This is a genomic window from Dendrosporobacter sp. 1207_IL3150, assembly GCF_036763085.1.
Lineage (GTDB): Bacteria > Bacillota > Negativicutes > DSM-1736 > Dendrosporobacteraceae > JBAIYU01.
In genome coordinates this window covers 57,672-140,949 of the sequence record NZ_JBAIYU010000021.1, presented here as the reverse complement: position 1 = coordinate 140,949, position 83,278 = coordinate 57,672, and the positions used below count along the sequence as shown (strand labels likewise).

The 83,278-nt window shown below is 38.6% G+C and carries 84 protein-coding genes, 8 tRNA genes, 1 rRNA gene and 1 other annotated feature (1 of these 94 running past the window's edge); of the genes, 71 read left to right on the top strand and 22 right to left on the bottom strand.

All coding sequences use genetic code 11. From position 1 onward, the window contains the following. The first annotated feature begins 9 nt into the window (after positions 1-9). The 10 genes from rrf (at position 10) to V6C17_RS11795 (ending at position 1,292) form a co-directional block, all read left to right on the top strand. A 5S ribosomal RNA gene (gene rrf, locus V6C17_RS11840) occupies positions 10-126 on the top strand. A gap of 4 nt (positions 127-130) precedes the next feature. Continuing rightward, a tRNA-Asn gene (locus V6C17_RS11835) sits at positions 131-206 on the top strand. 7 nt (positions 207-213) lie between these two features. Then, positions 214-289, top strand: a tRNA-Gln gene (locus tag V6C17_RS11830). Positions 290-293: 4 nt separating this feature from the next. After that, positions 294-369 (top strand) — tRNA-Lys (locus tag V6C17_RS11825). A gap of 7 nt (positions 370-376) precedes the next feature. Next, a tRNA-Glu gene (locus tag V6C17_RS11820) sits at positions 377-451 on the top strand. 9 nt (positions 452-460) lie between these two features. After that, positions 461-536, top strand: a tRNA-Val gene (locus V6C17_RS11815). A gap of 5 nt (positions 537-541) precedes the next feature. Next, positions 542-618: transfer RNA gene (locus V6C17_RS11810), tRNA-Asp, on the top strand. Between the two features lie 41 nt (positions 619-659). After that, positions 660-735, top strand: a tRNA-Phe gene (locus V6C17_RS11805). Positions 736-738: 3 nt separating this feature from the next. Next, positions 739-814: transfer RNA gene (locus V6C17_RS11800), tRNA-Thr, on the top strand. Positions 815-1,052: 238 nt separating this feature from the next. Next, complete coding sequence (locus V6C17_RS11795) at positions 1,053-1,292, top strand: hypothetical protein (RefSeq protein ID WP_333522781.1); 240 nt, start codon at positions 1,053-1,055, stop codon at positions 1,290-1,292. A 31-nt stretch (positions 1,293-1,323) separates the two neighbouring features. Here the strand turns inward: V6C17_RS11795 and V6C17_RS11790 are convergent, their stop codons facing one another. Together V6C17_RS11790 and lepB are read right to left on the bottom strand one after the other, a co-directional pair. Continuing rightward, complete coding sequence (locus V6C17_RS11790) at positions 1,324-1,629, bottom strand: hypothetical protein (RefSeq protein WP_333522780.1); 306 nt, start codon at positions 1,627-1,629, stop codon at positions 1,324-1,326. 47 nt (positions 1,630-1,676) lie between these two features. After that, complete coding sequence (gene lepB, locus V6C17_RS11785; RefSeq protein WP_333522779.1) at positions 1,677-2,243, bottom strand: signal peptidase I; 567 nt, start codon at positions 2,241-2,243, stop codon at positions 1,677-1,679. A 193-nt stretch (positions 2,244-2,436) separates the two neighbouring features. On the opposite strand from lepB, the gene V6C17_RS11780 reads away from it, so the two are divergent. Beyond that, positions 2,437-3,621, top strand: coding sequence for a metallophosphoesterase (locus V6C17_RS11780; protein WP_333522778.1), 1,185 nt, complete (start codon positions 2,437-2,439; stop codon positions 3,619-3,621). 178 nt (positions 3,622-3,799) lie between these two features. Here V6C17_RS11780 and V6C17_RS11775 read toward each other — a convergent pair whose 3' ends face one another. After that, positions 3,800-4,039 carry a hypothetical protein gene (locus V6C17_RS11775; RefSeq protein WP_333522777.1) on the bottom strand — a complete coding sequence of 80 codons (240 nt, stop codon included), beginning with the start codon at positions 4,037-4,039 and terminating at the stop codon, positions 3,800-3,802. Between the two features lie 114 nt (positions 4,040-4,153). Between V6C17_RS11775 and V6C17_RS11770 the strand changes: the two genes are divergently transcribed. The 3 genes from V6C17_RS11770 to V6C17_RS11760 all read left to right on the top strand — a co-directional run bounded on the left by V6C17_RS11770 (position 4,154) and on the right by V6C17_RS11760 (position 6,894). Next, a complete protein-coding gene (locus tag V6C17_RS11770) occupies positions 4,154-5,050 on the top strand; it encodes a radical SAM protein (RefSeq protein ID WP_333522776.1) in 897 nt (298 codons plus the stop codon). A gap of 56 nt (positions 5,051-5,106) precedes the next feature. Continuing rightward, complete coding sequence (locus V6C17_RS11765) at positions 5,107-5,865, top strand: tRNA threonylcarbamoyladenosine dehydratase (RefSeq protein WP_333522775.1); 759 nt, start codon at positions 5,107-5,109, stop codon at positions 5,863-5,865. Positions 5,866-5,997: 132 nt separating this feature from the next. After that, positions 5,998-6,894 (top strand): alpha/beta fold hydrolase, encoded by an 897-nt coding sequence (locus V6C17_RS11760; protein ID WP_333522774.1) that lies wholly within the window; start codon positions 5,998-6,000, stop codon positions 6,892-6,894. Positions 6,895-6,948: 54 nt separating this feature from the next. On the opposite strand, the gene V6C17_RS11755 is transcribed toward V6C17_RS11760, so the two are convergent. After that, positions 6,949-8,346 carry an FMN-binding glutamate synthase family protein gene (locus V6C17_RS11755; protein WP_333522773.1) on the bottom strand — a complete coding sequence of 466 codons (1,398 nt, stop codon included), beginning with the start codon at positions 8,344-8,346 and terminating at the stop codon, positions 6,949-6,951. 187 nt (positions 8,347-8,533) lie between these two features. Here V6C17_RS11755 and V6C17_RS11750 point away from each other — a divergent pair, with 187 nt between their 5' ends. Together V6C17_RS11750 and V6C17_RS11745 are read left to right on the top strand one after the other, a co-directional pair. After that, positions 8,534-9,580 (top strand): type III polyketide synthase, encoded by a 1,047-nt coding sequence (locus V6C17_RS11750; RefSeq protein ID WP_333522772.1) that lies wholly within the window; start codon positions 8,534-8,536, stop codon positions 9,578-9,580. Next, positions 9,574-10,086, top strand: a complete 513-nt coding sequence (locus V6C17_RS11745; protein ID WP_333522771.1) for an isoprenylcysteine carboxyl methyltransferase family protein — start codon at positions 9,574-9,576, stop codon at positions 10,084-10,086. Before V6C17_RS11750 ends, V6C17_RS11745 begins: the two co-directional genes overlap by 7 nt. Before the next feature lie 121 nt (positions 10,087-10,207). Here the strand turns inward: V6C17_RS11745 and V6C17_RS11740 are convergent, their stop codons facing one another. Next, on the bottom strand, positions 10,208-11,014 hold the full coding sequence (locus V6C17_RS11740; RefSeq protein ID WP_442891493.1) for a sulfite exporter TauE/SafE family protein: 807 nt from the start codon (positions 11,012-11,014) through the stop codon (positions 10,208-10,210). Between the two features lie 193 nt (positions 11,015-11,207). On the opposite strand from V6C17_RS11740, the gene V6C17_RS11735 reads away from it, so the two are divergent. Further along, positions 11,208-11,834, top strand: a complete 627-nt coding sequence (locus tag V6C17_RS11735) for an HD domain-containing protein (RefSeq protein WP_333522769.1) — start codon at positions 11,208-11,210, stop codon at positions 11,832-11,834. Between the two features lie 99 nt (positions 11,835-11,933). Then, positions 11,934-12,188 carry a GlsB/YeaQ/YmgE family stress response membrane protein gene (locus V6C17_RS11730; RefSeq protein ID WP_333522768.1) on the top strand — a complete coding sequence of 85 codons (255 nt, stop codon included), beginning with the start codon at positions 11,934-11,936 and terminating at the stop codon, positions 12,186-12,188. A gap of 82 nt (positions 12,189-12,270) precedes the next feature. On the opposite strand, the gene V6C17_RS11725 is transcribed toward V6C17_RS11730, so the two are convergent. Continuing rightward, positions 12,271-12,396 (bottom strand): hypothetical protein, encoded by a 126-nt coding sequence (locus tag V6C17_RS11725; RefSeq protein WP_333522767.1) that lies wholly within the window; start codon positions 12,394-12,396, stop codon positions 12,271-12,273. 205 nt (positions 12,397-12,601) lie between these two features. Here V6C17_RS11725 and V6C17_RS11720 point away from each other — a divergent pair, with 205 nt between their 5' ends. From V6C17_RS11720 to V6C17_RS11710, 3 genes are all read left to right on the top strand, one after another. Beyond that, the gene (locus V6C17_RS11720; RefSeq protein ID WP_333522766.1) at positions 12,602-13,354 is read left to right on the top strand and encodes an HD domain-containing protein; all 753 of its coding nucleotides are present in this window, start codon (positions 12,602-12,604) and stop codon (positions 13,352-13,354) included. A gap of 186 nt (positions 13,355-13,540) precedes the next feature. Then, positions 13,541-15,217, top strand: coding sequence for a glutamine--tRNA ligase/YqeY domain fusion protein (locus tag V6C17_RS11715; protein WP_333522765.1), 1,677 nt, complete (start codon positions 13,541-13,543; stop codon positions 15,215-15,217). Positions 15,218-15,309: 92 nt separating this feature from the next. Beyond that, a complete protein-coding gene (locus V6C17_RS11710; protein WP_333522764.1) occupies positions 15,310-15,615 on the top strand; it encodes a hypothetical protein in 306 nt (101 codons plus the stop codon). A gap of 149 nt (positions 15,616-15,764) precedes the next feature. Here the strand turns inward: V6C17_RS11710 and V6C17_RS11705 are convergent, their stop codons facing one another. After that, complete coding sequence (locus tag V6C17_RS11705; RefSeq protein ID WP_333522763.1) at positions 15,765-16,157, bottom strand: thioesterase family protein; 393 nt, start codon at positions 16,155-16,157, stop codon at positions 15,765-15,767. 160 nt (positions 16,158-16,317) lie between these two features. Between V6C17_RS11705 and V6C17_RS11700 the strand changes: the two genes are divergently transcribed. From V6C17_RS11700 to V6C17_RS11690, 3 genes are all read left to right on the top strand, one after another. After that, positions 16,318-16,854 carry a spore coat protein gene (locus V6C17_RS11700; protein ID WP_333522762.1) on the top strand — a complete coding sequence of 179 codons (537 nt, stop codon included), beginning with the start codon at positions 16,318-16,320 and terminating at the stop codon, positions 16,852-16,854. 153 nt (positions 16,855-17,007) lie between these two features. Next, a complete protein-coding gene (locus V6C17_RS11695; RefSeq protein WP_333522761.1) occupies positions 17,008-18,297 on the top strand; it encodes an ArsB/NhaD family transporter in 1,290 nt (429 codons plus the stop codon). Positions 18,298-18,575: 278 nt separating this feature from the next. Further along, the gene (locus V6C17_RS11690; RefSeq protein ID WP_333522760.1) at positions 18,576-19,958 is read left to right on the top strand and encodes an NAD(P)/FAD-dependent oxidoreductase; all 1,383 of its coding nucleotides are present in this window, start codon (positions 18,576-18,578) and stop codon (positions 19,956-19,958) included. 100 nt (positions 19,959-20,058) lie between these two features. Here the strand turns inward: V6C17_RS11690 and V6C17_RS11685 are convergent, their stop codons facing one another. Both V6C17_RS11685 and V6C17_RS11680 read right to left on the bottom strand, forming a co-directional pair. Then, entirely contained in the window at positions 20,059-20,541 is a 483-nt protein-coding gene (locus tag V6C17_RS11685) for a DUF5683 domain-containing protein (RefSeq protein ID WP_333522759.1), read from the bottom strand. 123 nt (positions 20,542-20,664) lie between these two features. Continuing rightward, complete coding sequence (locus tag V6C17_RS11680; protein WP_333522758.1) at positions 20,665-21,171, bottom strand: mismatch-specific DNA-glycosylase; 507 nt, start codon at positions 21,169-21,171, stop codon at positions 20,665-20,667. Positions 21,172-21,532: 361 nt separating this feature from the next. On the opposite strand from V6C17_RS11680, the gene V6C17_RS11675 reads away from it, so the two are divergent. Both V6C17_RS11675 and V6C17_RS11670 read left to right on the top strand, forming a co-directional pair. After that, positions 21,533-22,675 (top strand): iron-containing alcohol dehydrogenase, encoded by a 1,143-nt coding sequence (locus V6C17_RS11675; protein WP_333522757.1) that lies wholly within the window; start codon positions 21,533-21,535, stop codon positions 22,673-22,675. After that, positions 22,668-23,420, top strand: a complete 753-nt coding sequence (locus V6C17_RS11670) for an SDR family NAD(P)-dependent oxidoreductase (protein WP_333522756.1) — start codon at positions 22,668-22,670, stop codon at positions 23,418-23,420. Before V6C17_RS11675 ends, V6C17_RS11670 begins: the two co-directional genes overlap by 8 nt. On the opposite strand, the gene V6C17_RS11665 is transcribed toward V6C17_RS11670, so the two are convergent. Beyond that, the gene (locus V6C17_RS11665) at positions 23,421-23,810 is read right to left on the bottom strand and encodes a rhodanese-like domain-containing protein (protein WP_333522755.1); all 390 of its coding nucleotides are present in this window, start codon (positions 23,808-23,810) and stop codon (positions 23,421-23,423) included. Between the two features lie 76 nt (positions 23,811-23,886). Between V6C17_RS11665 and V6C17_RS11660 the strand changes: the two genes are divergently transcribed. Continuing rightward, positions 23,887-24,486 carry a trimeric intracellular cation channel family protein gene (locus V6C17_RS11660; RefSeq protein ID WP_333522754.1) on the top strand — a complete coding sequence of 200 codons (600 nt, stop codon included), beginning with the start codon at positions 23,887-23,889 and terminating at the stop codon, positions 24,484-24,486. A gap of 175 nt (positions 24,487-24,661) precedes the next feature. Here the strand turns inward: V6C17_RS11660 and V6C17_RS11655 are convergent, their stop codons facing one another. After that, positions 24,662-25,240, bottom strand: coding sequence for a superoxide dismutase family protein (locus V6C17_RS11655; RefSeq protein ID WP_333522753.1), 579 nt, complete (start codon positions 25,238-25,240; stop codon positions 24,662-24,664). A 339-nt stretch (positions 25,241-25,579) separates the two neighbouring features. On the opposite strand from V6C17_RS11655, the gene V6C17_RS11650 reads away from it, so the two are divergent. From V6C17_RS11650 to V6C17_RS11620, 7 genes are all read left to right on the top strand, one after another. Further along, complete coding sequence (locus tag V6C17_RS11650) at positions 25,580-25,780, top strand: hypothetical protein (RefSeq protein ID WP_333522752.1); 201 nt, start codon at positions 25,580-25,582, stop codon at positions 25,778-25,780. 17 nt (positions 25,781-25,797) lie between these two features. Further along, entirely contained in the window at positions 25,798-26,112 is a 315-nt protein-coding gene (ppnP, locus tag V6C17_RS11645) for a pyrimidine/purine nucleoside phosphorylase (protein ID WP_333522751.1), read from the top strand. A 72-nt stretch (positions 26,113-26,184) separates the two neighbouring features. Continuing rightward, positions 26,185-27,123: a DMT family transporter gene (locus tag V6C17_RS11640; RefSeq protein WP_333522750.1), complete on the top strand. Its 939-nt coding sequence runs from the start codon at positions 26,185-26,187 to the stop codon at positions 27,121-27,123. A 309-nt stretch (positions 27,124-27,432) separates the two neighbouring features. Beyond that, on the top strand, positions 27,433-28,869 hold the full coding sequence (locus V6C17_RS11635) for an ammonium transporter (RefSeq protein ID WP_333522749.1): 1,437 nt from the start codon (positions 27,433-27,435) through the stop codon (positions 28,867-28,869). A gap of 73 nt (positions 28,870-28,942) precedes the next feature. Beyond that, the gene (locus V6C17_RS11630; RefSeq protein WP_333522748.1) at positions 28,943-29,305 is read left to right on the top strand and encodes a P-II family nitrogen regulator; all 363 of its coding nucleotides are present in this window, start codon (positions 28,943-28,945) and stop codon (positions 29,303-29,305) included. A 266-nt stretch (positions 29,306-29,571) separates the two neighbouring features. Continuing rightward, entirely contained in the window at positions 29,572-30,423 is an 852-nt protein-coding gene (locus V6C17_RS11625) for a response regulator (protein ID WP_333522747.1), read from the top strand. A 2-nt stretch (positions 30,424-30,425) separates the two neighbouring features. Then, on the top strand, positions 30,426-30,887 hold the full coding sequence (locus V6C17_RS11620; protein ID WP_333522746.1) for a chemotaxis protein CheX: 462 nt from the start codon (positions 30,426-30,428) through the stop codon (positions 30,885-30,887). A gap of 63 nt (positions 30,888-30,950) precedes the next feature. Here V6C17_RS11620 and V6C17_RS11615 read toward each other — a convergent pair whose 3' ends face one another. Continuing rightward, positions 30,951-32,117: an aminotransferase class I/II-fold pyridoxal phosphate-dependent enzyme gene (locus tag V6C17_RS11615; RefSeq protein WP_333522745.1), complete on the bottom strand. Its 1,167-nt coding sequence runs from the start codon at positions 32,115-32,117 to the stop codon at positions 30,951-30,953. After that, positions 32,114-32,593, bottom strand: coding sequence for an Lrp/AsnC family transcriptional regulator (locus V6C17_RS11610; protein WP_333522744.1), 480 nt, complete (start codon positions 32,591-32,593; stop codon positions 32,114-32,116). The genes V6C17_RS11615 and V6C17_RS11610 overlap by 4 nt, the downstream gene beginning before the upstream one ends. A 71-nt stretch (positions 32,594-32,664) precedes the next feature. After that, positions 32,665-32,866 (bottom strand) — a binding site (T-box leader). Between the two features lie 293 nt (positions 32,867-33,159). Between V6C17_RS11610 and V6C17_RS11605 the strand changes: the two genes are divergently transcribed. The 5 genes from V6C17_RS11605 (at position 33,160) to speD (ending at position 37,539) form a co-directional block, all read left to right on the top strand. Then, positions 33,160-33,636, top strand: a complete 477-nt coding sequence (locus V6C17_RS11605) for a YhcH/YjgK/YiaL family protein (protein WP_333522743.1) — start codon at positions 33,160-33,162, stop codon at positions 33,634-33,636. Between the two features lie 194 nt (positions 33,637-33,830). Further along, a complete protein-coding gene (locus V6C17_RS11600; protein ID WP_333522742.1) occupies positions 33,831-35,147 on the top strand; it encodes an ammonium transporter in 1,317 nt (438 codons plus the stop codon). Positions 35,148-35,279: 132 nt separating this feature from the next. Continuing rightward, complete coding sequence (locus tag V6C17_RS11595; protein ID WP_333522741.1) at positions 35,280-35,648, top strand: response regulator; 369 nt, start codon at positions 35,280-35,282, stop codon at positions 35,646-35,648. 12 nt (positions 35,649-35,660) lie between these two features. Further along, positions 35,661-36,554: a hypothetical protein gene (locus V6C17_RS11590; protein WP_333522740.1), complete on the top strand. Its 894-nt coding sequence runs from the start codon at positions 35,661-35,663 to the stop codon at positions 36,552-36,554. 196 nt (positions 36,555-36,750) lie between these two features. Next, positions 36,751-37,539: an adenosylmethionine decarboxylase gene (gene speD / locus V6C17_RS11585; RefSeq protein WP_333522739.1), complete on the top strand. Its 789-nt coding sequence runs from the start codon at positions 36,751-36,753 to the stop codon at positions 37,537-37,539. A 72-nt stretch (positions 37,540-37,611) separates the two neighbouring features. Here the strand turns inward: speD and V6C17_RS11580 are convergent, their stop codons facing one another. Next, positions 37,612-38,496, bottom strand: a complete 885-nt coding sequence (locus V6C17_RS11580) for a LysR family transcriptional regulator (RefSeq protein WP_333522738.1) — start codon at positions 38,494-38,496, stop codon at positions 37,612-37,614. 97 nt (positions 38,497-38,593) lie between these two features. Here V6C17_RS11580 and V6C17_RS11575 point away from each other — a divergent pair, with 97 nt between their 5' ends. Beyond that, positions 38,594-42,367, top strand: coding sequence for a phosphoribosylformylglycinamidine synthase (locus tag V6C17_RS11575; RefSeq protein ID WP_333522737.1), 3,774 nt, complete (start codon positions 38,594-38,596; stop codon positions 42,365-42,367). A 311-nt stretch (positions 42,368-42,678) separates the two neighbouring features. Beyond that, positions 42,679-44,037: a sodium-dependent transporter gene (locus V6C17_RS11570; protein ID WP_442891490.1), complete on the top strand. Its 1,359-nt coding sequence runs from the start codon at positions 42,679-42,681 to the stop codon at positions 44,035-44,037. Between the two features lie 72 nt (positions 44,038-44,109). Here the strand turns inward: V6C17_RS11570 and V6C17_RS11565 are convergent, their stop codons facing one another. After that, entirely contained in the window at positions 44,110-45,720 is a 1,611-nt protein-coding gene (locus V6C17_RS11565) for a DUF3369 domain-containing protein (RefSeq protein WP_333522735.1), read from the bottom strand. Next, positions 45,717-47,351 carry a sensor histidine kinase gene (locus V6C17_RS11560; protein WP_333522734.1) on the bottom strand — a complete coding sequence of 545 codons (1,635 nt, stop codon included), beginning with the start codon at positions 47,349-47,351 and terminating at the stop codon, positions 45,717-45,719. Before V6C17_RS11560 ends, V6C17_RS11565 begins: the two co-directional genes overlap by 4 nt. 94 nt (positions 47,352-47,445) lie before the next feature. Between V6C17_RS11560 and V6C17_RS11555 the strand changes: the two genes are divergently transcribed. The 3 genes from V6C17_RS11555 (at position 47,446) to V6C17_RS11545 (ending at position 50,128) form a co-directional block, all read left to right on the top strand. Then, positions 47,446-48,342: a DUF2156 domain-containing protein gene (locus V6C17_RS11555; protein WP_333522785.1), complete on the top strand. Its 897-nt coding sequence runs from the start codon at positions 47,446-47,448 to the stop codon at positions 48,340-48,342. Between the two features lie 216 nt (positions 48,343-48,558). Beyond that, positions 48,559-49,833, top strand: a complete 1,275-nt coding sequence (larA, locus tag V6C17_RS11550; protein ID WP_333522733.1) for a nickel-dependent lactate racemase — start codon at positions 48,559-48,561, stop codon at positions 49,831-49,833. Between the two features lie 103 nt (positions 49,834-49,936). Then, a complete protein-coding gene (locus tag V6C17_RS11545; protein ID WP_333522732.1) occupies positions 49,937-50,128 on the top strand; it encodes a hypothetical protein in 192 nt (63 codons plus the stop codon). Here the strand turns inward: V6C17_RS11545 and V6C17_RS11540 are convergent. Then, the gene (locus V6C17_RS11540; RefSeq protein WP_333522731.1) at positions 50,091-51,572 is read right to left on the bottom strand and encodes a Mur ligase family protein; all 1,482 of its coding nucleotides are present in this window, start codon (positions 51,570-51,572) and stop codon (positions 50,091-50,093) included. The two genes, V6C17_RS11545 and V6C17_RS11540, sit on opposite strands and share 38 nt — an antisense overlap. Positions 51,573-51,676: 104 nt before the next feature. On the opposite strand from V6C17_RS11540, the gene V6C17_RS11535 reads away from it, so the two are divergent. From V6C17_RS11535 to V6C17_RS11455, 18 genes are all read left to right on the top strand, one after another. Further along, positions 51,677-52,504, top strand: a complete 828-nt coding sequence (locus tag V6C17_RS11535) for a VanW family protein (RefSeq protein ID WP_333522730.1) — start codon at positions 51,677-51,679, stop codon at positions 52,502-52,504. Positions 52,505-52,556: 52 nt separating this feature from the next. Then, entirely contained in the window at positions 52,557-53,594 is a 1,038-nt protein-coding gene (locus tag V6C17_RS11530) for a SpoIID/LytB domain-containing protein (RefSeq protein WP_333522729.1), read from the top strand. Between the two features lie 72 nt (positions 53,595-53,666). Then, positions 53,667-54,170 carry a hypothetical protein gene (locus tag V6C17_RS11525; RefSeq protein ID WP_333522728.1) on the top strand — a complete coding sequence of 168 codons (504 nt, stop codon included), beginning with the start codon at positions 53,667-53,669 and terminating at the stop codon, positions 54,168-54,170. Positions 54,171-54,390: 220 nt separating this feature from the next. Next, positions 54,391-55,257, top strand: a complete 867-nt coding sequence (locus V6C17_RS11520) for a methyl-accepting chemotaxis protein (protein ID WP_333522727.1) — start codon at positions 54,391-54,393, stop codon at positions 55,255-55,257. A 315-nt stretch (positions 55,258-55,572) separates the two neighbouring features. Next, complete coding sequence (locus V6C17_RS11515) at positions 55,573-56,016, top strand: DUF1934 domain-containing protein (protein ID WP_333522726.1); 444 nt, start codon at positions 55,573-55,575, stop codon at positions 56,014-56,016. 27 nt (positions 56,017-56,043) lie between these two features. Continuing rightward, positions 56,044-57,705, top strand: coding sequence for an arginine--tRNA ligase (argS, locus tag V6C17_RS11510; RefSeq protein WP_333522725.1), 1,662 nt, complete (start codon positions 56,044-56,046; stop codon positions 57,703-57,705). Between the two features lie 67 nt (positions 57,706-57,772). Then, complete coding sequence (gene rpoE, locus V6C17_RS11505; protein WP_333522724.1) at positions 57,773-58,135, top strand: DNA-directed RNA polymerase subunit delta; 363 nt, start codon at positions 57,773-57,775, stop codon at positions 58,133-58,135. A 222-nt stretch (positions 58,136-58,357) separates the two neighbouring features. Next, the gene (locus tag V6C17_RS11500; RefSeq protein ID WP_333522723.1) at positions 58,358-59,965 is read left to right on the top strand and encodes a CTP synthase; all 1,608 of its coding nucleotides are present in this window, start codon (positions 58,358-58,360) and stop codon (positions 59,963-59,965) included. A gap of 111 nt (positions 59,966-60,076) precedes the next feature. Then, entirely contained in the window at positions 60,077-61,006 is a 930-nt protein-coding gene (gene sppA, locus V6C17_RS11495) for a signal peptide peptidase SppA (protein ID WP_333522722.1), read from the top strand. An 8-nt stretch (positions 61,007-61,014) separates the two neighbouring features. Continuing rightward, complete coding sequence (locus V6C17_RS11490) at positions 61,015-61,593, top strand: Yip1 family protein (RefSeq protein ID WP_333522721.1); 579 nt, start codon at positions 61,015-61,017, stop codon at positions 61,591-61,593. An 18-nt stretch (positions 61,594-61,611) separates the two neighbouring features. Continuing rightward, on the top strand, positions 61,612-63,954 hold the full coding sequence (locus V6C17_RS11485; RefSeq protein ID WP_333522720.1) for a hypothetical protein: 2,343 nt from the start codon (positions 61,612-61,614) through the stop codon (positions 63,952-63,954). 122 nt (positions 63,955-64,076) lie between these two features. Then, positions 64,077-64,481 (top strand): response regulator, encoded by a 405-nt coding sequence (locus tag V6C17_RS11480; protein WP_333522719.1) that lies wholly within the window; start codon positions 64,077-64,079, stop codon positions 64,479-64,481. 240 nt (positions 64,482-64,721) lie between these two features. Then, positions 64,722-65,360 (top strand): hypothetical protein, encoded by a 639-nt coding sequence (locus V6C17_RS11475; protein WP_333522718.1) that lies wholly within the window; start codon positions 64,722-64,724, stop codon positions 65,358-65,360. Between the two features lie 65 nt (positions 65,361-65,425). After that, positions 65,426-66,070 (top strand): fructose-6-phosphate aldolase, encoded by a 645-nt coding sequence (gene fsa, locus V6C17_RS11470; protein WP_333522717.1) that lies wholly within the window; start codon positions 65,426-65,428, stop codon positions 66,068-66,070. Positions 66,071-66,091: 21 nt separating this feature from the next. Continuing rightward, on the top strand, positions 66,092-67,057 hold the full coding sequence (gene glpX / locus V6C17_RS11465; protein WP_333522716.1) for a class II fructose-bisphosphatase: 966 nt from the start codon (positions 66,092-66,094) through the stop codon (positions 67,055-67,057). Between the two features lie 921 nt (positions 67,058-67,978). Then, complete coding sequence (locus tag V6C17_RS15985) at positions 67,979-68,074, top strand: hypothetical protein (RefSeq protein WP_442891488.1); 96 nt, start codon at positions 67,979-67,981, stop codon at positions 68,072-68,074. A gap of 72 nt (positions 68,075-68,146) precedes the next feature. Next, positions 68,147-68,662 (top strand): CBO0543 family protein, encoded by a 516-nt coding sequence (locus tag V6C17_RS11460; protein ID WP_333522715.1) that lies wholly within the window; start codon positions 68,147-68,149, stop codon positions 68,660-68,662. Positions 68,663-68,736: 74 nt separating this feature from the next. Then, positions 68,737-69,291, top strand: a complete 555-nt coding sequence (locus tag V6C17_RS11455) for a CBO0543 family protein (protein ID WP_333522714.1) — start codon at positions 68,737-68,739, stop codon at positions 69,289-69,291. 208 nt (positions 69,292-69,499) lie between these two features. On the opposite strand, the gene V6C17_RS11450 is transcribed toward V6C17_RS11455, so the two are convergent. Both V6C17_RS11450 and V6C17_RS11445 read right to left on the bottom strand, forming a co-directional pair. Further along, positions 69,500-69,952 carry a CBO0543 family protein gene (locus tag V6C17_RS11450; protein WP_333522713.1) on the bottom strand — a complete coding sequence of 151 codons (453 nt, stop codon included), beginning with the start codon at positions 69,950-69,952 and terminating at the stop codon, positions 69,500-69,502. A gap of 3 nt (positions 69,953-69,955) precedes the next feature. After that, positions 69,956-70,414 carry a CBO0543 family protein gene (locus V6C17_RS11445; protein ID WP_333522712.1) on the bottom strand — a complete coding sequence of 153 codons (459 nt, stop codon included), beginning with the start codon at positions 70,412-70,414 and terminating at the stop codon, positions 69,956-69,958. A 729-nt stretch (positions 70,415-71,143) separates the two neighbouring features. On the opposite strand from V6C17_RS11445, the gene V6C17_RS11440 reads away from it, so the two are divergent. Continuing rightward, on the top strand, positions 71,144-71,536 hold the full coding sequence (locus V6C17_RS11440) for a bacteriohemerythrin (protein WP_333522711.1): 393 nt from the start codon (positions 71,144-71,146) through the stop codon (positions 71,534-71,536). Positions 71,537-71,662: 126 nt separating this feature from the next. Here V6C17_RS11440 and V6C17_RS11435 read toward each other — a convergent pair whose 3' ends face one another. Then, positions 71,663-71,851 (bottom strand): hypothetical protein, encoded by a 189-nt coding sequence (locus tag V6C17_RS11435; protein WP_333522710.1) that lies wholly within the window; start codon positions 71,849-71,851, stop codon positions 71,663-71,665. Between the two features lie 488 nt (positions 71,852-72,339). On the opposite strand from V6C17_RS11435, the gene V6C17_RS11430 reads away from it, so the two are divergent. Next, entirely contained in the window at positions 72,340-72,645 is a 306-nt protein-coding gene (locus V6C17_RS11430; RefSeq protein ID WP_333522709.1) for a hypothetical protein, read from the top strand. A 213-nt stretch (positions 72,646-72,858) separates the two neighbouring features. Here the strand turns inward: V6C17_RS11430 and V6C17_RS11425 are convergent, their stop codons facing one another. Beyond that, positions 72,859-73,050: a hypothetical protein gene (locus V6C17_RS11425; protein WP_333522708.1), complete on the bottom strand. Its 192-nt coding sequence runs from the start codon at positions 73,048-73,050 to the stop codon at positions 72,859-72,861. 144 nt (positions 73,051-73,194) lie between these two features. After that, positions 73,195-73,572 carry a hypothetical protein gene (locus tag V6C17_RS11420; protein WP_333522707.1) on the bottom strand — a complete coding sequence of 126 codons (378 nt, stop codon included), beginning with the start codon at positions 73,570-73,572 and terminating at the stop codon, positions 73,195-73,197. A gap of 509 nt (positions 73,573-74,081) precedes the next feature. Between V6C17_RS11420 and V6C17_RS11415 the strand changes: the two genes are divergently transcribed. The 7 genes from V6C17_RS11415 to mazG form a co-directional block, all read left to right on the top strand. Beyond that, a complete protein-coding gene (locus V6C17_RS11415; protein WP_333522706.1) occupies positions 74,082-74,966 on the top strand; it encodes a M23 family metallopeptidase in 885 nt (294 codons plus the stop codon). Positions 74,967-75,154: 188 nt separating this feature from the next. Then, on the top strand, positions 75,155-75,535 hold the full coding sequence (locus tag V6C17_RS11410; protein ID WP_333522705.1) for a hypothetical protein: 381 nt from the start codon (positions 75,155-75,157) through the stop codon (positions 75,533-75,535). Positions 75,536-75,692: 157 nt separating this feature from the next. Next, the gene (locus tag V6C17_RS11405; protein ID WP_333522704.1) at positions 75,693-75,935 is read left to right on the top strand and encodes an anti-sigma-F factor Fin; all 243 of its coding nucleotides are present in this window, start codon (positions 75,693-75,695) and stop codon (positions 75,933-75,935) included. A 240-nt stretch (positions 75,936-76,175) separates the two neighbouring features. Then, on the top strand, positions 76,176-79,493 hold the full coding sequence (gene mfd / locus V6C17_RS11400) for a transcription-repair coupling factor (protein ID WP_333522703.1): 3,318 nt from the start codon (positions 76,176-76,178) through the stop codon (positions 79,491-79,493). Between the two features lie 73 nt (positions 79,494-79,566). Next, positions 79,567-80,139, top strand: coding sequence for a stage V sporulation protein T (gene spoVT / locus V6C17_RS11395; RefSeq protein ID WP_333522702.1), 573 nt, complete (start codon positions 79,567-79,569; stop codon positions 80,137-80,139). Positions 80,140-80,404: 265 nt separating this feature from the next. Then, entirely contained in the window at positions 80,405-82,006 is a 1,602-nt protein-coding gene (locus tag V6C17_RS11390) for a putative polysaccharide biosynthesis protein (RefSeq protein WP_333522701.1), read from the top strand. 13 nt (positions 82,007-82,019) lie between these two features. After that, positions 82,020-83,278, top strand: the 5' portion of a protein-coding gene (gene mazG / locus V6C17_RS11385) for a nucleoside triphosphate pyrophosphohydrolase (RefSeq protein WP_333522700.1). 199 nt of this gene lie beyond the right edge of the window; only the first 1,259 of its 1,458 coding nucleotides appear in the window; its start codon is at positions 82,020-82,022; its stop codon lies beyond the right edge, outside the window.

Below are 83,278 nucleotides of genomic sequence, written 5' to 3'. Positions count from 1 at the left end.
ACCTAAATATCTGGTGTCGATAGCTAAGGGGTTCCACCTGTTCCCATACCGAACACAGTAGTTAAGCCCTTATACGCTGAAAGTACTTGGCTGGAAACGGCCTGGGAGGATAAGTAGATGCCGGTTTTATTCCTCGATAGCTCAGCTGGTAGAGCAATCGGCTGTTAACCGATCGGTCGTAGGTTCGAGTCCTACTCGAGGAGCCATTTTTACTGGGGCGTCGCCAAGTTGGTAAGGCACGGGACTTTGACTCCCGCATGCGTTGGTTCGAGTCCAGCCGCCCCAGCCATAATGATCCACTAGCTCAGTCGGTAGAGCACCTGACTTTTAATCAGGGTGTCGATGGTTCGAGTCCATCGTGGATCACCATTTATGTGGCCCGTTGGTCAAGCGGTTAAGACACCGCCCTTTCACGGCGGTATCAAGGGTTCGATTCCCTTACGGGTCACCAACTTAATATGGGTGATTAGCTCAGCTGGGAGAGCGCCTGCCTTACAAGCAGGATGTCGGCAGTTCGATCCTGTCATCGCCCACCAAATACGGCCCGGTAGTTTAGTTGGTTAGAATGCCGCCCTGTCACGGCGGAGGTCGTGGGTTCGAGTCCCATCCGGGTCGCCATTTTATTATCAAAATAGATGCATAAACTAAGAAATATCTATGCCTCGGTAGCTCAGTCGGTAGAGCAGAGGACTGAAAATCCTCGTGTCGGCAGTTCGATTCTGCCCTGAGGCACCATTTGCTGGCGTAGCTCAACTGGTAGAGCAGCTGACTTGTAATCAGCAGGTTGGGGGTTCAAGTCCTCTCGCCAGCTCCACGCTTTATAATTCAAGACCAATTTACTCAAAAGGTAAATTGGTCTTTTTGCTTTATGCATGTTATTGATAGCCTAATACTATAAATTGCTGATTTACGAATACTTTACAATAAAATAACATTATTAGGCTACATTTTTAAAAAATGTAATATACAGATTCAATAAAATGATTTAAAATATAGGTGTATAGTACCAACTGCAATTTGTAATCTCATTTTTTATTGATGGGAGGCACAATATGGCAATTAAGACAGTAGAAATGGATCGAAAAGATAGTGTAAGCTATCGTCAACTCATGAAAGAAAGGGGCTTCATTTCATCTAGTTATTTTTCCGTTTGTGGGTTTGATGTGAGCAAATTGAAAAAGCTCGCTCAGCAGGGAAAGATGGATGCAATTCGTTGTGCAATCGGTAATTCAGTAAGGTGGTACTATAGTGAAAAACAAGCAGAATTAGCACATCTTCGAGGTGAGGTTTAAAAATAAAAGTAAGTTCGATGACCGAATTAGGTCAATTGAACTTACTTTTTTTTGTTATTAGCTCTCTTTCAAGTTCGTCAATTTTGGTCTTAAGTACATTGATTTGCTGTTGTAAGTCCACATTATCTGTATTTACATCAACATTTTTGTCTTTATCGGGAACTGTAGTATTATCCTGATTTGAGCCGATAACAGTGAGAGCTGTACCTAGTGTGGAAAGAAAATTGCCGATGATGTTAATCTCATTGGTAGTTCGCCCTTTGGCAATAGCAATGGCTAAAAGTGCAGCAAGTAATACAAGACTGTTTAAATCTACTTCATTTTTGGAAGAGTCCACAATACTCACCTCACCATATTATAATGCAAATGGCGATTAGTACATGATTAGATTTTAAGTACCATAGTTCCTAAAATATGATCCATTTTAACCGGTCCGATAAAACGACTATCGCTGCTATTGTTTCGGTTGTCGCCTAGAACGAATACATGATCTGTTGGAACAACTATTTTAGCGTTAGAGGCATATGTCATTACTTCCTTGATATATGGCTCGTCTAAAGGTATAGAATTACGATAAACTTTGTTGTTTTTAAATTCTAGAATATCACCAGGTTTTCCAATGACGCGTTTAACCCATACTTCATGTCCTGGAGATTTTGTTACTCCAAGAGCATTTAAGTAAGTTGATACGGGGCCAGCTAAATCGTCTTTCCAAGTGCGATCGCGATTTACACGACTATCTATAATAACAATATCACCATAATTTGGTTCAGTTTTGAAGGTGTGTGTAAGTTTAGAAATAATAATATAATTGCTGTCTTGTAAAGTTGGCTGCATCGAATTACCTACTACCTGTGTTGGCTGAAAAACAAATATATTTATAATTAGGGCTAGACTGAAAGCAGTTGTTAAACTAATCGCCCAATCGTATATCTCATCTAAAAGCTTCATGTAAAAACCTCCTAAGGTTAATGTCAGTGCTAACTAAACTATTGTATCAAATTTATAGCCTGAGGAGAATAGTAATTAGCCTTGAAATTTTTGGTCTTTGTCTGGTAAAATCAAAGGAATGAAGAGAGTAAATACAGGAGAAAGTTGCATAATAAGATTATTAAATGTTATGAGGTAAATTCAGGAGGTTCTTGTGCGCGGTCCATCGATGATATCATTATTAATAGCATTTTTACTTCTAGTTGCAATTAGCTGGTTAGTATACCGACTTCTTAAAAAGGCTTTTCCAATGTTTGCAGAACCTTTTTATACACGCTTATATTGGGCATTTAGTATGCTAACGATTGCCTGCATAGGTTCAATTAGAATGTTACAGCCAGGTGCAATATCACCAGTGCTAATAAAACTGGCGTTTGTATGGTTAATGGGACAGATCATAATTCTTTTTTTCTCACCAGTTTTTTATATTATTTCACGCTGGTTAGCTGCAAGGCGAGACACGATGAGTTCAGTGCCGCAAGCAAGTCGCCGTGCTTTTTTAAAAACTGTAGCGGGCACATTGCCGATGACAGCATTAGGACTGAGTTCATACGGCGTCTTTTCAGGCGGATCGAGCTTTGTTTTACAGCGGCATGAGTTGTTTTTAGCAACTTTGCCAGCTCACTTAGATAATTTAAAAATTATACAGCTAAGCGATACTCATATTGGCGCGTTTTTCTCAGTTGACAATTTAGAGGAAGTACTAAGTGTCGTAAAAAGGGAAAACCCTGATTTGTTAGTAATAACCGGTGATTTAATTGATGATCTTACCTTATTACAACCGACCATGGATAAGCTCAATGAAATAACATCAGAACTAAAGTTTGGCGTTTATTTCAGCTGGGGTAATCACGAGTATTTTCGCGACATAAGCAAGGTAAGGAAGGCTCTTACAAATACCTCGATCAACGTTCTTACTAATAGCAGTAAGTTATTAGACGATAAAGGTCAGTCATTTTACCTTCTTGGTGTCGATTATCCTTGGGCAGATAGCGGATACGAGCAAGTGGCAAAACGCGAGGATATGTTTAATAAAGCAATGCAGGGTGTTCCTGAAAATGCATTTAAAATACTATTAAGCCATCACCCTGACTTTATTCATAACGCATTTGATGCGGGAATTCCCTTGACGTTGACAGGTCACACTCACGGCGGGCAGGTAGCCTTAATGGGGAAATCTCTGCTACCAGTAAAATATAAATATATGCGAGGGTTATATCAAAAAGACAATTCCTATGGATATGTAAGTACTGGCACTGGAAGCTGGTTTCCATTTAGAGTAGGCTGTCCAGCCGAAGTTACTATCTTTACATTAAGGAGAAAAAGTATTGAGGTATAATTCCTAAGAAGGGCCACCAGAAAACTTGGTTTTTGGTGGCTCTAATAGCCAATGTGATATTAATCAGGTATAATTTAATATATTACTTTATAGATTTTAGATAAAAAAATAGACTCCAAGGGAGTCCAATGTGTGTGTGCAATTTAAGTAAAAATGGGGGAAATGTGCTTAAAGCTGGTTAACGTGGATAACAGGGCCTTGGTATACAGATAAAATAAGGCGAACAATATACAGGTCGATAATATGGATAATATCCATACGAGTAACCATACCGGGGATAACAACTTCGTGGTCGACAAGCTGCGAATGCGGCAACAGCAGTAAGCGCAGCTATAGCAGGCAGGCAGCGGTCGTTATAGTTATTGCGATAACTTCTTTCATCCCAGTCCTCGATTTCGGGGAATTCATAACGGTACAAATATTTCACCTCCTAGCATCTTCCTATGTATACTATGAGAAATAACAAGTATTTGTTACATAATACTAAAATAATTATATTATTGAGTCATATTTAAAATTTTGGAGGACAATAATGTATTTTGATACTGCTGAAGGACCAGTGTTTCGTCCACCGAGTGAAGCTCAGAGTTTTATTTTACGCGTCACAATTGGGTGTTCACATAATCGGTGTACTTACTGCAATATGTATCGCAGTGTAAATTTTCGGATAAGAACTATGGATGAAATCCTGGACCAGATTAACCAGGCTAGAAGATATCAAAACCATATTAGAAGGGTATTTTTAGCTGATGGCAATGCCCTAGTTTTAGCAAATGAGAAACTTCTTGAAATATTAAAGATACTTAAAGATAGTTTTCCTCGTTTGCAGCGAGTTTCATGTTATGCAGGTCCACAGGATATTTTACGGAAGAGTACTGCAGAATTGCAGCAGCTAAATGAGGCCGGATTAAAATTAGTATATTATGGGATGGAATCTGGCGATGACGAGGTTCTCGAACATGTCTGCAAAGGAGTTAACGCGGCGCAATCAATTGAAGCAGGACAGAAAATAATCGGTGCAGGTATAAAGCTGTCGATGATGGTAATTCTAGGACTTGCAGGTAAAAGCGGGTCAAATCGCCATGCAAAAAAAACTGCTGAAGCAATAAGTGCCATAGGACCCAATATGCTCAGCGCTCTCACTTTAATGATGTATAGGGGAAGTGAATTGCGTGATGAGTATGAGCGTGGTGAATTTGAGCTGCTGTCACCTCCCGAAATTATGAGCGAGTTGTATAATATTATAAGTAACATTGAGCTGCCGTCAGACAGTCATTGTATTTTTCGCAGCAATCATATATCTAACTATACTATGCTTGCTGGCACATTACCTCAAGACAGAGAAAAACTGCTTAGCAATATTAAAAGTGCAGAAGCAGAACTTATTAACTTAAAAGAGTGGGACCCATATAATAACGTGGAGAGGTAAAATCGCTCGATGGTATTATTAGAGTTTAAGACTATAAAAATAATAAAGGTGAAATTATGTTACATCGATTTTCCAGAACAGAATTATTAATCGGAACAGAAGGTTTACAAAAGCTAGAAAATAGCAAGGTAGCTATTTTTGGTATCGGCGGTGTTGGCACATTCGTAGTTGAAGGATTAGTACGATCAGGTATAGGCAAATTCGTCTTAGTTGATGATGACTGTATATGCTTGACTAATATAAATAGGCAACTGCATGCTACTTCTAAAACTATTGGCAAGCCTAAGGTTGAAGTTATGAAAGAACGAATATTGGATATAAATCCAAAAGCAGAAGTTACTACTCTGCAAAAGTTTTATATGCCAGATACAGCAGAAGAATTGCTTTCAGATGATTATAACTATATAGTTGACGCAATTGATACCGTAACAGGTAAGTTAGATTTAGTTACCAAAGCTAAGGCTATGAATATTCCAATTATAAGCAGTATGGGTGCTGGTAATAAGCTTGACCCGACAAGGTTTGAAGTTACAGATATTTATAAAACGTCAGTTTGCCCTTTAGCAAAGGTAATGCGAAAAGAACTACGTAAACGGGGAATTGATTCTTTAAAGGTAGTTTATTCTCGGGAGGAACCCATCAAGCCATTAGAAAGTGAAGGAACAAGTTGTGCTACAGATTGTGTCTGTCCCTCAGGCAGCACCAGAAAGTGTACTGTAAAAAACCAGATTCCTGGCAGCATTGCCTTTGTTCCTTCAGTAGTTGGTTTGATTATTGCCGGTGAGGTAGTGAAAGACTTAATAGCTAAAAAATAATAAAAAGACTCTCAGCTTTTCCTAAGATTAGCTCGAGAGTTTTTTTTGCTTCTAAGATAAATTTTGATAGTGAATCTCACAGTTACTTCTTACAACATAAGATATATAAAACAGGTGAGAGGAGAAAGCAGTATGAATATATATAAGCCAATTTGCGCGCCCCCTCTGCCGAATGTTTTAGGAGGGCAGCAAGGTATATTTCGCAGCAGCTACGGCGATATAGTTTACAATCTTTCCGGTAATGGTGAGCCCCTGCTGCTTATTCATGGGATTAATACTGGTGCTTCATTCTTTGAGTGGCGTAATAACATTTCTGCTTTAGATAGATGCTACAGTGTCTATGCAGTCGATTTGCCGGGATTTGGCATGTCTGAAAAGAGAGAAATAGTATATACAGCAGAAGTATACAAAACTGTTATCAGAGAATTCCTTATGGCTGTTGTAAGAAAGCCTGTGCATATATTATCCAGTAGCTTATCATCAGCTTATTGCATTGGTATTGCTTCAGAATTTCCTGAGCTTGTAAAATCGCTAATATTAGTTACGCCATCAGGTATTGGAATAAATAATGAGGAGCCAAACAATAGTAATTATGCAATGTTTAAGTTGTTTGCAAATCCTGTACAGGGAGATGCTCTATACAATGCTTTTGCCTCTCGTACTTCTATTAAATATTTTTTGACAGAATATATATATGCCAACCCTGCAAATGTCACAGAAGGTACTGTAGAGTACCTGTATAACGCTGCAAATCAATGTCCTAATGCTAAATATGCTCCAGCTTCATTTATTACTGGGATGAGCAATTATAACATCGAGCAGCAGTTCAGTGAAATATATCAGCCAATCTTGTTAATATGGGGAAGAAAGGCGAAAATAGGCAGCATTCAGTATATAGATAAATTTATAGAAATTAATCCACGAGCCAAGTATTACGTTTTCGAGAATAGCGCCGTAAACCCACAGGCGGAAGAGTATGCAAAATTTAATAGATTAATAATGACATTCCTAGATGATGTTAGTAAATGATAAAAAGATAACGCTGCCTGTAGTTAGGCGGCGTTATCTTTTTTATCCTAGACCTTATTGCATCGGAGCGTTTTGAAACTGATCTTGGTAGTTAGTTTGGGCTGTTTCATTAGCCCATTGAGTTTTTCGAGCTTGTCCTGCGTAACGGATTCCAATAAAATCAGCCAAATCTTTATCAACTGTTACTAAATCTTCTAAAGTAAGCTCTTTTAAAGATTGTTTTGCTAAAGCTTGAGCGGCTAATTTCATTTCGGCTGTACACGAATTTAGAAAGTTAGCTAGACTATTCGCCGCTTTATCAATATCAAGCTTATCAGTCATTCTACCGTTGTAAAGTGCTAGTTGTGAAGGGGGAGCCTGCGGCAATACTTTAAGTGCTTGAGCTTGCATTGCTGCCATCAATGCAATTGTTCCTATATATATTGCGTCAGCTCCTAGAGCAAGTGCTTTCAGGAAATGACCCGGTGTTGACATGCCTCCTGTGACAATGATGCTGAATCTGTCACGAAGATTATTTTCTTTTAGCCAGTTAATAGCTCTCACTAGTGTATAAAGGGTTGGCAGGCCAAGATCATCTTGGAGGGTCGGTGGTGAGGAGGAAGTTCCACCTTCGGCTCCATCTAGAACAATATAATCAGCCTGAGTTTGGGCGATAATTGCTAACTCATATTCTAGAAAGTCAGTTCCGGCTATTTTAACTCCTACTGGAACATCGTACTGTTCCTTCATTGAGTTTACCATTTTTATATAGTCTTGCGGTGACTTTTTACCAGGCATTCTAGAATAAATTGTTGCCCCTTGGTCACCTTCAAGTTTCCAGGTATCTCGAAGATGATTATCCTTACGATATGTAACAGGTTCTTCAACTGCGCCCCCCCAGGCGCCTTGGCCTAATTGTATCTCTATAGCGTCAAGCTGACTTAACTGTTCTTTGCCGCTGAGCCAGCCACCGCGATGATATTGACCTACTAAGAATTTAGCGGCAGATCTTTCCTCGTGCGTGACAGCCGATTCGCCTGTATTGGTAGAAGTACCAGCTAGGGCAGAACCTTTAGCTAAGGCAATTTTCATTGCGAGACTAAGTGATCCGCCATAAGACATCCCCGTTATCATAATTGGAATATCGAGGACAAGCGGCTTTTTTGCATTAGGACCAATTATAGTTTTAGTACTTATTTGCTGAATGCTCTCTGTTGGCAATTCGAATAATTGACGCGGGTTAAGAAGCAGCTTTTTCCAGGGCGACAACACATTAGGACTGCCAAGCGGACGTGAAAGCTCCATGCCTGTCTCAGCTCTAATTGAAGCTTCAATAGCTGCTCTAGGAGTAAGTTTCTCAGCTGCAGTTACTAGCAAAAAAGGATTGTCAGAATAATCCTCAGTCATCATTTTAGCCATAGCTTCATCCATCATGGGATCCATCATTTTCATAGCCATCCAACTTAGTAACATATTTTTTTCCTCCGAAAATCCTATTTTTGTGGTTAGTGTTTCCCTTGGCTTATAGAATATTACAGAAAAACGACCTTTTGCTGTAAATGATGCCATATTTTTGACAAGAGACAAACTATAGTCAGCATATGATTAATTGCTATACAAGGATTGTAGGTGAATATTCAAAGAAGGTCGTGGTGCTAAAATGACTTATGCAAAACTGCTTTCAGTAGGATTGGCGGTACCAGAAAACAGATTAGAGCAGACTCAAATCAAAGAATATATTAGTGCATTATTTTGCGACGAAGTTAAAAATTTAGATAGACTTATGCCAATTTTTGATAATTCAGCTATTAAAACCAGAAATCTAGTAAAGCCGCTTGAATGGTATTCAGAAGCGCACTCATTTGCCGAGACAAGTAGTTTATATGAATCGGCAGCGTTAAAGCTAGCTGAAGAGGCAGCGCGACAAGCCTTAGATCGAGCTAATGTTATGCCAAGTGAGGTCGGGGCGATTATTTTCGTTTCCTCAACAGGTATTAGCACACCGACAATAGACGCTAAGTTGATTTCCAGTTTGAAACTTTCTAGTCATACTGTTCGAATTCCTATTTGGGGATTAGGATGTGCTGGAGGTGCAGCGGGATTAGCTAGAGCGGCAGAGTTAGCTAAAACTTATTCGGGAAAAGCCGTTTTACTAGTTACTGTTGAACTGTGCAGCCTTACTTTCCAAAGAAGTGATCTCTCTAAGTCGAATCTTGTCGGCACAGGCCTATTTGCAGATGGTGCAGCAGCAGCAATACTGTCTACAGAAGGGGAAGGTCCTGCTATACTAGGCAGTTTAAGTACACTGATTAGTAATTCGGAAGATGTTATGGGGTGGGATATTGTTGACACTGGCTTAAAGGTTAGATTTTCTAGGGATATACCGGCGATAGTACGACAATATTTGCCCGAGTTAATGGAATATGCCAAACTAGAATGGGGTATTGAGTTGAATGATGTTGAGCATTATATTGTCCATCCAGGGGGGCCAAAGGTTATTGAAGCGTATATTGAAAGCTTAAAAATTGATAAGAAGCAAGTAGCGGAAGCTTACAGTGTGCTATCGCAATACGGAAATATGTCTAGTTCTTCAGTATTATTCGTATTAGAACAATATTTACGTTCACGTACACCCGTTAATAAATATGGCGTAATGCTGGCTTTGGGGCCAGGCTTCAGCGCAGAGCAGGTGTTATTTAGATGGTAGACGGGTGGGTATATTTTTTATCAGCAGTAATTGCTGTACAGCGAGTAAGTGAGCTTATTTTAGCAAATAGAAATAAGAGGCTAATTAAGTCAATTGGTGGCAGGGAGTACAGCCCCGAACATTACCCTCTATTTTTTCTTCTACATATCTCATGGTTTCTTGGATGGATTTATGAGGGTAATGTCAAAAATGAGCTAAGCAGCATCTGGTATATTTGGCTTTGTCTACTTTTCTTCGCACAAATACTACGCTATTGGTGCATGGCAAGTTTAGGACGTTATTGGAATACGAGGATTTTAATTGTGCCAGGATCACAACGAGTAAAAATGGGGCCTTATCGATTTATACCGCACCCTAACTACTTAGCAGTTGCGATTGAACTGGTCAGTGTACCCTTAATATTTAATGCATATTATACTGCTTCAGTGATATCGCTGTTAAACGCAATTTTGCTAATCGGTATTCGCATACCGGCCGAAGAAAAAGCCCTAGAGCAGCTTAAGTAAGCTAGATAATTTAAATTTATAATTTATCGTGAAAAAAGCATCAATTGTGATACAAGAAGTATCACAATTGATGCTTTTCACATACTAACGTTGAAGATAAATTTGAAGCGATAGGTTTTTCTTAATTAGTACCTGCGGTTAATGCAAGCCTTAGACCTAGAGCAAATAGTGCCAACGACAAGAGTACAATAATTGACTTAGATTTGGTCTTAAGAGACAACGCCGCACCGAACTGGGCTCCTGCAATTGCACCAAGACCAATTGTTATAGCTGGCATCAATAAAACATTACCAATGATTAAATGTGAGGCAACACCGGATAAAGAGGAAACCGCAAGGACGAATTGTGAAGTAGCGGTAGCAATATGAGTAGGGAAGCCTAATGCATATATCATGATAGGAACATGAATTATTCCACCACCGATTCCAAGTATGCTGGATAAAAAACCTACACCTGCACTTACGGTGATTCCTAAAGTACGATTGTATGTAAAGGTTTCTTTATCAAATTCAGGACTTGTTCCCTTTGGAGAAGAGCGAAAAAACATAAGCGCGGAAATACACATTAAGAAAATGCCAAAAGTAAGTCTAAAACTTGAACCAGTAAAATATTCTGCCAGATAACTGCCTAAAAATGCTCCCGGAATTGTAGCAATAGCGAATTTAATGCCAGCATCATAAAAAATTTTCTTCTGTTTTATGTAAGCATAAGTTCCTGATATAGCATTCATCAGTACAATTGTGAGTGATGTACCAACCGCATGCTGAGGAGTATAATTCATAATAAGTACAAATATAGGGATTAATATAATGCCTCCGCCAATCCCAACAAGCGTACCAAATGTACCTACTCCGAAGCCAAGAATGAATAATGCTAAAATTGTCGTAATTATAATGATACCCCCTTTTTGTAGGTGCTGTGACACCATTTCAATGATACTGCTAAATAAGCAAAAAGAAAAGGGGATTTTTCTTTTAAGGTTTGTTCTTTTAACAGAAGATATAACTTTCTTAAAGAGAAGAAGAAGAAGAAGAAGAACATCGGCTTCCGCAGTCGCCGTGTTTTCTTTATGCACCTAAGTACCATATTTTAAGGATAATTTTAATAAGGGGTATTTAAATATGGATATACGAGAGCGTTGGGACAAGTTACTGCTGCGGTTGAACTCTAATCCAATAATGTGGGAAAAGGTGTATAGATTAATTTTACTACAATATACAGATGCAAAAAGAACTTATCATAATATAGAGCATTTAAATTGTTGTTTTAGGCACTTTGATAAAGTAAAAACACTGCTTACAAATCCTGATGCTGTTGAGTTTGCACTTTGGTTTCATGATTTCGTTTACGTACCTTCTTCTGTTAGTAATGAAGTACTAAGTGCAAATATTGCCCGGAAATATTGCCGAGATTTTTTGGGACAAGAAAACTTTGGCGAGGAGGTTTTTCAGCTAATTATAGCTACAAAACATTTAGAAACTACAAATCTGCAGGATGATTGTGAATTTATTGCTGATATAGATTTAGCTATCCTTGGTGCTGATCTAGAGAATTTCGTTAAGTATGAAAACAATATAAGGAAGGAGTATAGTTTTTTAGGTGAAAAGCAATACCGCTCAGAAAGGTTGAAGGTTTTATCATCTTTTATAATGCACGACTATATTTATCTAACACCTTATTTTAGAAAAAGTTTAGAAGATAAGGCTAGAAGAAATATCAGTTGTTTAATAAAATGCCTCAATAAGTGAAAGTAGCTATACTGGGGATAAATACCGTTATATACATAAGTGATGCGGGTAGACTAATTATAAGTGTTTTCAAAAACCCTTTCTAAAGGAGGAACTAATATGCTCTGGACTTTAATTATCGGGTTAATTGCCGGTTGGCTGGCGGGTATGATTTCTCGTGGCAGCAGCTTTGGTTTGTTTGGAAATATTATAGTGGGAATTGTTGGTGCTTATGTTGGCGGATTCTTATTTAATCTTATTGGGCTAAATGCTTATGGAACAATCGGTGGAATAATTGTAAGTACAATTGGAGCAGTCGCTTTTCTCTGGGTGGTAAATATGTTTACAGGCTCTAAACGAAGAAGGCTAAACTAAAGATAATAAAATAATCGGAGGAAGCCATTTCAGGCTTCCTCCGATTATTTCAGTTAATAGGCAACAAAACTGAATAAGAAAGCTACTTATGTTTTCTCTTGTATATAGCTGCAGTTGTAGGTTTCCAGTTGGCCTGAAACAATGCACTTGCTTTGGCAAGATCATCAGCTAATTTAAAGATATGACTAAAAAGAGGGTAATTGTCCAAAATTATTCCTCCTATCGTTAGTTAACTTATGATTACAGTATATAGTTATTAATTTATTATTATGTTAGAGAAAAATTAAGATAGTGTTAAATAATCAATATAGAGTTTAAATGATTTGGTTTCTGGCGAAAATTAACAGAGGGTTTTAATAATAATAGTCATAATTGTAAATACATTAATTAATTTATTACATGGATGTGGCAAAATGAATGTACTCATGGGAAATTTATATAAATGGTTTCATGGATATGTAAGTTCTTATTACTCAGAGGATAGGGATATTCAGGAGAACATAGTATTAAAAGAAACTCATACCATTAAAGTAGCACAAAATAGTATAAGGCTAGCAAGCGAATTGGGGCTTTCTCAAGGTGATCAACAATTGGCTGAAATAATAGGATTGTTGCACGACATAGGACGATTTAAACAATATTATATCTACCGTACCTTTAGGGATAGCAAATCTGAGAATCATGCGCTGCTGGGGCTAAGCGAAATTAAAAATTTAGATTTAATTCAGCTTTTAGTACCGGAGGATAGGGAATGTTTAACTTTTTCGATCGGCAATCATAATGCTATTTCCATTCCTGCTAATGCTTCACCGAGACAACAGCTTTTTGCAAGGATTGTTCGTGATGCCGACAAACTTGATATTTTTCGAGTGTTGGCACCAACACTAATTTATTCAGATGGCCAGGGTTATAGTGAAATATTTGCCAAAAGCTTGCTAACAGGTGAGCAATGTGATTACTCTTGTATGAAAACAGCAGATGATCGGAAATTGATTCGCTTATCCTGGATTTATGATATAAATTATTCGTGGACTATGAAGCAAATCATAAAAGAAGGCTACGTAGATGAAATTTTGAAAACTTTACCTGATAATGAGAAGCTTAGGTATGCTGCTTCAAGGTTAAAAGAATTTATGAAAGTAAAAGCATTTAAAAAGAGCTATTAATGTCAGGGCGAATTTTACTTTTAATATAAGAAATTTTTGTGTTAAGATGAGCTATAATTTGCCATAATAGGCATAAGTTGTTTAATTTAGCAGGAAAGATAAGCATCAATGACGAATAATGCCATTTTATCCGATAATGACAATTTTGTTAGAGCGTTTTAAATATATAAGAAGGAGCCTGGAACTATGTCGACAAATCCTACTATAGCTTCGAATTTTATTCAAAATATTATTGAGGAAGATTTTCGTAATCAAAAATACGGAAATAAAGTACATACGAGGTTTCCGCCAGAGCCAAATGGGTATCTGCATATTGGCCATGCTAAATCGATATGTCTGAATTTCGGCTTAGCACGACAATACAGCGGCATTTGTAATCTTCGTTTCGATGATACAAATCCAGTAAAAGAAGACGTAGAGTATGTAGAGTCAATACAGGAAGATGTTAAATGGCTGGGTTTTGATTGGGAAGACAGGATGTATTATGCTTCCGACTATTTTGGTAAGCTTTATGAGCTAGCCTTAGAACTTATAAAAAATGGACATGCCTATGTATGTGACTTAACTGCTCAAGAGATGAGAGAATATCGCGGAACTCTTACAGAGCCAGGTAAGGAAAGCCCCTACCGCTCTAGATCAGTCGAAGAAAATTTAGATTTATTTAAACGGATGAGAGCAGGCGAGTTCCCCGATGGTGCGCGAGTATTGAGAGCGAAGATTGATATGTCTTCACCGAATCTTAATATGCGTGACCCAGTATTGTATAGAATATCTCATGCAGAGCATCATCGAACAGGTGATGAATGGTGTATTTATCCAATGTATGATTATGCTCATCCAATTTCTGATGCTCTTGAGAATATTACCCATTCTATATGCACTCTGGAGTTTGAAGATCATCGACCGCTATACGATTGGGTACTGGAAGCGTGCAAGTTTGAAGTTCCGCGTCCACAGCAAATCGAATTTGCAAGACTTAATTTGAATAATACGGTAATGAGTAAACGTAAGCTGCGTCTATTAGTTGAGGGCGGACATGTAAGAGGCTGGGATGATCCGAGAATGCCTACTATTTCTGGATTGCGTCGTCGCGGATACACTCCTGAGGCAATAAGGGATTTTTGTGATCGAATCGGTATAGCAAAAAGCAATAGCACTGTGGACATTGCAATGCTGGAGCACTGTATAAGAGAAGATCTAAATGCCAGAGCGAATAGGGCTATGGTAGTAATAAAACCATTAAAAATTGTTATTGAAAACTACCCGGAAAATCAGACAGAAGATCTAATTGCCGAAAATAATCCAGAAAAACCTGAAATGGGAAATAGAACGATACCTTTTTCGCGTGAAATATATATTGAGCAAGATGATTTTATGGAGAATCCTCCAAAAAAATTCTTCCGACTAGCACCTGGACAGGAAGTTCGCCTAAAACATGCTTATATTATAAAATGTGAAGATATAATAAAGGATGAGAGTGGCAACTTTATTGAGCTGCGCTGCAGTTATGATCCTGAGACCAAAAGCGGTGGTGCTAACAGTGGAAGGAAGGTTAAAGGGACACTTCATTGGGTTTCTGCTAAGCATGCAATATCTGCCGAAGTAAGACTTTATGACTATCTGCTGCTAGAGGATAACGAGCAGGAGAGTGATGACTTCATCGATGCCTTAAATAAAAATTCACTGGAGACTATAGATAATGCCATGGCTGAACCGAGCCTTGTAGACGCTAAACTTGGAAATCGTTATCAATTTTTGAGACAAGGATACTTTTGTGTTGATAACGATACTGAACCAGGCAAACCGGTATTTAACCGTGTAGTAGGTCTGCGTGATTCTTGGGCTAAAACTCAAAAAGGCTAATGGTCATTCATGTTATGAGGACAACTGCAACTGTTTGTAAGTGTCCTCATAATGTTATTCATTTTATTTTAATGACGAGCAGGTGATATTTTATGGCAAAAATACCGAAAAACTTAAGTGATAGTGCGATGATGGTAGGATTTAAGGAAAAAACAACCTTTGAAAACGATATATTCAATGAAAGTGAAAAAGAAATTAAGCCAAACAAAAAAGAGCAAAAAGAAAACCTTGCTACAGCTTTTTTGACTCCTGAGCTTCAGGAAAAAGTAGGCAAGGCGCTTCTAGATATTAAGCTTGACCTCTATAAACAGGGTATAGTTGATTACAATATAAAAGTGTCTCGGCAAGGAAGTCAAGTAACTTTAACAGCAGTACCTGCTAAGTCAAAAGATAAATAAAGTAGCCGTCGATAAAGGCTCATTTGCGTCGCTCAACCTCAAACCCATTGCTTGCGTACGACCGCAGTACGCAAGCAATGGGTTTTGCGGTGCGCCTAGCAAATGAACCTTTCTCAACAGCCTAAGTAATAGGTCTTAGAGACGAAATGTTATTTTTTGCTTTGAGTTCGTGCTAAAAACTTTTCCAGTTCGATGATATAACGTTGGTGAGTTCCCTCACCAATTTTTTCTTTTTCATCGTATGCCTCGATACGAAAGGTTAATTTTTTGCCGTCTATTTCTGTTAGTTCGGCTAGAGCTCGAACTTCTATTCCGATAGGTGTTGCAGCAATATGGTTTACGCTTATACTTGTTCCGACAGTAGCCATACCCTCTGGTAGATGAGGATCTACAGCTGCTAGGCTAGTTCCTTCCATCAGTCCAATCATAGCTGGTGTTGCATATACAGCAACGCCTCCGCTTCCGTAGCTAATTGCAGTATTCCTTTCGGTCACTTTTTCGTTTTTTTCAGCTTTCATACCAAGTACTAAATTATAGTCCACCTTATCACCCCATCAATATTTTAGATCGTATATAACTGGTTAAGTATCTACTTTATTTTACCCAATGATATTAAACATATCTATAGCTAACAAATAATAGGTAATTTGGTGAATAGCCTACCAAAAACCAGGAAAAACTAGCTACCGGAGGTGGATTTACATGTCAGTAAACTTATCACAGAAGGAAAGAATGCTACTTAATGATCAAAAAAACCATGAGCAGGTTTGTATTCAGAAATACCAATCATATGCAAGCCAAGCTCAAAGTTCAGAATTGAAGCAGCTATTTAACTCTTTTGCTCAGTCGGAACAAAGTCATCTTAACACCATAAATCAAATTTTGAGCGGACAAGTTCCTAATATCCAACAAGGTCAGCAGGGTCAGCAACAAGGGCAGCAAGGACAACAAGGACAGCAAAGTCAAAAGGGACAGCAACAAGGAAATATGCAGTCTTCAGCTGCAAATGCTTCCAATAACACTACTTCCCAAACTGCCTTTAGCCAAAGTGATGCTGCACTGTGCAGTGATATGCTGATGACTGAAAAGTACGTCTCTGGGGCCTACGATACAGCGATATTTGAATTCGCTGATCCTCAAATCAGACAAGTACTTAATCATATCCAAAAAGAAGAACAGCAGCATGGTGAAGGACTTTTTCAATACATGCAAAACCAAGGCATGTATAACGTACAATAATAAATTTACAAAAAAGCACTCTGAGGAGTGCTTTTTTGTGTGATTAACCATATATAACTAAGAGTGATACTAAATTTTGGATATACCTTTCTGTTAAAATAAGGTATTATTAATATTGTTGTATTGATTTTATCTGGAAGAAGGGATGGGTATATGGAAAACAATGCACTTTTAGCGATAAGTATTTTCGTGCTAGCTTACACAGTTATTGTGTCAGAAAAAATTCATCGTACAATAATTGCTCTTGCCGGCGGCATTACTATGATTTTAATGGGTATTATATCCCAAGAAACCGCAATAGCTCATATTGATTTTAATACCATAGGCTTACTTATTGGTATGATGATCATTGTAAATATTACAAGTGAAACAGGACTCTTTAGATATTTGGCGATATGGGCAGCTAAGAAGGTTAATGGTGACCCAATAAAGCTATTAGTTGTACTTAGCTCAATAACAGCAGTATGTTCGGCGCTCCTCGACAACGTGACTACCGTCCTTTTGACAGTCCCAGTAACTTTTAGTATAACTGCGCAGCTTAAAGTACGTCCAATACCTTACTTAGTAGCTCAGATAATAGCATCAAATATTGGCGGTACTGCTACTCTAATAGGGGATCCGCCCAATATCATGATTGGAAGTGCTGTTAAGGAACTTGATTTTATGGCTTTTGTGAATAATTTAGCCCTGGTTTGTGTAGTAATTTTCATTGTGACTATGGCTCTCCTTGTATTAATTTACCGTAAACAGCTAGTAACAACAGATGAACTCCGAATGCAGGTAATGGATCTTGATGAAAATAAGCAAATAAAAAATCCGAAACTGCTGAAGAAATGTTTAGCTGTCATTATACTGACTATTGGTTTATTTATGACTCATAATATGCTGCATCTCGAGTCAGCGACCGCTGCGCTAACAGGTGCCAGTCTGCTTTTGTTAATTACGCATGCTAGAAATGAACATGAACTTGAACATGTCTTACGTAAGATTGAATGGTTGGCAATATTCTTCTTCGCCGGATTGTTTATTTTAGTTGCTGGACTAGTCGAAACAGGTGTTATTGCCATGATGGCCCAGAAGGCTATAGAACTAACAGCTGGTAATCTAACAGCAACTGCAATGTTAATATTATGGATGAGTGCAATTGCCTCGGCCTTTATTGATAATATCCCATTTGTTGCAACAATGATTCCTATGATAAAAGAAATGAGTCGGATGGGCATAACAAATCTTGAACCTCTGTGGTGGAGCTTGTCACTAGGAGCTTGTTTGGGCGGTAACGGAACGCTGGTTGGTGCTAGTGCTAACGTTGTTGTAGCTGGCATGGCAGCTCAAGAAGGACATCCCATTTCCTTTGTTAAATATTTAAAAATAGCGTTTCCATTGATGATATTATCGATAATTATCTCAAGCATTTATATTTACTTGTTCTATCTTATCTGAGATTAAGCCGTCTGTGCTGGCAGACGGCTTTTTTATGCGATAAGAAATTATATTCTTTCTTATATGCATAAGTGGTGAGTATAGACTTGCGCTATCACTAAGGTTAGGCGAAAGCCATGGTTCTTTACTAGATATCGGTTTTGGGAGAGAAATTGCGAATACGAATCACTTATTGATGGATAATAATAGAGAATTAGCTAGGAAAACTTTGTCTAATGATATATAATAACTTTGGCAATTTTGACGAAGCGCTGTTAATTGCAAAGGGGAGAATCGGAATGGAAAAAAAATATGATGTAGCGATAATTGGCGGTGGACCGGCCGGTATATTTGCAGCCTATGAATTAGTTAAGTTAAACCCTGAAATATCGGTGATCATGATTGAAGAAGGCCGTGATATTTATAGCCGTAAATGCCCAATTGCTGAGAAGAAAGTGGAGCATTGTATTAACTGTAAATCATGCGGCATCATGCGAGGATTTGGCGGTGCTGGGGCTTTTTCAGATGGCAAATACAACTTTACAACTCAATTTGGCGGTTGGCTTAATGAATATCTTCCTGACGATAAAGTTCTAGATCTTATTGACTATGTTGATGAAGTTAATATGGTATATGGGGCACCGCCTGAGTATTTCAGTACTCAAAACAGTCCACTTGGAAAGCAAGCCTTAGGCTTCGGTCTACACTTGCTGGAAGCAAGAGTGAGGCATCTGGGTACAGAAAATAACCTTAAAATACTTGAACTGATATATGAGCATCTAAAAGATAAAATTACACTAGTTTTCAATCGCCATGTTTCCAAAATTAATCAAACACAAGATGGATTTACTATAGATATTCGTGATGACAAATCTATAAGTTGTCGTTATGTAATTGCAGCCCCTGGACGTGCAGGTTCAGAGTGGTTTTCAGGGCAATGTAAGGAAATGGGATTAACCCTTCTTAATAATCAGGTTGACGTTGGGGTAAGGGTGGAAATTCCAGCGACGGTGTTTCAGCATATAACTGACGATGTATATGAAGCTAAACTAATTTATCGCACAAAACAATATGGGGATTTAGTCCGCACGTTTTGTATGAATCCTAAAGGCTATGTCGTAACAGAAAACACTGACGGAATTGTAACAGTTAACGGACATAGCTACCGGGATGAAAAGCTGCACAGTAAAAATACTAACTTTGCCTTACTTGTAAGCAATCGTTTTAATGAACCGTTCAATGAGCCGCATCAATATGGTAAGCGGATTGCATCATTTTCGAATATGCTTGGTGGTGGTGTGCTTGTACAGCGCTTTGGGGATTTAATAAAGGGGCGCAGGACAAATGAACATCGTCTCGCCCAAAGTTTTACTAAGCCTACTTTGAAGGCTACTCCTGGGGATTTAAGTTTAGTGCTCCCGAAACGGCATCTGGATAATATAATCGAGATGATTTATGCATTAAACAATGTTGCACCAGGTATGGCGAACGATGACACACTACTTTACGGTGTGGAAGTCAAATTTTATAGTTCTCGCTTGAAACTAACTAAGCAGCTAGAAACCGAGATTACAAATCTTTTTGCGATCGGCGATGGTGCGGGGGTAACTCGTGGGCTGTCTCAAGCTAGTGCAAGCGGTGTATATGTTGCCAGAATAATTAATGAGCGTCTTTCAAAATAGATCAGCAACGGTTTAAGCCGTTGCGTAAAGAAATAAATTAGGCTGATGTCATATGACAGCAGCCTAATTTTTGTTGTTATATATGTTGAAGATTGTTGGTTCATATTTTTTGAATATAAATGTTATCGTGTGATTTATCAATGTAATAGCCCAAAATGCCAAAGGCACTACCTAGTGCTAGCCCACCTAAGATAGGCGCTCCCAAAAATGACACCATTGAGCCAATATGCATACCAACTGTCAGACCAATAAATAAACTGGTATAATATACTTGCTTGGCTTTAGGAGAATTGCTTAATAATTGGTGATTTATGATAATTGCTCTATTGAATGACTGCCACATTGAATAAGTCCATAAACTTGGGTAAAATTGCAGCCATTGGTAGTTTATTACTGCACTAGACTCAATAAAATTAAGATTTAATGTATGATGAATAGCTAAATTAAGATTAGAATTAATATTTACACAAAATTCCAGTAGTAGCAGCAATAAACCTAGAAGATAGTCTTTGTTGTAAAATTGCCCAAGCCCTGGCAGCATTGCTGACCAGAGCAGTGCTGTCCGAGGTGATCGGTAAGTCAAAACCTGGAGTTCATTTATTATAAAATATCACTCCTTGTATAAACGTTATACAAAGAGTATTGGTACGTTTATACAAGATTTATTCTATCTAAAATATAGAATTTTTAAATATATAGAACTAATTTAACAAAATACCAACCCATATAATTGTTGATAATATGACAACTGATCGTCTAATTTAATCCTGTTTAATCCGCTAGGAGATGGTACAATAAAATCAGTAATTTTGGGGATAATATTGCGATCTTGGATACCGCATTTTACTACCGACCTTTGGGCGAATTCTTTATACACACCAATTCCTACATAACAGGCAATTTTAGGCTGATATCGCTGTAGTTTATCAAGTAAGATTGTGCGGCCTTCTTTATACTCATCTTTGGTGATTTCTGCAGCTGTCTTGCTTGGACGGGCAACGATATTGGAAATTCCATATCCGTATGATAGCAATAAGCGGTCTTGTTCAGGGCGCAACTGACAGGGTGTCAGCCCAGATAAGGCTAACAGTTTCCAAAATCTATTGGAGTGTCCGGCGAAATGGTACCCAGTCAATGCTGAACGCTCGCCAGGATTAAAGCCTATGAACAGTATTTTAAGGTCAGTTGTTATAATATCAGGCACAGGATTCATGATTAGCTCCTTTATGTAAAAAATGACACCACAATAGCAGGAGTATATGTACAATTTAAAATTTAAAATTAAATTATAGCTAGTGACTAATTAGAAGAAAAGGATTAAATGATGATGGAAACAAATATAATTGAGTGGTTAGGGTATTTAGCATCAGTATTGATAGCTATTTCGTTACTGATGACATCTCTGATAAAGCTGAGGTTCATTAATACCCTAGGTGCTGTATGCTTTACTGTATATGGTTTTGCCATTAATGCTATGCCAGTTGCATTAATTAATCTATTTATTGTTTTCGTTAATAGCTATTATATTTTTGTGCACGTTAGAGACAAAAAAAATAAAGGATAGTGATACGGAGATGAAAAAGCTAGTACTTGGTGGAGAGTCACTGATTACTGGAGCTGGTTCGCTGGAATATTTGAAAAGTATTACTGCGTCTAGAGCTTTTATTGTTACCGGTAGTAGATCGACCATTGAAAATGGGACTATTGATAAAATCAAGGGTTATCTAGGACAGAGTAGTATAACCACCGTGTTTTCAGGAATAAACAAAAACCCAGATACAACCGCTATTTTAGCTGGGCTTGAAGTCATGAGGGAATTTAAGCCTGATCTACTTATTGCAGTAGGCGGAGGTTCCCCGTTAGATGCTGCTAAAGTTATGGCACTTTTCTATGAGTATCCTCAAATAAACTTTAATAACTTTTTTTCAGTTGAAATTCCTGAACGCCGCCGGAATTTAAAATTTATTGCTATACCAACTACCTCAGGTACTGGCAGTGAAGTTACTAAGGCAGCGGTGGTCACCTTTAAAGAGCAAAATCTAAAAATCGGCCTTAAGACAATGGCATTCATTCCCGATGTAGCTATTTTGGATGCGGCATTAACTCTAACTATGCCTGATAATGTAGTAGCAGAGACAGGTCTTGATGCTGTAACACACGCAGTTGAAGCGTATGTTAATAATAATTTAGATGACTTTACTGAAGTTATGGCTAAAGGAGCAATCGAAGGATTATTGCACTTTTTACCAATCTCATATCACTATAAAAGCCTGGAAAGCCGGGAAAAAGTTCATCATTATCAGTGCCTAGCAGGATATGCGTTTGACAATGTTGGTCTTGGATTGGCTCATGGCATAGCACATGCTATCGGTGGAAAATTTGATTTAGGTCATGGATTAATAAATGCCATTGCCTTACCTTATGTATTAGAATATAACTCAACTAGTCCAGTAGTAAAGCAGAAGCTAGAAAATCTAGCAAGGTCGATTGGTGCAAATAGTTTCACTGGTGCTATCAAAAAGTTAAATGCTGCTCTCAATATACCGAGTTCATTATCACAAGCAGGTCTATCAAGAGAAGAATATTATAGCGATTTTTCAGGTTTAGTCGAAAATTCTTTAAAGGGTTCGACCAGATTAAACCCGGTAATTGTAAGCATAGAGGATATGGCAGAAGTCCTTACAAGCATGTATGAGGGAAGAAAAATAAATGGCTAGAACATGTTTGATAACAGGTGGAGCACAAGGAATAGGTGCTTCGATAGCAAGAGAATTTAGCCTTCGTGGATACAATATAGTTATTTTAGATATTGATGAAGAGGCTTGCCAGGAAAATAAAGATTATATATTACAGGCTGGCGGAAACTGTGTGTACTATGCAATAGATATTAAAGATGAGCAGGCCATTATTGGCGTAATGCAAGAACTGGCAGAGAGTGATGTCATAATTGATGTATTAATAAATAATGCCGGCATTTCTTTGCAAACACCGCTTGATTCACCGATATCTACCTGGGATATCGTTATCAACACGAATTTGAGGGGAGCGTATTTGCTTGTAAAGCATGGTTTAGCCAGATTAAAACCAGGCAGCAGTATTATTAATATAGCCTCTACAAGGGCGACAATGTCTGAACCAGACTGGCATGCTTATGCTGCCGCTAAAGGTGGACTTGTGTCTTTGACTCATTCTTTAGCAATATCCTTGGGTGTAAAAGGGATCAGGGTGAATGCCATTAGTCCGGGATGGGTTGATGTATCAGAATGGCAAAAAAGCAGTAATCGACAGTCAGTGAAGCTGAGGGAATGTGATTTGATGCAGCATGCTGTTGGACGTGTCGGGAAGCCTGAGGACGTAGCTGCCGCCTGTATTTTCTTATCTTCTGATGATGCTGGGTTTATTACCGGGGCTAATTTAGTTATTGATGGTGGAATGACTGTTAAAATGATATATGAGAAGTAACTATTCTGTTGGTCCTTTCCAGGCTAGCATTCCACCACTTACATTATAAATGTTAGTATAGCCGTTACTTAATAATACCTTTGCAGCCGTAGTGCTGCGATTGCCGCTGCGGCAGATAAGCATTATTTTAGTGTCCTTAGGTATTTCGGTTATTCTGCCTGCCAGCTCGTCAAGTGGTATTAACTTTGCTCCGGGGATATGCCCCTGAGTATATTCATCATTTGTACGGACGTCAATGAAATCGGCTTGCTTTGATCGCCAAACTTCAAGTGCCTCTTGAGTTGATACATCTTTCATTACGGCAGTCGTAGACACATTATCACACCCTGTTGTAAAAGTTAGTATAAATAAGAAAAGTAAAACTGAAATATTTCTTAAAAGTTTGTGCATTATAGCACTCCTTTATTATTATTTCATTGTAGGTATTTAGATTTAAGCAACAATTGTTACTAGAAGTGGGGATTATATGATTGTATTAGACGTACTAGGCGTAATAGGAACTATTGCGTTTGCGCTCGCGGGGGCACTTACAGGAATTCAAAAAAAACTAGATGTTTTTGGAATTTTGATGTTGTCAATAACTACGGCGGTAGGAGGCGGAATTTTACGCGATATGCTAATAGGCAATACACCGCCTATGGCCTTTCGCGATCCGACGTTTGTTGTTATTAGTATAATCTCTGCTATTTGTGCTTGTCTAGTTTATCAGCATATTAATAGATTCAATAATCTCATTCAATTTTGCGATGCAGTTGGGTTAGGCGCATTTACAGCTGCAGGTGCTAATATGGCTATTCTTTACGACATTAATACTCCATTCATAATGATTGTTCTCGGAGTTACGACTGGGGTAGGCGGAGGAATAATAAGAGATTTATTTGTCCAAGAGATTCCGTTTGTTTTTCGCAAGGAAATCTATGCGGTGGCAGCAATTGTCGGAGCCGCCAGTTTTTACTATACTCAGGCAATTCTGCCTGATGCAGTGCCAATGTACTTGTGTTTTGTTGTCACATCTGTGATCAGAATATTGAGCATTATTTATGATTTACATCTTCCAATTATCTAGGGCAGGAAATGTCTCCTCAAATATTCTAAGGAAGAATGTTGCTTTTTAACGAAACTGACTGAAGTCTCAGAGATTGAAATGCCTAAGTGTGATCCTACGAGTCCGAGAATAGAATAATTCAAAAGGTAAGCATAAGAGTTAGACAGTAATATCACTCCCTTGCTTACCTTTCTTTTTAATCAGATAAGTTTCGAGCCCAGCGAATAACACCACAAGCAAGCCTTCTGCCAGCATCGCCAGCGGGCTGAGTACGATAGTCATCAGGGTTTTCATGTATAATTACTGTCTTTCCAATTACATCAGCTACCTGAAACTTATCGGTAAAAAATGTCATTTTAGCACAGCCATGATTTGAAAACAAGACTGGAAAATCACCGGCATGATTACCGTGAGGTTGTTTATTAGGATTCCAGTGACTTCCTGCTGCTGTAAAGGGGTTTTCAGCATCACCTATTTCACAACTGCCATTTTCATGGAGGTGAAACCCATGTGGACCGATTGGCGCCCGATTACCTTGGGCAGGTCGATATGGTGGCAGTCCGCTGACATCCACAGCCACTTCTGTACCTCCTGGGACGTCGCGAAAAACGACCATACCTCTAATGTTCGGGGCAAGTGGTCCGCCTTTAATTCTTGCAATCGCAGTTCTTGTTGGCAGACCGGACTTTGGCCAGCAGTGGTCGATAAATTTACAGTTCCAGCATAAACACTTATGGTTTTTTGGAATATCGGGGCGGTTTTTCAAATTGGACATTTACTTCACCTTCCGTTTTAATTTATTCCGTTATACTTTTATTTATCCGATAACCTAGCAGCGCTGCTCACATCTTTTACAATAGGAGTAATAACCTAAGGATACAGGCAGATGGTTAGGCCCGTTGATAGTTCAACTGAAAATTCAGATGAAGTTATATCCTAAGGGCACAGGCAGCGCCAGATGAATTAAGGCTCACTTTATACTATGTAGCAAATTATAAAATGTCTATTATGTATGGATGTTGACATTACCTTAATCTGGATTTATACTTTTTTTGAAACGGTTATTGTTTGATTTTAAAATATAGTAGAAGAAGTTTAATTGGAGGAGAATACGATGGATATTATTGCAGAAACACCAGAATTAAAAAATAAGGAAAATTGGGAAGGATTTATTAAAGGAGATGTTCTGAATTTCCTTATTGGTCATAATTTACAGGCAATAACTGTTGACGATGGGGCGGGTAAGAAGGGTATAATAAAAAGAACAGCAAGCGGGGATTATAAGGTACAAATTACATCAAATGAAACGCTGTAATATTCGGAGGTATCGCTATGAACCAATTCGAAAATGTAACTGTTGTAAAAAAAGCAAATGTCTATTTTAATGGCAGTGTTACAAGCAGAACGGTAATTTTTGCTGATGGTACTAAGAAAACCCTTGGTATTATGATGCCTGGTGATTATGATTTTGGCACAGAACTAGCCGAGATTATGGAAATACTTTCTGGCGAGCTAGAGGTATTGCTTCCTGGTTCTGATGTTTGGCAGAAGATAAGAGGAGGCGAGTCTTTTAACGTGCCTGCAGACTCGCGGTTTCAGCTAAAAGTAACTGAAGTAACTGACTACTGTTGTTCTTATATTAAATAGAAAAAGCCTTAGTTACATCCAGCCTGAATCCTATACAGGATTCAGGTTAACACTTTTTTAGGGGTGGTCTATATGTCTGTTAACAGAGTTTATGCCATGATGGTATTGGCAGCATTTTTTTGGTCTGGGGCTTTTATTACAGGCAAACTTGCTGTGCGTGAGTTTCCTCCTTTTGCACTAACTTTCTTTCGATTTTTCTTTGCGTTGCCCTTGATATTTGTAATTTTATATAAACATCAGCCAGATAAATGGCTACCGCATAAAAACGAGTGGCCACCGCTCATTATGCTCGGACTAATAGGTACTTTTTTATATCACGCACTGTTTTTTACAAGTTTACAGTATACGACTGCAATCAATTCTTCATTGATTGGATCTACTAATCCAATGATTACAGCGGTTTTAGCAGCAATGTTTATAAAAGAGAAAATAAGTTTGGTAAGAATGGCCGGAATAATGTTATCTCTGCTTGGCGTTATCCTAACAGTTACAAATGGACAATGGTCAGTTCTTACCGCTCTGAGCCTAAACTATGGTGACATCCTTATGCTTCTAGCTGTTGGCAGCTGGGCCTGCTATTCTTTACTGAGTCGAAAAGTCATGCAGAAATATAAACTATCCCCGATTTTGCTTACCGCCTATACCTTTTTAACTTGTACAGTTATTTCTATTCCCTTTGTGTTATGGGAGAATCCAGCAACGTATTTGCCAACAGTCACATTTGGCGGCTGGTTATCAATCTTATATATGACTATTTTTGCATCGGTAATCGGCTATTTAGTTCACCTAATTGCAATAGAGAAAATCGGTGCCGCTAAATCGGCAATATTTATAAATTTGGTCCCAGTATTTACAATTATTCAATCAGTTTACATTTTAGGAGAGCCATTTAGTCTGCTTAAGCTATTAAGTGCTGCGATAATAATAAGCGGGGTTTATTTAACCACTAGACCTGATGCTGAAAAGACTGAAAATTTACCGACAGTGCTTGGTAAAAGCGATTCGAAATAAAATAAAAGATTAAATTTTCTGAATATAATTTTGGTATTGACTTCGACTAAAACGGGTGATATATTTATACCAATAACATATTTAAAGGCAATGAGGCCTTCGCAATCATGATTGCGAAGGCCCTTTCTATTTTAGCAGACAAAGGCGTCCTGCAGGTTCTAATACCGCAGGGCGTCTATTTATTTTCAGCCTAATTAAGGAGGTGTGCCGGTATGTAGCAATCAGTTGCTACTTTGTACTTAGAAATGAACTTATTTTTATTATCAAGCTAATATTAAAATTAAAATATTTTAGAAAGAGGGGATTAATATGAAAAAACTTTGGTCTATCTTAGCAATTTGTTTAATGTTAACTTTCTTGCTTGTTCCGGTAGCATTCGCAGCCGAAACAGATGGTGCGGCTGTAGCAGCTGCTGTAGAAGCAGCTGCGGACGCTCCGAAAATTGATACTGGTGATACTGCATGGGTTTTAGTAAGCGCTGCGTTAGTTATGCTTATGACTCCCGCTCTAGCTTTATTTTATGGCGGTATGGTTCGCACTAAGAATGCTTTAAGCACTATCATGCAAAGCTTTTTCATTATCGGGCTTATCACAGTTCAATGGGTATTGTTTGGGTATTCTTTAACATTCGGACCTGATATTGGTGGTTTTATCGGCAATTTGGATTGGGTTGGTTTAAATGGGGTTGGTCAAGAACCGAATGCTGACTATGCAGCAACAATTCCAGCACTTGCATTTATGGCTTTCCAATGTATGTTCGCAGTAATTACTCCGGCATTAATAACTGGTTCGTTTGCTGAACGTATGAGATTCCCCGCGTTTGTTGTGTTCACATTAGTTTGGGCTACTATCGTATATGATCCGTTTGCTCATTGGGTATGGGGTGTAGGCGGTTGGCTCAGAAATTTAGGAGCGCTTGATTTTGCTGGCGGCACAGTAATTCATATACTTTCAGGTGTTTCTGGTCTAGTTGCTTGTTTAGTACTGGGTAAACGTCGCGGATTTGGTACGTCACCGATGCTTCCGCATCACTTGCCAATGACTGTAGTCGGTGCAGCTTTACTTTGGTTCGGATGGTTTGGCTTCAATGCAGGTAGTTCTCTAGGCGCTAATGGATTAGCGGCATCAGCATTTGTTGTAACGCATGTAGCTGCAGCAGCGGCAACCTTATCTTGGGTTTTTGTTGAATGGGCTCATAATGGCAAACCCACTATTCTTGGCGCGGCAAGCGGCTGTGTTGCAGGTTTAGTAGCAATTACTCCTGCAGCTGGATTTGTATCAGCAGTACCTTCAGTTATTATAGGTTTGGCAGCTGGTGCAATTTGCTATCTCGCTGTTGCTGTTATTAAACATAAACTTGGTTATGATGATTCATTAGACGCTTTTGGTGTGCATGGTATCGGTGGTACTTGGGGTGCTATTGCGACTGGATTGTTTGCCTCTAAGGAAGTAAACTCAGCTGGAGCAGACGGTCTCTTTTACGGCGGTGGTGCTGACCAATTAATAACACAGTTAATCACTATAGGTGTGGCTTGGGTATTCGCAGCAGTAATGACCTTTGTTATCTTAAAAGCAATAGGACTGTTCATGACGTTACGAGTCAGCGAGAGCGAAGAAGTTTCAGGTTTGGATGTTAGCGAACATGGTGAAAGAGCTTATGCTCAAGACTTTGTAGCTGGTGCTCCTATCGTTCATGGTCACGAAATTGCGCAACAAAACGTTGCAGGAAAAGCAAATTTAGCTTAAACTTATTATAAATGGAAATAATAGCTTGCTTTAGCTTAATAGACGATAAAGTAGGAGCGGAGGAGGACGGAGTATGAGAAAAATGACTAAGATTGAGATTATTACTCGACCAGGCAAACTTGAGGAATTAAAAGAAGCCTTAAACGCAATAGGTGTTGCAGGAATGACTGTTAGCCAGGTATATGGCTGTGGTTTGCAAAAAGGCCATACAGAAGTATATAGAGGTACTGAATATGCCATTAACCTTCTTCCTAAGGTGAAAGTTGAGACGGTAGTTTGCGAAATTCCAGTCGAGAAGGTATTGGAAACAGCAAAAAGAGTTTTAAAAACTGGTCAGATTGGTGATGGGAAAATATTCGTGTATCCTATCGAAAACGCTGTACGTATTCGTACCGGCGAAGAAGGCGACATTGCAATTATTGACCCGAAAGCCTAATTGAATCTTTATAAGCCCAGGAAATAGTCAACTAAACTATTTCCTGGGCTTATTGCATAGATAGTAGTTGCTGGAGTAACTACTATCTTTATTTCTTTATTATGTTATTTTACTTTTCTTAATTACATAGCACGATATTTTAAATATTATAAATATTTATAGCGACACCAGGCAGGATTTTCACGAAAAAATGTTTAAATAAAAGATAAATAATACTTAACTTATCCAGTTAAAATAACGATAGTATAAGGGCAAGGTGATATCGATTGGGGAAAATCCGGGTTCTAATAGTTGATGATTCGCCATTTAGCCGCAAGGTAATGGCAGGAACATTAGATCAAACAGTTTTCGAGGTTTGTGGATTTGCCGAAAATGGATGGGAAGCAGTCGAAAAATTTAAGCTTCTCTGCCCTGATGTAGTAACTATGGATATGAACTTACCTGATATGGATGGGCTTGTCTGCAGCCGTGAAATTTTAAGTATAGATTCTAACGCCAAAATTGTTATGGCAAGCGCAATGAGAGATGATAGTTTGATCTCGCGCGGTTATTCAATTGGTGTACAGGCTTTTTTGCAGAAACCGATAAAAGCACCTGAGCTGCTTGATACTTTGCGTCAGGTTTGTCTAAACAATCGGTCTAACCAAGAATGGCAGGAAAAGTATCTTCAGTATTTTATCTCTTCGCTGCAGCAGAACTTGCTTCAGATGGCTGGATTGGAAAGCGATGTGAGTACATCGCCAGACAGTCAGCCTAAATTTACTGCCCGTGGAATTGCAATTATTCTCGGCATAACAGGAAAACAGACGGGGAGAATAATTCTAAATGCTACTGAACAAACTGCTCAGAAACTTACGCAAAGAATTTTAGATGGTGCAGCAGTTGATGAGGAGGATGTTCTAAATAGTATTGCTGAAGTAGCTAATATTATTGGCGGCCATAGTGTTTCAGTTATAAATAACATATACCGCGGTGTAGAACTAAGGTTAACTCCCCCGGGGATTATGTGCGGGAATAGCATAGATATTATTAATCCAAAATTAAGCTCATTTAATGTAATCGCTGAGACTGAAATTGGAACGTTGAACTTGAATATTGGCTTTGCAGGAGGTAAATAGCCTTGGATGTCAAACTAATTAATCCCTTTGTCGATGCAGTTGCTACTGTGATGCCCCAACTTGGTTTCCAAAATGTCAGTCGCGGCAAACTTGCTGTAAAAGACCAATATGTTTCCAGTCAAGGTGTTACTGTTTTGATCGGTATGACAAATGATGTGCGAGGTAATATCGCATATAATATGAGTGAAGAAACAGCAAGGTCCATTGCATCTACAATGATGATGGGCATGCCAGTAGATAAGATGGACGACATGGCGCAGAGTGCCATATCCGAATTAGTAAATATGGTTACTGCAAATGCAGCAATTAACTTTGAAAAACAGGGCATAAGTGTTGATATATCTCCGCCTAGCCTTGCAGTTGGCGAAAACTTCAAAGTAAAAGTAAGCAGTACAAAATATCTTGCATTAGAATTACTTATTGATTCAAATGCTCTTGAACTTAATATTGGCCTAGGCCAGTAGTAAATATAAAAATCCTCACATTATGTGAGGATTTTTATATTTACAGGATATTATTTACAAAGTTTATAAACGTTTGCGAACAAATCTTTCGATTCGTTCTAAGGCTTTAGATAGATTTGCCATTGAGGTTGCATATGAACAGCGCACATAGCCTTCGCCGCTTTCGCCAAAAGCATCACCTGGCACAAGAGCAACTTTCTCGGATTTCAATAATTCCTCAGCAAACTCTAATGAAGATAAGCCTGTTTCCTTAATTGAGGGGAAGATATAGAAAGCTCCTTTAGGTTCAAAACATTTAAGCCTCATACTCCTTAGGCCGTCAATCATTAGACGACGCCGGCAATCGTATTCAGCTACCATTTTCCGCATAGTATTTTCTCCATGCCGCAAGGCTTCCACAGCTGCTACTTGAGCAGTGATTGGTGCACAAAGCATAGTATACTGATGAATTTTTGTCATTGCCGAGATGAAATCCGGATTAGACATAGCATATCCAATACGCCAGCCAGTCATTGCATACGCTTTAGAAAAGCCATTCAGCAGTATTGTCCGATCTCTCATACCTGGTAACGACGCAAAACAAGTATGTTCGGAACCATAAGTGAGGTTAGCATAAATTTCGTCTGAAATAACAATAAGATCGTGTTTTTCGGCAAACTTTGCTATCTCTAATAGTTCTTCTCTTGGCATTATGGCGCCTGTCGGATTATTTGGGTAGCCTATCAGCAGTACCTTGGTGCGCGGGGTTACTAGTTTTTCTAATTGATCAACTGTCACCCGGAATTGGTTTTCCATAGTAGTTGTTACAGGAACGGGTGTACCGCCAGCTAAAGTGACACATGCTTTATAAGAAACATAACAAGGTTCTGGGACAAGAGCTTCATCACCTGGTGAAAGAACTGCCCGCAAGGCCAAGTCTAAAGCTTCGCTAACCCCAACGGTAATTAATACTTCGCAGCGCGGGTCATACGTAACATCATAGTCCTTTTGGGTAACCCTAACAATTTCTTCTCTAAGTTCTAGCAGGCCATAGTTTGATGTATAGGAAGTATAGCCGCGTTCAAGTCCGTAAACACAACTTTCCCTGATATGCCAAGGGGTAATAAAGTCAGGCTCGCCTACACCAAGTGAAACGACCCCCTTCATTTCCGCAACGATATCAAAAAACCTTCTTATCCCGGAAGGCGGTATTGAGCGTACTGTTGGCGATATACGATCAGACCAGCTCATGGAGTCACCACCAACCTGCGGTCTTCTTCTTGATCTTCTATAATTACGCCAGCTTCCTTATAAGCCTTTAACATGAAATGGGTGGTTGTACTGAGAACTCCTTCAATTGTAGCGAGTTTAGTTGAAACGAAATCAGCGACTTCTTTTAGAGACTGCCCTTCAAGCATAACTAAAAGATCATAAGCACCAGACATCAGATAAACGTTGCGGACTTCAGGAAAACGATAAATTCTTTCTGCCATAGCATCAAAGCCGACTTCCCTTTGTGGAGTTATTTTGACTTCAATCATTGCAGTGACAGTATCCGCGCCCGCTTTCTCCCAGTTAATTATTGTATGGTACTTGATAATAATCTTATCTTCTTCTAAACTTTTAATATCCTCGATTACCTCTTGCTGTGACTTGCCGAGAAGTATTGCCAACTCAGACACTGGTCGTTTTGAATTAGTCTCTAATAATTCTAGTAATTGCTTCATTACATGCACTCCCCAATCACACGATTTTATAATTTGCTAGTATTGACAAATAAAAAAGTTCTCATCCTTAAATAAAGGACGAGAACTATTCCCGCGGTACCACCTTGTTTAGCCTTAGGCTCACTTGATCTCGTTAACGCCGAGCTACGGTATAGCTTACTTATTTCAGCCTACGGCTCAAGGAGGGCTTTCTATGTACGCTAACACCGGCTTCCAGCAACCCGGCTCTCTGAAGAAAGACAGCACATATACTTTTCCTATCATTGCCTAAAAATCTTAAATTATTAGCTTAGATTGTATAGAAAAGATAATAATATGTCTTACGGTAAACTATATATAGTAAGACACTTTTCTTAAATAATAGCACATGCTAAAACCTTTGTGCAACTATAAATACAATTTCTCCAATAATGATAAAGAAGACTGATTCAGGTGGAGTTGCCTGTACCCTTTGGGTATAGAGCGGGTTAGTCATCGGATGAATTTTTATCAACAGACTAAGCAGTAAGCAGGGCTTGTGTGGTCAATTACCGAAATAAGATCTAAGAAGGAGAGGGGATTATAAGGTGATTATCGGAAATATTAACAACATTGACCGGGAGATAGCGTTACTGTCGCCAATTTTGCAAAGAGGGCTGCGTTATTTGGCAACTACTGATTTCAGTAAGGTAGAATCAGGTAGATATGAACTTGAAGGTGAAGATATGTTCGCCTTAGTATCCAGATATAAGCCTCAAGTTAAGGCAAATTGTAAGGCCGAAACCCACATAAAATATATTGATATACAATTCGTGGCATCTGGCGAAGAAATAATGGGTTTTGCTCCGTGGTGTGCTGATAATGAGATTCTGGAAGACTGCTCGGATAGTCGTGATGCAATTTTTTACAAGTCTGTGAAAAACGAGTCTGATGCTGTACTAGCTCCGGGTACCTATGCGATTTTATTCCCTTGGGATGTACATAGACCAGGTTGTGTAAGTAATAATAACGACGAAGTACAAAAAATTGTTTTGAAAATTTCAATAGAGAAGCTAGATAAATAAACAAAGGTACATTGCATAAATACAAAATTGTAAAATATCTTCGTAATAGGGCTTGGCGTCTTACTAAGTTCATGCTATAATTCATGCTTAGAAGCGCTTTTAACAAATTAATACACAGGCAATGAAGCCAAAGATATCCCTAGTGCACAAAATACTAGAGGTGTCTTTGGTTATTTTTTTATTAGGAGGATACAATGGAATTGACAATTGGCTCGGTTGCGGTTGGTTTAGATACAGTTTGGGTTCTGATGTGCGCAGCATTAGTTTTTCTGATGGAAGCGGGATTTGCTGCCCTCGAAGCAGGCTTTGTTCACAGCAGAAATTCGCTTAATATTATTATGAAGGTCTTAATGGATTGTACTGTCGGTCTTTTAGGGTATTTTTTTATAGGTTTTGCACTTATGTATGGAATTGATAAGGCTGGTATAATCGGAATATCTGGATTTTTAATACAGGGAAACTTTGACCACCTAGGTCTAAAGATTCCGATATATGCATTTTGGATTTTCCAAGCTGCTTTTGCAATAGCGATGGCTACCATTGTGTCTGGAGCTGTTGCCGAGAGAATGAAATTCGGTCCGTATATTGTTTTCTCATTCGTAGCAACGGTATTAATATATCCATTGGCAGGACATTGGGTTTGGACTGCTGATGGGTGGCTTAATAAATTAGGGATGCTTGATTTTGCTGGTTCGGCTGTAGTTCATTCCTTAGGTGGTTGGGCTTCGCTAGCAGCGGTAATAGTGCTTGGTCCGCGAACAGGTAAATTTAATAAAGACGGATCAGTCAATGTAATGCCTGGGCATAATTTGCCGTTAGCGGCTTTAGGTGCTTTTATTTTATGGTTTGGATGGTTCGGTTTTAATCCTGGCAGTACATTAAGTGGTCTTGACTCTAATATCGCTCGGATTGCAGTAAATACAAATCTTGCGGCTGCAGCAGGCGGGACTTCTGCTGCATTATTTACCTTATTTAGGTATGGAAAGGCTGATCCAAGTATGGCCATCAATGGCGCGCTGGGAGGACTTGTAGCAATAACTGCAGGCTGCGCTTTTGTAGAACCGATCAGCTCACTGGTTATTGGCGGCATTGCAGGTATATTAATTGTCCTTGCTGTACCATTCTTTGATAGGATTGGAGCTGATGATCCAGTTGGCGCTATCGCTGTACATGGAGTTTGCGGTACTTTTGGAACTTTAGCAGTAGGTATTTTTGCTGAAAAAGGCGGCCTAATATATGGTGGCGGACTAGGATTATTAGGTATACAAGCTTTAGGTGTTACGGTTATATCACTTTGGGGCTTTGTCAGTACGTATCTGTTATTCAGTGCTCTAAAAGCGGCAGTTGGTATTAGAGTATCAGTTGAAGAGGAAGCGGAAGGACTTGACGTTAGCGAACATGGCATGACAGCTTACAATGAGCTTGAGCATTCAGCATTCAGAGGGTTGCATTCTATGTTGCCTGTCAAGGAACCAGTGCTTGTAAAAAAAGAAGCTCTTGCCCAAGAGTAGATAAAAAACCTGAGCATTGCTCAGGTTTTTTTTATTTGTCTTTGGATATTATTGGCAGGAAATTTCAGGAAGAGCGCGAATTATTTTGAAATATGGAATGTTATGGCTAATGATACCAGAAAGGAGAATTACATGGAGAAAAAACAAGGTAGGGTGCTAATTTGCGACGATTCTTTGCTAGTTCGAAAGAAGTTGAAGGATATTCTAATAAAAGCTGGTTGTGAGGTATATGAGGCAAGGAATGGTAAAGAGGTAGTTGAGATTTACCAATCAAGTCAGCCGGACCTTGTTTTCATGGATATAGTTATGCCTGAGGCTGATGGCTTAGAAGCTTTAAAAAATCTTAAGGCTCTAGATAAAAATGCCCATGTAATTATGCTTTCGTCTTTGGGGACTTCTGAAAAACTGATTCAGGCGCTAAAAAACGGCGCGGAAGATTTCATACAAAAGCCTTATACTACAGAGCAGATAATGCAGATAGTCGCAAAAATAGCGAAATAGGGAGGTTTTCTCATGCTACTGAACCAGTATTTCGGACAGTATTTACTAAATAAACAGATTTTGAGTGCAAAGCAGTTAAGAGAAGCCTTCGCCTTCGAGAATTCCGCAAAACTAAAGCTTGGCGTATTAGCGATAAATGCTGGACTGATGAATGCATCACAAGTTGAAGAAGTTCATGAACTGCAAAAGGCTAAGGACAAAAAATTTGGTGAACTTGCAATTGAAGCAGGATATCTTAGTTTGGCAAAACTTGAAGAGCTTTTAGAAGTCCAACGCAGCAGACAGATGAGTTTAAGTCAAGCAGTAGTAGATTTAGGTTTCTTAGATTTAGCACAGCTAGAGAAGGCTCTGGCGGATTATAAAAATGAGAGCAAATTTACAAATGATCAATGGCAGTCATTAAGAACAGCAGATTTTGAACAGGCAGCACATCTCTTTTTAAATTTTTCTAAAGCAGGCGGAATAGGAGAGATTTACTATGACTATGTGGGGCTTTTCTTACGTAATCTAAATAGATTTATCTGCAATGTTCCGGTTTTGCAGTCAAACATCCAATTAAGTGAATACAATGCTACCAAATGGCTTGTTACTCAAAATGTTGTGGGCGAAGTAAACTTATTTACTGGTATAGCTTTAGATGACAAGGTATTTTTAGAAATAGCCCGGCGATATAGTCAAGAAGATCTGAATGAAATTGATGAATTAGCGGAATGCAGTGTGGCTGAGTTTTTAAATGTTGTTAATGGAATATTTTGCGTAAATGCATCTGATCAAGGTGTCGATTTAGATCTTCGCCCACAGTGCACTACGCAATGTACTTCACTAGCGCTAACTAAAGGATATCGAATTCCAATCGAACTGGACTGTGGAAGACTTGAGCTAATTCTCGCAGAAGGTTTAGAATAAATAAGGTAGACTTCAAAGATAATAATCTTTGAAGTCTATTTTTTCAAAAGGTATTTGGAGCTATATGTAGAATTAGAAAGCGGATATAATATAGGATGGATAAAGAAAACATGTTAGTGACAGCGGCAAGCCGCTTATCCCTTGTGCATGTAAGAAAGTTTCTTATCGTTATAAAAAAGTGAGTAAGGTGGATGATATGGAGATTAAAGAAATTAAGAAACTAAAACTTTATGGTTTTAATAACTTGACGAAATCACTAAGTTTTAATATGTATGACATGTGCTATGCTAAAACGCCAGAGCATCGCAAGTCGTATATTGAATATATAGACGAAGAATATAACGCCGAACGCCTTACAAACATCTTGACAGAAGTTGCAAATATTATTGGTGCGAATATTTTAAATATTGCTAAACAGGATTATGACCCGCAAGGCGCAAGTGTGACAATGCTGATTTCTGAAGAACCGGTGGACAAAGATCTACATCAGGAAGCAGTTGTCTGTCATTTAGATAAGAGTCACATTACAGTACATACTTATCCTGAGAGTCATCCTGATAAAGGGATAAGCACTTTTAGGGCCGATATCGATGTATCAACTTGTGGACATATTTCACCGTTAAAAGCGCTTAATTATCTTATTAATTCATTCTCTTCAGATATAGCTATAATCGATTATCGGGTACGCGGTTTTACTAGAGATGTTAATGGGAAAAAGTTCTATATCGATCATAAGATTAATTCAATCCAAAATTATATCAAGCCAGAAATACGCGAATTGTATCAAATGATTGATGTAAATGTCTACCAGGAGAATATTTTCCATACAAAGATGATTTTGAAAGAATTTGACTTAGATAACTATTTGTTTGGTACAGCTAAAAGAGAATTACTAAGCGGAGAAAAGAAAAAGATAAAACAAAGGCTTAAAAAGGAAATGGCTGAGATTTTCTATGGTCGTAATATTCCAAAGGTAAAAGTTTAATAAGAAAAGACTTAGCTTTTCGTTAGTGCGCAAAGCTAAGTCTTTTTTAGTAAAAAGTATATGTACTTTAAGTTATACTAATAACTCAATAAATTTCTGTGCGGCTGCAGGGGTTGGTAAACTGGCATGGGTTATTAATCCTAGGTATCTTGAGGGTATTTCGGAGTCTACGTTTAAGATAATCAGTTCGCCGGAAGCTAGTTCTTTTTGTATATACTCTTTGGCAATAAAGGAAATCCCTAAGCCTATTTTAACCAGCTCAATCATGATATCTACACTGTCTAATTCAATTTCAGGTGTTACGGTAAGATTATTTGTATGTAAGTACTGTTCGAAGAAGACTCTTGTTGTTGAATTTTTCTCAAGCATAAGCATAGGGTATTTAACTAAATTGGCTAATTCAATCTGCTTTTCGTTTATGTATGCATACTTTGGAGCGGTTACAAAAACATCCTGAATTGATTTGAGTTTGCTTACTTTTGCATCTTTATAAGTTTCAGTGCTGGGTAAATTAATGATACTTACATCAACAAGTCCCTTCATTAGGAGTTCAGCGCACACTGGTGAGGGGCGGTTAGTGATGCTTATTTTTATCTTTGGATATAACTGATGGAATTGTTTAAGATAAGGTATCAGGAAATATTTACAGATGGTATCACTGGCAGCAATTCTAATTTCGCCTTGCTGTAGTGAATGCAATTCACCTATGCTCCGTTCACCTGTTCGAAGGAAGTTAAAAGCTTGCTCAACATGGCGAAATAAAAGTTCGCCAGAATGAGTTAGTTTGACTTGTTTTGTATTGCGGGAGAATAACTTACTGCCAAGCTGTTCTTCAAGCTGTTTGATGGATTGGCTAACGGCAGACTGGGAAATATACATATTATTGGCAGCTTCGGAAAAACTCAAATTTTTGGCTACATAATAAAAAACCTTATACAATTCGAAGTTAATACTCATAATAAGTTCTCCTAATAAAAGAGATTAGAATTATTAATTATTATAATCAATGATAATATATTACAATAATATTGTAAAGGTAAAGGAGGGTATAAATATGAGTGGTGTTAAAAGAATTTATGTGGAAAAACGTCCTGAATTTAATATACCAGCCCATACTCTGTATTTAGACTTAAAAGAAAGCCTAGCTTTGGAAAACTTAGAATCAGTGAGAATAATCAATCGATATGATATAGAAGGTGTGACTGATAATGAGTATGCTGAGGCTCGTGGTACTGTTTTTTCAGAACCTACTGTTGATGATGTTTATGATGAAGATATTCTAATAGATCCTTTGGATAGAGTTTTTGCAATAGAATTTCTCCCTGGTCAGTATGACCAGACTGCTGATTCTGCAGCACAATGCATACAAATATTAACACAGAAGGATCGCCCTAATATAGTTACGGCTAAAGTAATTATCCTAAAGGGAATAATATCAGACCAAGATTTTGATAGAATCAAAAAATACTGTATAAATGCCGTTGAATGCCGTGAAGCCAGATTGGACAAGCCTAGCACCTTGAATCTTAGATCCGAAACACCGGAAGATGTCGCTGTACTAAAGGGGTTTATCAACAAGTCAGCAAACGAACTTGAATTGTTTATGCAACAAAACGGGATGGCAATGAATTTTGAAGATCTTGTATTTTGCCAAAAATATTTTAGAGAAGTAGAACGGCGAGATCCGACAATTACTGAACTCAAGGTTATTGATACTTATTGGTCTGATCATTGCCGCCATACCACATTTTTAACTAAAATTGATAAAGTTGATTTTTCAGATGGTTATTTTATAAAACCCGTTACTCATGCGTTTAATGAATATCTCGAAGCTAGGCATTATGTATATGGTGATAAAGACCGTGATATATCGTTAATGGATATTGCTACAATAAGCATGAAAGAAATGAAGAAACGAGGAATGCTTCAAGATCTTGATGAATCCGAAGAGATTAATGCTTGCAGCATAGTCGTTAATGTTGATATAGACGGAGAGTCTCAAGAGTGGTTAGTAATGTTTAAAAACGAGACACATAACCACCCTACCGAAATAGAGCCATTTGGCGGAGCTGCAACGTGTCTGGGCGGGGCAATACGTGATCCCTTGTCAGGACGTTCCTATGTGTATCAAGCAATGCGCGTAACTGGCAGTGCTGATCCACGCGTTAGTGTCGAAGCAACTTTGCCAGGTAAACTTCCGCAGAAGAAGATCACTACAGGTGCAGCAGCGGGCTATAGCTCTTATGGCAATCAGATTGGTCTTGCAACCGGACAAGTAGCCGAAATATACCATGAGGATTTTGTCGCGAAACGTATGGAAATTGGTGCCGTAATTGCTGCTGCACCAAAAACTAATGTTGTTAGGGTTACCCCGCAAGAAGGCGATGTTGTAATTTTAGTTGGAGGCGCTACTGGCCGTGATGGATGCGGCGGCGCAACTGGTTCCTCAAAAGAACATACTGAAGAGTCGCTATATAACTGCGGAGCTGAAGTGCAAAAAGGAAATGCACCGACAGAACGTAAAATACAACGTTTATTCCGTAATCCCAAAGTCAGCAGAATGATTAAAAGATGCAACGATTTCGGAGCGGGCGGTGTATCTGTAGCAATAGGGGAACTTACCGAAGGTCTTGTGATAAATTTAGATGCAATTCCGAAAAAATATGAAGGCCTTGATGGTACTGAACTGGCTATTTCCGAATCGCAGGAGAGAATGGCGGTTGTTGTTTCTGCTAGAGATATAGAGGAGTTCATCAAATATGCCGACATAGAGAACCTTGATGCTACCGTTGTTGCTAAGGTAACTGAAGAGAAACGTCTAAAAATGATGTGGCGCGGCAAACCAATTGTTGATATCAGTCGTGAGTTTTTAGATACTAATGGGGTAAAACAACAAATAAACGTGCAAGTAGATTCCCCTTCGGCAGAAGATAATTACTTCAAAAATCAATTTGTAGATGAAATACAATCGGCAGATATCAAAGAATTGTGGCTTAAAAACTTGCAAGACCTAAATATATGTAGTCAAAAAGGTCTTGTTGAAAACTTTGATAGTACAATTGGGGCGGGGACTATCCTAATGCCTTTTGGTGGCAGATATCAGTCTACTCCTAGTGAAGGTATGGCTGCAAAGCTGCCGGTATTAGACGGTGAAACAACTACTGCTACTGCTATGACATATGGCTACAATCCAGTATTATCAAAATGGAGTCCTTTCCATGGCGCGGTATACGCAGTAGTAGAGGCTGCGGCAAAAATTACAGCCTTAGGCGGAGATTATTCGACTATTAGATTGACGCTGCAGGAGTACTTTGAAAAGTTAGGCCAAAATGCTGTAAAGTGGGGTAAGCCGTTTAGTGCGCTTTTAGGTGCTTTATTTGCGCAGCAGCAGCTGGGAATTCCCGCTATCGGCGGTAAAGATAGTATGTCGGGTACTTTTAAAGACATAAATGTCCCACCGACACTAGTAGCTTTTGCCGTAAATATAGTTAATGCCAATGTTGTAATATCGCCTGAATTTAAAGCGGTCGGAAGTAAGGTAGTATTAGTGCCTCTTGCCAGGGATGAATATGAATTACCGAATTTTGAAGCTCTAAGAAGTAATTTTGCAGCTGTAACAAATATAATTAAACAAGGTAAAGTATTAGCAGCCCACAGTATCCGAAACGGCGGAATCGCGGCTGCAATCAGCAAAATGACTTTCGGCAACAAAATTGGGATGAATTTTAATGATAACATTTCAGCTAATCAGCTGTTTGCTGCGGATTATGGTTCTTTAATATTAGAAATCAGAGAAGATGTAGATTTAGATGAAGTGTTTGGTGATGTGCCTTATAGACCTTTAGGAACAACTTCAGAACAATTCACTATTGAAATTAACAACTTAGTTATTAATTTAGAACAAGCTCAGAAGGCTTGGGAGCAGCCTTTGGAAAGAATCTTCCCGACTATGACGGAATCTTCCAAGGAAGAACCAAAGTTTATTCCTAATATAATTGGAGAAAAGAAAAAGTCAGCTGTAAGTTTTGCAAGGCCGAGAGTTTTTATCCCAGTTTTTCCGGGAACAAACTGCGAATATGACTCAGCTAGAGCTTTTGAAAAAGCAGGCGGGCTGGCTGACACACTAGTGATAAGAAACCTCACGCCAAATGCAGTAGAACAGTCAATTGGTGAAATTGTTCGCGGCATTGAAAACTCACAAATTGTTATGCTTCCAGGAGGCTTCAGTGCTGGGGATGAACCTGATGGATCAGGTAAATTTATTGCTACAATGTTTAGAAATCCTCGTATTAAGGAAGCTATTATGAAGCTGCTTAACCAACGGGATGGTCTAATGCTGGGAATTTGCAATGGTTTTCAGGCATTGATTAAACTGGGGCTTGTTCCCTATGGTGAAATTGTAGAACTCACGAGCCATAGCCCGACTCTTACTCATAACAAGATTGGACGCCATGTATCCTGTATGGTACAGACAAAAATCGTTTCCAATAAATCACCTTGGCTATATAACGTTAATGTCGGCGATATTCATACTATTGCAGTCTCACATGGTGAAGGAAGATTTGTTGCGAATGAAGATATGATTGCCCAACTTAGTAAAAATGGTCAGATAGTCACACAATACGTAGATTTCAATGGCCATCCTTCAAGCAATTTACCATTCAACCCCAATGGCTCTGTAGCAGCCATTGAAGGTATAACAAGTCCAGATGGACGAGTACTAGGGAAGATGGGACACTCTGAACGTGTCGGCAATCAGATAGGTATAAACGTTCCAGGGGTTAAAGACCAGCAAATTTTTGCAAGCGGTATAAAATATTTTAAATAGGGTAATTTGCAATGAAAATTTAGTTTAAATCATAGTTATCCCTAAATATAAGACAGTACACTTGACATGCCTATTTAGATTTGTTAGTATGTACACGGACTGCAAACAAGCAAATTTCTAAGGCTTCTTTTTGCCGTGAAATTAGCCAGACCGTAAGTGTCTGTGCCGTGAACTGAGCAACCCCGGTACTGCTTGTCCTTCGGTGTCTCCAAAGGACAAGCAGTACTTTGTTTAAGGGAAGGGTGGAGATACTTGTATGCAAGATGGAGTATCTTTGCAGTATACATTAAATACATACGGGAGTGGGAAAATTGAAAAGAGAAACGTTTTCTTCAGGGTTAGCAGTTTTCTTTGCTACTTTAGGCTCAGCCGTAGGGTTAGGTAACATATGGAAGTTCCCATACCTTACTGGGCAATATGGTGGCGGTGCGTTCCTGGCAGTGTATTTTCTTTGCATTTTATTTGTAGGTTTACCGGTAATGTTAGGTGAATTTTACATTGGACGAAAGACGCGGAAAAATGCAGTAGGGGCACTCAACCAATTAAAGCCGGGAACATCCTGGAAGTATATTGGGATTATGGGAGCATTGTCGTCTTATTTAATAATGTTCTTCTATAGCTGCGTTGCGGGCTGGGTGTATTTTTATCTCTTCAAAGCTATCAAAGGCGATTTTGCCGGAATCACTATGGCTGCTGCTAAAACACAATTTGGTGAAGTGATAATGGGACCATTATCACCAATTGTATGGCAGTTTATTGTAATGGCTGTTGTTGCTTCAATTTTAGCCATGGGTGTAAAAGATGGTATAGAAAAAATAACCAAGACGTTAATGCCATTGCTTTTCGTATTAATTATAATTTGTGATATCCGTGCATTAACGCTGCCTGGTGCAATGGAAGGAATTAATTTTCTATTTCAGGTTGATTTCAGTAAACTTACAGCAGCTGCCGTTCTGACGGCGCTCGGTCTAGCCTTTTTCAAATTGTCACTGGGTATGGGTACAATGATTACCTATGGCAGCTACTTTACTCAGGATAATAATCTTTTTGGAACTGCAACGAAGGTCGCCTTATCTGATACTCTAGTTTCCCTTTTAGCTGGTATCGCAATATTTCCAACAGTATTTTCATTTGGGATGGAACCAAGTGCTGGTCCGGGGTTATTATTTATGACAATACCACTGGTTTTCTCACAAATTCCTTTTGGTAATGTACTTTTAGTTGCCTTCTTCTTTTTAACTTCGATTGCCGCTACGACGGCTATGTTATCATTAGTTGAAGTTCCATTAGCGTATCTAAACGAGGAACGTGGTGTTTCACGTCCTAAAGCTGCAATAATAAATGCGGTTATCATTGCGTCTATCGGAATTTTAGCAACTTTATCTGTTGATAAAGCAAGTCTGTTAGGAAGTTATACCTTCTTAGGACGAGGCTTTTTTGATTGGTTTGACTATATCTCTTCAAATATATTGCTACCTGTTGGTGGTCTTCTAATTGCAATATTTATAGGATATATAGTTAAGAAAGAAGATATCAAACGTGAAATGTCTAATAATGGAAAACTGAACATAGATTTTGTGTTTAATGTATATTATTTCATTCTACGTTATGTTACACCAGCGCTATTGCTTATTGTGTTTTTAAACTCAATAGGGATTATAAAATTTTAATTCACAATGTAAAAGCACCTTGCAAACCCATGCAAGGTGCTTTTACATTTAACGAGATATTTCAAAGATACTCTAAAACAGAGAACAAGTAGTACTATCAACTAATAAAGAGTTATCATATGTATCAAGACACGAATCGCGAATTTCTATAAACTCTTCTAAATTATCGAACATAATGTCAACCAGTTGTGGATCGAAATGAAGCCCGCGCTGTTCTTTAATGTAGGCTAAAATTTTATCTAGAGGCCAAGCCCTGCGATATACACGGTCAGAGCTTAGTGCGTCAAATACATCTGCGAGAGCTGTTATACGGCCATAGATGTGGATTTCCTCGCCTTTAAGGCCTTTGGGATATCCTGATCCGTCATACTTCTCATGATGCTGCAAGGCAATCAGTGCTGCTGTTTGCAATAATTTACGACTAGAGGTTCTGAGAAGTTGATAGCCAGCTATTGCGTGGGTTTTAATAATCCGGAACTCTTCATCTGTAAGTTTATCAGGTTTATTAAGAATACTGTCTTTTATTGATAGTTTGCCAATATCATGCATAGCAGACGCTAAATTTAAAGATTCAGCCTCTTCAGGGCTGAGTCCGTATTTTAAAGCCAAAAGTTTGGTATATTTTGCAACACGCTTAACATGACAGCCTGTTTCCTGAGATCTAATTTCTGCGATTTCCCCTAAAGTAAAGAGCAGTTCGGTTTGATTATTAGATAACTCCTGGTGAAGGTAAAGATTATCAAAGCCTGTAGATACGTTAGTTAAAAAGACGGTAATAAGATCTCTCTGGATGTCATCGAGGTGGTTTAGACCTTGCAGATATATTATGCTTTCAGAGCCGGAACTACTATTAAAATAGCCAATGAAATGATCAGAAAAGTAACTGCTTTGCTTAGTTTTAAAAACTTGATGAAGTTCTTCCTGCAGCGAGAACGGTGCAACTTCATCAATATTTTTATTTATAGAATTTTGATAATCTCCAGTAGCGGCTAGAATTAAAAACTCACCGTTATTTTTTGTTGCAGCAAAGCCTGAAGCTCGGCAGTAGATAGAATTTTTATTTAATTTTAGAATCGCAATTAGTTGTGTTAAAACTCCCGATACAAATTTTGTCATGGACTGCATCTTAAATATTGTAGAAGATGCCTCAATTATTTTTTCTAAACCTTTACGGTTTGCATCAATTGTAATAATATCACGAAAGGCGCGAAGGGAGGACACAACGGTAGTAAAAAGCTTGCGGGCAGTCAGTTCGGTTTTTTCTTTATAGTCATTAATATCGTAATCAATAACAATTCTTTCTTCTGGAGCCTGTCCAGCTTGTCCTGTACGCAGAATGATTCTAACAAATGGGTTTTTAATTTCCTCACGAATAAATTTTGCTACTTCTAACCCAGCATCATCTGTCTCCATTACTACATCAAGAAGCACAATAGCAGTGTCAGGGTTTTCTTGGATAAGTTGTTTGGCATCTGCAGCAGAATAGGCACTGAAAAAGCTAAGCGTTTTGCCTTCGAATTTGAAATTTTGTAATGCCAACTTAGTTACAGCGTGCACGGAATGCTCATCATCAACAATAAGAACTTTCCAGCATTCCTTTTCGATAGGCATAATATCATTGGTGACAGCAGCCGCTTCTTCATCGGCAAAAAACAATTCATCAGAAGGCTGTAACTCGATCATGGCGTTCCTCCATTAACAATCGGCACTGTTATAATAAAACTAGATCCTTGACCGACGCTACTTTGACATTTTATATTGCCTTGTAGTGTCTGGGTGACAAGATTAAAAAGAATATTTAACCCAAGACCAGTTCCGCCTTTTCCCCTGCGAGTTGTAAAAAAGGGTTCAAAGATTTTGTCGAGATTGCTTTCTGATATACCTGCCCCATCGTCAGAGTAGGTAAGTATAAACTGATTTGAAACTATTTTAGCATCTATTTTGATATTACCCTGTCTTCCATCAGGATAAGCGTGAATCAGTGAGTTCATTACAAGGTTTGTAATTATCTGAGAAAAAGCTCCTGGGTAACTATCAATTTCAATAAATTCATCGCACTCGATTAACAGGTTATGATTAGATTTTTTTAAATTAGGTCTTAGACTTAAGATGATTGCTCCAAGGTAATTTTTAAAATTAAAAATCTGACGATTTTCACTAACCCTATCAGCTGCAACACGCTTAAAACTATTAATGAGCTCTGATGCACGACGGAGATTTAGCAAGATAATGTTAGCAGCATCGCTACTGGCAGTTAGATATTTTTCGAAATCTGACTTTTTAATCATGCCAGTAGCAAAAAGCTGCTCAGCCAACTTAGTTTGCTGGTCTAAGTATGATGCGGCAGTAACGCCAACCCCTAAGGGTGTGTTAATTTCGTGAGCGATGCCAGCAACAAGACTGCCTAAGGAAGCCATTTTTTCCTGCTGTATCAGTTGGGCTTGCGTTTCCTGTAAGGAAGCTAAAGTTTCCTGCAATTCGTTATTTGCTGCTTCATATTCCCAGATGCGATTTTCTAGGTCTTTATTCAGTTGTTTAATTGCCTGCTCTGCTAACAGCAAATTCATATTATCATTTGATAAGCGTAAATTATTATATGCTAAGGTTGATAACTTTTGAGCCATCATCCATATTAGTCTAATACAGTTATTAAACTGGTTTAAAGGCATAATATGTGTTTGAGATAATGCTGCCGCAAGTTCATCAGGGCACAAGCCAATTTCAGTTGCGTATAACCTGATATCTTCCTCTTTCACATCACTATTTCGAATTTGGCCAAAAACCCAGTTAGCTATATGCTCGCCAGCCACTATGATTGGGGCGCTTGCATCAATAAATCCGCAACTCAGGCATTTTTCGTATGTTGGTTCCAATAGTTCATGGGCTTTATTTCCGATAAATTGTGCTGAACGCATGCAATTTTGGCGTCCCAATTCGGTTGCTCTTACTAACTCACATACCTTACAAAAATTGCTAGGCTGAGTTATTGGTTGACCATCTAAAGTAGTAATAATTGATGCTATTCCAAAAGCATCAGCACAAACATTTTGAATTTGTTGAAGCTCTTCTATAGATATCAAATCAGTTAATGCAATGTTTTCAATATCTAAAATAGAGTTATTATCAAAAATCATCTGTTTGGTAATACCGACTGCTTCTAGTTCATTTTTAATTGGCTTATGTAGAGGAATTTGAATCACCTCCAGAACAAGTAAAATATCGACAGCGTATAATATATAAGTATGTGCAAAACATAAATACTGCGTGTAAATAGTAAAATCCTGCCATAATCTGAAAATTAATAAATTACGCAATTATTCAACTTTATTTGAATGTTTGTAGCAAGAGGAATTAACTGGTATAATTTAGTTTGGATTTCGGAAAGAGTTTCGATAGGAGGGGTTTTTTATTAATTTCCGAAAGATAGAATTAGATAATAAGCCTATTTTTGATGAGTTTTTCCAGAAGAATTACTATGAAAATGCTCATCTTAACTTTACCAATCTATTTATGTGGCGTAATGTCTACCAGATAGAATGGACGGTTGAAGAAGAATTCTTATATATTCGGGCTGCATGGGGTACTCACAACTTTGCACTTCAGCCGATAGGACCGGATGATTTGCTGGATAATGCAATTGGAAAATGGCAGCAGTATTTTAAGGAAACAGGAAATCCATTTACTTTACGAGGTGTTGAAGCTCGTGTCGCTAATTTAATTGAGCAGCTAATGCCTGGTGAATTTACCTTTACTAGTGATAGAGACAATTATGATTACGTTTATCGAGCGCAAGATTTAATTGAACTTAAAGGTCGAAGCTATCATTCTAAAAAGAATCACGTGAATAGCTTTCGGAAAAATCACAGTGATGCCGAGTATCTTCCATTAACATCAGATCTTATTGAGCAGTGTATAGCCAATACTAATGAATGGTGTAAAAAACGCGGCTGTTCAAAAGATCCTATGTTATTAGCTGAGAAGAATGCTATCGTCGAAGTATTTAGTAATTTTGATGTGCTTAAACTAGTTGGCGGGGTAGTATTAGTTGATAAAAAGGTTGAAGCCTTTAGTTTCGGTGAAAGACTAAATAAGGATACAGCGGTAATTCATGTAGAAAAGGCTAACCCAGATATAAAGGGAATTTATGCAGCTATTAACCAAGAATTTTGTAAACATAGCTGGGGTAGTATGGAATATATTAACCGTGAAGAAGATATGGGCATTCCTGGCTTAAGAAAAGCTAAACAAAGTTATCATCCTGTTAAAATGATTGAAAAATATACAGTTACTTTATCAGAACAGTAAAAAATAGCCTGACCATTGCATCGCAGCGGCAGGCTATTTTTTTTTGCATGGAAATTTGTTCTAGTATATGAATAATAAAGGAGTTTTAAGTAAATTAATAATTTAACATACTTTTTTCAAAAGGATTTTGAAAATAATTAGCAAAGTATAATAGTAATGTAGGTGTTTGCCCTACAAATGTGTAGGGGTAAATAGAGTATAAGGAGAGAATAAATAATGGCAGAGATTAAAATTCCGTATGCTAAGTCGTACTTAGTTGCTAATGTACCAGATGACCGGCTTGAAGGTATACTTGAATCAAAAGCTCATCACTATCATCCTGAGGCAGGCGAACAGGAACTGGTGCGTAAGGCGCTAGAAAATCCTATTGGTACACCAAGACTGAGAGAATTAGCAAAAGGTAAAAAGAAAATAGTCATTATCGCAAGCGATCATACTCGACCTGTTCCAAGTAAAATCATGGCTCCAGTAATGCTCGAGGAGATTCGCAGCGGCAATCCTGATGCAGATATAACATTTTTAATTGCTACTGGCTTTCATCGCTTAACCACTAAAGAGGAGCTTATCCATAAATTTGGTGAAGAAATAGTTGCCAACGAGAAAATTGTTATTCACAATGCCTTCGATCCAAATGTTATGGTGAATATTGGTAAGCTGCCTTCTGGTGGTGATATTGTAATTAATAAGGTTGCAGTTGAGGCAGATTTATTAGTATCTGAAGGGTTTATAGAACCACACTTTTTTGCAGGATTCTCAGGTGGACGTAAAAGTGTACTACCAGGGGTTGTGAGTAAAGTTACCGTTTTAGCAAACCATAATGCTGCATTTATTGCTCACGAAAATGCCAGAACTGGTGTGTTAGACGGAAATCCTATTCACATCGATATGCTTCATGCAGCAAAAACCGCTAAACTTGCATTTATTTTAAATGTTATCATAGACTCAGACAAAAAAATCATCAAAGCTTACGCAGGTGATGTAGAAAAAGCCCACTTAGAAGGTACTGTATTTGCTGGTGATTTGGCACGATTAGAAGCTAAACCAGCGGATATTGTAATTACCTCTAATGGCGGCTACCCGCTTGATCAAAATATTTATCAGGCAGTCAAGGGGATGACGGCTGCTGAAGCTACCTGTAAAAAGGGTGGAGTCATAATAATATGTGCTGCTTGCAATGACGGCCATGGAGGGGAGGCTTTCTACCGCTGGTTTACCGAGGCCAAAGATGCACAAGCTGTGATGGATAAAATTATGAAAATACCAGCGGAAGAGACTATAGCGGATCAATGGGAAGCTCAAATATTAGCACGTGTATTACTTAAACATACTGTAATTTTGGTTTCCGATCAATGTGATCCAAAGCTTATCACTGATATGCAGATGAAGGTAGCAAAAACACTTCCCGAGGCTATGGCAATGGCCGAAGAGATAGCTGGAGCAGATGCTCGATATACTGTAGTTCCTGACGGAGTATCAGTTATTGTTGGTTAATAAAGTGATAAAGGCACATAAACACTATTGTTTATGTGCCTTTATCACTTTATTTTATCTTTTAAATACAGATGGATATAATAAATTACTGGAGGTGTGTAAAATGAATATTTCTAACGATGGCATTATGTCTAACCATGATGAACAAGTAAAACTAAATATTGAAGAACTCAAAAAACCAGAACTCGAACAGATAATGTTTTCGCCTGCTCCAGAGCTGATTAGAGCCGATGTTCATACACATTCGACTAAAAATCTCACAAAAAGGGACAGGATGAGGACAACAACGGATTAATACATTCCAAACGTGAAAGCGCAGTTAATATTTGGCGTCCTTTATCCATACCCTGCGCACCTATTAGCAGTAAAAGATCACCTGGCGAAGTGAGCTCATAGGCATGAACTATAGTTTCGTGCAAAGATGCAATATATGTATAATCGGCGTTTAGAAAGTGAAGAGTCTGAATGAAAGTTCGTAACTCTTCTGTGGTTACAATATTCAAGGGGTCGACCGCTTCAGTTGATGAAGTGACAAGAAGAGTAAAAGGTAAATGCTGCTGCCACTTAGCAAGAACCTCAGCATTATCTGAATTGATTTGAGTGCCACGGCTGCCGCGAACGGCATTTGCAACAATTAATCGCTTGAAGCGCATGTGCCTGATTGTTTCAAAAACAGCATTAATGCTGCCTGGATTTAGGGCAGTATCGTCAACGATCGTTCGGCCTTCTAAGTGAAAAACTGTCATTCGACGATCTACACTTTTAAATTCTGATAGTGCTTTGCCGATCGTAGTTAAGGGAAGGCCAGCCAAGAGCCCAGCCGCAATTGCCAGTAATGCATTCTGAATATTGTGATGTCCGGGAATAATTAGTTTTAATTCAAGTTGTTCAGGCAAAATTATTAAGCCAGAAGCAAGGTTAATCTGATTATTAATATTTACACGAATATTGCTTCCATAAGTAGATGTGCTAATTATTTCAGCAGATATATCAGCATCTTTTGTGAATAAGCTTATGGTTATAAGCATCCCAGAGTAATTTGCCGCTATGTCTTGACAGAATTTATCATCAACATTAATGACCAGCGGTGTACCAGGATTAAGTAAATGAAGAAAGTGTTTTTTAGTATTTACGTATGACTTAAAATCGGCGTAAAAGTCTAAATGATCCTTTGTTATATTCGATATTATTCCACAAGTAAAAGAGACATCATCAGTACGGTTCATATCAATTCCTTGGGCCGAAACTTCCATTGCAGCATGGGTTACGCCATTTTGCCGCATATTTCGAAAATAATATTGAAGTTCGGCAGCGTCAGGCGTAGTAAGTGTGCTAGCATGTGATGTTTTACCTAAGTTTACCTCGAGTGTTCCAATCAGACCGGTATTGAACCCGTGGCTGCGAAAAATATGTTCGGTCATATGGGCTATGGTAGTTTTGCCATTGGTACCAGTTATGCCTACTAACTGAAGTTCACGTGAAGGATGATTGTAGAACTCAGCGGCTAACCGAGATAATGCCTGACGAGCATTCTTGACTAAAAATGTTGGGACACCCAGGTTGATTTTTTTTGAATCAGTTACTATGGCAATAGCCCCTCGGCTAATAGCATCATCTATGAACATATTTCCATCGAATTTATGGCCTTGAACAGCAACGAAAATAAAGCCTGCTTTTACTTTACGAGAATCACAGGTAATTCCTGTTGCACGGGGCAGTATATTCTCCAGTTTACACATGAAACTCACTTCCCAGCTTTATAAAAATGTCGTAGTAGCATTGTATTACTGACACCTGCTAAAAGTGAGGAAGATAAAATATTTGTTTTTAGAGGACTGCTATTATGAGAAGAAGCTCTCCTATATTTCTACTTACTATAATAATATTACTTATTATTTCTTGTGCCTGCATGCCTAATAAGACTTATAAACTGGATGATAGGCGGGTTTCGCCGGGAGTCACGGTCGAAGGACTTGATGCAGGTGGAATATCAAAAGAGGAATTAAATATTCTGATGCAAGAGGTTGCAGCCAAGAAAAACCAGCCTGCAAGAAATGCGTACTTTGATGGGGCAGGAGTAATAATGTCAGAACAAGCCGGGAAAACGCTAGACATTAACCAAACAGTCGCCAATGTATTGGAAGCTAAACCGCATGCTAAAGTTAGTGCTATATTTAGTGTGATAAAACCCATTATTACGGAAAACGAACTGCGAAAAGCGAGAGTCATGGGTAGCTTCGTTACTGACATTTTAGATGACAGTCCGGGAAGATTGCATAATTTAAGATTAACAGCCAGCTTTATAAATAATACTGATCTTGAAGTCGGGCAAGAGTTTTCCTTTAATAGAGCTGCTGGCGAGCCAACAAAAGAAAAGGGCTTTCAAGAAGCCATAATATTTGGGGAAGATGGACAGGCAGTTTTAGAAGTTGGCGGCGGAATGTGCCAGGTTTCATCCACACTCTATAATGCTGTACTAGCGGCAGACTTAAAGGTAACTGAAAGGCATCCGCACTCGCGTGCAGTAAACTATGTTCCACCTGGGCGGGATGCGACAATATATACTGATAAAGATTTTAGATTTGTCAACACATCGAGAAAACAACTCGTAATTAGGGTTATTGAGAAAAATAAAAAACTTTCGGTTGATTTGCTATCAATAGATAAATAGCTTGTATAAAAACCAAGGTTACTAAACATAATAACAACTGAGGTGGGAGTGTATGCTAAAAAATAAGAAGTCAAATATCGCAATCATCGCAGTCGCAGTCATTCTATTAATCATGGGAGTATATGCACTAATGCGTCCTCCCGCCCCTAAACCAGTTCCAGAGACGCCTAGTCCGGCGCCGATGGATAGAGTACCGCAAGCGGTGCCGCCTAAACAAAAGGTTGAGCCAATACCTGGCGTTCCACAGTTTGATTCAAGCAAATATAAGTCTGAACCTGTAGTAAAAGTTTGGCGAGCCGACAGAGGCACAATTGAAAGTATGCCTTTAGAAAAGTACATTGAAGGTGTTATAGCGCAAGAAATGCAGCCAGAGTGGCCGATAGAAGCATTAGCTGCACAGGCCATAGCTTCCAGAACGCTTACTATTAATGCGATCGAGGCTGGCACCATCAAGAGACTGCACAATGCAGATGTTAGTACCTCTAAAGAAGAGTTGCAGGCATTCGCGCCAGAAAAAGTTAACGATAATGTCCGTGAAGCTGTTAAGAGAACTAGGGGCCAAGTACTCCTTTATGGCGGCGGATTAATAAATGCTATTTACAGTTCCTGCAACGGACAAATTGCAGCAACTAAAGATGAAAGTTTTCCAAAAGAAATTCCACATCCGGCGCCGTATTTTCAGCCAGTTACAGATAATTGCTTTGAATATGCACCTGATAACATAAAGTCGTGGACAGTAAAGATACCAGGGTCGCAAGTAGCTTCTGCAGTAGGATATAGTGGAAATCCAGGTGATATTAAGATATTGGAAAAAGGTCCATCTGGTAGAATTTTGTTTATAGGTGCAGGGAATAAAAAAGTATATGGTGCTGAATTTAGAAAAGCTGTAGGTTTTGACCGTTTGAAATCTACCTTAATTACCGATATGTCTTATGATGGCAAAGATTTTACTTTCAAAGGATTAGGCTGGGGTAATGGAGTTGGTCTTTGCCAATGGGGTGCTTATACTTTTGCTAAACAGGGAAAAAATTCTTCTGATATAATTAATCACTATTATGTAGGGGCAGAAGTTACTAAGTTATATCAATAGTAAAGTTATGGTTTCAAGCTAACAAAGCATTCAGCAATGAATGCTTTGTTAGTTGCCAGGAAGGAGTTTCTAATGCAACAAATGATTCAGCGGCTTGAATACCCGCCCCGACAATACCTCCACAAAAATGTTTACAACCCCAGTGAAGATCATTTGTGCCAGGTCGTAATGAATAATTCTGATCCGTTGGCCGAAATTCGCAATACCCCTTTTAGAAAAAGCATTGAAGCCGAGAAAGTAATTGTTAATGATATGAAACAATTAGGTTTTATGCATTCTGTTACAAACCGTCAGTATGAGAATCTTTTTCGACGTGGGCTTAATTTTGAAGTAGATTTCTTCCATCCGGAACTACAAATAGCCGTAGAGGTTGAAAAAGGGGAAATTAATAATATTTGGAAGAATATTTGCAAGTTTGCTGAATCATCAGTTATCAGACATGGGGTTTTACTAGTTCCAGTTGTAAGACAAGGTCAGCAAAACAGCAGTGAATTTTATAACAACACAATTAAGCGCTTATGCAAAATAGAACGTATCTTTACATATATTGATAGCTTACTAATTATCGGCTATTAAGGGCATTTAAATTTTTTAGGATATAGCAATTTTTTCAATAGAAATTGCATATATTAATAGTGGAGAGGTAGTTAAAAGACACCTCATCCTAACAGGCGCCGTTTGCTACCAGTTAGCAGACGGCGCTACGGCTATTTTAGATTGAAAATTGCAGGAGTTTGAATGTTATTGTCGAAGCACTCTCTAAAAGGCTCTATATATCAGAGAGGGTGTGCGGGGAATGGCTGATTATAAAATTAGCTCAGAATTAGCAGCAGAGATTGTAAAGTTTGTAGCAGGTAAAACAGGTTATAACATGATAGTCTGTAATGAAAATGGCAACATTATTGCTGACACCGTTGGTGGGGTACGTGTTGGCACATTACATAGTGGAGCCCAAAAAATTATGCAGGGGATAATGGATGAGTATGCAGTTACGGCTGAAGAAGCAGCAAGAAATTCCCAGATAAAAGAAGGCTACAATTGTGTTATTTCTATCGACGGGACACGAATTGGCAGCTTCGGAATTAGCGGAAGTGTTGAGGTTGCAAAGCCGCTGACTCAAGTAGCAGCGACAATTGTAGGCTACCGAGTTAAGGAAGAAATACAGAAACAGGCAGTATCAAAAGTCGTTGATTTAGTATCGGATAATGTTCAGCAAGCAGCAGCAGCTGTTGAGGAGATTTCGGCTTCCTCTGAAGAACTTGCTGCTACTACTGATAACGTTGTCAAGGTTTCACACGAATCAGCTCAGAAAGTAAAAGATACTGGTAAAATTCTTGACATGAGTCGTGGAATAGCAACGCAAACAAAATTGCTAAGTCTTAATGCATCAATTGAGGCTGCTAGAGCGGGAATCCATGGCCGTGGGTTTGCAGTCGTGGCTCAGGAAATGCAGAAACTTGCCCAAAACAGTGCTGATGCTACTGAAAAAATAAATGTAATACTATTAGAGATACAGGCAGCTATCCAAAAGGTTATTGAAGGTATTAATCAATCCGCCGAGATATCGAATGAACAAGCACGTGCTATGCAGGATATAATTGGCATGGTTGAATCAGTTCAAGGTTCAACTACTGAACTTGTAGCAATTTTTAATAAGAAATAGATAATTGTATAAATAGCAGCTTTTTTTGAATTTTTATATTTGTAGTTGCATAAAATACCTATGGAAAACCGCTAATAGTGGTTTTCCCAGAAGAGGCGCCGTTTGTCCGGAACGCACGGATAGCGGCGCTACGGTTTTTTTATGGCGAAGATAGTAAAAAATTCCTTTATTACATAAAATGGCGACTGATTGCCAATTTTAACTAATGTTGGCACAAGCTATTTTGGCATAGCATAAAAGGTAGGAATTTCTTTAGAGGTTGGCAATATCTGTGCATTACGCTATAATATATTCATGTTGCATAGGAGATTCATTATGACCAAGGTTATTGTGTCAGTAGTTGGCATACAAAAGGATGTTTATGGAGAAGAAAACCGTATTGAATCAGTCGCTGTAGGGAGACATTATTTTAAAAACGGAGTTAATTATATTTCGTATCAAGATAATGAAACAGCGGGGATGGAAGGAACAAATACTTTACTTAAAATATCTGATGATTGTGTTACTTTAGTACGTAAAGGACAGGTAGAACATACACAAGTTTTTAAGCTAAGCGAAACAAACACTAGCCTTTATCGTACACCATACGGGGACATTACTTTGACTATTATGACTAACAATTTAGATATAAGTTTTGGTACATCTACTGGAACTATCAATATAGGATATGAACTAGTTGTCGATGGACAATGGCAAAGCGCTAATAAACTGCATATAAAAATCTGTAATGACAATAATGTATGCAGTGCAGTTAATTGAAAAGGGTTAGATCAGGAGGAACAAGCGTTGGATATTAAAGAACTACTACATAACGCAATTATTAAAGCCGCGCGGCAGGCTATTGCTGACGGGGCTTTTAGTGCTGATGAATTACCTACCGTTATATTAGAGGTTCCACCACAAAAGGAATTTGGCGATTATGCTACGAATTTTGCCCTTCAGGCAGCTCGAGCCGCTAAAACTAAACCTCGTTTAATAGCCGAGGCAATTGTAGCCCGACTGAGCGAGACCTGGCTGAATAAGGCAGAAATCGCCGGACCAGGTTTTATTAATTTCTATCTAAAAGCCGACTGGCTGTATGAACTTCTTGCCGATATACTAAATAAGGGCGAGAAATACGGCAATACCAGCGCTGGATCTGGTAAACGTATTCAGGTAGAGTTTGTAAGTGCCAATCCTACCGGACCTTTACATGTAGGGCACGGCAGAGGAGCCGCAGTCGGCAGCGCATTAGCTAACTTGCTTAAGGCTGCTGGTTATGAAGTTCAAAGTGAATATTATATCAATGACGCTGGCAATCAAATCGATAATTTAGCTGCGTCTGTTAATGCACGGTATCTTGAATTACTAGGACAACGTGTTGAATTCCCAGCTGATGGCTATCATGGTCGTGATATAATTGATACTGCTCAGCGGATAGTAAATAATGAAGGTGACAAATACCTTAGATTTTCTGCTGATGAGCGTTTAGCTGTTTTTAAAGAGCTTGCATTACAGGAGAAACTAGAAGCTTTAAAAGAAGATTTGCAGGCATTTAATGTTGAATTTGACGTATGGTATAGTGAACGTACCTTACACCAAAATGGCGCAATAGGTGAAACTTGTGAAATTCTGAAAGCTAACGGAAATATGTATGAACAAGATGGAGCTTTATGGCTTAAATCAACTGCCTATGGCGATGATAAAGACAGGGTTGTTATCAGGGAAAATGGTATTCCTACCTATTTGGCGGCCGACATTGCTTATCACCGTGATAAGGCAGAACGAGGATTTGACACCTTGATTAATATCTGGGGTGCTGATCATCACGGCTATATCTGCCGGGTTAAAGCTGCTATGGCTGCTCTTGGTTACAATTCAGAGATGTTAGAAGTCCTTATTCTTCAGATGGTGAGCCTTTACCAAAATGGCGAACTTGTAAAGATGTCTAAACGCACCGGTCAAAGTGTTACGCTGACTGAACTTATCGAAGAGGTAGGACGGGATGCAGCTAGATTTTTCTTCATCATGCGCTCAATAGACAGTCAATTGGATTTTGATTTAGATCTTGCTAAATCACGTTCTAATGAAAACCCGGTTTACTACATCCAGTATGCTCATGCTAGGATTTCAAGCATATTCCGCCAGGCAGCCGATGCTGGTATTAAGGCAGATCTTAAAAGCGTAAATCTTAGTGTTCTTGAATCACAGTTTGAAATCGACTTAATTAAAAAGCTTGGTGAATATCCTGATGAGGTTTCTTATTCTGCACAAGAACGTGCGCCTCACCGTATTGCCCGATATGCTCATGACTTAGCCAGCTTATTCCATACTTTTTACAATCAATGTCGTATCATTGGTGTTGAGAATGAGCTAGCGGCAGCCCGCCTAGCTTTAGTTAAAGCAGTTCAAACTACTATAAAACATTCATTATCAATACTTGGAATTACGGCACCTGAGAAGATGTAATTTAGAAAAAATTATATAGATAGAGTAAATTAAATTGTATTTTGTATCGTGGAGGAGGAAATTAATTATGTTAGACATGAAGCAAGCTATAGAAGTAGACATCGCATATCAGATACTGCGTCAATCAGGGCAGCCTATGTATTTTCGTGATTTAATCAATAAAGTAATAGATATTAAGGCTAAACCTGTAGCATCGCTTTCTCACGCTATTTCTGAAATTCATACACAAATAAATATGGATAGCCGCTTTGCTCATTTAGGAAAAGGTATGTGGGGGCTGAATGAATGGACTCCGCAAAATACTCGCCGCTCTAGTAGTGATGATTCTTCATCTAGTTCTGCACCAACTACAAAAAGGCGGGAAAGACTGCTGGAAGAGATTCAGCAGGACTATGTAGCTGCAACAACTGAGCCAGGTGAAGCTGAATAATCGCTTGACATCGACGGGGTAAAAGGATAAAATTATTGGCGTGTTTTTAAACGATTTGAGGGTATAAACTCTTGTCGAATAAGGCTTAGTTTGGCCAGTATAAATCGCCTGAGTCTCGGCGTAAGTCTGTATCGTTATATAAAAATACCGAATAAGTGGGGCTGATTTAGACAAGCCTGCAAAGGGTATAATACTGCAAGAGCAATTTTAGGAGGATATTTTATGGCAAAGTATATTTTTGTTACCGGGGGGGTTGTTTCTTCGCTTGGTAAAGGCATCACTGCGGCTTCATTGGGACGGTTGCTAAAAAGCCGCGGCATGAAGGTTACCATTCAAAAATTCGATCCATATATAAACATAGACCCTGGTACAATGAGCCCTTACCAGCATGGTGAGGTATTTGTAACTGAAGATGGCGCCGAAACGGACCTGGATCTTGGTCATTATGAGCGATTTATTGATATAAATTTAAGTAAAAGTTCGAATGTTACTGCTGGTAAAATTTACTGGTCAGTCATAAATAAAGAACGTAAAGGTGATTACTTAGGCAGTACTGTTCAGGTTATTCCTCACATTACCAACGAAATAAAAGAGCGTATTTATCGTGTTGCTAAAGAGGATAGCGCAGATATAGTTATTACGGAAATTGGCGGAACTGTCGGTGATATTGAGAGTCTTCCGTTCCTTGAAGCTATTCGTCAGGTTAAAAAAGAGGTAGGTCGTAATGACGTACTTTATATACATGTTACCCTTGTACCATACATTAGTGCAGCTGGTGAATTGAAAACTAAGCCAACTCAACACAGTGTTAAAGAACTGAGAAGTATTGGTATTCACCCTGACATTATTGTGTGCCGCACTGAACACGAAATTTCTCCAGAAATGCGCGATAAACTGGCACTTTTCTGTGATATTGATGCTAATGCGGTAATTCAAAATAAGAATGCAGCAAGTATTTATCAAGTTCCTTTAATGATGCAGGAAGAAGGACTTGATCGTATAGTTATGGATAAATTAAAGTTAGAAGCAGTCGATGGTGATATGGTAGAATGGCGGGCAATGGTCGATAAAATCATCAATCCTGCTCATAGCGTAACAATAGCTATGGTCGGAAAATATGTTGCATTGCAAGATGCTTATATGAGTGTTTCTGAATCACTTCGCCATGCTGGAATTGCCAATAATACTGCAATTAACATAAAGTGGATAAATTCAGAAGAAATCGAAGCAGCAGATACTGATATGGCAGCATGTTTTGGTGATGTTGATGGTATTTTAGTACCTGGAGGCTTTGGAGACCGAGGTGTTGAGGGTAAGATTAAGGCTATTCAATTTGCCAGAGAAAATAAGGTCCCATACTTTGGACTTTGTCTTGGCATGCAATGTGCAGTTATTGAATTTGCCCGCAACGTGTGTAAGCTTAAAGATGCTCACAGCAGCGAATTTAACCCAGATACCCCGTATCCAGTTATTGATCTAATGCCTGAACAGGTTGCAATTGAAGCTAAAGGCGGCACTATGCGTCTTGGCGTGTACCCATGTAAAGTAACCGAAGGTACATTAACTTACGAAGCTTATCAAGATGAAATTGTATATGAACGCCATCGTCACCGTTTTGAATTTAATAATATCTACCGCGAGCAGCTTGAAGAATGTGGTCTTGTGATTGGCGGAACTCTGCCAAACGGACGGTTAGTAGAAATTGTAGAAGTTAAGGATCATCCTTGGTTTGTTGGTACACAATTTCATCCAGAGTTTAAATCACGTCCAACCAATCCGCACCCATTATTCAGAGATTTTGTTAAAGCCGCTCTGAACAATAAGAAGTAATAGTAAAACTGTTGGACATTCCAACAGTTTTCTTTTTTATATTCAATGTCGAAGCATTCTATGTTTACATAGAAAATAGGGCAAACTATCTTAAAAAAATGGGAGGCTTTTATGCGCAAAAAAACAGCAGTAGTGATATTGGCAGTAATAATCATAATTTCATTAACAGTACTATCTTTTTCGGGCGTGAGTATTAATAAACGTAATGCTGAGTCAGATAAAATAGCTGTTATCTATGTTGATGGTGTAATTATAGGCGGACGTGGACAAAGCAGTCTTCTTGGCGAGTATGGCGGTACTGATTATATAATCAAACAGCTGCATGCTGCACGCGATGATCGCAGTGTTAAAGCAATTCTGCTTAGAATAAATAGTCCTGGGGGCAGTGCTCCAGCCTCACAGGAGGTCGGCGAAGAAATAAAAAAGGTTCGGGCAGCTGGTAAAATTGTCGTAACTTCAATGGGAGATGTAGCAGCCTCTGGTGGTTATTGGCTGGCTGCGTGCTCTGATAAAATTTATGCGAACCCTTCAACATTGACTGGAAGTATCGGAGTATATATGCCTTATACTAATTGGGAAGAGTTATATAAAAAAATTGGCGTACGTCAAGAAAAAATAAAGAGTGGACCTCACAAAGATATAATGTCGCCTGAGCGGTCAATGACGGATGAGGAACGGGCAATTATACAGACCATGGTTGATGATATGTATAATCAGTTTGTTGAGATTGTTGCCGAAGGCCGCAAGATGGATAAGGCTAAGGTAAGACAACTGGCTGATGGGAGAATTTATACGGGAAATCAAGCTAAATCGTTAGGACTAGTTGATGAATTAGGCAATATGTATGATGCTATAGACGGAACAATTGAATTGGCTGGTATAAAGGGTAAGCCAGAAATTAAGGAATATGGCAAAAATAATCCTTGGGCAATGCTGCTTGGTGCAAACGATAAGCTAGAAATACTAAATAAGTTATTTCTAAAGCCGATTGAAAACGAACTCCCAATTACCGCACCGCTAGCTATTCCTGAAAAATGGTAGGTGGATGTATGGGAACAATTTTAGATGATATTTATGATGTGATTTTTAGCCCCCGCACAGCTTTACGTGAAATTGCAGCTCGCAGAGAGCTTTTATCAGCATGTATTGTTTTCCTTCTAAGTGTATTTATCCCGATGTGGGCGGTTTTTCTAGGCTTACAGATGGGCGAAAAGTCTAATTCACTTGGTTTTATAATGGTATTTCAGGTTATAGGAAGCATTGCTGTCTGGGTAGTGGGGACTGCTATATGGCATTTATGTGCCGAACTGTTAGGAGGTCGAGGGTCAGCTGTTGGGCTTATGACCGCTCTTGGTTTCTCGCACTTTCCACGCATATTTATTGTTCCGTTGTGGGTATTGGCGACACTTATGCCAGCGGGGATTTCGCCTTTCTTTATAGGTATAAGCGGTTTTATCATTTTGGTATGGACATTATCTCTAGAAGTCTTAGCAATAAGCGGAGCTTATGATATATCTAGGACCAAAGCTGTAATAGTATTTTTGGCGCCTGTTTTATTAGTCATAGCAGCAGTGGTAGGTCTAATTTTTATGGCAGGGTCGGCGTTAATACAATTGCCGTTGGGATAGCGAATTGAGGTTGGTTGTATGCAAAAAAAAATTATTATTGGATTGTTGTTTGCAGTTCTAGCGTTAAGCGGATGTTATAGGCAAGATATACAGCCTAAGGCTGGACTGAACCCAGTAAATGTTTCGGAATCAGAACTGCTTAATCTGTCGGGAAACATTTCCGAAAACGGCATGGGCAACAATTATCGATTTGTTAGTAGAGAAGGTAGTGAACAGCAGTTTATCGAGTTAGCTGCTGGCGGAAGCGGGCGGCTTGAATACTTCCGTGAAATAGACGCTGATTTAACAGCTATAGCAGATCTAAGGATTCAGTTTTTATCTACACAGGGTATTGGCAGAATTAAGCTTGAAGCATTAGACATACAGGGGAAGGCAATTAATACCATTGGCTGGGCTGTTACAGGGGAAATACCTGCAAATTCTTCAACTGCTAAATGGATTGACGCACGTTATGGGGTTAACTACAAAGGCAACTGGATTAATGCTTCCTATGACTTTACGGAAACTCTAGTTAAGCATTTCACCGCTTTTAAAGCGAAAAATGCTGCAAAATACCGGGTAAGTGTTGAAGTTGGCATGGGACAGCATGTGCTGGTTGATAAGCTTGGAGTATACCCGGACATAAATAGAGCACTAAGCATTGTACCACTAGTAAAACAGCATAATACTCAATTTGGTGAGCAAATTAATGTAGACGTTGAAGTCGTAAATAACAGCAATAGGCAAATAAATAATGCTGTTATAAAAATAATTGAACCATATGGGTACGGACTAATTGCGCAAAGTCAGGTAGAACAGCTTATTGACAATATAAAACCTGGAGAGAAACGCAAGTTGTCATGGCAAGTTAAAGCTCAGCGGCCAGATGCAGTTAATCTTAATAAACCATGGAAATTAACTTTTGCTATTAATGGAACAGCAATGTCTGAGGCGATTGATGTATATGTTGCTGATAATCGACCTGGCAGAATATTTTACGTTATGACCGATGATCTAGAGCCTATTGATGCTGCCGGCTACCCAGTGGCCTGGGGTAATAGTAATGGATGGCTTGAACCAAAAGAGTTCTCGATACAGCTAATAGAAAAGGCTGAAAAACTAAACAGTATAGCAGAGCGGCATGGCGCGAAGTGGACTCATTACATAGCTTGGCCTGCTTTAAAAGCTGGCGAATGGGCCGCAAAAAGATCAGCTACGGGAGAGTGGCCCAAGGTCATAGAGGCTGTTAAAAACTCTGTTATTCAACAAACTAATCAAGGACATGAATACGGCATCCATATGCATTCAGACTATGATCCGTATCTTACTGAAAATGTTTTATCATATAATCCTGAAATGGACGGAATTTGGGCCAATCATCTGAGGCATGGATGGGCACACTCACTGCCGGAGGAAGGCAATTTTGACGAATATGGTACGAGGACAGGAACACTTTATAACTATCAAAGTATACTTGAGCAATTGGCATCTCGATCAGGCCAAGGACAGCTTTTAACTTCTCGTGTCGGCTCGTTTGACTTTGGCAACGGCTCAGAGGACGAAGCTAAGAGTACGCGTGTTTATCAAAAGGTTGGCATATGGGGGACTAGCGATGCTGATGGCAATGCAGGCGGGATAACATCAGGCGATTATGGAAAAGAAATTTATTTTTCAGCTAAAGATGACATAAATTCTCCATCAAACGATATAAATAATATAGGACTAGTTGAATTTCGCCCGACACCTAAGAGCTTTATAACTTATGACAGCCAAAGTGCTGATGTAATGAATGCAAAAGCCGATGAAGGGATTAAAGCATTTACTAGAGGTATGAGTATTATTCCTGGAGTGCACGCGATTGTAGGGTTTACTCATGCAATGTTTGTAATGGGAGCAGGGGATTGGCAAAGTATTGATGGCGGCCAATTTAATGCTATAGAAGGTCATTTGGAATATTTAAAACAAAACTATGCTGATAAAAGCTTGCTTGAATTTTCAACAGCAACTGAACTTGTAGCAAATTATTTAGATTACTATTCGCCCAGACTGATTGCCGTTTATGGAAAAAGAATTAAAAATAATGCTTTTTCCAGTGAGTATGAGATAAACATTCTAGGGCGAGATATTCCGATAGATAAGCTTCATACGCATGCTGTTAGTATTAAGTATCCGCTTTATCTTCGCAGCAGTGCATATAAGGTGAGCATTTTAAAAAACGATCAACTAATCTATACTACTTGGGGGCTGCCTACTCCGTACAACGATATTGAATTTAGTGTTGATGACAGATCTGCTAAGTATACTCTCAAAGTTTATCAAAGTGAGACAATTCATATGATAGTTAATCAAATTCGATCAATAAAACAAAAAATAATTGGATAATAATAAAGAAAGTGCTTATATTTCCATTTTATAGGAGGATATTTTAGTATTAAGTCGAATATCATTAAATTAGGAAAATAATAGTAATTATTGTTATATTTAGAGGGTAGGGTGAGTTAAGCATGGGTTTGGCAAAAAATTCAGTATTAATCGTTGATGACCAGCCTGGCATTAGGCGACTACTTATGGAAGTTTTAACTGAAGAGGGGTATTCAATCATTACAGCTTCTAATGGTTACGAAGGTCTTCAGAAAGCTAAGGAGACGGAACCTGCTCTGATACTAATGGATATGAAGATGCCAGGGATGGACGGAATTGAGACATTAAGGGAATTGAAGCGAATAGGTCAAGCTGGAAATGTAATTATGATGACTGCCTATGGTGAACTCGAACTCGTGAATCAAGCGAGAGAACTTGGTGCATATGCCTATATCACAAAGCCTTTTGATATAATTGCGCTCTGTGGAATGGTGAGCAATCATATAAATAGTATTGATAACAATCAACAACAATTAATGATCGGATAAATGAGTAACACTCAGCTTTGCTGGGTGTTACTCATTTCTAGTAGAAATAAAGTTTTATCAAGAATAATGTTTTAAGCACTTAGATAGTTCTATGAATGTTCTTCCTGTTTAAAGGTTTTGCTGATAGTTTTATTATCCAATATATGGAATAAATTTTCTTGCGAGATAGTAATAGCTCCAAAACGGCAGGATTTTTAAGATGATTGGCGAATGGTTTATCGAGGAAGAGAGGGATGAATTTTGGTAATAAACGCTACTTCGACATTCGCGTTGTATTGTCAGCGATGCAGCAAAATTCAAATGCACGATATATCTCACTTTAGTATTAATAAGAAGGTACGAGAACTTAAATGCAGCTGTAATCATATACAAGCCAAGATTTCGCGATTAGGTTCCCGTCAGCTGCTGCTAAGCATCCCTTGTGTAGTTTGTCAATCGACCCATCATATATATTTTGAACTCAAAAAATTACTACATACAAAACTAGATAAGGTATATTGTTGTAAAGATAATTTCGAGTTAGGATATTTAGGCGATCGAAAAGCTATCAATGAAACCTTAGCTGATCAGAAGCGCGAATGTGAAAACTTAATTCGCGAGACTGATAGTACCTATTTTGAAGAATATCTTGGAAAACATCATATTATCCTAGATGTTCTGAATAAAGTTCATGATATTGCGGAATTAGGCGGGGTATACTGTCGATGTGGCAGTGAAAAAGTTGAGGCTGACATTGTTGCGGACTGTATTGTTCTTGAATGTCTGCAATGTGGCGGATATTATGTAATGTCGGCTCAGACTGAACAAGATGTAGTCCATGCGCAGTCACTTACCAGTATTGAATTAGAGCCGCAAAGATATTTTGCTAAAAAAGATTGATCATGATTAAGTCAAGACTACTTAAGTACTAACCAATTTAGGACACCAAAACTAGGAGGTTTAGTATGAAGTTTTTTCTAGATACTGCTAATTTTAACGAAATAAAAGAGGGCGTTGCTCTAGGTATTGTCGCTGGAGTAACTACAAATCCTTCACTTATTGCTAAAGAAAAGAGAAATATTAACACAGTAATCAAGGAAATAGCGAATATAGTTGATGGCCCTGTTAGTGCCGAGGTTATCAGTACAACCTATGAAGAAATGCTTGCCGAAGCGCGCCAATTAGCAAAACTGGCGAATAATGTAGTAATTAAAGTCCCTATTACTATTGATGGTCTTAAAACTGTTAGTGTATTGAGCTCGGAAGGTATAAAGACGAATGTGACGCTTATTTTTTCTGCTAATCAGGCATTATTAGCAGCACGGGCTGGGGCGACATACGTCAGCCCTTTTGTGGGGCGGCTTGATGATATTAGTTATGATGGTATAGAATTAGTGAAAACAATTGCTGATATTTTTGCTGTTCATGGAATTGAAACAGAGATAATAGCGGCTAGTATCCGCCATCCTATGCACATTACTCAGTCTGCATTGGCGGGTGCTCATATTGCTACTGTACCTTATAAAGTTCTGCTGACACTAATGAATCACCCTCTTACCGATAGCGGTATTAAGCGTTTCTTAGAGGATTGGCAGAAAGCAAATATGTAAGTATAACTTGGAGGTTTATTAATGGATCGCGAATTAGCATTAGAATTTGTAAGGGTTACCGAAGCTGCTGCAATCGCATCAGGGCGTTGGATGGGAAAAGGTGAGAAAAATGCGGCAGATGGTGCTGCAGTTGACGCAATGAGAGAAGCTTTCGATAGTGTTGCTATTAATGGACGTGTAGTGATTGGCGAGGGCGAAATGGACGAAGCTCCGATGCTTTATATTGGTGAAGATGTTGGTGCGGGTGGTATGGAGGTAGATATAGCCGTTGATCCTGTTGAGGGTACTACCCTAGTAGCCAAAGGCTTGCCTGGCTCTATTGCCGTATTAGCAATAGCTCCTCGCGGAGGAATGCTTCATGCACCTGATATGTATATGGACAAAATTTGCGTAGGCCCTAAGGCCAAAGGCAAGATTGATATAAACGCGCCAGTTACCGAAAACCTTAAGGCAGTTGCTAAAGCTTTAGATCGTTCAGTTGAAGATTTGACTGTAGTTATTTTGGATCGTCCGCGCCACAATAAAATAATCGAAGAAATTCGTCAGGCTGGCTCAAGAATCAAGCTAATTACAGATGGAGATGTATCACCGGCGATTAACGTTGCAATTGACGGAACTGGTGTCCATATGCTTATTGGTATCGGCGGCGCTCCGGAGGGCGTAATAGCTGCTGCTGCGCTTAAGTGCCTAGGCGGCGATATGCAGGCCAGACTTTATCCCGAAAATCAACAGGATATTGATCGCGCAACAAAAATGGGAATTACCGATATCAATAAAGTTCTTACAATTGAGGATATGGTAAGAGGCGATGATGCATTTTTTGTCGCTACGGCTATAACCCAAAGTGAGCTGCTCAATGGGGTACGTTACTTCGGCGGCGGTGCAAGGACACATTCCATTGTTATGCGTTATAAATCAGGCACAGTCAGATTTGTGGATGCCATTCATAAGTTTGACCGCAAGCCGCTTTTTGTTAAACGCGTATAACATAGCCTTGGAATAGTATTTATATACCTCCTATTTCTAACGAAATGGGGGGTATTTTTATGCGTAAAGGTATTTTAAAAATTCGTAGGGAAGAGAGACTTATAAATGTAAGGCATGAAAGCTGGGACAATACCAATGGATATATTATGTGCTTTTACTGGCGATAGGCTAACAACACGACACCTTCAATTAAGATTTCGAATGTATTCGAAAGGACTAGGAGTCACCGTAACGCCTTATCACCTACGGCATTGCTTTGCTCTTTATTTTATACGGAACTAGGGTGATTCCTTTGCTACCCGCAGTAGTAAGGCTTCGTAAACAGCTAAAATACTATTGAATGTAACGGCAATAAAGGAGAGGGGAGGACTGTATAACGCTTTCTAGAAGAATAAACTGTTCAAAAAGTGAGGGTAAATAATATACTCATGCTACTTCTTGATTTTACCTAGCTATTGAATATAAAAAGCAAAAAGGCACTCCCCTCCGTTAATGAGAGAATGCCTTTAAACCATTTGAGAGTCTGTAATTTTATATACAAACTCCTCGCCCTTTGTTTTGATTATACTTAAAATTGGTAAATACTTGCAATAGAGTTTTCAGCCAAGGGGGGAACGAAACGTTACAATATTTGATATGACTCAAGAAGGGAACAAAACAGTTTGACAGCCGTCATTTCAACTACGATCCTTTGACGTTCTTTTCTTTGAGGAGCGTCTTTTTTATTTAGTATCGTCTTCGCTGTCTATCGGTTTCATAGCTGGCTGTAGAGTTGGCGATAAAAAAATCCTACTTGTCCTAGCAGCATGATTTTGTTCCACTCTTGCCATCAAGAGGATTACGGCTCTTGCAATAAACGATATAGACCAGGCGATAAGACCAAAGAAGTATAATGACCATCGAATCAAGAACGCATTAGAATTGCTTAACGAGAACTCTTATAAAGAAGCCGAAAAGCTAACAGGTATTAGTAAAAGTACATTAATAAGGGCGAAGAGAACTAAGGAGGGCATATAAGCCTTCTTTTTTTGCCTTATAGGTTATGTATGTTCTAAAAGTCAAAAGGAAAGGCTATATCTGGGTGATTATATGCGTATAATTTTTGGGATAGCGTTTATTTTAGCAGCTTGGCGTTGGTCAGATTGGGAAAACTGGAGGGGATACTATCCTACATACCTATTCTTAACGGCACTTAGCTTTGTATCTGATTTTCTAATGTACAATCGTTCACTTTGGTTCTATTGTCCTAGCCCTAATTTTCCGAATCACACCGTTGTCGCTCTTTTTTATGCGTTCACTATTTATCCGGCAACTGTGCTATTATTTTTGTCTCGGTATCCATGTAACCAAACTTATTTGCGTCAAGCCTTATATATTACATTGTGGGTTGCTATATATTCTTCAATGGAAGCAGTAAGTCTTGTGGTAGGGTTAGGAAGTTATTACAATGGCTGGACGTTATGGTGGTCAATATTAGTAAACATCGTATTATTTACTGCTCTTCGTGTTCATTATTCCAGCCCACTACTAGCATGGTTAATGGGGGGCTTGTTTTCTGTTCTAGTCTTAGTAGTATTTGATTTTCGGCTTACTGATTTTAAATAAATAGATAACGAGTAACATAGCAAGCGTCATTACGACCAAACTAGATTAAAGTAACTGTGCGTAGAGAGGGACATATGAGCTACTACCCATCAGATGAACAATTAGCACAAATGACTAAAGAATTAACACAAGCCCGTCTTGAAAACTGGCTGGCAACAGATTTATTAACGTGGCAATGGTGGTTTATCGTAGTTACATTTATAATTCCGTGGATTGTCTTTTACTACTTAGCAGATAGGAAACAGTTACCTAAAATTTTGCTGTACGGTACGCTTCTTATACTACTAATAATTACGCTTGACCTTGTTGGCTTTGAGCTTGGGCTTTGGTACTATCCGTTTAAATTGCTCCCAGTGGGCCCATTGACTGGCTATATTGATCTTAGTCCACTGCCAGTTATCTATATGCTAGAGTATCAATATTTTCCGAGATGGAAGGATTTTGTTAAGGTATCAATTGTTACTGGCATCGTGTTTTCTTTCTGTTTTGAACCTATCTTGATATCATTGGGACTGTATATACCTATTCGATGGGAGCATCATTATGGGTTACCTTTTTATATCCTTATGCCTATCTTGATGAGAGGAGCAGTTGAAAAGGTATTTACGTCCGCAAAAAAGCAATCATAAAATAGATTTGCCAAAGCATTTAAGTATCAATACAAAGCACACAGAGATTCCGTTTTTAGTCATTTTCTGTGTCTTAAGCTAACCCATTCTTAAAAGTACATTATAAGGGCGAAAAGATCGAAGGAGGGCGCGTAAGCTTTCTTTCTTTGTTTAATGGGTAAGTATGTTTTGACAGTCCAAATGCGATCTTTAATATGTAGCTTTTTATTTAGTTTTGTCTTTTTAGCCGTCTTAATAATTCAAGGTTTTTAGCTATTGTGAAATACATAGGTATATAGAAGATGAATGAATACCATAACTTCCAACCATTATGATAGAACCAACCCGCGTATATAGTGCTCCATTCAAAAGCAATAGAAAATATACACCATTTAAGTGCATAGAATAGCTTGTTAACTGTTGTACCAGAGAAAGGATAGTAGTTCAAGAAGATAATATTTAAGGCTGGATAGATGCCTAAAATAGGAATCATAGTAAGAGCATCTACCCCAGGATTAAAGTAGCCATAAAGGTCGTATTTTAGGTCAAGAAAAACATCTACAAAACTTTGAATTACTATAGCAAATAGACAAGTTGAATATAGTTCGTCTTTTGTCAGATTCTTGGGGATAGAATAGGCAATTAGGTTGAATATTAGAACGCTAAAAAATAAATGCAACATTAGCTAGCCCCTCGTATTAGATAATTTAGATAGCTTAAGAATCTTATGATAAGAATAAAAGATCGTAAACAGAACCCAGTCAGCTAAATAAGACCAACCCATGTGCCACCACAAACCATATTGCATTTTTTTCATATGAATGTGTATGTACTCAATAGAAATAGCGAAGGTAGTCCAATAAAGCCAATAGCGAAGCATTCTTGGTAGCGTCTGTTCTTTTGGTAGCCATTGAATGAATAGATATGTTACAACAGGGTATATTCCGATATTGTCAAGTAATGCTATTAATAATGGGTGTTCACCTAAGTAACGCCAAAGAGGATAATAGAAAGTAATAATGTCTGTGAAGCCAGCTAAACAACTTGCTAATAGACTGACGGGCAATAGTTCTCTCCAACGTTTCTTGTCAGTAAATAGAATGAAACATATTACAACAATAGTAAAACGAATATAGTAAAACATAGATACTCCTACGAGGTCGCTTTTACATAGCTTTCCCATAAATAAAGCACATATGAATTAAGTATTGAGTGGGGTGGGGTAAGTTTTCATAGTCCAAAGCCCCTTTTCTTAGAGCGTGGGTGGTGGTATCACATTGACGTACATTGCGTGAAAACAATATGGCTTTTTTTATTGTATCAACCTTAAATTTTGAGTGATTTGTTATTGAATAGACTTTGCTGGAATGGGCGGGTAAATTCTCGTAGTACAAAGCTCTTTTCATAGTGCGTGAGTAGGAGTATTACATTGACACGCTCTGCCGTAGGTACATGTATAAAATTTCAATATTCCCATGTGATTCCAGGCGTGCTATATTTATCTTGGAACAGTTGTATTGAGCACAATTATATACAGTTAGAAGTAGGAAAAATATAGATAAATACTGGGTTCACGGGTGCAAGAACACATTCCATTGTTATGCGTTATAAATCAGGAACAGTCAGATTTGTGGATGCCATCTACAAGTTTGACCGCAAACCGCTTTTTGTTAAACCGTATAGTTCTACATTTTAAAGGTATTATGCCCCCTATTCATATGGGGGGCTTTTTGACATGTTTATCTATTGGTAGGTATGTAAAACTAGTAGTGTAGAATACGACCGTGTCTTAATCATGAATTCGTGTTAATATTATATTAGCCAAATAATTTACAAAATAAGGGTTTTAATTTCTACGCTAAGGAGTGATTATGTGCTTATAAAGGGCTGGAAAAGTGAGTATAGCGTAAATATTAAGCAAATGGATGAAGATCATCAAAAACTTATAAATGTAATTACTGCCCTAATGGAGTCGATGAGAACAGGTCAAACCTTTGAAATAGCTTCAAATCTCATTAAAGACTTAGAGTCATACTCACTTATCCATTTTATGCGCGAAGAAAGTTATCTTAAAGCTATTGAACATCCTGATCTGCAGGAGCATAAAGAACAACATAAAGTTTTCATTAAAAAAATTAAAGAAATCAAAGCTGCTAGTGCAAATGGAAATAAATTAATCGCCATTCAAATGCTGCCGTTTATAAACCAATGGTTTATAAACCATGTGTTAAAAATGGATATGAAGTATAAGTCCGAGAAGGTATAATTTAGGTATTCTTTATTTGTAATTATAGATTTTTATTGAAAATAGTTTGGTTAATTGATGCTGAAAACACTATTTGATCCAATAAAAACAAACAGACTAGCAAGGGGTCAGTTCCCCGCTAGTCTGTTAATATATTTCATTAAAATTACGAGCGTTTAAGGTCATTTTGGTACAAATCAGATTACCGTCCGCATCATACTCTCTGGTAATCACCCTTACCGCATACTTCGGAGTAGTTGGGTTGCCCCGTATATCCAAATAGCTGACCTCAGTACGAGTAACTGCAGGGAGTTGACTTGGTCTTTTGTCGCCCATAGTCAACCCTACCTTTAGTACTTCAAAGTACTCACAATACTAACGTTCTAGTTATTACTATTAAAACCTCTTTTGTTTTAGCCAAAGTTTGAATATGGATTACTTAATAGAAATTCCTAAATCCAACATAATAAAATGTTCTGTTAAAGTTTTAGAAGTTTTGTATACTTGACAAAGTTTCTTAAAATTAATTAACAGAAAATACTGATAATGATATAATAAAGTAAAGAGAATATGGGAGGGGGCCTCATAATGGATATCATTAGGACATACATTATCGGATTTGGGGTTGTTAGCCTTGCTTCTCTAATCTTTGCGTTAATATTATGCATACGATCAAAGGCATGATTTAAACTTTTGAGCCGAAAGGCTCTTTTTTCATGTCAATCCCAGTAAGCATAATAGAGTAGCATCCTTATCATTTGGTAACTATTTTTCCTAATATTGAATACCATATACAAAAGTGATTAAGGGGGAGAGATGTAATTATGTATCTTAAAGAAGGCAAGCTGTTTCGGGTTTTTGCGCTTAAGGTCCAGCTCGCAGATCCCCAGGAAACAGAAAGTGTAATATCTGAAGTTGAAGATAAGCTAAAAGACATAGCTAATGAGATCATTGTAGATTCGCCAATGGTTACGTATGATCGTGAAGAAGATAAAAATACTAATGTTATTTTGAATCTCTACCTACATTTGAGTAATTCGCAAAAACCAGAATTAATAAGATTAAGCGAAATAACCGAAAGTCTTTCTGATAGCATTGCTTTTAAATTGCTCAATATAAAAATTGATTAAGGTAAAATTACGCCGTAGCAGGCGTTTTTTACTTATGATAAGAAACAGCCTAGAAAACATTATTATTATGCTGCATAAAAAAAGAACTTAAGATATCCGACAATATCTTAAGTAAAGGAGAGAACTATAAGGTTAAAGCAATATTATTATTATTGGAAAATATGTTGGAATAATATACCGTATAAAAAAGCAAATAGCAGAAAAGTGATATTTTTACATTGTAACGCTGCCTTGTTTGGAAAACTTTTGATTATAGAACTTTGTCTTTAGCTGCTTAGCTTTATGTTGCGCTAGCTTATGGCTGTCAATCGGTTCAAGCTTACTACCGTATTGTGATAATAACTTTTCTACTTCTTCTCTCGGCAAAGAATAGGAAGTCAGTTCTGGTTCATAATTCATTTTCATGGAGAAGTCCCTCCCCAATATACGATTTTCATAGTTAATCAAAACTATAGTTAATATTATGTCTAATTCTAGCAAAATTATTCTTGAAAATGGGACTTAGTTAGAATAAAATACCGCCTCCAACGGCAGTTAAATAATGAGATTTCAATGAAGCAGAGGGGTATTTGCTTCATGAGAAACAAATTTCAAATCTTCTTCAGCAGTTACTCGATTTCCATCAATATAGAGGTAACTAGAGATAACATTTTTAAAACGGGGGCTTTTTAGAAACTCAACAAGCGAAAAAATAAAGTCCATATTTGCTCTAGATAAATCTTCCTCTATTAGCAACAAACCGCTAGTTAAAAAATCATCAAATACATTTGGAGCAGTATCTAATTTTAGTTTGCAGTGATGGATAAAATCCAGACTATACTCCATTTGATCTAAAAGATTAGGATCTAAGGCTTGCAAGAGAAGAATAGTTTTACCTTGCGAAAGTGAAGTCAATAAATCCGCTGCGTTGATTGCTCTAGTGTTCATTGTAATTCCTTTCACTAATTAGCTAAACGTAGTTTTACCCTGTTAATACTATTTATGTGCAGTTTACTTACTAAATTTATTTTTGTTTTTGTCTATTTTATAGCATTGCCAATGTACCGTATAATTAAGAACAATTGTTAAGGTTAATTACGCTATATTCACCTCCGTATCCTAATGTATTCTTCCCTTGATTATTATCAAAATTCTAGTAATACTTAGTACAGAGAACTAACGTAGCAATTTTACATTTCCTATTCGTTCCCAGATATGATATAATAATTCCATTAAAAGATTATTATTATAGAAAATATACTAGATGAGTTTACATGGCAAGTGTAATAAAGGGCAGGTCATGGACCTGCCTTTTATTTTGGCATTGTATATAAACTAGGCTGTTGGTAATCTGCAATTTTAGCCAATACCTGAAGATTATGCCAAATTTCGTATAAAAAGGGTACTAATAGCTTATTCTAATATCGAATTTAATATTATTGAACCGAGGTGACGTAATGGACTTAACTAAGGTTAAGAAGCAGCCAGTACTAACGGCTCTGTTGATAATTATTACTCTAATACCACTATTGATCTTTGGAGTATCTCAAAGGGACAAGCCAGCCCCAAACCCGCCCCCCCCGGAGACCACAGTAGAAGCGCAGCCGGTAGAGCCTAAGGGGATTGCGGCAATTAAAAACCACACTGTCAGTGCGGGTGAAACTCTAAGTACTATCGCTGAGGCATATTCTATTGATGTTGATACAATTTTAGGTGCTAATCCTGATATTGATGAAACACTACAACCTGGTGATAAATTAGCAATTTTGCCGCAGAAGGGTGTTTTGCACACAGTAGACATGGGAGACACACTCTGGCGAATATCAAATATGTATAGCATTGACATCCAAGCAATACTTAGCGCAAATAATAAAAATAGCGATGGCTTAGCTATTGGTGAAAAAATATTTGTTCCTGGTGGAAAGCTTATAGCTAGAAGTGATTTACCATCAGTTCCGGTTTCGAGATCGGCAGTTAGCCGTGTTATGTGGCCAACGGACGGCGAATTTACTTCAGGGTTTGGCAGGCGATGGGGAAGGCTTCATGCTGGTATCGATATTGCTAATGATGTCGGAACACCTATCACGGCTGCACTATCGGGGCGGGTAACTTACGCAGGCTGGTATGGAGGCTATGGTTATACTCTAATGATTGAGCACAATAATGGATATACGACACTATATGGGCATTTAGCAAGCTTTACCGTAGGTGTTGGGCAGTACGTAAAGAGTGGTCAAAAAATTGGCTTAATGGGTAATACCGGTTATTCGACTGGGCCGCATTTGCACTTTGAAGTACATAAAGATGGAAATCCAATTAACCCAATGAATGTCTTACCTTAAATAACTAAGTAAAACCGCAAGGCTAAACTTTTTAAAGATCGATATTACTATAATTTCGATCTTTAAAAGTTACTGCCTTTGCGGTTTTTTTAATTCTTACATTTTAAGTAGGAGAGAAGCTGTTGTAGAAGTATAAGCACTAAAAACATCGGTGATAATATTTATAAGAATCCAAAATAGAGGTAGGTATGGGATATGTTATTGGATGTCTGGTAGCTTCGCTTAGTTTTTTGTTGAATCGCATTTTAATTAGGCGTGTGGGTATCCAGACAGTTATTAGTTATAGTCCGATTTTAGAAGAAGTCACTAAAACGACGCTGGCATTTTATTTAGGAGCTGATATATTAGCCGCCCATATAACTTTTGGATTTGTTGAGGCTGGCTATGATTACTATCATAACCGCTATAACGGACTAAAGGCAGCGCTATTTAGTATTGCTGGGCATAGCTTGTTTGGTGCAATGACTATTTTCATATTGGCTATAAGCAGCAGTTTTTTGTTGGCACTTGCTGCCGGTATAATATCACATTTAATATGGAATGTAACTGTTGTCCGCATCTACTCGTAATGGGTATTGTTTATCCGATGGCTAATCCGTTCTAATGATCAGTTAGGTGCGGTTGGAGGCCTTGGATAAATTTGACTAGAAATTCAGATGGAGTTCTATCTGCAGGCGTAGGTAACTCCATCTGAATAAGTCTCATTTTATCAGGAGGTTTAGCGAGATGAAGATTTTTTATAACTGTGAATGCTGCGGTGAGTCAATAGCCGCATTAGAGGTTGATCAAGTGGACGAAGTTAAGTTCGGATTTGATTGCTTGACTGGTGAAGAGCGTCAAGATATAATAAAAACTGATCTGTCAACAAACACTATGCTTGTCAAATCATTTTGTGACAGTTGCATAGAGGCTCTGGGGATAGCGGATGAACAGCAGTTGTGGACCAAAGGCACAAATTATTTGCATTGATAGATTACAATATTAAATGATTAAATTAAGTGTATATAGGGCTTTAGCAATAGCTAAAGCCCCTTTTTGTACGGTTTGAAAATCGTGTTTTCGGTTTTAAGTTGGAGACGGCCTTTATTTTCGGACGTCTAATTGAGAGGAAAAAGCAATACTTTCTGGATACTTAGTTGAATAATATTAGTATATCCTAGCCTTCAGTTTAAGGACTGTAGGCGTTTTCTAGATGGGTGAGGTGTAGTAATGAATAAACTTTTCGAGGTTATGGCTAACGATGCGGCGCTAAGAAAGGCGATAGATAGCTATAATGGAGAAATAGGACAAAGTGTAGTTTATGGTATAACCGGTACACAAAAGAGTGCTGTGATTGCAGCAGCATATTATAGAAATCCGCGTACTACCGTAGTTGTTACTGGCAGTAATGAAGGATTAGAGCAGCTAAGATCTGATTTGACGACATTATTACCAGAAACAATTGTTATTGATCTACCTGCGCTTGATATTATAACTTTTTCTGCTGCCGCCAAGAGTGTTGAATTGGCTGCGCGGCGCATGGATGTGTTAGGAAGGCTTGTTCGCCAAGAAAAAATAATTGTATTGGTCACAGCTGAGGCAGCGGTACAAAAGGGTTTATCAAGACAAGAATTCGAAAACAACAGGCTGAATTTAGCAGTTGGGATAGAAATTGCGCGTGAGCAGGTGCTGGAAAACTTGGTCAGGTTCGGCTATGAACGGGTCGACCAAGTTGACAGTATTGGTCAGTTCAGTGCCAGGGGAGGCATTATTGATGTCTTTCCAGTAAATCGTACGGCCCCGCTGAGGATGGAGTTTTTTGGGGATGAAATCGATTCATTGCGTGAGTTTGATACAGTAAACCAGCGGTCTAGTAACAATATTGCCCAAGCAGACATACTACCGCTCACTGAACCTGAGCATAGCGGAAAGGCTGCGGTATTTTTATCATATTTGCCAGCTCAAGCTACTGTTATCTTTGATGAGCCTACTAGAATCAGAGAGCATATAAGCAAACTAATAAAAGAAAACCCCGAATTAAAGAAGCGTTCATTTAATTGGTCTGATATTATGACTGCAGCAAAACATTATAATATAGTTTATTTATCACTTATGCTGCAGAAAATTCCATATACTGAGCCTAGCGACATCATTAGTGCTGTCGCTAAAGGCGTTGCTTCATTTCACAAACAGATGGACTTAGTCGAAAGCGAGTTGTCCACTTGGCTTGAAAAAAAATACTATCCGATAATTTTCTTATCAACAAACGATAAAGCAATATCTTTTCAGCAAAATCTTTCAGAACAGGGAATACCAGCAATTTATAGTGATAAAATAGAAACCCTGGTCGAGGGAACAGTTTTGGTTACTACCGGAACATTATCTGCCGGATTTGAATTTCCTCAGGCTCAACTGGCTGTTATTACTGAAAAAGATATATTCGGTCGTCAGAAAAAACGGCCTCGGCCTAGAGCTTCAAAGGGCCAGCAAATAACGTATTTTCGGGACATTAACATTGGCGACTATGTTGTACACGCTAGCCATGGTATTGGAAAATATGTTGGCGTTGAAACATTAAATGTTGGTGGTATACATAAAGACTACCTGCATATTAGATACGCTGGAGAAGATAAACTTTACGTTCCAACTGACCAAGTTCACTTGCTGCAAAAGTATATTGGGTCTGAATGGGAAGCGCCGCGTCTGCATAAAATGGGCGGCACCGAATGGCTGAAAGCTAAAACTAAAGCTAAGTCGGCTGTTGCTGACATGGCTAAAGAATTGCTAGGTTTATATGCAGAGCGCCAAGTCAATACTGGTTACGCATTTGATCCTGATACTCCTTGGCAAAAAGAATTCGAAGAAGCTTTTCCTTATGAAGAGACGCCTGACCAACTGGCAGCTATTGCTGAAATTAAAGCTGATATGGAAAGGCCAAGACCCATGGATAGGCTGTTATGCGGTGATGTAGGATTTGGAAAAACTGAGGTAGCTATAAGAGCTGCATTTAAAGCAGTTATGAGCGGCAAACAAGTGGCAGTACTTGTGCCGACCACCGTTTTAGCACAGCAGCATTATCAGACCTTCATGAACCGATTTGCCGGATTTGGCCCGGTTGTGGACGTTGTAAGCCGCTTTAGAAGTGCAAAAGAACAAAAGGCGACCATAAGTAAAGTAACTACGGGTCAGGTTGATGTACTAATTGGCACGCATCGTATCCTAAATTCTGATGTGGTATTTAAGGATTTAGGTTTATTAATAGTGGATGAGGAACAGCGTTTTGGCGTAGCCCAAAAGGAAAAACTTAAAAAATGGCGGAGTAATATTGACGTCCTAACGCTTAGTGCTACACCAATACCGCGTACCCTTCATATGTCCCTTGTAAATGCCCGAGACATGAGTATAATCGAAACACCTCCAGAAGACCGATTCCCTGTGCAAACATATGTCGTTGAATATCACGAACAGATAATTCGCGATGCTATCAAGAGGGAACTAAAACGCGGCGGACAAGTGTATTTTGTTTATAATAGAGTAGAGACTATAGATAAGGTACAGCGGCAGCTGTCAGAAATTCTGCCTGACGCAAAAATTAGAAGTGCCCACGGACAAATGCCGGAAGAACTTTTAGAGCAGGTTATGCTTGATTTTTATGAAGGACATGATGATGTACTTGTTTGCACAAGCATAATTGAAAATGGTCTAGATGTTTCAAATGCTAATACTATTATTATTTATGATGCAGATCATTTTGGGTTATCGCAGCTTTATCAGATGCGCGGTCGTGTGGGGCGATCACACCGAATGGCGTTTGCTTATTTCACTTATCGCGCTGATAAAGTATTAACTGAGGTTGCCGAAAAACGGCTGCAGGCTATAAAGGAGTTTGCTGAATTAGGTGCTGGCTTTAAAATAGCCATGCGTGATCTTGAAATACGTGGCGCCGGTAATTTATTAGGTGCTCAGCAGCATGGACATATTGCTAGTGTTGGCTTTGAGATGTACTGCAGGTTGCTAGAGGAAGCCGTTCAGGAATTAAAGACAGGCGAAAAAGTAGAACTGCCTGTTGAGCCAATTTTAGAATTTAATGTTGAAGCTTATTTAAGTGGTGACTATATTAGTGATGCGATGCATAAGATTGAAATATATCAGCGAATAGCGGCTATTCGCAAGGAAGAACATATTAGTCAGCTGTTAGATGAATTAATTGACCGTTTTGGTGATCCGCCTCAAACCGTTCTAAATCTTTTAACAGTCGCTCGTATTAAAAATATCGCCCGCCGATTAGGGATACGTTCCATTATCCAACAAACAAAAGGAATAGAGTTTACATTTGGTGATAAGCCTGATGTCAATATTAACGGAATAGTAGCACTTAAGCAGGAATTTGGCACTAGTATAGCAATGATTCCAGGACCGCCTGAAATCATAAATTTAAAATTAAATAAATTATCAGAAAATAATTTACTGGACATTATACACAAAATCCTAAAAACCCTTATCAAACAAGAGGTCACACCAACTAATGATAATGATGGCAATATATGAATAAAAATGATAGGCCAGATATATACTATCACTGAGGCGAAATGTCAAAAACTGTAGAAAAGGGGGGATACTGGTGAAAGCGACAGGAATCGTTAGAAGAATTGATGATCTAGGAAGAGTGGTAATACCTAAGGAAATACGCAGGACACTTAGAATACGAGAGGGTGACCCACTGGAAATTTATGTGGATCGAGAAGGTGAAGTCATTCTCAAAAAATACTCCCCAGTAAGTGAATTAGGTGATTTTGCTAAGGAGTACTGCGATTCATTGTATGAAGCTATCGGCCAGATCATTCTTATAGCCGATCGGGACAATGTAGTCGCTGTAGCTGGTGCTTCGAAGAAAGAGTTCTTGAACAAGCCGATAGGCTCGATTTTAGAAAAGGTAATGGAAGACCGCAAAGCTGTTCTAATTAACAACCCTGGTGAGTATAAACATGGAAAAGCTTGCCCAATCGACACGGATGACGAAGATGATGAAGCGTGTAAGTTTACAGCCGAGGTAATCGCTCCGATTATTGTGGAAGGCGATGCAATCGGTGCAGTAATTATCTGTTCTAAACAAGCTGGCGTCCAAATGGGAGATATGGAAGTAAAACTCGCCGAAACTGCTGCAGGTTTTCTAGCAAAACAGATGTCACAATAATTTTGCCCTCTTTTGTTTTATGTAAGTAGCGGACGCCGTTCGCTACTTTTCTATTGTAGGATAAAAAAGTATAAACTTTCTTACATGCATAAGGAAGTATCCAATTATGCCTTTGCTAAGGCTCGGCACAAGCCGTGAGTCCGTTATCATTATTTTCATAATTACTATTTAACAAAGTCCATATTTTGCTATAATACTAGCATGTATATAAATAAGCAGTATAAATATAGTATAAGTAGCATCTTTGTGGAGAGGAATGACTTTATTGAGTAAAGATACATTTTTAAGGGGTGCACTGATCTTAACTGCAGCCGGAATTATTGTTAAAATAATCGGGTCTGCAAACCGTATATTATTATCACGCCTGCTAGGCGGTGAGGGTATTGGCTTATATCAGATGGCGTACCCTATTTATTTGCTGGCACTTAGCGTATCGTCAGCTGGTATACCGGTAGCCATTTCGATTATCGTAGCCGAGAAAATTGCCCGCTCAGATTATATTGGTGCTAATCGAGTATTTAGAATATCCTTAAGTGTTTTGGCGGTGACAGGGCTTGTATTCACTTTTTTATTATATTATGGCGCAGGTTGGCTTGTTGAAAATCAGTATGTCCGTGATGCACGAGCTTACTACGCGATAGCTGCACTAGCACCAGCTATTTTTTTCGTTACTATTCTATCAAGTTATCGCGGCTATTTTCAGGGAATGCAGATGATGACGCCGACAGCTGTTTCACAAATATTTGAACAGCTTGTCCGAGTAGTAACCATGATAGTATTAGCTTTTGTGTTATTGCCTAAAGGGTTAGAATATGCGGCCGCTGGGGCAAGTTTTGGAGCCGGACCTGGAGCCGCAGTTGGCTTGCTTGTATTAATATATTATTATTGGCGGCAGCGCAAAGTATCTAAGTACCAAACCGAAATGCAGGCAGATGTTAAGCAGGAATCCGGTGTAAGTATTATCTCCCGAATCGTTAAGTTAGCATTGCCAGTTTCTCTTGCAAATATAATGCTGCCACTAGTTTCTAATATAGATCTTTTAATTGTACCGGCTCGTTTAGAGGTAGCTGGCTATACGGTAGAACAGGCTACCGAACTTTTTGGATACCTTACTGGAATGGCAGTAGCGCTGGTCAATTTGCCGACAATACTGACCGCTTCTTTGGCTGCTAGTTTAGTTCCGGCTGTTTCGGAAGCTTTTACACTAGGAAACCGCCAGCGAATCTATCAGCGTACAGTAACTGCTATGAGAATTGCTAATCTTATTACTATACCGAGCTTTGTCGGTATGTGGCTGCTAGCAACGCCAATATCGCAAATGCTGTATGGAACTCCAAATGCAGGTACTTCGATTGCTATTCTATCACTTGGAATTGTATTGCTCGGCATTGGTCAGGTTACAACTGGCGTGCTGCAAGGGTTAGGTCATACAACTATACCGTTAGTCAATATGGCAATTTCAGCGGTTGTAAAAATAGTTTTAAGCTGGGTGCTTACTGCAATTCCCAGCCTAGGCATAAAAGGAGCGGCATGGGCGACTAACGCTGATTTTGGAGTTGCAGCGATATTGAATGTCTATTTTGTTTATCGTTATGTTGGCTTTAGTATTGATCTTAAAGATACACTCAAGGCTATGTGTGCAGCTGCCATCATGGGCGGAATTGTACTATTAAGCTATGATACTATAATGGCTAATACTTTCCACAATACAATAGCGACGCTCACGGCTATTGCAATAGGTGGTACAGTATACGGCGTTGCCTTGCTATTAATGGGCGGGATTAATGAACGAGATATCGAAAAAGTGCCTAAGTTAGGCGGCAGATTGGTTGGTTTGCTGCAGAAGATGCGGCTGCTGCGGAAATAAGGAGTGACTTAAAGTGGGAGAAATAATTATTATTGGACTTGGGCCGGGACCTCTCGGCCTTCTTACTATGGAAACATGGGACATGCTTAATACTGCCGAAGTATTGCTGTTTCGTACAGCTAAACACCCTACAGTAAATGAGCTTAAAGCTCGAGGCATAGGATTTGAAAGCTACGATTATATATACGACCAGAAGAAAACCTTTGATGAGGTTTATGAATATATAGCGAAGGATTGTGTAGGTCGGGCAAAAAATGGACAGAAGGTTACATATGCTGTTCCGGGCAGCCCATTAGTGGCCGAGAAAACGGTTAGCCTAGTTCGCGCAATTGCCGCGCAGGAACAAATAAATGTGAGAATTTTACCAGGAATGAGTTTTATTGAAGTTTTATATGTTAGGCTTGGGATCGACCCGATTGACGGCCTTACAGTAGTTGACAGCAGCGATATTGATAGAATTCCGCGTGAGCTCAATACCGCTTTAGTTGTAACACAGGTTTATAACCGACAAATAGCATCAGATGCTAAGCTGGCTCTCATGGAAATATACCCAGATGACTATGAAGTGACTGTAGTACAGAGTCTAGGTCTTCCTAATGAAAAGATTAAGAAAGTTCCATTATTTGAAATTGACCGTCTGCCTGATATTGATCACTTGACAAGCGTGTATGTGCCAGCAAGGCAGGAGACTTCAAAGAGATTTGATTTAGCTCCATTGACAGATGTAATGGCACGACTGCGTTCGCCAGGCGGCTGTATATGGGATATTGAACAAACACATAAAAGTCTGCGTCGGTATATAGTTGAGGAAGTATACGAAGTATTAGAAGCGATAGATCTTGCTGAAGGGGACAAGCTCTGTGAGGAATTAGGCGATCTTCTGCTGCAAATTGTATTCCATGCCAGAATAGCAGAAGAATGCGGCGAGTTTAGCATGCAGGATGTAATTGCCAGTGTAACCGAAAAGATGGTGAGGCGGCACCCGCATGTATTTGGTGATATTACTGTTCGTGATGCAGGAGAAGTAGTATTAAATTGGGATATGATAAAAAAGCAGGAAAAAGGTCATGAGCGTAGTTCAATTCTTGACGGTGTACCACAAGAACTGCCAAGTTTGATGAAAGCTTATAAACTGCAAGCTAAAGCTGCAAAAGTTGGCTTTGATTGGGATAATATTAACCCTATTTGGGAAAAAATAGAGGAAGAAATTACTGAACTAAAAGAGGCTTTGCTCGAAGGCGAAACTGAAGCACTTGAAGGTGAGCTTGGCGA

Excerpts from the sequence above, each read along its gene's own strand:
- ppnP (WP_333522751.1), top strand. The coding sequence starts at position 25,798 with ATGAACCAATTCGAAAATGTAACTGTTGTAAAAAAAGCAAATGTCTAT.
- V6C17_RS11405 (WP_333522704.1), top strand. The coding sequence starts at position 75,693 with ATGAAGATTTTTTATAACTGTGAATGCTGCGGTGAGTCAATAGCCGCA.
- V6C17_RS11425 (WP_333522708.1), bottom strand. The coding sequence starts at position 73,050 with ATGAAAATGAATTATGAACCAGAACTGACTTCCTATTCTTTGCCGAGA.
- V6C17_RS11770 (WP_333522776.1), top strand. The coding sequence starts at position 4,154 with ATGTATTTTGATACTGCTGAAGGACCAGTGTTTCGTCCACCGAGTGAA.
- V6C17_RS11680 (WP_333522758.1), bottom strand. The coding sequence starts at position 21,171 with ATGAATCCTGTGCCTGATATTATAACAACTGACCTTAAAATACTGTTC.
- V6C17_RS11730 (WP_333522768.1), top strand. The coding sequence starts at position 11,934 with ATGCTCTGGACTTTAATTATCGGGTTAATTGCCGGTTGGCTGGCGGGT.
- V6C17_RS11445 (WP_333522712.1), bottom strand. The coding sequence starts at position 70,414 with ATGTTTTACTATATTCGTTTTACTATTGTTGTAATATGTTTCATTCTA.
- V6C17_RS11735 (WP_333522769.1), top strand. The coding sequence starts at position 11,208 with ATGGATATACGAGAGCGTTGGGACAAGTTACTGCTGCGGTTGAACTCT.
- V6C17_RS11650 (WP_333522752.1), top strand. The coding sequence starts at position 25,580 with ATGGATATTATTGCAGAAACACCAGAATTAAAAAATAAGGAAAATTGG.
- sppA (WP_333522722.1), top strand. The coding sequence starts at position 60,077 with ATGCGCAAAAAAACAGCAGTAGTGATATTGGCAGTAATAATCATAATT.
- V6C17_RS11500 (WP_333522723.1), top strand. The coding sequence starts at position 58,358 with ATGGCAAAGTATATTTTTGTTACCGGGGGGGTTGTTTCTTCGCTTGGT.
- V6C17_RS11635 (WP_333522749.1), top strand. The coding sequence starts at position 27,433 with ATGAAAAAACTTTGGTCTATCTTAGCAATTTGTTTAATGTTAACTTTC.
- V6C17_RS11545 (WP_333522732.1), top strand. The coding sequence starts at position 49,937 with ATGAATATTTCTAACGATGGCATTATGTCTAACCATGATGAACAAGTA.
- V6C17_RS11755 (WP_333522773.1), bottom strand. The coding sequence starts at position 8,346 with ATGTTACTAAGTTGGATGGCTATGAAAATGATGGATCCCATGATGGAT.
- V6C17_RS11615 (WP_333522745.1), bottom strand. The coding sequence starts at position 32,117 with ATGAGCTGGTCTGATCGTATATCGCCAACAGTACGCTCAATACCGCCT.
- larA (WP_333522733.1), top strand. The coding sequence starts at position 48,559 with ATGGCAGAGATTAAAATTCCGTATGCTAAGTCGTACTTAGTTGCTAAT.
- V6C17_RS11480 (WP_333522719.1), top strand. The coding sequence starts at position 64,077 with ATGGGTTTGGCAAAAAATTCAGTATTAATCGTTGATGACCAGCCTGGC.
- rpoE (WP_333522724.1), top strand. The coding sequence starts at position 57,773 with ATGTTAGACATGAAGCAAGCTATAGAAGTAGACATCGCATATCAGATA.
- V6C17_RS11610 (WP_333522744.1), bottom strand. The coding sequence starts at position 32,593 with ATGAAGCAATTACTAGAATTATTAGAGACTAATTCAAAACGACCAGTG.
- V6C17_RS11430 (WP_333522709.1), top strand. The coding sequence starts at position 72,340 with ATGTATCTTAAAGAAGGCAAGCTGTTTCGGGTTTTTGCGCTTAAGGTC.
- V6C17_RS11460 (WP_333522715.1), top strand. The coding sequence starts at position 68,147 with ATGCGTATAATTTTTGGGATAGCGTTTATTTTAGCAGCTTGGCGTTGG.
- V6C17_RS11595 (WP_333522741.1), top strand. The coding sequence starts at position 35,280 with ATGGAGAAAAAACAAGGTAGGGTGCTAATTTGCGACGATTCTTTGCTA.
- mfd (WP_333522703.1), top strand. The coding sequence starts at position 76,176 with ATGAATAAACTTTTCGAGGTTATGGCTAACGATGCGGCGCTAAGAAAG.
- V6C17_RS11665 (WP_333522755.1), bottom strand. The coding sequence starts at position 23,810 with ATGCACAAACTTTTAAGAAATATTTCAGTTTTACTTTTCTTATTTATA.
- V6C17_RS11690 (WP_333522760.1), top strand. The coding sequence starts at position 18,576 with ATGGAAAAAAAATATGATGTAGCGATAATTGGCGGTGGACCGGCCGGT.
- glpX (WP_333522716.1), top strand. The coding sequence starts at position 66,092 with ATGGATCGCGAATTAGCATTAGAATTTGTAAGGGTTACCGAAGCTGCT.
- V6C17_RS11515 (WP_333522726.1), top strand. The coding sequence starts at position 55,573 with ATGACCAAGGTTATTGTGTCAGTAGTTGGCATACAAAAGGATGTTTAT.
- V6C17_RS11435 (WP_333522710.1), bottom strand. The coding sequence starts at position 71,851 with ATGGGCGACAAAAGACCAAGTCAACTCCCTGCAGTTACTCGTACTGAG.
- V6C17_RS11655 (WP_333522753.1), bottom strand. The coding sequence starts at position 25,240 with ATGTCCAATTTGAAAAACCGCCCCGATATTCCAAAAAACCATAAGTGT.
- V6C17_RS11740 (WP_442891493.1), bottom strand. The coding sequence starts at position 11,014 with ATGGTGTCACAGCACCTACAAAAAGGGGGTATCATTATAATTACGACA.
- V6C17_RS11700 (WP_333522762.1), top strand. The coding sequence starts at position 16,318 with ATGTCAGTAAACTTATCACAGAAGGAAAGAATGCTACTTAATGATCAA.
- V6C17_RS11720 (WP_333522766.1), top strand. The coding sequence starts at position 12,602 with ATGAATGTACTCATGGGAAATTTATATAAATGGTTTCATGGATATGTA.
- V6C17_RS11760 (WP_333522774.1), top strand. The coding sequence starts at position 5,998 with ATGAATATATATAAGCCAATTTGCGCGCCCCCTCTGCCGAATGTTTTA.
- lepB (WP_333522779.1), bottom strand. The coding sequence starts at position 2,243 with ATGAAGCTTTTAGATGAGATATACGATTGGGCGATTAGTTTAACAACT.
- V6C17_RS11600 (WP_333522742.1), top strand. The coding sequence starts at position 33,831 with ATGGAATTGACAATTGGCTCGGTTGCGGTTGGTTTAGATACAGTTTGG.
- V6C17_RS11530 (WP_333522729.1), top strand. The coding sequence starts at position 52,557 with ATGCTAAAAAATAAGAAGTCAAATATCGCAATCATCGCAGTCGCAGTC.
- speD (WP_333522739.1), top strand. The coding sequence starts at position 36,751 with ATGGAGATTAAAGAAATTAAGAAACTAAAACTTTATGGTTTTAATAAC.
- V6C17_RS11630 (WP_333522748.1), top strand. The coding sequence starts at position 28,943 with ATGAGAAAAATGACTAAGATTGAGATTATTACTCGACCAGGCAAACTT.
- V6C17_RS11565 (WP_333522735.1), bottom strand. The coding sequence starts at position 45,720 with ATGATCGAGTTACAGCCTTCTGATGAATTGTTTTTTGCCGATGAAGAA.
- V6C17_RS11710 (WP_333522764.1), top strand. The coding sequence starts at position 15,310 with ATGGCAAAAATACCGAAAAACTTAAGTGATAGTGCGATGATGGTAGGA.
- V6C17_RS11485 (WP_333522720.1), top strand. The coding sequence starts at position 61,612 with ATGCAAAAAAAAATTATTATTGGATTGTTGTTTGCAGTTCTAGCGTTA.
- V6C17_RS11535 (WP_333522730.1), top strand. The coding sequence starts at position 51,677 with ATGAGAAGAAGCTCTCCTATATTTCTACTTACTATAATAATATTACTT.
- V6C17_RS11765 (WP_333522775.1), top strand. The coding sequence starts at position 5,107 with ATGTTACATCGATTTTCCAGAACAGAATTATTAATCGGAACAGAAGGT.
- V6C17_RS11640 (WP_333522750.1), top strand. The coding sequence starts at position 26,185 with ATGTCTGTTAACAGAGTTTATGCCATGATGGTATTGGCAGCATTTTTT.
- V6C17_RS11750 (WP_333522772.1), top strand. The coding sequence starts at position 8,534 with ATGACTTATGCAAAACTGCTTTCAGTAGGATTGGCGGTACCAGAAAAC.
- V6C17_RS11540 (WP_333522731.1), bottom strand. The coding sequence starts at position 51,572 with ATGTGTAAACTGGAGAATATACTGCCCCGTGCAACAGGAATTACCTGT.
- V6C17_RS11675 (WP_333522757.1), top strand. The coding sequence starts at position 21,533 with ATGAAAAAGCTAGTACTTGGTGGAGAGTCACTGATTACTGGAGCTGGT.
- V6C17_RS11590 (WP_333522740.1), top strand. The coding sequence starts at position 35,661 with ATGCTACTGAACCAGTATTTCGGACAGTATTTACTAAATAAACAGATT.
- V6C17_RS11420 (WP_333522707.1), bottom strand. The coding sequence starts at position 73,572 with ATGAACACTAGAGCAATCAACGCAGCGGATTTATTGACTTCACTTTCG.
- V6C17_RS11490 (WP_333522721.1), top strand. The coding sequence starts at position 61,015 with ATGGGAACAATTTTAGATGATATTTATGATGTGATTTTTAGCCCCCGC.
- V6C17_RS11745 (WP_333522771.1), top strand. The coding sequence starts at position 9,574 with ATGGTAGACGGGTGGGTATATTTTTTATCAGCAGTAATTGCTGTACAG.
- V6C17_RS11660 (WP_333522754.1), top strand. The coding sequence starts at position 23,887 with ATGATTGTATTAGACGTACTAGGCGTAATAGGAACTATTGCGTTTGCG.
- V6C17_RS11410 (WP_333522705.1), top strand. The coding sequence starts at position 75,155 with ATGGGATATGTTATTGGATGTCTGGTAGCTTCGCTTAGTTTTTTGTTG.
- V6C17_RS11670 (WP_333522756.1), top strand. The coding sequence starts at position 22,668 with ATGGCTAGAACATGTTTGATAACAGGTGGAGCACAAGGAATAGGTGCT.
- V6C17_RS11575 (WP_333522737.1), top strand. The coding sequence starts at position 38,594 with ATGAGTGGTGTTAAAAGAATTTATGTGGAAAAACGTCCTGAATTTAAT.
- V6C17_RS11795 (WP_333522781.1), top strand. The coding sequence starts at position 1,053 with ATGGCAATTAAGACAGTAGAAATGGATCGAAAAGATAGTGTAAGCTAT.
- V6C17_RS11525 (WP_333522728.1), top strand. The coding sequence starts at position 53,667 with ATGCAACAAATGATTCAGCGGCTTGAATACCCGCCCCGACAATACCTC.
- V6C17_RS11580 (WP_333522738.1), bottom strand. The coding sequence starts at position 38,496 with ATGAGTATTAACTTCGAATTGTATAAGGTTTTTTATTATGTAGCCAAA.
- fsa (WP_333522717.1), top strand. The coding sequence starts at position 65,426 with ATGAAGTTTTTTCTAGATACTGCTAATTTTAACGAAATAAAAGAGGGC.
- V6C17_RS11520 (WP_333522727.1), top strand. The coding sequence starts at position 54,391 with ATGGCTGATTATAAAATTAGCTCAGAATTAGCAGCAGAGATTGTAAAG.
- V6C17_RS11450 (WP_333522713.1), bottom strand. The coding sequence starts at position 69,952 with ATGTTGCATTTATTTTTTAGCGTTCTAATATTCAACCTAATTGCCTAT.
- V6C17_RS11715 (WP_333522765.1), top strand. The coding sequence starts at position 13,541 with ATGTCGACAAATCCTACTATAGCTTCGAATTTTATTCAAAATATTATT.
- V6C17_RS11455 (WP_333522714.1), top strand. The coding sequence starts at position 68,737 with ATGAGCTACTACCCATCAGATGAACAATTAGCACAAATGACTAAAGAA.
- V6C17_RS11695 (WP_333522761.1), top strand. The coding sequence starts at position 17,008 with ATGGAAAACAATGCACTTTTAGCGATAAGTATTTTCGTGCTAGCTTAC.
- V6C17_RS11415 (WP_333522706.1), top strand. The coding sequence starts at position 74,082 with ATGGACTTAACTAAGGTTAAGAAGCAGCCAGTACTAACGGCTCTGTTG.